At 67.6% G+C, this 88,168-nt stretch carries 83 protein-coding genes and 10 pseudogenes; 54 read left to right on the top strand and 39 right to left on the bottom strand.

Annotation, left to right across the window (positions count from 1 at the left end):
* Positions 1–271 precede the first annotated feature (271 nt).
* Positions 272–1,489, top strand: coding sequence for an FAD-dependent monooxygenase (locus tag ACTMTF_RS44160; protein ID WP_441116064.1), 1,218 nt, complete (start codon positions 272–274; stop codon positions 1,487–1,489).
* A 173-nt stretch (positions 1,490–1,662) separates the two neighbouring features.
* On the opposite strand, the gene ACTMTF_RS44165 is transcribed toward ACTMTF_RS44160, so the two are convergent.
* The gene (locus tag ACTMTF_RS44165) at positions 1,663–2,715 is read right to left on the bottom strand and encodes a helix-turn-helix transcriptional regulator (protein WP_441116065.1); all 1,053 of its coding nucleotides are present in this window, start codon (positions 2,713–2,715) and stop codon (positions 1,663–1,665) included.
* Between the two features lie 134 nt (positions 2,716–2,849).
* On the opposite strand from ACTMTF_RS44165, the gene ACTMTF_RS44170 reads away from it, so the two are divergent.
* Positions 2,850–3,365 (top strand): cupin domain-containing protein, encoded by a 516-nt coding sequence (locus ACTMTF_RS44170; RefSeq protein WP_441116066.1) that lies wholly within the window; start codon positions 2,850–2,852, stop codon positions 3,363–3,365.
* 350 nt (positions 3,366–3,715) lie between these two features.
* On the opposite strand, the gene ACTMTF_RS44175 is transcribed toward ACTMTF_RS44170, so the two are convergent.
* Positions 3,716–4,117, bottom strand: a complete 402-nt coding sequence (locus ACTMTF_RS44175) for a winged helix-turn-helix transcriptional regulator (RefSeq protein ID WP_441116067.1) — start codon at positions 4,115–4,117, stop codon at positions 3,716–3,718.
* 105 nt (positions 4,118–4,222) lie between these two features.
* On the opposite strand from ACTMTF_RS44175, the gene ACTMTF_RS44180 reads away from it, so the two are divergent.
* The 5 genes and pseudogenes from ACTMTF_RS44180 to ACTMTF_RS44200 form a co-directional block, all read left to right on the top strand.
* The gene (locus ACTMTF_RS44180) at positions 4,223–4,759 is read left to right on the top strand and encodes a DsbA family oxidoreductase (protein ID WP_441116068.1); all 537 of its coding nucleotides are present in this window, start codon (positions 4,223–4,225) and stop codon (positions 4,757–4,759) included.
* A gap of 106 nt (positions 4,760–4,865) precedes the next feature.
* Positions 4,866–5,546 (top strand): SDR family NAD(P)-dependent oxidoreductase, encoded by a 681-nt coding sequence (locus tag ACTMTF_RS44185; RefSeq protein ID WP_441116069.1) that lies wholly within the window; start codon positions 4,866–4,868, stop codon positions 5,544–5,546.
* Between the two features lie 442 nt (positions 5,547–5,988).
* On the top strand, positions 5,989–6,558 hold the full coding sequence (locus ACTMTF_RS44190; protein ID WP_441116070.1) for a TetR/AcrR family transcriptional regulator: 570 nt from the start codon (positions 5,989–5,991) through the stop codon (positions 6,556–6,558).
* A complete protein-coding gene (locus ACTMTF_RS44195) occupies positions 6,555–7,448 on the top strand; it encodes an aldo/keto reductase (RefSeq protein WP_441116071.1) in 894 nt (297 codons plus the stop codon). The genes ACTMTF_RS44190 and ACTMTF_RS44195 overlap by 4 nt, the downstream gene beginning before the upstream one ends.
* A gap of 15 nt (positions 7,449–7,463) precedes the next feature.
* Positions 7,464–7,952 (top strand): annotated as a pseudogene (locus ACTMTF_RS44200) (serine hydrolase domain-containing protein); the annotation flags it as partial.
* On the opposite strand, the pseudogene ACTMTF_RS44205 reads toward ACTMTF_RS44200, so the two are convergent.
* The 3 genes and pseudogenes from ACTMTF_RS44205 to ACTMTF_RS44215 all read right to left on the bottom strand — a co-directional run.
* A pseudogene (locus tag ACTMTF_RS44205) lies at positions 7,885–8,229 on the bottom strand (IS1096 element passenger TnpR family protein); the annotation flags it as partial. The pseudogenes ACTMTF_RS44200 and ACTMTF_RS44205 sit on opposite strands and share 68 nt — an antisense overlap.
* Before the next feature lie 7 nt (positions 8,230–8,236).
* The gene (locus tag ACTMTF_RS44210) at positions 8,237–8,860 is read right to left on the bottom strand and encodes an NADPH-dependent F420 reductase (protein ID WP_441116072.1); all 624 of its coding nucleotides are present in this window, start codon (positions 8,858–8,860) and stop codon (positions 8,237–8,239) included.
* Between the two features lie 34 nt (positions 8,861–8,894).
* Positions 8,895–9,629, bottom strand: a complete 735-nt coding sequence (locus tag ACTMTF_RS44215) for an SDR family NAD(P)-dependent oxidoreductase (RefSeq protein WP_441116073.1) — start codon at positions 9,627–9,629, stop codon at positions 8,895–8,897.
* 142 nt (positions 9,630–9,771) lie between these two features.
* On the opposite strand from ACTMTF_RS44215, the gene ACTMTF_RS44220 reads away from it, so the two are divergent.
* On the top strand, positions 9,772–10,383 hold the full coding sequence (locus ACTMTF_RS44220; RefSeq protein ID WP_441116074.1) for a TetR/AcrR family transcriptional regulator: 612 nt from the start codon (positions 9,772–9,774) through the stop codon (positions 10,381–10,383).
* A 565-nt stretch (positions 10,384–10,948) separates the two neighbouring features.
* Here ACTMTF_RS44220 and ACTMTF_RS44225 read toward each other — a convergent pair.
* Positions 10,949–11,308, bottom strand: a pseudogene (locus ACTMTF_RS44225) (transposase); the annotation flags it as partial.
* A gap of 365 nt (positions 11,309–11,673) precedes the next feature.
* Between ACTMTF_RS44225 and ACTMTF_RS44230 the strand changes: the two are divergent.
* Positions 11,674–12,750 (top strand): RNA polymerase subunit sigma-70, encoded by a 1,077-nt coding sequence (locus ACTMTF_RS44230; RefSeq protein ID WP_441116075.1) that lies wholly within the window; start codon positions 11,674–11,676, stop codon positions 12,748–12,750.
* A 256-nt stretch (positions 12,751–13,006) separates the two neighbouring features.
* Here ACTMTF_RS44230 and ACTMTF_RS44235 read toward each other — a convergent pair whose 3' ends face one another.
* Both ACTMTF_RS44235 and ACTMTF_RS44240 read right to left on the bottom strand, forming a co-directional pair.
* Positions 13,007–13,573, bottom strand: coding sequence for a dihydrofolate reductase family protein (locus tag ACTMTF_RS44235; protein ID WP_441116076.1), 567 nt, complete (start codon positions 13,571–13,573; stop codon positions 13,007–13,009).
* Positions 13,574–14,331: 758 nt separating this feature from the next.
* Positions 14,332–15,042: a hypothetical protein gene (locus ACTMTF_RS44240; RefSeq protein WP_441116077.1), complete on the bottom strand. Its 711-nt coding sequence runs from the start codon at positions 15,040–15,042 to the stop codon at positions 14,332–14,334.
* A 1,029-nt stretch (positions 15,043–16,071) separates the two neighbouring features.
* Between ACTMTF_RS44240 and ACTMTF_RS44245 the strand changes: the two genes are divergently transcribed.
* Complete coding sequence (locus tag ACTMTF_RS44245) at positions 16,072–17,031, top strand: alpha/beta hydrolase (RefSeq protein WP_441116078.1); 960 nt, start codon at positions 16,072–16,074, stop codon at positions 17,029–17,031.
* A gap of 841 nt (positions 17,032–17,872) precedes the next feature.
* Here ACTMTF_RS44245 and ACTMTF_RS44250 read toward each other — a convergent pair.
* The gene (locus ACTMTF_RS44250; protein WP_441116079.1) at positions 17,873–18,670 is read right to left on the bottom strand and encodes an alpha/beta fold hydrolase; all 798 of its coding nucleotides are present in this window, start codon (positions 18,668–18,670) and stop codon (positions 17,873–17,875) included.
* Between the two features lie 226 nt (positions 18,671–18,896).
* Between ACTMTF_RS44250 and ACTMTF_RS44255 the strand changes: the two genes are divergently transcribed.
* From ACTMTF_RS44255 to ACTMTF_RS44280, 6 genes are all read left to right on the top strand, one after another.
* Positions 18,897–19,502, top strand: a complete 606-nt coding sequence (locus ACTMTF_RS44255; RefSeq protein WP_441116080.1) for a TetR/AcrR family transcriptional regulator — start codon at positions 18,897–18,899, stop codon at positions 19,500–19,502.
* A 72-nt stretch (positions 19,503–19,574) separates the two neighbouring features.
* On the top strand, positions 19,575–19,772 hold the full coding sequence (locus ACTMTF_RS44260) for a hypothetical protein (protein WP_441116081.1): 198 nt from the start codon (positions 19,575–19,577) through the stop codon (positions 19,770–19,772).
* Positions 19,773–20,017: 245 nt separating this feature from the next.
* On the top strand, positions 20,018–20,548 hold the full coding sequence (locus tag ACTMTF_RS44265; protein WP_441116082.1) for a hypothetical protein: 531 nt from the start codon (positions 20,018–20,020) through the stop codon (positions 20,546–20,548).
* Positions 20,549–21,751, top strand: a complete 1,203-nt coding sequence (locus tag ACTMTF_RS44270; protein WP_441116083.1) for a radical SAM protein — start codon at positions 20,549–20,551, stop codon at positions 21,749–21,751. It abuts the gene before it with no gap.
* Positions 21,748–22,611, top strand: a complete 864-nt coding sequence (locus tag ACTMTF_RS44275; protein ID WP_441116084.1) for an NAD(P)H-binding protein — start codon at positions 21,748–21,750, stop codon at positions 22,609–22,611. The genes ACTMTF_RS44270 and ACTMTF_RS44275 overlap by 4 nt, the downstream gene beginning before the upstream one ends.
* 690 nt (positions 22,612–23,301) lie before the next feature.
* The gene (locus ACTMTF_RS44280) at positions 23,302–27,285 is read left to right on the top strand and encodes an RICIN domain-containing protein (protein ID WP_441116085.1); all 3,984 of its coding nucleotides are present in this window, start codon (positions 23,302–23,304) and stop codon (positions 27,283–27,285) included.
* A 365-nt stretch (positions 27,286–27,650) separates the two neighbouring features.
* On the opposite strand, the gene ACTMTF_RS44285 is transcribed toward ACTMTF_RS44280, so the two are convergent.
* Positions 27,651–28,115 carry a DUF6537 domain-containing protein gene (locus ACTMTF_RS44285; RefSeq protein ID WP_441116086.1) on the bottom strand — a complete coding sequence of 155 codons (465 nt, stop codon included), beginning with the start codon at positions 28,113–28,115 and terminating at the stop codon, positions 27,651–27,653.
* A 228-nt stretch (positions 28,116–28,343) separates the two neighbouring features.
* Here ACTMTF_RS44285 and ACTMTF_RS44290 point away from each other — a divergent pair, with 228 nt between their 5' ends.
* Both ACTMTF_RS44290 and ACTMTF_RS44295 read left to right on the top strand, forming a co-directional pair.
* Positions 28,344–28,901: a helix-turn-helix domain-containing protein gene (locus ACTMTF_RS44290; RefSeq protein WP_441116087.1), complete on the top strand. Its 558-nt coding sequence runs from the start codon at positions 28,344–28,346 to the stop codon at positions 28,899–28,901.
* Between the two features lie 143 nt (positions 28,902–29,044).
* The gene (locus ACTMTF_RS44295; RefSeq protein WP_441116088.1) at positions 29,045–30,142 is read left to right on the top strand and encodes a retropepsin-like aspartic protease; all 1,098 of its coding nucleotides are present in this window, start codon (positions 29,045–29,047) and stop codon (positions 30,140–30,142) included.
* A 123-nt stretch (positions 30,143–30,265) separates the two neighbouring features.
* Here the strand turns inward: ACTMTF_RS44295 and ACTMTF_RS44300 are convergent, their stop codons facing one another.
* The 3 genes and pseudogenes from ACTMTF_RS44300 to ACTMTF_RS44310 all read right to left on the bottom strand — a co-directional run bounded on the left by ACTMTF_RS44300 (position 30,266) and on the right by ACTMTF_RS44310 (position 32,583).
* Complete coding sequence (locus ACTMTF_RS44300; protein ID WP_441116089.1) at positions 30,266–30,583, bottom strand: hypothetical protein; 318 nt, start codon at positions 30,581–30,583, stop codon at positions 30,266–30,268.
* Positions 30,584–30,783: 200 nt separating this feature from the next.
* Positions 30,784–31,030, bottom strand: a pseudogene (locus tag ACTMTF_RS44305) (ISKra4 family transposase); the annotation flags it as partial.
* Between the two features lie 656 nt (positions 31,031–31,686).
* Positions 31,687–32,583, bottom strand: a complete 897-nt coding sequence (locus ACTMTF_RS44310; protein WP_441116090.1) for a YihY/virulence factor BrkB family protein — start codon at positions 32,581–32,583, stop codon at positions 31,687–31,689.
* A gap of 255 nt (positions 32,584–32,838) precedes the next feature.
* Here ACTMTF_RS44310 and ACTMTF_RS44315 point away from each other — a divergent pair, with 255 nt between their 5' ends.
* Positions 32,839–33,924, top strand: coding sequence for an AI-2E family transporter (locus ACTMTF_RS44315; protein WP_441116091.1), 1,086 nt, complete (start codon positions 32,839–32,841; stop codon positions 33,922–33,924).
* Between the two features lie 396 nt (positions 33,925–34,320).
* Positions 34,321–34,563 (top strand): hypothetical protein, encoded by a 243-nt coding sequence (locus ACTMTF_RS44320; RefSeq protein WP_441116092.1) that lies wholly within the window; start codon positions 34,321–34,323, stop codon positions 34,561–34,563.
* A 40-nt stretch (positions 34,564–34,603) separates the two neighbouring features.
* Here the strand turns inward: ACTMTF_RS44320 and ACTMTF_RS44325 are convergent, their stop codons facing one another.
* Positions 34,604–35,470 (bottom strand): LysR family transcriptional regulator, encoded by an 867-nt coding sequence (locus ACTMTF_RS44325; protein ID WP_355041484.1) that lies wholly within the window; start codon positions 35,468–35,470, stop codon positions 34,604–34,606.
* Positions 35,471–35,578: 108 nt separating this feature from the next.
* On the opposite strand from ACTMTF_RS44325, the gene ACTMTF_RS44330 reads away from it, so the two are divergent.
* Positions 35,579–36,226 (top strand): dihydrofolate reductase family protein, encoded by a 648-nt coding sequence (locus tag ACTMTF_RS44330; RefSeq protein WP_441116093.1) that lies wholly within the window; start codon positions 35,579–35,581, stop codon positions 36,224–36,226.
* Complete coding sequence (locus tag ACTMTF_RS44335) at positions 36,223–36,813, top strand: hypothetical protein (RefSeq protein WP_441116094.1); 591 nt, start codon at positions 36,223–36,225, stop codon at positions 36,811–36,813. The genes ACTMTF_RS44330 and ACTMTF_RS44335 overlap by 4 nt, the downstream gene beginning before the upstream one ends.
* Positions 36,814–37,325: 512 nt before the next feature.
* Here ACTMTF_RS44335 and ACTMTF_RS44340 read toward each other — a convergent pair.
* Positions 37,326–37,682: a hypothetical protein gene (locus ACTMTF_RS44340; protein ID WP_441116095.1), complete on the bottom strand. Its 357-nt coding sequence runs from the start codon at positions 37,680–37,682 to the stop codon at positions 37,326–37,328.
* Between the two features lie 596 nt (positions 37,683–38,278).
* Positions 38,279–38,782 (bottom strand): hypothetical protein, encoded by a 504-nt coding sequence (locus ACTMTF_RS44345; RefSeq protein ID WP_441116096.1) that lies wholly within the window; start codon positions 38,780–38,782, stop codon positions 38,279–38,281.
* Between the two features lie 43 nt (positions 38,783–38,825).
* Between ACTMTF_RS44345 and ACTMTF_RS44350 the strand changes: the two genes are divergently transcribed.
* Positions 38,826–39,728: a MerR family transcriptional regulator gene (locus tag ACTMTF_RS44350; RefSeq protein WP_441116097.1), complete on the top strand. Its 903-nt coding sequence runs from the start codon at positions 38,826–38,828 to the stop codon at positions 39,726–39,728.
* A 66-nt stretch (positions 39,729–39,794) separates the two neighbouring features.
* A complete protein-coding gene (locus ACTMTF_RS44355; RefSeq protein WP_441116098.1) occupies positions 39,795–40,025 on the top strand; it encodes a hypothetical protein in 231 nt (76 codons plus the stop codon).
* 139 nt (positions 40,026–40,164) lie between these two features.
* Here ACTMTF_RS44355 and ACTMTF_RS44360 read toward each other — a convergent pair whose 3' ends face one another.
* The gene (locus ACTMTF_RS44360) at positions 40,165–41,175 is read right to left on the bottom strand and encodes a sigma-70 family RNA polymerase sigma factor (RefSeq protein ID WP_441116099.1); all 1,011 of its coding nucleotides are present in this window, start codon (positions 41,173–41,175) and stop codon (positions 40,165–40,167) included.
* Between the two features lie 175 nt (positions 41,176–41,350).
* On the opposite strand from ACTMTF_RS44360, the gene ACTMTF_RS44365 reads away from it, so the two are divergent.
* Complete coding sequence (locus ACTMTF_RS44365) at positions 41,351–42,076, top strand: SDR family NAD(P)-dependent oxidoreductase (RefSeq protein WP_441116100.1); 726 nt, start codon at positions 41,351–41,353, stop codon at positions 42,074–42,076.
* Between the two features lie 433 nt (positions 42,077–42,509).
* Here ACTMTF_RS44365 and ACTMTF_RS44370 read toward each other — a convergent pair.
* A pseudogene (locus tag ACTMTF_RS44370) lies at positions 42,510–43,249 on the bottom strand (IS256 family transposase); the annotation flags it as partial.
* Between the two features lie 48 nt (positions 43,250–43,297).
* Here ACTMTF_RS44370 and ACTMTF_RS44375 point away from each other — a divergent pair.
* From ACTMTF_RS44375 to ACTMTF_RS44400, 6 genes and pseudogenes are all read left to right on the top strand, one after another.
* On the top strand, positions 43,298–43,564 hold the full coding sequence (locus tag ACTMTF_RS44375; protein WP_441116101.1) for a hypothetical protein: 267 nt from the start codon (positions 43,298–43,300) through the stop codon (positions 43,562–43,564).
* A 196-nt stretch (positions 43,565–43,760) separates the two neighbouring features.
* Positions 43,761–44,258 (top strand): MarR family winged helix-turn-helix transcriptional regulator, encoded by a 498-nt coding sequence (locus ACTMTF_RS44380; RefSeq protein ID WP_441116102.1) that lies wholly within the window; start codon positions 43,761–43,763, stop codon positions 44,256–44,258.
* 154 nt (positions 44,259–44,412) lie between these two features.
* A complete protein-coding gene (locus tag ACTMTF_RS44385; RefSeq protein WP_441116103.1) occupies positions 44,413–44,562 on the top strand; it encodes a hypothetical protein in 150 nt (49 codons plus the stop codon).
* Positions 44,563–44,578: 16 nt separating this feature from the next.
* Positions 44,579–45,089: pseudogene (locus ACTMTF_RS44390) on the top strand (SDR family NAD(P)-dependent oxidoreductase); the annotation flags it as partial.
* A gap of 89 nt (positions 45,090–45,178) precedes the next feature.
* Positions 45,179–45,889: an SDR family oxidoreductase gene (locus ACTMTF_RS44395; RefSeq protein ID WP_441116104.1), complete on the top strand. Its 711-nt coding sequence runs from the start codon at positions 45,179–45,181 to the stop codon at positions 45,887–45,889.
* 67 nt (positions 45,890–45,956) lie between these two features.
* Positions 45,957–46,937 (top strand): NmrA/HSCARG family protein, encoded by a 981-nt coding sequence (locus tag ACTMTF_RS44400; RefSeq protein WP_441116152.1) that lies wholly within the window; start codon positions 45,957–45,959, stop codon positions 46,935–46,937.
* A gap of 1,068 nt (positions 46,938–48,005) precedes the next feature.
* Here the strand turns inward: ACTMTF_RS44400 and ACTMTF_RS44405 are convergent.
* The 7 genes from ACTMTF_RS44405 to ACTMTF_RS44435 all read right to left on the bottom strand — a co-directional run bounded on the left by ACTMTF_RS44405 (position 48,006) and on the right by ACTMTF_RS44435 (position 56,091).
* Positions 48,006–50,117 carry an FtsX-like permease family protein gene (locus ACTMTF_RS44405; RefSeq protein ID WP_441116105.1) on the bottom strand — a complete coding sequence of 704 codons (2,112 nt, stop codon included), beginning with the start codon at positions 50,115–50,117 and terminating at the stop codon, positions 48,006–48,008.
* A complete protein-coding gene (locus tag ACTMTF_RS44410; protein WP_441116106.1) occupies positions 50,114–53,284 on the bottom strand; it encodes an FtsX-like permease family protein in 3,171 nt (1,056 codons plus the stop codon). Before ACTMTF_RS44410 ends, ACTMTF_RS44405 begins: the two co-directional genes overlap by 4 nt.
* Positions 53,285–53,306: 22 nt before the next feature.
* Positions 53,307–54,047: an ABC transporter ATP-binding protein gene (locus tag ACTMTF_RS44415; protein ID WP_397017223.1), complete on the bottom strand. Its 741-nt coding sequence runs from the start codon at positions 54,045–54,047 to the stop codon at positions 53,307–53,309.
* A complete protein-coding gene (locus tag ACTMTF_RS44420) occupies positions 54,044–54,976 on the bottom strand; it encodes an ABC transporter ATP-binding protein (RefSeq protein WP_441116107.1) in 933 nt (310 codons plus the stop codon). Before ACTMTF_RS44420 ends, ACTMTF_RS44415 begins: the two co-directional genes overlap by 4 nt.
* A 75-nt stretch (positions 54,977–55,051) precedes the next feature.
* Positions 55,052–55,330: a hypothetical protein gene (locus ACTMTF_RS44425; protein ID WP_441116108.1), complete on the bottom strand. Its 279-nt coding sequence runs from the start codon at positions 55,328–55,330 to the stop codon at positions 55,052–55,054.
* Entirely contained in the window at positions 55,327–55,578 is a 252-nt protein-coding gene (locus tag ACTMTF_RS44430; protein ID WP_441116109.1) for a hypothetical protein, read from the bottom strand. The genes ACTMTF_RS44425 and ACTMTF_RS44430 overlap by 4 nt, the downstream gene beginning before the upstream one ends.
* A gap of 327 nt (positions 55,579–55,905) precedes the next feature.
* Positions 55,906–56,091 (bottom strand): GntR family transcriptional regulator, encoded by a 186-nt coding sequence (locus tag ACTMTF_RS44435; RefSeq protein ID WP_441116110.1) that lies wholly within the window; start codon positions 56,089–56,091, stop codon positions 55,906–55,908.
* Between the two features lie 129 nt (positions 56,092–56,220).
* On the opposite strand from ACTMTF_RS44435, the gene ACTMTF_RS44440 reads away from it, so the two are divergent.
* The gene (locus ACTMTF_RS44440) at positions 56,221–57,507 is read left to right on the top strand and encodes a serine hydrolase domain-containing protein (protein ID WP_441116111.1); all 1,287 of its coding nucleotides are present in this window, start codon (positions 56,221–56,223) and stop codon (positions 57,505–57,507) included.
* Positions 57,508–57,580: 73 nt separating this feature from the next.
* Here ACTMTF_RS44440 and ACTMTF_RS44445 read toward each other — a convergent pair.
* Both ACTMTF_RS44445 and ACTMTF_RS44450 read right to left on the bottom strand, forming a co-directional pair.
* Positions 57,581–57,853, bottom strand: a pseudogene (locus tag ACTMTF_RS44445) (transposase); the annotation flags it as partial.
* A 441-nt stretch (positions 57,854–58,294) separates the two neighbouring features.
* Positions 58,295–58,762: a MarR family winged helix-turn-helix transcriptional regulator gene (locus ACTMTF_RS44450; protein WP_441116113.1), complete on the bottom strand. Its 468-nt coding sequence runs from the start codon at positions 58,760–58,762 to the stop codon at positions 58,295–58,297.
* Positions 58,763–59,149: 387 nt separating this feature from the next.
* On the opposite strand from ACTMTF_RS44450, the gene ACTMTF_RS44455 reads away from it, so the two are divergent.
* The 8 genes and pseudogenes from ACTMTF_RS44455 (at position 59,150) to ACTMTF_RS44490 (ending at position 65,535) form a co-directional block, all read left to right on the top strand.
* Positions 59,150–60,121, top strand: coding sequence for an aldo/keto reductase (locus tag ACTMTF_RS44455; protein ID WP_441116114.1), 972 nt, complete (start codon positions 59,150–59,152; stop codon positions 60,119–60,121).
* Between the two features lie 141 nt (positions 60,122–60,262).
* Positions 60,263–61,294: a Gfo/Idh/MocA family protein gene (locus ACTMTF_RS44460; RefSeq protein WP_441116115.1), complete on the top strand. Its 1,032-nt coding sequence runs from the start codon at positions 60,263–60,265 to the stop codon at positions 61,292–61,294.
* Positions 61,295–61,619: 325 nt separating this feature from the next.
* Positions 61,620–61,787, top strand: coding sequence for a hypothetical protein (locus tag ACTMTF_RS44465; RefSeq protein WP_441116117.1), 168 nt, complete (start codon positions 61,620–61,622; stop codon positions 61,785–61,787).
* Between the two features lie 27 nt (positions 61,788–61,814).
* The gene (locus ACTMTF_RS44470; protein ID WP_441116118.1) at positions 61,815–61,940 is read left to right on the top strand and encodes a hypothetical protein; all 126 of its coding nucleotides are present in this window, start codon (positions 61,815–61,817) and stop codon (positions 61,938–61,940) included.
* 250 nt (positions 61,941–62,190) lie between these two features.
* A pseudogene (locus tag ACTMTF_RS44475) lies at positions 62,191–62,301 on the top strand (transposase); the annotation flags it as partial.
* Between the two features lie 104 nt (positions 62,302–62,405).
* Positions 62,406–64,322 carry a WD40 repeat domain-containing serine/threonine protein kinase gene (locus tag ACTMTF_RS44480; RefSeq protein WP_441116120.1) on the top strand — a complete coding sequence of 639 codons (1,917 nt, stop codon included), beginning with the start codon at positions 62,406–62,408 and terminating at the stop codon, positions 64,320–64,322.
* Positions 64,323–64,465: 143 nt separating this feature from the next.
* Positions 64,466–64,858: a hypothetical protein gene (locus ACTMTF_RS44485; RefSeq protein WP_441116121.1), complete on the top strand. Its 393-nt coding sequence runs from the start codon at positions 64,466–64,468 to the stop codon at positions 64,856–64,858.
* A 32-nt stretch (positions 64,859–64,890) separates the two neighbouring features.
* A complete protein-coding gene (locus tag ACTMTF_RS44490; protein WP_441116123.1) occupies positions 64,891–65,535 on the top strand; it encodes an integrase core domain-containing protein in 645 nt (214 codons plus the stop codon).
* 92 nt (positions 65,536–65,627) lie between these two features.
* On the opposite strand, the gene ACTMTF_RS44495 is transcribed toward ACTMTF_RS44490, so the two are convergent.
* Positions 65,628–67,235 (bottom strand): serine/threonine-protein kinase, encoded by a 1,608-nt coding sequence (locus tag ACTMTF_RS44495; RefSeq protein WP_441116124.1) that lies wholly within the window; start codon positions 67,233–67,235, stop codon positions 65,628–65,630.
* Between the two features lie 472 nt (positions 67,236–67,707).
* Between ACTMTF_RS44495 and ACTMTF_RS44500 the strand changes: the two genes are divergently transcribed.
* A complete protein-coding gene (locus tag ACTMTF_RS44500; protein WP_441116126.1) occupies positions 67,708–67,905 on the top strand; it encodes a hypothetical protein in 198 nt (65 codons plus the stop codon).
* Between the two features lie 150 nt (positions 67,906–68,055).
* Positions 68,056–68,226 (top strand): annotated as a pseudogene (locus tag ACTMTF_RS44505) (IS5/IS1182 family transposase); the annotation flags it as partial.
* Positions 68,227–68,380: 154 nt separating this feature from the next.
* Here the strand turns inward: ACTMTF_RS44505 and ACTMTF_RS44510 are convergent.
* From ACTMTF_RS44510 to ACTMTF_RS44530, 5 genes are all read right to left on the bottom strand, one after another.
* Positions 68,381–69,676 (bottom strand): threonine/serine ThrE exporter family protein, encoded by a 1,296-nt coding sequence (locus tag ACTMTF_RS44510; protein WP_441116128.1) that lies wholly within the window; start codon positions 69,674–69,676, stop codon positions 68,381–68,383.
* Positions 69,677–69,709: 33 nt separating this feature from the next.
* Positions 69,710–70,969, bottom strand: a complete 1,260-nt coding sequence (locus ACTMTF_RS44515) for an arginine deiminase (protein WP_441116129.1) — start codon at positions 70,967–70,969, stop codon at positions 69,710–69,712.
* Positions 70,970–71,004: 35 nt separating this feature from the next.
* The gene (locus ACTMTF_RS44520; protein WP_441116130.1) at positions 71,005–72,450 is read right to left on the bottom strand and encodes a basic amino acid/polyamine antiporter; all 1,446 of its coding nucleotides are present in this window, start codon (positions 72,448–72,450) and stop codon (positions 71,005–71,007) included.
* Positions 72,443–74,050, bottom strand: coding sequence for a Na+/H+ antiporter NhaC (gene nhaC, locus ACTMTF_RS44525; protein WP_441116131.1), 1,608 nt, complete (start codon positions 74,048–74,050; stop codon positions 72,443–72,445). The genes ACTMTF_RS44520 and nhaC overlap by 8 nt, the downstream gene beginning before the upstream one ends.
* Before the next feature lie 662 nt (positions 74,051–74,712).
* Positions 74,713–74,838, bottom strand: coding sequence for a hypothetical protein (locus tag ACTMTF_RS44530; protein WP_441116133.1), 126 nt, complete (start codon positions 74,836–74,838; stop codon positions 74,713–74,715).
* Between the two features lie 148 nt (positions 74,839–74,986).
* On the opposite strand from ACTMTF_RS44530, the gene ACTMTF_RS44535 reads away from it, so the two are divergent.
* A complete protein-coding gene (locus ACTMTF_RS44535) occupies positions 74,987–75,457 on the top strand; it encodes a pyridoxamine 5'-phosphate oxidase family protein (RefSeq protein WP_441116134.1) in 471 nt (156 codons plus the stop codon).
* Positions 75,458–75,466: 9 nt separating this feature from the next.
* On the opposite strand, the gene ACTMTF_RS44540 is transcribed toward ACTMTF_RS44535, so the two are convergent.
* On the bottom strand, positions 75,467–75,727 hold the full coding sequence (locus ACTMTF_RS44540) for a hypothetical protein (RefSeq protein ID WP_441116136.1): 261 nt from the start codon (positions 75,725–75,727) through the stop codon (positions 75,467–75,469).
* A gap of 9 nt (positions 75,728–75,736) precedes the next feature.
* Complete coding sequence (locus tag ACTMTF_RS44545) at positions 75,737–76,006, bottom strand: hypothetical protein (RefSeq protein ID WP_441116137.1); 270 nt, start codon at positions 76,004–76,006, stop codon at positions 75,737–75,739.
* Positions 76,007–76,012: 6 nt separating this feature from the next.
* Between ACTMTF_RS44545 and ACTMTF_RS44550 the strand changes: the two genes are divergently transcribed.
* A complete protein-coding gene (locus ACTMTF_RS44550; protein WP_441116139.1) occupies positions 76,013–76,273 on the top strand; it encodes a hypothetical protein in 261 nt (86 codons plus the stop codon).
* 43 nt (positions 76,274–76,316) lie between these two features.
* On the opposite strand, the gene ACTMTF_RS44555 is transcribed toward ACTMTF_RS44550, so the two are convergent.
* Positions 76,317–77,102 (bottom strand): plasmid pRiA4b ORF-3 family protein, encoded by a 786-nt coding sequence (locus tag ACTMTF_RS44555; RefSeq protein WP_441116140.1) that lies wholly within the window; start codon positions 77,100–77,102, stop codon positions 76,317–76,319.
* Positions 77,103–77,424: 322 nt separating this feature from the next.
* On the opposite strand from ACTMTF_RS44555, the gene ACTMTF_RS44560 reads away from it, so the two are divergent.
* The gene (locus ACTMTF_RS44560; protein WP_441116153.1) at positions 77,425–77,916 is read left to right on the top strand and encodes an RICIN domain-containing protein; all 492 of its coding nucleotides are present in this window, start codon (positions 77,425–77,427) and stop codon (positions 77,914–77,916) included.
* Here ACTMTF_RS44560 and ACTMTF_RS44565 read toward each other — a convergent pair.
* Entirely contained in the window at positions 77,889–78,533 is a 645-nt protein-coding gene (locus ACTMTF_RS44565) for a DUF4158 domain-containing protein (RefSeq protein WP_441116141.1), read from the bottom strand. The two genes, ACTMTF_RS44560 and ACTMTF_RS44565, sit on opposite strands and share 28 nt — an antisense overlap.
* A gap of 136 nt (positions 78,534–78,669) precedes the next feature.
* Here ACTMTF_RS44565 and ACTMTF_RS44570 point away from each other — a divergent pair, with 136 nt between their 5' ends.
* From ACTMTF_RS44570 to ACTMTF_RS44580, 3 genes are read left to right on the top strand one after another with little or no spacing between them, the layout of a single operon-like run.
* Complete coding sequence (locus ACTMTF_RS44570) at positions 78,670–79,158, top strand: hypothetical protein (protein WP_441116142.1); 489 nt, start codon at positions 78,670–78,672, stop codon at positions 79,156–79,158.
* Positions 79,155–79,376, top strand: a complete 222-nt coding sequence (locus ACTMTF_RS44575; protein ID WP_441116143.1) for a putative dsRNA-binding protein — start codon at positions 79,155–79,157, stop codon at positions 79,374–79,376. Before ACTMTF_RS44570 ends, ACTMTF_RS44575 begins: the two co-directional genes overlap by 4 nt.
* Positions 79,377–79,402: 26 nt before the next feature.
* Positions 79,403–79,615 (top strand): hypothetical protein, encoded by a 213-nt coding sequence (locus ACTMTF_RS44580; RefSeq protein ID WP_441116144.1) that lies wholly within the window; start codon positions 79,403–79,405, stop codon positions 79,613–79,615.
* Between the two features lie 241 nt (positions 79,616–79,856).
* Here the strand turns inward: ACTMTF_RS44580 and ACTMTF_RS44585 are convergent, their stop codons facing one another.
* Positions 79,857–81,308 carry an alkaline phosphatase PhoX gene (locus tag ACTMTF_RS44585; protein WP_441116145.1) on the bottom strand — a complete coding sequence of 484 codons (1,452 nt, stop codon included), beginning with the start codon at positions 81,306–81,308 and terminating at the stop codon, positions 79,857–79,859.
* A gap of 938 nt (positions 81,309–82,246) precedes the next feature.
* On the opposite strand from ACTMTF_RS44585, the gene ACTMTF_RS44590 reads away from it, so the two are divergent.
* On the top strand, positions 82,247–82,666 hold the full coding sequence (locus ACTMTF_RS44590; protein ID WP_441116146.1) for a RidA family protein: 420 nt from the start codon (positions 82,247–82,249) through the stop codon (positions 82,664–82,666).
* 36 nt (positions 82,667–82,702) lie between these two features.
* Here ACTMTF_RS44590 and ACTMTF_RS44595 read toward each other — a convergent pair.
* Positions 82,703–82,900: pseudogene (locus tag ACTMTF_RS44595) on the bottom strand (IS630 family transposase); the annotation flags it as partial.
* Positions 82,901–83,044: 144 nt separating this feature from the next.
* Between ACTMTF_RS44595 and ACTMTF_RS44600 the strand changes: the two are divergent.
* The 5 genes from ACTMTF_RS44600 (at position 83,045) to ACTMTF_RS44620 (ending at position 87,968) form a co-directional block, all read left to right on the top strand.
* Positions 83,045–83,941, top strand: a complete 897-nt coding sequence (locus ACTMTF_RS44600) for an integrase core domain-containing protein (RefSeq protein WP_441116147.1) — start codon at positions 83,045–83,047, stop codon at positions 83,939–83,941.
* Positions 83,942–83,989: 48 nt separating this feature from the next.
* Complete coding sequence (locus ACTMTF_RS44605) at positions 83,990–84,760, top strand: ISAs1 family transposase (RefSeq protein WP_441116148.1); 771 nt, start codon at positions 83,990–83,992, stop codon at positions 84,758–84,760.
* A 567-nt stretch (positions 84,761–85,327) separates the two neighbouring features.
* Positions 85,328–86,467 (top strand): amidase domain-containing protein, encoded by a 1,140-nt coding sequence (locus ACTMTF_RS44610; protein WP_441116149.1) that lies wholly within the window; start codon positions 85,328–85,330, stop codon positions 86,465–86,467.
* Positions 86,468–86,513: 46 nt separating this feature from the next.
* Positions 86,514–86,933: a hypothetical protein gene (locus ACTMTF_RS44615; RefSeq protein WP_441116150.1), complete on the top strand. Its 420-nt coding sequence runs from the start codon at positions 86,514–86,516 to the stop codon at positions 86,931–86,933.
* Between the two features lie 504 nt (positions 86,934–87,437).
* Positions 87,438–87,968 carry a transposase gene (locus ACTMTF_RS44620; RefSeq protein WP_441116151.1) on the top strand — a complete coding sequence of 177 codons (531 nt, stop codon included), beginning with the start codon at positions 87,438–87,440 and terminating at the stop codon, positions 87,966–87,968.
* Positions 87,969–88,168: the final 200 nt, after the last annotated feature.

Consider the following 88,168-nt stretch of genomic DNA (forward strand, 5'->3'; position numbering starts at 1 on the left):
CGACATCGCCCGCGCAGCACTCGTCCTCACCCATTTCGAGCATGACTACCTACCGGCAATTGGCTGAGATCACCTCACTGTCCCCCTGGTGGCGAACCAATTGCGCTGCCTAAGCAGCAACCCCTTTTACTTCACGTGAACGCCGAGACGCGGCGGCCTGCATGAATTTCCCTGACGATTCAGCGGCGCCAAATGTGAGGTCGCCCGGCTATGAGATATGCCCTAGCGGCCGAATAGGAAAAAATGGTCAATCGGTTTCTATGCTGGAGAAATGACTACCGAACAGAACCGACGCGCACTCATCGTCGGAATGGGAATCAGCGGTATGGCCACGGCGATTCGGTTGCGTCAAATTGGCTGGGAACCGATCGTCGTCGAACGGGCACCGCAGCGCCGAACGGGAGGCTACTTCGTGCTGCTGTGGGGAGCGGGACGCGCGAGCGCCGAGCGGCTGGGCATGGGGCCAGGCGTGCCGGACCACGGCGCCCCCGACACCGTCCACTACGAGATCGACCGCCGCGACAATCGGACCAGCATGGCCATCCTCGGCAGCCTTCCTGACGGTCCGCGCATGATGCTGCGGGGCGACGTCGAGAACGCCGCGTTCGAAGCGCTGCCCGACGACGTCGAGATCCGCTTCTCCACTGTCCCGACCGAGATCGAGCAGGACGCCGACGGCGTCGACGTAACCCTGCGCGACACCGCGAACGGCGACACCGTGACCGAGCGGTTCGGCCTGGTCGTCGGCGCGGATGGGCTACGGTCGACCGTGCGCAGCCTGGTGTTCGGCCCGCACGAGCGCTACATGCACCGGCTGGGCGGGATCACCTGCGCCTTCCAGCTCTCCAAGCCCCTGCCCGGCCTCGCGCAGGAAGACACCGCCGTACTGCTGGAACCGGACCACGACCGCGCGATGTGGGTGTTCGGATTCCAGGACCGGATCCCCACAGTCATGCTCACGTACCGCACGGACGATATCGACTCCGAGTTCCGCCTGCCTCCGGCTCAGCGGCTGCGTCAGGTCTTCGGCGACCGGCCGACGGGCAAGCTGCTCGGCGCTGTCCTTGACGAGGCCGACAAGGTGAAGGACATCCTCTTCGACTCGGCCGAACAAGTGCGGATGGACTCCTGGCACCGAGGGCGGGTGGTTCTGATGGGTGATTCGGCGTGGTGCGTCACGCTCTACGCCGGGATGGGTGTCTCGGCAGGGTTGGTCGGAGCGGATCTGCTCGGCTCCATGCTGCAGCGGCATCCGGACGACCTCAGAACGGCGTTGACCGAGTGGGAAGGCAAGCTGCGACCGGTCATCACCGAGTGGCAGGGCACTGCCGAAGGGCTGCGTCAGTGGTTCAACCCATCGGGCCGCCGTGAGAATCTGCTGCGCTTTTTCTGGACCCGGGGCGAGGACTGGCCCGTCATCGGCCGCTGGGTCCGGCAGTTTTTCATGCGCGGCAGGGTTTCGAAGAATGCGGACGTCGCGGCGGTCTGAGCCTGGAGGAGATGCGGTGACCGAGCTTGTGCGGCACGCCCCGCCCAAGGTCGCAGCATCAGCAAGGGAATGCTTAACCCTCACTGGCGGACGAAGGAAGACCTGATCGCCGAACTGTGCTCCTGCCGATCCTGCGCCGGCTGAGCGGCCCTCACGGGACGTCGAGACGCACCTCAGAGGGCGGCGTGGGGCAGGTAGTGCTCGCCGAGAATGTGTGACACGAGCCGGCCGCGACTGCGGACGCCGACCTTGGCGAAGATGGACTTGAGGTGGTCCTGCACAGTGCTGATGGAGATGTGCAGTTCGGCGGCGATCCCGGCGGACGGTATGCCGGCGATCACCCGCTGAAGCACGTCCCGCTCGCGGGGGCTGAGGGCGTAGGCGAGCATCAGTAGTTGCGAGATTTCCGAGGTCGGGGCCGTCTGGATGACAACCGAGACGTCTCCCTCGTGGCCACCGTCGAACGGGGAGCCCCACAACGACAACCACCGGCCGGTACGTGACCGGACCCTGGCATGGGCGCGGGAGTTGTGGCCGGCGCGGGCGGCCGCCGCCACCTCGTGCACGGCCATCCGGTGCGGTGACAGTTCGTCCAGCCTTCGGCGACCGGCCTCGTTGGTCGCCAGCACCCCTCCACCCTGGTCCAGGATCAGGACTCCAGGACCGCCCGGATCGGTGCTCACCCCCACAGCCGCACCACGGCGACACGCGGCGCGCCGGAGCGCTACCGCGACGGGGACGGAGATGGCCTGCACCAGATCGGCGTCACCGTGGGTGAAGTCGGGCCGTCCGCCGTTGCGGAACACGGCCACCCCGCCCCAGCAACTGCCGTCGGCCACGAAGACGGCCCGCATCTCGTGCCGCGCGTCGATGATGGGCAACACCGACCGGAACCGGTGGCTGACACCAGGGTTCCCGCCGGTGCTCTGGCTGAGGATCGCCACGGTGCGGCGGGACCGGGCCAGGACCGCGAACTTGTCGACGTCCGCGATTAGGTATTCGTTGCGCGCCGCGAGAGCGGCACCGGCCGAGGGGATGCCGTCCGACACCTCGTCAGTGACCAGCAGCGTCCACGGATCGATCGTGCCGAAACAGAACGCATCCTGGGAGATGACGCGACGCAGCCGACCGGCGATCTTGGTGCGCAACGTCCGCGAATCCAAGTCGAGGGAACAGATCGCCATGATGTCGCGGACGGCTTCGCGCTGTGTGACAGAAAGCCTCATGCGCTGCCAGCCTAACGGCCGTGATGTGCGCAAGATCCCGGAATTCTGGGATGCCGGAATCGAGGTTGCCACCCTTACGGTGGCGATCGCGTGGTCGCGCACCACCTGCGGCCCGTCATGACGAAAGGAACCTTGTGACCATCCCGTACCTGGCCCAGGCGGCTGACCACGAGCAGCTGGAATGGCTCGGCGGCGGCATCATGCGGATCTTGCTGGACGCCCGGCACACCGCGGGCCAACTGACGATGTTCCGCTCGGCGGCCTCCGAGGGTTCTGCCTCACCGGTCCACGTCCACGCCCACGAGGACGAGATCGTCGTGCTCCTGTCCGGCAGCGGCATCTTCTGGGCCGGCGAACACCGTTATGAGCTGTCCGAAGGCGGCGTCGCCTTCCTGCCGCGCCAGGTTCCGCACGCGTACCGGTTCACCTCACCGACGGTGGACATGCTGGCCATCAGCACCCCCGCAGGCATGGAAGGGTTCTTCCGCGCCGCCGGCTGGGACCTCTCCCGCCCCAAGCCCGAAGGCTGGGCGATCACCCCGGCCGACATGGCCGCGGCGGCCAGGGAACATGGCCAGACCATCCTCGGCCCGCCGCTCGCCGCCGACGGCATGATCCCTGCCGCCTATCTCGGCCCAGGACGCGGCTGATGGTCTCGTACGATGTCGCGGAGCCAGATCACGATTGCGGTGATGGTCAGGTGCCGTTGAAGACGTAGTCGTGTTTGGCGGGTCATCCGGCTGTGTGACCGGCATGGCCGGCACCGTAACTGGCTCGGGGGCCGGGGCCTGCGCGGCGATCGGCGTCCGCGCGGCCCGGCATCGCAGGGCCTCGGCATCGTCGGGGAAGAGAGCGGGGCGGCGTAGCCGCAGTGAGGGCACCGCGAACGCGATCACGGGGGGCGATCGGGGTCCCTCCCGTTCCCCGTCAAGTCTGCGCGTTGAACTTCTTGCGGTTGTCTCGCTCAAGCCGCCGTCGCGTCCCCGAAACGGGTCGGGCATCAGGGCCCGGTGGCGGTGTGGGCGCGGTGTTCGCGGATCTGGCCGTGGTGGTCGGTGACCCAGGTGATCAGGGACGTGACGATGTGGTGGAGGCTGTGGCCCAGGGGGGTGAGGGCGTACTCCACACGCGGCGGCACCTCCGCGTAGGCGGTCCGGGTCACCAAGCCGTCCTGCTGGAGTTGGCGCACGGTAAGGGTGAGCATCCGCTGTGAGATGCCGGGGACGTCGCGCCGCAGGTCGGTGTAGCGCAGCGGGCCGGCATCAAGTGCGGCGATCACCAGCAGGCTCCACTTGTCCCCGACGCGGTCCAGTACCTGGCGAATGAAGTCCATCTGCTCGGCGGGGATGCCGGCGCACGGTCCTCGGTCTGCTGCGGCACCTGACGGGGTTGCGACGTCCATGGGGCACATTCCCTTCCGGCACGCACATCAATGTGCCTTTTGTACGGCCTTTCATACTGGTCCATCATGGCGCTACGCACAAATAGTAGGAATTGGGGGTGCGCCATGAGAGTCGAGATCTGGTCCGAGATCACCTGCCCCTGGCGCGGCCTGGGCAGCCACCGCCTGGACCGCGCCGTGGAGCGGTTCGAGCACGGTGAGGAGGTGGAAGTGATCCACCGCTCGTTCCCGCTGAGCGACGGTTTCACCGTCGGCAGCACGATCAGCGTCCGCGAGGCCATGCTGCGCAAGTACGGCCTGGCCGGCGCCCGCCTGGAGGCGTCGACCCGCCAGATCGAGGCGATGGCCGCGCAGGAGGGCCTGAGCCCCTACAGGGTGCTGGGCAATCAGGTCAGCAACACCCGGCTCGCTCACGAGTTCCTCGCCCACGCCTCGGCGGAGGGCAAGAACCGCGTCGCGTGGGACGCGATCTTCCGGGCCTACTTCGGTCAGGCGCGGCCCGTCTTCGGCCTCGACGATCTCCTCGGCCTGGCCGACCAGATCGGCCTGGAGCGCGAGAAGACCCGGCGCGTGCTCACCGGGCGATCTGCGGCCCGGACGGCTGCGCGGTTCCCGCCGCCCACGCCTGATCTACACGCCTGATCTACACGCCTGATCTACACGCCTGATCTACACGCCTGATCCACACGCCAGCCGGGCATCCGATCTCCGCATGTCCCGGCGGTCACAACACGGAAGAGATCTCACTGTGCCCACTCTCGCCATCGTCGGCGCCGGCCCCGGCATGGGCCTGGCCATCGCCCGCACCTTCGGCAGCCGCGGCTTCGACGTCGCCCTGATCGCCCGTACCAAGGAGAAGCTGGAAACGCTGGTCGCCCAGCTCGGCCAGGAAGGCATCACGGCCGCCGCGTTCCCCGCCGACATCCTCGACCGCGCCTCACTGACCGATGCCCTGGACGCGGCCAAGGCCCGCTTCGGCGGCATCGACGTACTGGAGTATTCGCCGGCCCCGCACTCCCCGGTGCCCGGCCTCACCCTGGCCGCTCCCTCGGAGGTCACGGTGGACAATCTGCAGCCGATGATCGAGTACGCCTTCTACGGCGCCATCACGGCGGCCCAGGCGGTGCTGCCCGCGATGCGCGAGGCGGGCGCCGGGACCCTGCTGTTCACCGCGGGCGGCGGTTCCGTGGACCCGGTGCCGACGTTCGGCAACGCCAACCCGGCCCAAGCAGCTCTGCGCAACTGGGTGATCAACCTGGACAAGGAACTGACCGGCAGCGGCGTGCACGCCGCGCACGTGGTGATCAACGTCTGGATCGGCGGGGGCGGCCCGGAAGGCAGCCCGACGGCCACGCCCGAGCAGATCGCGCCCCTGTACTGGGACCTGCACGAGAACCGCGACCGCTCCGAGGGCGTCTTCAACGCCTGACCGGCCGGCCCGCCCCGCTCCCGAGAGGGGCATTCGCCCCGCAGGCGGCAATGTCAGAGCGAAGCTGACTCAGCACCGTTGATCGTGCACCGCCCTGACCTGCTCGAACAGCCCCGTGCCGCTGATGGCTGTTCCGTCGTTCCTCGACCTCGAGGATCGCGCCGTAGCGTTCTCGCCTTTATCCCTTGGATGACCGTTTCCGGGACAGCTCTTCCTGCGAGCGGGCGCGGGCGGAAAATCGGCCGGGGCTCACGTGCAGGCCCGCGACGTGAGTAGTCAGACATGTCAGGTGCGCCGCCTGGCCGCCATGGTAAAGGGCGAGACGGATGCGTCTTCACGGCAGGTCCGTACGTACGCGGTGACACCGGGGCAGACTCCTCCTTGTCAAAAAGAACGTCGATTCTGTTAGTGTTGCCCCGCAAACCGAATGACTATTCTCTTTGTGGGGGGTGTGGTGCCGCGGCTCACCAACGCGCGCAAAGAGCTCCGTCGTGCCCAGATCGCCGAGGCCGCCGTCCGCTGCTTCGGCCGCACCGGCCTGAAGGGGACCTCGATCGCCGACGTCATCGCCGAGTCCGGACTCTCGGCCGGCTCGATCTACGCGCACTACCACAACAAGGCCGAGCTGATCCGGGCCGCCGTCCGCGAGGTGCTCGCCAAGCGCGCCGACGTCATCGGCGAGTACGCCGCGGACGACGTCCCACCCGATCCCGACGAACTGCTCGCCCGCCTGATCGCCGCGATCGACCCCGTCCAGGCCCGGGTGGGCGTGCAGACCTGGAGTGAGGCGACCACCGCCCCGGACGTCCGCGACATCGTCGTCGACATGACCGAGCGGATGCGCACGCTGCTGCACGACTGCGTAACGGCCTGGCTCGTCAAGGTCGAGCACCACGAGCCGTCCGGGGCCCGAGAGCGCGCCGCCCCGATCGCCCGCCGAGTCATGGCGCTCTACCAGGCCGAACTGCTGTACATCGCCCTGAGATCAACGACTGAGGAGACAGCCTCATGACCACCGCGACCGCTCCCTTCGCCGGCCGTACCGTTTTCCGGATCGGCTACGGCGCGATGCAATTGGAGCGCCTGCACGGCGACCGCGGCACCGCTCTGGCGATCGTGCGCCGCGCGGTCGAGCTTGACATCGACCACATCGACACCGCCCAGTTCTACGGCGACGGGTTCGTCAACGGACTCCTGCGCGAGGCGCTGCGTCCCGACGACGGGGTGCTCGTCGCCACCAAGGTCGGCGCCGACCCCAACCCGGGCGGCCCCATCCCGATGCGACCCGCCCAGCGTCCGAAAGAGCTCCGGGCCAGCGTCGAGGCCAACCTGGTCAGCCTCGGTCTCGAGCAGATCCCGCTGGTGAACCTCCGCCGCATGGATGCCGCGCCCCGCATCCCCCTCGACGCCGACCAGGTCGTCGACCTCGACGACCAGCTCGCCGAGATGACCGCGCTGCGCGACGAGGGCAAGATCGGCGCCATCGGACTGAGCAGCGTGAGGCTGGACGGGCTGCGCCGAGCGATCGGTGCCGGCATCGCCTGCGTGCAAAACGCCTACAGCCTGGTGGCACGCGACGACGAGGACCTGCTCCAGTTCTGCCTCGCCGAGAACATCGCCTGGGTGCCGTACTTTCCGCTCGGCAGCGCCTTCCCCGGCTTGCCGAAGGTGACCGACGAGCCGGCCGTCATCGCCGCGGCTCAGCGCCTGGGCAGCACGCCCGCGCAGGTCGGTCTCGCCTGGTTGCTGCACCACGCGCCGAATGTGCACCTCATCCCCGGCACGGCCAACGCCGAGCACCTGCAGGCCAACGTCGACGCGGGCGCACTCAGCCTCGACGAGGCCACCCTGGCCGCGCTCGACGCTGTCCCCTCCCGCCCGGCCGGTACACCGACCAGCTGACCTGCCCCACCCGAGATGACTGGCGTGCTTTTCGAACAACGTTTACGGCATGGCCGACAAGGCGCCCAGCTCGTCCAGAAGGGCAAGGTTTCCTTCCAGGACACGATCGGCAGGTACGTCAAGGGGTTCCCGAGCGAGATCGCCGACAAGGTGACCGTTCATCACCTGCTCACCCACATCTCGGGCATGGGCGAGGTGCCGGGGAACGACCATGCGCAGGTCGACGTCGACGTCCTGATGAAGGAGATCGTCAAGCAGCCGCTGACGTCCGAGCCGGGCACCAAGATGCAGTACGGCAACGCCGGCTACATCGTCCTGGGTGCGATCATCGAGCACGTGAGCAAGCAGGACTACGCCGACTACGTCCGCAAGCGCACATGTCGCCGAAGTCGTAGCGATGGCCCAGCCAGTCCCCGACCCGAGGGATCAGCATGGCCAGCGTCACAGCCGTCTCGTCGCGGGCGTTGTCGCCGTACCCGGCATCGCCTTCGCCGAACAGGTGCAGGTGGTGTTGCTCCCAGCCCATCGCTACCTGGATCACCTCGTGCCGCTGGTCCAGAGTCGCCGTCGACGGCAGATGGACGCGCCGCCACGCCAGAGGGTGACCTTGATCTGGTGAACGGTGCCCATGGTGCCCACGCGGCCACCGTACCGGCGTGATCGTCGCCGGAATCGGCTTATGAACGCATTTCAGCGGCGGAGTTGTCCCACTCCTGCAGGACGGACTGCAAGTGCTGGGCCACGTCGGGGTCCAGGCCCAAGGTCCTCGATCCCGCGGCAGAACGCGCTCAGCCGGGAAGTTCGGTGATGCTGAGGGCGAAGTCCAAGTTGCCCACCCCGTGGTTGGCGAGGCCCACCGTGACCACGCCCGCTCCTTCCAGCCAGTGCGCCATTTTCAGGCCGCCGACGTCCAGCGGGCGCAGTCCGAGGCTTTCGATGAACGCCTCCACACTTGCCTTGGCCTGCGCATTGTCGCCGGCGATGAAGACGTCGGGCCGACCCTTCTCCAGGACATGACGGAAGACGGTGTTGAACGCCTTCACCACGCTGGCGCTGGCCGGGGCCGCCTTGGCGACTTCCTGCGCGATCGAGGTCTCCTCGCGGTGGGCCAGCCCGTCGAACGTGGAATTGAAGGGATTGCTGATGTCGACGATGACCTTGCCCGCGAGAGCGTCTCCGTACTGGGCGACGACCGGCACGACACCGTCGTACAACAGGGCCACGATGACGATGTCCCCGGCCGGGGCGGTGCCCCATTCTCCCGTCGTGGCGCCGCCGCCGAGAGCCTTGGCCAGGTCAGCGGCCTTGGACTGATCGCGGCCCATGACCTCGACGGTGTTGCCGCCCGCTACCGCCCGCGCGCCGATGGTGCGGGCCATGTTCCCGGTGCCGATGATGCTGATGTTACTCATTGAGATGTCCTGCCCTGGTGGTGAGTTGTTCGGGTCAGATGGCGGTGGTGCCGCCGTCGGCGACGAGTTCCATGCCGTTGACGTAGCTGGAGTCGTCGGAGGCGAGGAAGAGGGCGGCGGTGGCGATTTCGTCGGGGCGGCCCATCTGGCCGCGGGGGATGAGGGACTCGAACTGGCGCCTGGTGGCCTCGTCGAAGAGTTCTTCCTGCTTGGCGGTGGCGACCTGGCCGGGGGTCAGGACGTTGACGCGGATGCGGCGGTCCTTGAGCTCGTTGAGCCAGACGCGGGCCCAGGCCTGCTGGACGGCCTTGCTGCCGGCGTAGACGCTCCAGCCGGGGAAGGCGCCGAGGGAGGCGTTGGAGCCGGTCATGAGGATGGAGCCGCCGTCGTTGAAGAGCGGGAGCGCCTTCTGGACGGTGAACAGGGTGCCGCGGGCGTTGAGCCCGAACCAGGTGTCGAACTGCGCCTCGGTGATCTCGCCGAGCGGGGCGGGCTCGCCCCCGCCGGCGCTGGCCCACAGCACGTCGAGGCTGCCCTTCTCCCGCTTGACGGTGTCGTACAGGCGGTCCAGGTCGTCCAGGTCGGCGGCGTCGCCCTGGACGCCGGTGACGTTGCGGCCGATCTGCTTCACGGCGTCATCCAGGACGTCCTGGCGGCGGCCGGTGATGAAGACGTGCGCTCCCTCGTCGACGAACAGCTTCGCGCCGGCCAGCGCCATGCCGGTGGTGCCGCCGGTGATGACCGCTACCTTGCCGTCAAGCTTTCCCATGGTCTCTCCTTGGGTCGGTGGTGCCGTACGCACCTGGGGTGACCGCGTTATGTACACCGATCTGTTTGCTTACGCTACTGGGCGGGCGGCCTGGACGCAACTATGTACACCGGTCGTTACCCAGCTGGGGTATCATGGACCCATGACGGAGTTGGAGAAGGGCCCCAAGGGCCGCCGCCGCGGCCGGGGCGCCCGCGAGCGCATCCTCGGCGCGTCCCAGCAGCTGTTCCGCGAGCAGGGCATCAACCGCACCGGCATGGACCAGCTCTGCGCGGCGGCCCAGGTGTCCAAGCGCACGGCCTACCAGCACTTCACCGGCAAGGACGAACTCGTCGCCGAGTACCTGCGCCGGTTCGACCCCTCCGTTCTGTCCGGCTTGTTCGACCGCACCGACCTCACGCCCCGCGAACGGCTCCTGGCCGCCTTCGACATCCCCCCCACCACCCCCCTGTGCCCCTACATCGCCGCCGCCGTCGAGCTTCACGACCCCCAGCACCCCGCATCCCAGTACGCACGCGACTACAAGAAAGCCGTCGCCGCGCGGCTCGCCGACACCGCCCGCGAAGCCGGCGCCGCCGACCCTGAACAGCTCGGCGAGCAGCTCGCGCTGCTCATCGACGGCGCCGCGGCCCGCACCCGGGTCCTCAACGCCGACGCCTTCCCCGCCGCCGCCGCCATCGCCGCCGTCCTCATCGACAACGCCATCCCCGCCACAGCCGGCGAAGACCGGCGACGGGAGGAAGTGTCAAGTTGACTCGGCACTCCGCGGCCGGGCTGGACGCGCTGCCGGTCGCGCGGCCGCACCCGCATGTACGCGACACCAGCCGCCCAGCACCTGGCCCGGACCTGCTGGCTTTTACGGAACTGGGCGCCCGCCCGCTGAAGGCCGCGGCAGAAGCCGCCGGGGAGATCGAGGACCCGCCGACGTGGTCGGCCTGGCGGTTGCCGGCCCCGCACGCTGTATTCGCTGACAGCCCGTCTAGCTGCGAAGACAGCTATAAGTGACTGACTTGGCACGTTCAGTAACTGGATGGTCTGGCGATAACCATGGGGACCCGCCCGCTCCTGAGAACGGAGATCACGTCATGTGCCGCCGCATCCTGCTCACAGTGTCGGCCACCGTGCTGGCCGCCAGCGCTCTTGTCGCTGGCACCGCAGCTTCCGCGAGTGCCGCGCCCGCCCCTATCGTCTGCCTCCCGCCGCCGGTCGCCATCTGCATCTAGCGACAAAGGCCTACGCCGGGAAGCCGGCGTGGGCCGAGGCGCCCAGGTGACCGTGTGAGCTGCGGGGGTGTCAACTTAAGAGCTGATCTTGGTTGTTGAGGAGCAGATCACTTTGCGGATCTCGACGTCGAAGGCCAGGAAGGGCACGAACTCCGTCCAGCTGCTCTCCCACAGGCGCACGATGGCCGGGTATTTCTGCCCCCAGACCTCGGAGAACTCGTAGAACCGCTCCAGCGCTGCCTCCTCCGTCGGGGCGGTGTAGACGGGCTTGAGCGCATGTACGATCTTGTCCCAGTCCTGACGGGCGGCGTATCGGAACGAGCCGCGCAGCAGGTGGATCACACACGTCTGGACGATGGTCCGCGGCCAGACCGCCTCCACCGCCTGCGGCAAGCCCTTGAGCCCGTCGCAGACCAGCATGAGCACATCGTCCACACTGCGGTTCTTCAGCTCGGTTCCACCAAGTCCGACGTGCGCCTGGGTGATGTTCCGGAAGGTAAGCCGCCTCCCCGCCCCGTGCGTCCCCCTGCCGATGTGGTCGCGGCGTTGGACATTGCTCCCACCCTGACCGCCTTGAACAAAGGCGGCGAGGTTACTGGTCGCGCAGATTTCTCCCTCAGCCGCTTTCCCAGAGCGGACCTGTCCAACGCAGTTCTGCATTACGTGGACCTGACCGGCCGGCGCGTTCCTGGGCGACACTGTCGCGGTTGCTGGTCATGCGGGCGGTGAGTTCGTCGGTGTTGGGTGTCCACCGATCAGGAATCCTCCGCCACATCGTCAGTTCTGTTAGCCCTCACGCACCTGTGGAAGGATTGATGACCATGAGCGACGCCAGACTGCTGGGCGCCGACGAGGCCACGTTCATCGCGGCGGTCCGCTCAGGCGACACGGCGCGGTTCGCACTCATCACGGAGCGCCACCGGCGTGAGCTGCAGGTGCACTGCTACCGCATGCTCGCGAACTACGATGACGCCCAGGACATGACGCAGGAGACGTTCCTGCGAGCGTGGAACAAGCGGGAGTCGTTCAAGGGCCACGCGACCCTGCGGACCTGGCTGTACCGGATCGCGACGAACGCCTGCCTCGACTTCCTGGAGAAGCGCAACGACCGCACACCCGTACCGTCCGAGCTCCCGGACCCCGGCTCCGAGGTGCTGTACCTGCAGCCCTACCCCGACCGGATGCTCCCCGAGGACCCACAGGAATCGGTGGTGGCGCGGGAAACGATCGAGCTGGCGTTCATCGTCGCCGTCCAGCACCTGCCGCCGCGGCAGCGGGCGGCGTTCATCCTGCGCGACGTCCTCGGCTGGCCGGCGTCGAAAGCCGCCGACGCCCTCGAGTTGACCGTCGTATCGGTGACCAGCGCACTGCAGCGGGCCCGTGTGACGATGCGCGAGCAGCTGCCCGACCGCCGCCTCGACTGGCGGAGCCCCGCCACCCACGAGCTGTCGAATGACGAGCGCGGCGTGGTGAAGTCGTATATCGACGCCCATGAGCGCAACGACCTCGACGGGCTGATATCCCTGCTGCGCGACGACCTGCGCTTCGCGATGCTGCCCGAGTCGGGCACCTTGATCATGACGGCCAAGGACGCGGTGGACGGCTGGGTCTCCGGCGGGCTCTTCCAGCGCGGCTACGACGACTGGCGCTGTATCACCACGACCGTCAACCGCATGCCTGCCGCCGTGCTGTACCTCCGCACCCCCGACGACCCGGAGTACCGGCTATTCAACATCGCGGTCCTGCACATCGTCGACGGGAAGATCGCCGAGCTCACCGGATTCGACGCCACCGACAAACCATGGCTGGGCCTGCCCCCGACACTGTCATCAGACAGAGGCCCCATCGTCGACGAGTCCAGCACACGGGCCGCCGTCACCGAAGTCACCGCGGAATGAGCACCCCGACCAGCTGAACACCAACGCGACAACGCGAACCCCACCGCCCCGCCGGCGTTGCCGGCGGGGCATCTTCATGCCCGAAGAACATCGTCAATCAACGACGCCGTCGTCCCTCATCTCCAGCAAGTCGGTCAACAGCTCACTCGGAACGCAAGGAAGGGCCCTGGGAAGATCCCCTCATGGCCGAGGGACACGGTGAGCACGCCAGGAAGGATTTCGACCTGGCCTCACGAGCCGAGCATCTGGCCCGTGCTCATCGCCTCGTCTCGTATCGGGTCAGCACCACGCCGCCGGGAAACGTCCGCGTCTCCACCAGGTTCAGGTTCACCCAGCTGTCCAGCGCCGTGAAGAACGGCGTGCCGCCGCCCGCCAGGACCGGGTAAGTGGCCAGGGCGTAGTCGTCGATCAGCCCGGCCTGCATGGCAGCCCCGGCGAGCGTTGCGCCGCCGATGCTCATCGGGCCGCCGTCTTCGGCCTTGAGCCGGGTGATCTCGGCGACCGCGTCGCCGGTGATCAGGCGGGTGTTCCAGTCGACCTTGTCGATCGTCGAGGAGAACACCACCTTCGGCGTGTCCCGCCAGTTCCGCGCGAACTCGATCTGCGCCGGGGTGGCGTTGGGCTGCTGGTCGCCGGTCGGCCAGTAGGAGCTCATCGTCTCCCACAGCTTGCGCCCGTACAGCGACATCTCGCTCGCCCGCTCCTGGTCGAGCCACCACTGGAACAGCTCGTCGCTCGGCGGCCCGCCCCAGCCGATGTCGTCGCCGGTCGCGGCGATGTAGCCGTCCAGGGTCACGTTCATGCCGAAGATCAGTTTCCGCATCGTGCCAGCCTTCCGTGAGTCGATCTCACACGTACAGACGGGCACGGCGCGGAAACCTAATCGGTGCGCGATCTGCGTCCGCAGGTAGTTCTCGCGTTTCGGACTCGGCACGGCGTACTCGGCTGGGCTCGAGCACTACCCCCGGATCTCAACTTCACCCTTGTACGGGCAGCGGCGTACCCATGGCCAGCTCTTCCCGACCGCTGCGTCGTTCCGCTGATCGGGCCCGCGGACCCGTCTGTGCGGCAAGTTCATCCCACTGGCTTCGGACGCCTACGACCTGGACAAGGAGTGGCAGCACCGCTTCCCCCGGATGAACGGCACTCTCGCGTGCGGCCGCGCCCTGAAGATCTCCTGGCAGTGTCGGCAGCCGGGCGGCGGCTGGGAGCTGGGCGACCGGCACGGTGAAGGCCAGACGCTGAACAACCTCGGGAACGCCCTGCAGGAGGTGCGGCGCTTCATCGACGCGGGCTGTGGCGGCGGCTTCGGCGCTAGACCAGACAGTCATCGGCACATTCTGACCCATGCGGATCTGCCGCAGACAAGGCGCGTCCCGCCTCCGACGCCCGTCACCGTGCGTGAGCGGTGTGCTGGCCGACGACAGACGGATCCCGCCCCCACCGAAGGGTGGCGCCCAAACTCACGAACATCGAGATCGGCGAGATGCCGCTGGCGCCGAAACTCAGCGAGATCTGGTGCCGGAACTCGGATCTGGCCCAATCTCGTGAAGGCGTCGGCTGATCGGGGCCCGGCTGTGATCAGGTTCCGGTGAGTGCTTGGGTGACGGCAAGGGCTTGGTCGGGGGTGAAGGCACGGGGGTGCCATGGGCATCGGCGACTGTAGTGTTCGTCGCAGACCAGAGCGCCGTTGGCCAGTTTCGCCCAGTGGGCGGGTTGCCAGTAGGCCTGGTTCTTCCGAAGCAGGGTTTCGGCGACGCGCTGGGGTGCTGGGCTGGTGGTGGTGTGGGTCAGCGCCGCGGTGAGGGCGGGTACTGCGCTGTCGGGTAGGTCCGCATCCCCCAGAGCGGGCAGCAGCAGGAGGAGCCGCCTGGCAGGGTCCCCGGTGCTGGTCGGGGCGGAGGTGGGTGGCTGGTGGGCGATGGTGATCAGTTCGTGCCAGGAGAGTCCTGGACCGACGAAGGAGCCCTCAACGGCGGCCAACTGAAGATCGTGTGGCCAGTCCGGATGTGAGAGCAGGTAGTCCAGGCCCATGTCGTCGGCCAGGTTGCGGTAGATGACGTGGAGGGCGGCTCCGCTGTGAAGCGGGACCGTGAAGACGGGCCAGTGGTCGGGGTCGAACAACTGCTCGCAGAGTTCTTCGGCGTCCTCGGTGGCCACGCCGAAGTCACGCTGAGGGTCATCGAGCCCGGTGGCCCCGACCATCATGGCGTGGAGCGCCCACAAGACCGGGTCGATGAGGAGCGCGGAGCCGTCGACCAGCGGATCGTTCTCATAGCCCGTGATCAGCACGCTGGGATGGTCCCAGTCCGACGCCGTTGCGGGCAATGAGTGCATGGCCTGCCGCTGTGAGCAGGACCCGTTTGCGTAGCAGCGGAAGCCCGGCGCGGCCGACCATCTGCCGTTTGATCATCTAAGAAGACACGTGGAATCCGGCCGTGGGGGTGATCATGTCTCCGCGGTCCTGACCACGGAACTGGGAGGTGGGCCTGAGAAACTCCAAGGACCTTCACCGACAGGAGGCGCCCAGGGCCGCCCTGCACCCGCCGGCCGCTCAAGGCACGACTTGGATTCTCCTGTGGCCCCAGGTCGGGTTCTCCCGCTCCATCCGCCGAAACCAGCCGTCGCAGGCACGATCAGCGAGTACCACCACGCCGCGTAACCGCAGCTCAGACCACGAAACTCATATTCGAGCGGCACACCATCTCCGACACATGCTGCGTGAATTCGAGCTACAACGAACACCGACCGCACCGCGTCCTCCGGCAGGCGGCTCGACTCCGATCACTTCCCGATCCCAGCACCAGCCCTACTGGAATGACACCGCTCGACATACCGCCGACAGCACCCAGCAGGGTCGTCGACCTTCAGCCCAGACCTCGCTGACCAGGGCCAACACCATGCCCCGGGCCGAGCGACCTGCGGGTCGCCATATGGCGATCGTGCGGGACACTCCGCTGCCCGTGTGCGACTCGCACCGGACTGGCCCGCGGGATTGTGCGGGTCCGGCACTACGTCACAGTCCACCGTCGAGCGCGGCGAAAGTGGCGAAAGTACGGTCTCGTTCTCCGACTATCGGCCAGTACCGCTGTGGGCCCATGGTCGGATGTGCGGGGGGATCTCGTTCGCGATCATTGAGCTGTGAGGCGATCGTCCAGACCTGCTCCCCGCTCACGCGAAACCCGCGATCACTGGAGACGCCCTCGAGATCAGGGAGAGGCGTGAAACCGTTCCACGGCGAGCTTGACGTGGCGATCGGCTCTAGCAGGAGACAGAACAAGCCGGCTTCCGCCTTGATCTTCAATTGAAGGAGACACCCCCATGAACCTCCCCTCTCATCCTCCGCTGCCGATCCCCGCACACCTCAGCGAGGCAGCCCGCCAATTCCTGACGCAGCCGCCTCCGACGCAGGCGCCCTCTCTTCCCGAACGGGAAGACACCGACGGCTGGCTGCGCCTGGTCGAGCAGACCGACGGCTACATCCGCGCCTGGCTCGCAGACCGAGCCCTTCCGTCGCCGGTCGCCGCCCAGGACACACAGGTCGCCGGCGTCCACACCTACGTCCTGCGTGCCGAGGGCGACACGGCCACCGACGAAGGGCCGATCTACCTCGACATCCACGGCGGCGCCCTCCTCTACGGCGGCGGCGACCTGTGCGCTCACAGCTGCACCGAAACCGCGCTGAACACCGGGATGACCACCTGGAGCATCGACTACCGGATGCCGCCACTGCATTTCTATCCCGCCGCGCTCGATGACTGCCTCGCCGTCTACCAGGCCTTGCTGAAGGTCCGCGATCCCGCCGACGTCTTCGTCGGCGGCGCCTCAGCCGGTGGCAACCTCGCCGCCGCACTGCTGGTGCGGGCCAAGGACGAAGGGCTTCCGATGCCGGCGGCGCTGGTGCTACGGACACCGGAGGTCGACCTCACCGAGTCCGGCGACAGCTTCCACACCAACGCCGGCATCGACAACGTCCTGTCAAGCCTGCGGGAGGTGAACGAGCTCTACGCGAACGGGTACGACCTCTCCCACCCCTACCTGTCCCCATTGTTCGCCGACCTGTCCGGCTTCCCGCCCACCTTCCTGCAATCCGGCACCCGGGACCTGTTCCTGTCCAACACCGTCCGCATGCACCGCAAGCTGCTGTCGGCCGGCGTCGAAGCCGAGCTGCACGTCTTCGAGGCCATGCCACACGGCGGCTTCGGCGGCACCAGCCCCGAGGACGCCGAGCTCGCCGCCGCGGTCCGTGACTTCCTGGACCGGCACCGCCGACGACTCTGAGCCTGGCGGCGGGCGCCGGTCCCCTCTGCCGCCAAAACGCCGGCGGGTGCCGTGGGGCGATCCGGGCACAACTGCCCCTTGCGCCAGTACTGAGCTTCTGGTGCGCGCCGACCGGCGGGGGAGAGCAGGAAATCGCGCTCGCCCGGCGGCCGTGCCCGGACCTGCAACCGACCTGGCGCCGATTCCGCAGCCCTGCATGCGTTGGCACGGCTCCGTGGGCCCTATCAACTGACCTGTGGTTTTGCCGCCGCCTGCGCGGGTCGGCGCTTCCAGCGTGGCGCGCAGCCCGCACTTCCGGAAGCCGCTCGACTATTCGTTGCGGCGCAAGTCCGTGCTGTCGGATCCGTCCCACCGGTTGTTCGCGGCTGCTCGGCGGGCTCGCTCTGCCAGTTCGCCGGTCAGGCCGATGCGTTCGATGCACCATTCGACCCACTGGGTAGCAGATCGAGGATGGCCTCGGCGTACTTCTTGATGTACCCGTCTGCGATGAGGATCACGGTGTGCTCGATCCGATGCCTTTCCCGGGTCGTGCACCGCTCGTGGCACCCGCCACCGCTCCAGCGCACGTGACAGGCCGCGGTCCAGCCCGGTGACCCGCAGCGTCTCCATCAGCATCAGGCCCCCGGCCTGACCGACGATTCACTTACCGTCCGAAGACACCATGATATTCGGGCGGCGGTCGATGGGCTGCACGTGAAAGTGCCTCTCGCACCGGCTGACACGTTCTCTAGGAAAGCCCTATCCTCCCAGCTCAGAGGCCTTTTTCTCAGGTAAACGATCAGATCACCCACAACACGCGTGAAAGCGCGAGGCTAGTTCGCGGGCCGTGGGTACGCAGGCGTTACCCCCGGGAGTCGGTCGCAGGAGCCCTTTCGGGATCCGGCAGCTCTGCCCAGAAGTTCGTCAGAGCCTCAGCAACCGGCGCCGGTGTCTCCTCCGGCCACCAGTGGCCCACGCCCTCCAGATGCGCCATCCTCGCGCCCGATCGGCGCGCTGCCCACTCGTGCTGCACCAACGTCCCGCTGGCTCTCTCGAAGTCGTCAACGGCGATGAGAGCGAGCCCCGGACGTTGTGCGGCGCTCGGTAGCAGCCGTCCCGCTTCGGCCATCGCCGGCTGTCGTGCCGACCGCAACAGCTTGAGGACGGCGCGACCCATCTCGGGATCCATGCCTGCCGCGACCCGCTCCGCCATGCGCCCGGTCATACCGAGGGCCGACGTCACCGCGAGTCGCTGCTCCAGCTCGCCTCCCCACAACTCCTGCACCGAGGCTTCCCCCGGGCCCTCCTGCTGCCACACCTGTGCCCGCGGATGCCAGAGGTAGTCGGGCGCGAACACGCCGAGGGCATCGGAGGCCCAACTGCGAATCAGATCCGGACGGCTCATGGCCAGCGCCGCGACGTGGATTCCGCCCCAGTCGTGACCGACCAGGTCGACCGGAGCGCGGAACAGCTCCAGCTGAGACGCCAGCCAGTCTCGATAGGTCGTCGTCGACGAGTCGAAGCCGCGGGGCGTGGGGACGCCGAACCCGGGCGGGGACAGGACGACCGCGTCGGCCCGGTCGAGCTCCCCGATGAGCGGTCCCCAGATGACCGCGGTCTCGGGGTTGCCGTGGACGAGCACGAGTGGAGTGCGCGACACAAAACCACCTCTCAGATACTTGTTGGTTAACACGCAAGTATCGTAGCAGTTAGTGCCGCCCTGACCGCTTGCGTGCTCTCGTCCCGCGTGCCGTCGACGGGACGAACGCGCAGAACCGGCGGACCCTATGCTTGGCCGACATGAGGATCCGAAGTGCCAGCGGCGGCGGCCTGCGTCAGATCCGGCGGACCACATGCTTGGTCGACTCGATGTCTGAGCAGTCCTGATGCCCGATCAGCCTCCCGCTCGCCGCACGCAGCGAGAGCGTCGCGAAGAGACCGAACGCAAGGTGCTAGCCGCCGCGACGGCGCTGATCGCCCAGCGCGGGTCACGCGCGCTCACCCTGGCTGAGGTCGGCGAGGCCGCCGGCTACAGCCGGGGGATCGTCTCTCATCACTTCGGCAGCCGCGAGAATCTGCTCCGCGCGGTGATGCGCGATGCTCAGACCTTCACCCTCCTGGAGCTTGGGGACAGCGCCGCGGACTGGTTGGCGGAGACGGTTCGCGCGTACCTCGAGAACGTCACCAGCCGACGTCCGTCTGCTGGCGCGTTCCTGCAGATGTGGGGCGAGGCGATTGCCGCCGATCCCGTCCTGATGCCGCTCTACGCGGAACATGACGCCAGCTTCCGTCGGCTCATCGCCGACAAGGTCCGCGACGGGATCCGCGACGGCTCGGTGCGAGCAGATGCCGACCCAGAGGCGATGGCCGTGTCCCTCGTTGGCCTCCTCCGCGGGATTGCACTGCAGCTGATCTCGACACCACCCCCGGCGCGAGTCAAAGCGATCATCGACGAAGCCGAGCGATCCACCCGGCTTGCCCTCAAACCGTGACCCGAACGGCCTTCGGCACGGGCGCGCGGTGAAGAGTAACTCGGGGTCCTCGCCGAGGCTGGCATCGCGATCATGGAGCGGTGGGTGCAGTCATGCCGCCGTGAACTCCTCGACCGCTGCCTCGTAGAGAACGAATGCCATCTTCGGCACGCCCCGCGCAAGTACGAACACTTCTACAACCAGCACCGAGCTCACCAAGCCCTGAACCAAGCAGCCCCACTGCGTCCCGCTCCGCTCCGATCATCGATCCCGGGCGAATCACCGACCTGAACATACGACGAAGTGACGCACTCCCAGTGCGCCGGCGTAGTGGAGGCGGCCACGATTGGCCGTCAGATACTTGGCGCACGTCTCAGGCCTTTGCGCTGGTCGGCGGTCGGCCCGGCCGCCCGTGCCTGCCGATGTAGCTCGGCGAGGGTTTCGTCGAGCCGTCCTTGCAGGATCGCCAGCGCTTGACCCGAACCGATACGGCGATAACTATGGCTTGGGGGCCTGCTCCTAGAACGGAGGCCGAAATGGCTGACGCGACCACGCCCAATGACGGCGAAGCACCGAGCCATCGGGCACGCATCGAGAACGCCCCGAAACACTGGCAGCCAAACGCACTTTCGGACATCTCGGACAATGCCTACAGTCGGCTCTACGCCATGACCCTTGAGGAGACGTACGCGGCCGAGGTGATGGCGCAGCCGGACTCCTATGCGGATTTCTTCATGGAGTCTCCGCAGGCGCAGTTCCATGAATTCGTCGGGCCGCCCGAATTGAAGGGAACCGAGGTTCGTGCTTCCCGGATGGCCGCGATCGACCGACTCCGGCTGGCAGGCGCGACGAAGTATCCTGATTTCTTCGTCGACTCGCCACACAACGGGCCGCCGTTCCATGAGAAGTTCCTCGACAAGGGCCCGCCAAAGCCGAAATTCGACGAGGTGGAGGGTGAGATCGACGAGGGCGAGCTGATCAGTCCGGTGTCCGAACGGGTCCGGATGCTGAGCCAGTCCCGGGTGCTGGCTGCTTTCATGCGGATGCAGCAATCGGCTGAGCAGTAGATGCCGCCCGCACCCGGCGGCCCGCCGTACGCGGAGTTCGTGGTCAAGGTCTCCAAGTTCTGCAACCTGCGCTGTCGCTACTGCTACGAGTTCCCGTCGCTCGGCGACACAGCCGCCATGTCGCTGGATGACGTCCGGATGATGTTCACCACGGTAGGCGACTATTTCCGCGAGCATCCGCGTCGGCTGGATTTCGTCTGGCATGGCGGTGAGCCGCTGCTGATGGGGGCCGACTTCTACCGACGCGTGCTGCAATGCCAGCATGAGGTCTTCGACCCGCTGGAATTGCCGTTCACCAACGCGGTGCAGACCAATCTCACAGTCGTCCGGCCGGAGATTATTTCGGTGCTGCGGGACGTGTTCGACGAGGTCGGCGTTTCGGTCGATCTGTTTGGCGGAAATCGGGTCAATCGGTTCGGCGTCGATGCCCAACCCAAGGTTCTTCGTGGAATGCAGGCGCTGGTGGATGCCGGTATCCATTTCGGCTGTATCTCCGTGCTCTCCAAGGCGACCGCGCCATACGTCGAACACATCTACACATTCTTCGAGGACTTGCGGCTGAGTTTCCGTTTCCTGCCCATCTATCGCACGGGGTACGCCGGCCAGCTCGCGCCGCACGAGCTGTCGGACAGCGAGATAGTCGCGGCACTGAAGGTCGCCACCGACCGGTGGTTCGCCTCCGCCATACCCATCCGGGTGGAGCCGGTGGAGACGTACGTGTCGAACGTACTGTCACACGTGTGCGGTCGGGGGCACCGCTACTACGACAAAGAGCACGGCGAGGCCGTCTTCATCATCGACACCGACGGTGGTATGTACTCCAACGGCGACGCCTACGACGATTCGCTCCGTCATGGGAACATCTTCCGCGACTCCTTCGCGGACATGCGCCGATCCGCCGGCTTCGCGCGCGCTCTTGCCCAATCACGGGCGCGGGTGCAGGACGCCTGCGCCGATTGCCGATACTTCGGCTCGTGCTCCGGCTTCTTCATGGGCGAGGCGACCCCGGAGCAACGCCGGCGCGACCGTGACGGTCGGCTCTTGTGCGGCGTTGCCCTACCCGTACAGCACTACATCGAGGAACGTCTCCGGACAGACGGGCTGCTCACCGGTGAAGGCCGAGTCGATCTGGCGGAGCTGCGTCGGCGCGCCGAGGAGCCCGAGGCGGGCGGTCAGTTGTCGCTGAGGAAGGTGCCCCAATGATCGTGGTTACCGACGGAACCGGCCCCTTCGGGCGCCTGGTCGTGCGGCATCTGCTGGACCGCGTCCCCGCCGGCCGGGTGGCCGTGACCACCACCGATCCAGCGCAGGCCGCGGACCTCGCCGCCCTGGGCGTCGAGGTCCGGCGGGAGGACTACGCCGAGCCGGGTGGAGAGGCGGTGCTCTTCGCCGAGGCCGAGCGCGTGCTGAGCAATCCGCCACCTGGCTGGATCCGCCGGCAGACGCCACGTGGCAGCATCGACCTGGCCGCGGCCCGCATCAAGGCCATGGCCGAGGCGGGCGTACCACACCTCGTCCACCTGGGCATCATCAACAGCGAGCGCACGAACCTGAAGTGGCACCACGCGCTGGAGGGCGCCGTACGCAGGAGCGGGGTGCCGTTCACCATCCTCCGCAACAACCTGCACAGCGAGGCGCTGCTGCCGGCCGCACGGCTGGCCATGACCGGCGGCGAGTTCGTCTGCGCGTTCGGCGGGCGCTCGATGGCGCCCGCCGCGCTGACGGATTACGCCGAAGCGGCAGCCATCGTGCTGGCTGACGGCGGTCACGAGGGGGAAGTCCTCAAGCTGTCCGGCTTCGGCCTGACCGCGCTCGGCATCGCATCGGTCTTCACGCTGCTCGCCGGTCGGGAGATCGCGCTCCGCGAGGTGGACGCCGCGAGCGTCGCCACTGAGCTGAAGAGCGTCGGCGCCACCGAAGAGGTCGCTGAAGAGCTATCGGACCTGTACGAGGCGACCGGCCGCGGCGAGTTCTCCCCGGAGGGTGATGACCTGGATCGGATCCTCGGCCACCCTCACCAACTCAACGAGGAGGCGCTCCGTACCGCCCTGGCCGTCGGCTGAGCGTTCACCAGGGTGGCCGCTCTCCTTGCTGGCGGAGAGCAATATTCCGTCGGACCGAATGCCTCGAAATTTTGTGACCCACAGTGACATCAGGCGGATCTGGCTCAGACGGCAGCGCCCTGCCCTTGGCAGCCTGCTGGAACGCGCGCTCTTCGCCGCTCGTCAGCCCCTTGTACCGCTGCAAAGGTCGTCGTAGGGGCTATCGGCGGGTCCACGGAGAGCTCACCACGATTGGTATCGAGATCGCATCGTCCACGGTTTGGGAGATCCTCAAGCAGACAGGTCTGCCGGCGCAGGCCGAAGAGGAGGCATGACGAACCTGATCGACATGGATGCCATCATGGGGTCGGGGGATGAACCCCATTCACCTTGAACGATGCCCCTCACCGGGAGGGCACAGATGCGGTGTCCGTAACACCGGAAGTCCCACTTCGGTATGAGGACCTCCCCTTCGGCATCGAGATTCCGGCAGGCCACACCCTCTTTACCGAGACATCACCATCGGCTGGCGGGGCCTGCGGCGGCCGGGAAGCATCCAAGCAATGCCGTGATCACCCGTGACGCTCGCTTTTGATTTCGGCAAACCAGTGGAGCCGGTTGTCTCAAGTGGCGCGTCGTGGCGCGACCAGGTTCGCCGAGCCGCCGCATTCTTGAAGCCCGTATCGGGCGAGCTCAAGAAAGCGGTGGACCATGGCGACCACGCCTTCCCCGACCCTGATCTTCTACATCGCGAGCCCGGAACAGCAGTACGTGCTCGAGGTCCAGGGCACTCCTTCTCCCGGTGCCTCCGTCGTCGCCGGCCCGCAGAGCGCCGACGCGCAGAACGAGCTGTGGTGCGTGCCCGGCGATGGCCACATCATCAGCCGGCTGGACGCTTCACTGGTGCTCGCCCCTGCCGACGCGTCACAGGGTGCCGGGGTCGTCGTCCAGACCCTTGACGCCACCAATCAGCTCCAGCTCTGGAACGTGACCAGCGACGGCTACATCGTCAGCCGGCAGACCGGCTACGTGCTGACCGCCCCGGACACCTCCGGCGGGCAGGTCGTCGTCGAACAGCAGAGCGGCGACCCCGAGGCCGAGCAACTGTGGTCCCTCGACGTGGCGGGACCGATTTTCGGGCCTCCGCAGGTCTCCTACAGCACCGTCCTGAGCGAGGACTACGTCGGGAGTAACGAGGTTCTCGTGGACGCGGCCTCGGAGAACCAGGTCGCCATGTTCCGCAACCCGCAGACCGGCGCCGTCGAAGCGCTGGTCATCTCCAACGCCGACCAGCAGGACAACCAGCTATTTTATCTGCGGCAGGACGCCACCAGCACCACCGGCTGGAACCTGGATCCGGTCACGGACGGCTCGGGCAACGCCATCCTCGCGGTGGAGGTGATCACCGCCGTTGCCCCGTGGGGTGGCACCGTGGACGCCTACTACATCGGCACGGGCGGGCACTGCATGCACACGTGGCTCGAGGGGACCAGCTGGGTCGCCCCGCAGCACTACAACGTCGCCGACCGCTTGCTGAAGCGCCTGCAGGTCTCCTATCCATCCGGCATCTCCAACCCGCCCCCATCGATCTTCGCGGCGATGGACGACGACAATCTTTGCATCGTTCAGGCGCAGACGGGCGAGGGCTGGCCGTATTTCACCTACGACCTGAACGTCAACGACGCGATCAACCTGGTCCCCGGCAACAGCTACAACGGGATCATGTACTCGACCGAGTACTTCGGCATGCTGGTCGCCGCACCCTCGGGACAAGTGTCGTTCTTCGCCGGCAACCTGCCCACCCAGCAGGACTCCAGCCACATCTACGCGACTTCCACGGACAGCTGGATCACCCAGACTCTCGCCAGCTACACCAACGACGGATACAACACGTTCATCGGCACCGCCGACCAGCAACTCCTCTCCGTGACCGCGCAACATATGAACTGGAACCAGTGGGGCTTCATAGACACCGGCGGCCGCACGATCGAGAGCGGATCGGTCGCGACCAGAGAGTCCGATTCCAATGTGAATCTGTACATGGTCGACACCGATGCCAATCTCGGCGTGTTGCACCAGACCGGTGTGGACGGCAACGGGGTCATGCAGTGGGCTCCCTACCTCCCGCTGGACGTGAACATCGCCCGCGTCTACGCGGATCCGTACCCGTCGGACGTCCCGGCTCTGTTCGCCGTGGACGGGGCCCTGGGCGCGCTGCACATGCACTATCAGGACCCGGTCACCGGTAACTGGCTGGCGGCGCCGGTGAAACTGCCCCAGACGGACTCGTACGAGATCGACCGGTGGCGCACCGAGGTCAGCGTGTTCGACGCGAACGGCACTCCGCTCCCCGGTTACCCGGTGACGGTGAGCGCGAATTCGACCTGCGACCTCGCGGTCGGCACCCAGTTCTTCCTGGTGGGCAGCGACCAGCCGGCCATCTTCGCCACCGATGTGTGGGGCAAGCTGACGCTCGCCACGCTGGCCATCGACCTGGTGCCGCCGACGCTGAGCATCACCGTGCCGGGCATGGCCGACACGAGCGCCCCGGGCGCGGAGTCGCCCAACCCGATCTCCGTCAACTACGCCGGGCCCGTCCAGAGCTTCCTCGCGGGCAACGGTCCGCTGGCGAGCAATGGTTCTGCGGCCAGCGGATACGACTCGTTCACCGGCGACACGCTCCTCGCCGCCACCGTCAACGGTGGCCCACTGGCGCCTGGAGTACAGGGCGACAACCCCGTCGTGGCCCCTGACGCAGCCGTAAAGTACCTGCAGACGATCACCAAGATGCCCTCAGGCACCCAGCAGGACGGGTCGGGAGTGGCCGCCTTCATGTACAACTGCCTCGACCCGGATCCGGCCCGGCGGGGTTACCAGGAGTTCGCCGGCGTGGACGACCTGCACGCCGAGATGGCGCGGCTGAGGTCGGAGGGCGCCGTCGCCGAGGGCATCCTCGACGACATCTGGGACTGGGCCGGCGACGTGTGGCGCGGCATCACCACCGCGGCCACGAAGATAGCCCAGGTCGCCGTGGATCTCGAGCAAGGCGTGGTCCACCTCTGGTTCGAGATCAAAGGTGTGGCGGTGCAGGTGGCCGATTGGGTGGTGCACACCGCCGAGGACGCCTGGCATGCCGTGGTGAGTGTCTTCAACTGGATCGAGACCAAGATCGAAGACCTCATCGACTGGCTGAAGGCGCTGTTCAAGTTCAGCGATATCCTGGACACCGCCACCTACTTCGAGAGCCTGCTGGGGCAGGTGCCCGCTTACTTCGAGGGGTTCCTGACCCAACTCGGTCCCAAGCTGGACAACAATTTCTTCAGCTCGCAGAGCGAGGCGATCATCGGCGCGTTCGAGGCCCTGGAGGGCAAGTTCGCCTCCAAACAGATCGGCGGCCTGCAGGATTTCCAGACCATCGGCCAGAGCCCCGGCTCGGGCCCCATCACCGGCACCACGGTGAGCCCGGCGGACTGCGCCACCAACGTCCATCACAACTGGCTGACAAATCAGGTGAGCAGCAGTCTGCAGGCGGGCTCCAGCTCTGCCGCGGTCTCGCTCCAGTTCGGTTCAGCCGCGGACATCGGCCTGCCCACCTGGCAGGACCTCAATCTGCAGGAGCCGTGGGACGCGTTCAAGAAGGCTCTCGAGCCTGTCGAAGACGACATCAAGCAAGCATTCCAAGATCTTGCGAACACCGTCTCGGCCCTGTTCCAGGGCGATCCGAAGAACTTCGCGAACATCGCGATCACCGATATCCTCGACGCCGTCAAGGAGGCCCTGCTGGCCCTGCTGGGCACGTTCGACGCACTGATCGAGTTCGTGATCGCCCTGGCCTTGGCCTTCGTCCGCGGGCTGACCCAGGTATTCAACGCGAATCTGAGTCTCGGGCTCATCAACACCGTCTACCAGTGGCTGGCAGGGAAGGACGCGCCCCCACTCACCATGGCTTCTTTCTGCAGCTTGGTGGCCGCTTTCCCCGCGACGCTCATCTACAAGCTCATGAATTCCAACCAGCCGCCCTTCCCCGGCGGCCAGCTGCCTGACGCGAGTACGACAGGGCGGGAACACGCCGGGGCCTCGGAGATCAGCACGGGAGGGACCTGCCTGCTTGTCGGTGGCCTGGTCACCGTGATCGTCGGCATCTTCCAGGCCGCGCAGGACTGTATCCGAGCCAACCCCGACGACGAGGCGGGCGAGAAGAGGGTGCCGTTGCTGGACGCCCTCTACGGTGGCGGCTACCTGATCGGTACCCTGCTGAGCTGGCCCAACGAGAGCGGTGTCCCCTTCTCCAAGCTGTCCCCCGATTCGCAGACCGACGATCTGGCCACCTCCGCATGGGCTCTCTGGCTGGCCGTCGGCGCCACCGCCGTCGGGTACGCCATGAGGCCGAAGCTCGAAACGGTGGAGAACGAGGCCCTGGAGATCGGTTTCACTGCGGCGTACACCGCGTGGGGCATCAGCATCTTGACCTTGGAGTGCTGGCAGCTCATCGTGTCCGACCCCGAGCCGGAGTGGTACGTGGGCGCGGCCGATGTGCTGCTGCCGCTCCCGCTCGTCTTCTCACCCTTCGTGCCGCTGTGCTCCATGGGCGACCAGGAGTGGGCGGGCGGCGCGAAGATGCTCATCGACTTCTTCGGCAACCTCATCGGCGGCGCTTGCGTCATGGTCGAAGGTGAACACGCCTCCGGGTCGTAGTGACGTCTCAGCTCCAGATCGACACGTGCACGGGCGGGCGGAAGCGGCTGCGCGGGACGCCGTCGTCCGGGGAGCGCATGACCTGGGTGGCGGCGGGCGTGGTGAGGAAGCCGGCCGGTCCCGGACGAATTGCGGGATCTGGTGGTCCGGCTGACCCGGGAGAATCCGCGACCTGTTTCGTCGCCAACACCAAGCAAGGCCAGCTCGCCGATCGGGAGCTGCGGCAGCGCCGCCGCGCCCGCGCCGAGGACCGCATCGGCTTTGCTCGATGCCGCCCACTGGTAACTGGGCGGCCGGATCGTGCTCTGTGGGACAACTGGAACACCCACATCAGCGCGCGGATGCGGGAGCTGGACGAGCGCCTTTCACGCACCGGTCCGGATTTCATCAAGCTGGGCGAGCGCCCGAGCGGCTTCGTCTCGAAGTTCTGCGACACAGGCAAGTTTGATCTCCTCGTAGCCGCGGATTCGCTCTGGCAACTCGGCGATGCCGAGCACCTGCTTGGCCGTATCGGAGGTGAGATGCGCGAAGGCGTTCGTCATCAAGAGCTGGTACTCCGCAATGAGCTCCCTCTCCACTCGGCGGACTCGCGCGAAGCCGAAGACATCGAGCGGGGTCCCGCGAAGTCTCCTGGCCGCCCGCAGCACCGTGAAGAGCGGTCTTGCCGTACGGCGAAGCCTGATCTTGCGCTTCATACCGAGTGCGCGCAGCACAGGGGGATGCAGCAGGACGGCGACCTTGGCGCCTGGCCCGTGCTCAGCCACCACGCGAGCCTGCTCCACGGGGTCCAGGTGGAGGCGGGCGACTTCATACTCGTCCTTGTACGCCATGAGCTGGTGCAAGCTCCTGGCATACGCCGTCACGATCTCCTTGCCGGTCTCCTGGTCGACCTTGCCATCGACGGCGGCCTCTGCCTGCGCCGCGTTCGTTAAGTCACCACGAAACAGTTCTTAGAGAGGCCAATGACGTCAGAAGAACCCAGGGGTCGTTGCATAGCAGCCCCTGGGCGATATAGTTTTGCTATTCCGGAAATGCGGAACTACGGAGCCAGGATGCCCATGGGACTGCTCGAAGACCGGATCACGGAGCTTGAGCGCCGGGTCGCCCTCCTGGAGGAGGCGCCCGCCGACCGGTCACCGCCCGCGGACGCCCCGCCGCGCCCCATCGCCGACGTGCCGCTCGACCTGCTCGATCTGATCCGGTCCAGGGCCGGAGGGGAGGCCCGCCCAGGCACGGTCATGTATGGCGGCGCGGTGACCTTCGAGGACCGCGACTACATGTGGGCGATGGAGCACGCGGCCGGCGAGGTGGCGGACGCGCACTGGGCCAGGGCCGCGGCCCTGCTCGAACGCCTCGGCAGCGGGCCGCGTCTAGCCCTGCTCGCCGCCCTCCTCAAGGAGCCGCGGACGCGCAGGGAGCTTCAGGAGGCGCTCGGTGAGACGTCGACCGGGCACCTGTACCACCACCTCAAGGACCTGCAGAGCGCGGGCCTGCTCATCCAGCCGCGGCGCGGCGAGTACGCGATCGCGCCCCATGCCGTCGTGCCGCTGATGACGATCGTCGCCGTCGCCATGGATCTCGGCACCGCCGAGTCACCCCAGGAGGAACCCGAATGAGAAGCGCTCTGGGTGGATTACTGGACGCCCCTTCACGGCCGGCGTGGCGGGCCTGGTCGAAGGGCGATGTAGAGGGCTGCGAGCGCCACGCCGAGACCCTTTCCGGCCCTTCCCGGGATCACCTGCTCTTCCTGTGCCACTCCGTGAAGCAGTCCTACGAGAGGGCGTTGTCCCACTACGCCGCGCTCGCCACGGCCGGCCGCGCGCCCAGGGCGCTGGACGAGCCGGTCGTCGAGGCCTGGATGCACTTGGGCCGCCCCGATCGGGCCGTCGAGCACCTACGGCGACGCCGTGACGCCCGGCCGCGGGCCGTCGAGCAGGCGCTGCGCGTGCTCGACCCGAGGCTGACCCGCCCGCTGGGGGTGCGGCTCGACGGTGCCGCCGTGCTTCCGTTCGCCGACCACGAGCTCGCGCCGTACCTTCCGGCCGTGGCGGCGACCATCGACGGCGTTGACATACTGGCGCATCTCGACACCGGCGGCACGTTTGTCGTCATGGGACCACGACGCGCCGCGGAGGCAGGCGTGGTGACCACCCCGGGCGGCACCGGCTCTCACGGGCTGCAGCGCGCCCAGCTACGTCACGGCACCATCGCCGAGCTGCGCTTGGGCGCCGCATCGCTGACTAACGTGCCGGTCAAGGTGCTTTCCACCCTCGTCGGCCCCCAGGACCTGGTGATCATCGGCACCAACGTCCTGGAACAGTTCCTGTCCACCGTCGACCACCCCCGCAACCGCCTCATCCTCTCGCCGAGACGCCACCCCGACGCCGCCACCGAGCACTCCAGCCTCCTCGCGGACAGCCCCGTGGTGGCGGAGTTCGGCTTCTACCTCTGGGCGGATCACTTCATGTTCGCGCGCGGCGGCTTCGGCCCACGCGACGACCTCACCTTCTTCATCGACTCGGGCCTGGTCTACGTGGACGACGCCGTGGAGCCGCCACGTCAGGCCTGCCTGCTGACCACGCCCCGCCACTACCGCGCCTGGGGCGTCCCCCGCCACCTGACCGGCCGCCCGCACTTCGACAGCCCCGAGCCGGTGTCACTCGGCCCGCTCACCCGGCGGGACCCGCTCGTGGCCGTCGCGAGGTCCCGGACGACGCCGTGGCAGTCCTTCGGCGGCGTACGCGTCGACGGCCTGCTGTCGCACGGCTTCCTCAAAGCGTACGCATGGACGCTGGACTTCGACAGGGGACGGTACGTGTTCCGATCGGCGCCCGGCTCGGGCGAACAGTGCGATTGACACTCGCCAACGGGTCGTTTGCGCTCATGGGATGCCAACTTCGGGTGGTTCAAGGTTCACCCGGAACATCCGGATCACGATCGAGCCGGAATTGACGCCGCGATCGGATGAGCTTGTGATGGCTCACATTGTTTGATATCCGACCGATATCGGCCATGAGGTGCTGCTGCATCGGGCATTTGATTTAACGGAATTAACAACCCAAGGGCCATATACCGTGGTGTAACTGCCGCTGCTGTCCTGGCAGAAGAGCACGACCCGTGTCTGAGTCACTCCGGCACCGCTGCACAGCGCCCAGCCAGTGCCGCCGATAGTGCCGATCTGCGCGTTAGTGCTGCAGGTCGCTGCCTGGGCGAGAGCGGTCGGTGACATTAGGGTTGTCGCGGCGGCGATCGCGGCCACCGCGGCCGCCGAAACGCCGAACTTCTTGATACGGCCCATTAGTTACCTCCTTCGGTGTCGATGTTTACTGCTTGATGGTAGTCACAGCCTTGGTGGAGATCCATAGGGGAAGGTATGCGATTTTAGTGAGCGGTTTATGGGCCGGCCGCAGGGCCGCAGATTGTAGTCCGGAATAGAGAAACAGTCTGTCTGTTTGAGAAGCTCAATCGGGCGTAGCCCTTCCTCAGTGGCTGGAGCGATCAAGCCGAGAGGGAGTATCCGTTCTGGTAGTCCCGTTCGTGTTGCCGGGCGCGGTGGAAACGCCAGTATTCGTCGAGATCACCGTTGGCGATCAGGGCGCGGAGTTTCAGGACGGCTTCGGCTTCGGCTCCGGCCAGGCCCCCAGCGTGCCCCTGCCAGGTCGAATCTGTCGGCGATCAGACGGCGGCAGGCGCCTTCGATCACGCCGGTCACGATCGGCCATCCCGCCTCCAGCGCCTGGTCGTAGCCCATCGAGCTGGTGGCGGGCTCCGTCGACGAGCACGACCCAGGGACGGACATGGCCGGGATCACGGGCTTCGGCGTGGTCGAAGACCTTGGCGATCATCGCTGCTGGGCCGGTGATGACCGAGCCGTACAGCCACTTGCGTATCGCGGACGGTCTGGCGCGCGGCAGGCGCTGCCCGGCCCGGCCCCCGGGGACGGCGATCACATCGTGCGGCCGGCGGGGCGCCGGCTCGGCGTCGTAGACCACCCCGAGGGTCGCCATCCGCATGCGGGCCGGTTTCCCACCCGCCGCCAGCCGGGTCCGGAAGGTGGCGCTCTTGCTGGAGCGCCTCAAGAGTGACCCTGAAAGCGAAGGGTTGATCACGGCCCGGCGGGACTGACCGCGACGAGGCTCGGCACGATGCTGCGCGAGTACGGCATCCGCGCGCTTGGCGACTGGTCGGCGAGCACAACCCATGGGCGCGCTAATTCCTCGTGCAGGCCGATCGAGACGGTGAAGCGTTAGGCGGAACGGCCCCCTCTTCCATGGACATCATTCTTGACCCTCGGACAGATGCCGAGTAACTTCGGCTGGCGGTGCGGGGGGCGATGTGGCGTCGCGACGGATGAACAGGCAGAGCCGGAATCGGCCGTCCGGGTGGTGGCGCGCCTCGAGGTCACGGCGGACCTGACGGAGTGGCCAGGTCGGTGACATCGCCGATGGCGCTGGTGGCCGCCAGCGCGGTGGCGAACAGGATGAGCTGGTTGAGCACCTTGAGGAAGAGCAGCATCGCCACCGCTCCGGTGACGACCTGGTAGGCGGGGTTGGCGGCGGTGAGGTTGAGCAGGGCTTGGCCGAGGGTCTTGAGGATCTCCAGGCCGATCGTGATGACGAGCGCCGGGCCGATCACCCGGCGTAGCGGTACATGCAGCCGGGGTGGCGCGGTAAGCAGCGCCATGGCCAGCAAGGTGTTGACCCCGATTCCCAACACGAACGCCGCCACCGGCAGCACCCACCGGGCGGGGGTGGCGTCCACACCCACGGTGTTCACCGCAAGCCAGGTCAGCACCCACTCAGCGGCGAAGGCGACGGTGAGCGACAGGGACAGCAGCACCCCGAGCCCGACCACCACACCGAGGTCAATGATCTGGCGCAGGAAGAAGTTGCCCGGATACTCCTCGAGCCGCCAGATCGCCCTGGTCGCCGAGCGCAGCGTGTCCATCCAGAACAGGCCCGTCAGCGGCAGCACCACGCAGGCCACCAGCCCGGCCGTTCCGCCGGCATTGCGAAGCGCTTGGACGTCCAGACGCGGGAAGGTGTCGCTCAGGTAGCGCTGCACCTCGGCCAACGCCGCCGGATGGTCCAGAACGCGGCCGAGGATGGCGAACCCCAGCAGTACCAGGGCGAAGGTGGCGAAGAAGGCATAGTAGGTGAGAGCGGCCGACAGCCGGCCGGCGTCGGCCTTGTCATAGCGGATCAGGGCGCGCACCGTGTGATCCAACCAGCCGTGCCGGCTCCTCGCCCGCTTCCAGCCTGTCGCCATCCGGCCGGCCCAGCGCCGGGCGGCACTCATGGCTGGAGCTGGTGCGTCGGCGGGATGCGGCCGTGCTCGCGCGCTGCGGTCGCTTCACAGAAGATGGCTCACCGTGCCGTCGTGAGAAAGCTGGTAGGGCTGATTGCCCCTACTCTGACGCAAATATTACATCTCCGAAATTTCCCCTGGCTCGAAGCCTGAAAGCGTGCCTATTCCCGACCGGTGGGGAAGTACCCGTGCATGGATCGGCCTCAGGAGCCCCTGTCGCGGTTGGTGCCTCCGACCTTGGCGAGGATGGCCGCGTGGTGCGCGTGTCTGATCGTCATCGGCATCGTGGCCAACTATGTGTTCGGCTTCGTGGCGACGATGCGCTTCGTCGCCCTCCCGGTGGCGGTCGCCCTGCTGCTGACCGCGCTGTTGTTCCCGCTCACCCGGCACCTGCGCGCGTCGGGCCTGAGGGCGATCTACGCCACCTGGGTCACCATGCTCGTCGCCTTCGCCGTGTTGAGCGGGACGGGCTGGATCATCGGCGTGCGGGCCAATGAGGAGTTCCCCGGCCTCGTGACACAGGTCAGGCAGACGGCCAAGACGGTGGAGGGCTGGCTCTACACCGGCCCTCTGCACCTGGAGCCCATCCAGCTCAGCGGCTGGGTGGACGAGATCGCCAAGCTGATCACCGAACGGCAACAGCAGATCACCTCGACGGTTCTCGCGGGCACCGTGGTGGTGATTGAGGCGCTGGCCTCGATCGTGCTCCTGCTGTTCGTGACGTTCTTCCTGCTCAAGGATGGTGACCGGATCTGGTCCTGGTTCCTCAAGGGGTTCGGCCGGATGGCGCCGCGGGTCGACCGGGCCGGACGGACCGCCTGGGCCACGCTGTCGCACTACGCGCTGGGCACGGTGGCCGTGGCGGCGGTGCACGGCGTGCTCATGGGTCTGGTGCTGGCCATCATGGGCGTCCCGCTCTGGGCGGCGCTCGCCGTACTGATCTTCCTGGCCAGCTTCATCCCGATCGTCGGGATCCTCTTCGCCGGTGCGGTCGCGACGCTGGTCACGCTCGGCGCGAAGGGCCCGATCTACGCGCTGATCTTCATCGGCATCCTGGTGGTGGAGCAGCAGTTGGAGAACCATGTGCTCCAGCCGCTGATCGTCGGCCGGGTGCTGCACTTCCATCCGCTGGCGATCATCATTGTGCTGGCCGTCGGCGGCATTCTGGCCGGGATCGCGGGCGCGGTCGTGGCGGTGCCGATCACGGCCATCCTCTACCGGGGCGTGCCCGAGCTTTTCAAGGACGATCCGATCCCCCTCCCGGCAGGACCGCCCCCAGAACCACCGGCGCAGGCCGTATCTCCTGGGAAGAAACCCGAGCAGAAGGACTGACGGGCTCGGAGACGGGCGCAGGCGCGCTCGCGGCGGGCGCCGGTGGTGCCCAGGCCGTGGGAGCGGGCTGCGACCGATGCCGCGCTGGCCGGGGAGATCAAGCGGATCCTGTCCGCTCGGAAACTCGGTTTCGTTCTGTGAGCTGGGATTTCGCTGCATGATCAGGGCGGCGGCTGCGACCATCATGAGGTGGTGTTGTCGCTTGTCCACCGGTTGGTGAGGGGCTTGTTCAGCCGAATGGCGCGGGAGAATTCGACATGGGGACATCGGAGAATCCAAGGCGAATCGGCCCGGCTGGGCTACAACATTGCAGCCTCCACGGTACGGGCGATCCTGCACTGCGCCTGCCGACAATCGCATTCGCCCAGGTCATGGCCATGGGCGGCTTAACGTGGTGTGCGCGAGCTTCAGATGGCAGGGGAAAACACCTGGGGGCATGATGACGGGCCGTACTTCTTCGCCTGGCCTATCTCGCTGTTACGAACGCCTTCGCCGTGCTGCGGTTGCATCCCGCTGCCGCTGGTGCCCGAGACCGCCTGGGTCGTCGACGAGGCCGTGCGCCGCTACATCCTGTTCTTCCTCACCAAGGGCCAGGAGACGAAGATCGAGATCCCGACGACCAACCGTCCGGGCACATGACCCGATCCAACGGTCGGAGGCGGGGCTGCCCTGACGGTGTTCACCTGGTGGCCTCGATCAGCGTCGCCAGTACGGCGGCGACGGCGGGCGGGTCGGGTGGTTCGCCGTAGGTGACGGCGTGGATCCGGCGGCGGAAGCCGGTCAGCTCGGTGGCGTGGATGTCGGGCCGGCGGTGGGCCTGGAGCGCGAGGCCGGGCAGGGTGGTGACGCCCCTGCCGGCGGCGACGAGGGCCTGGACGACGACCATGTCGTCGCTGAGTGAGGCGATGCGGGGGGTGAAGCCTGCTTGCCGGCACACGGCGATCAGTTCGTCCTGGCAGCGGCGGCAGCCGCCGATCCAGGCGGACTGGCGGTGGCCGGCGAGGTCGTCGCCGGGTTGCCGGCTGATGAGGTAGATGGGGTCGTCGCCGAGGTGGACGAGGCGGAAGTTCTCCTCGTTCTCGAGTGGCGCGTCGGCGTGCTGGAAGACGAGTGCGATGTCGATCTCGCCTTGGCGGAGCATTTCGAGCGCCTCCACGGGGTGGCGGTCGATGAGGATCAGTTCGAGTCCGGGATGTGCCCGGTCCAGGAAGGCGGCCGCCTTGGGCACGATCGTGCTGAGCGCCGACGCGTTGGCGGCCAGGCGGACCCGTCCGGCCTGCAGGCCTACCTGTGCGGCGAGTTCGTTGGTGGCGGCGTCGACCCGTCCGATGATCTCGCCGGCGCGGAGGGCCAGCAGCCGTCCTTCGGGGGTGAGCCGGATGCCGCGGCCGACGTGCTGGATGAGCTTGGCGCCCGTGGCTGCTTCGAGGCGGGCCAGGTGGTGGCTGACCGACGATTGCGAGTAGTGCAGCTCTTTGGCCGCTTCGGTCACGGAGCCGTGTCGCGCCACCGCGGCCAGGACCTTGAGGTGGGTCAGGCTGAGCATTCATCGAGGATATCGATGATTTTATCGAAACATCAGCATTAGACGTCATGGATCGTGGGGTTCATGCTGGTGTCGACCAGAAAGACCCGCCCGAGAAGGAGCGCTCTGATGTCGGCATTACGCGTGCACAATCTCTCGATCTCGCTCGACGGCTTCGCCACCGGTGAGGGCCAGGCCGCCGACGCTCCGTTCGGGCACGCCGGTGAGCGCCTGCACGAGTGGATGTTCGCCACCCGGTACTGGCACGAGATGGGCGGCCGCAGGGAGGGCGGCAGCGGCGCCGACCACGCGTTCGCCGCGATGCACGGCCGGGGCATCGGCGCCGAGATCATGGGCGCGGGCAAGTTCGGCCCGCCCGGCTGGCAGGACGACCCCGGCTACAAGGGCGCGTGGGGCCCCAATCCGCCGTTCCATTCGCCGGTCTTCGTGCTCACCCACCGGCCGCGGCCCTCGGTCGAGATGGACGGCGGCACCACGTTTCACTTCCTGAGCGCCTCGCCCACCGAGGCGCTCAGGGAGGCCCGGGAGGCGGCCGGCGGTCTGGACGTGCGCCTGGGCGGCGGTCCTTCGGTGGTCCGTGACTTCCTGGCCGCAGGGCTGGTGGACCATATGCATGTGGTGCAGGTTCCGCTCCTGCTCGGCCGCGGTGTCCGGCTCTGGGACGGGCTTGAGGCGCTGGAGGAGTCGTACAGCATCGAGGCGGTCTCGACGCCGTCCGGCGTCACGCATCTGACGTTCACGGCCAGGAACCGATGACCCCCTCGGCGATCGAGCCGGAGGCGGCGGACATGGAGAGCTTCATCTGGGACGTGACGTCGCTGGTCGGCACCATCGACGACCAGTATGAGCTCACCAGGCGGGTGGCGGCCCGGTTGTCCGCCCTGCTGGCGAGCGGCTGCCGGCTCCCTCCGGAGGTCACGCGGCCGTCGGACGAGCGTCACGTCACGTACCCGCTCCACATCGCCCCCGACGGGAGCTGGTCACTGGCGTCCGTCGTCTGGAACGTGGGCCAGCGCACCCCCGTGCACGGGCATGAGACGTGGGGGGTCGTCGGCATCTACGCGGGGGCCGAACGCGAGATCCGTTACCTCAAGCCCGCGGCGTCCGGGCCGTGCCGGGCGCTGACGCCCGCGGGTGAGCAGGTGTGGGAACGCGGGCAGGTCACGGTCTGCTGCACGACCGACGACGACGTCCACGCCGTCGCGGCCGTCGGCGACGAGCCCACCGTCGGGATCCACGTCTACGGGGGCGACATCGGCGTCATCCGCCGGCGGCTGTACGACCCGGCCACGGGGGCGGTCCGCTGGTTCGTCTCCGGCTGGGACAGCCCGTCCGGCGCATGACCGGAGTCCCGCGGGCCTGCTGTCGTCGAGGCCTCCTGACGTGCGTACGTCGAAACGCGTACGCCGGTACGGTCTTCAGGCGGACGACGGGGGACAGGTCGCGCCCGGCGCGGCCTGGCTGAACCTTCTGCACACGGCGCTCGCTGGTCACCACGTGTTCAGGTGTAGAGAACGTCCATGCCTGCCGCCAATGTTCAGCGAGTCCTGATTGCATCAGGACTCGCTGAAGGCCTCTCTCGCCCACAGCCCCATGGGTGCGGGTTCGCAGGGCAGCGGTGAGATCTCGGTGTGTCGGTCGGGCTTGCAGCTGGCGAACGGTCCGGAGTCCTTGGACAACAGGACGGCCAGGTGCGGGTCATCGGGCGCGCATCGACGAAGCCCAGAAACGGGGCGAGTGTGACCAGCGGCCGAGAGTCGCCGGAACCGGTGCGGCCCACCCGCACCCGAGAGTGATCGTGGGAGCCCGAGAGAGGGGCACTGGCGAGGGCGAGATCAAGAAAGGCGGCCCAGGGTCACGGGCGCCCGGGCCACTTGAGGGAGCAGACATTGACGGTGCGGGTCGAGAACTTCGGGATCTGGATGAGCCTGGATCTCGGTGCGATCCGTCCGTTCGCGAGGCGCTTCACCCGGTAGGCGCCGGGCCGGCCCCGGAAGTAGTGCGTGCCGTTTTCGTCGCGCGCGCTGCCCGCGACGCCCGGACCCACGACCGTGACCGACACGCCCCCCACGTGGGCACACCTGAAGACCAGCTTGAGGAGTCCGTACGGCGGTGTCGCCGCGGCCGAGGGGGGTGCGAAGCCGACGGTGGCCACGGCGAGGCTCATCGCGAGCGCGCCTGCAAGGGCAGAACGCCGGACAATGCTGAGCATGATGATCCTTTCCTGGAGAACTCGGCCACTCTAGCCTCGTCTCCCATACGCGCAGCGTGGTTCGGACAAATGGTGAAGCGTTTGCGGGGGTTTCTCGCAGTGTGCGGCGGACGAAGCGCTATAGATATGGCCGAAATGCCCCGGCACTCGGGCCTGGCTTCCTTCCGTGGCCACGCCGGTTCCCGTGGTGGACGTGGCTCGGCCTCAGGGTTCGCGGGCGCAGAGGTACGCGTCGAGGTCGGCGGCGCCCTTGAGCATGCCGCGGGCCCCGGACGGACTGGCGGGCCCGCCAGTCGCGCAGGGTCGCCTCCAGCGGAGCGGATCTGAACGATCAGCGGGGCGATCTGCTGCCGCGCGGCAGCAGGGCCGGGGCTTCGTCGGGGATCGCGGGTGCTTTCCTGTTTTCTCGCGGTTCTTAAGCTGGTCTTTCGGTGCTGGAAATGGGTGGGAACGAGGGGGTCCCGGTAGTAATGGCCGCGAGTCCAACGGTGTTGCTGTTGACCTGTGGAGACTCCTTGGGAAAACGATCAGGTGAACGGCAGGCCAGGCTCGATCCGTGCAGGTCAGGCCCATATCCGTTGGATTTTCCGCGATTGCTACCGGGGCCCCAGCTGGTCGAGGAACTGGGGGCGCAGACCAAGTACCGGCGAAGGGGCAGTCTCCCTGGTCGCGGCAGAGGTGTCGGAGATGAACACCTTCCCACCGTCGATGACAACAGTGTCCGGCACGGTCACCGGTTTCGCGGCGGCCTGTTCCATCCGCGCATCGATGTCGAGCAGCTGCCGGTGCGGCATCCGCGAGGCCGCCATCCGCACTACGACGCGCCGGAGCTGGGGCCGTGGCGGCGGCAGCACTCCGGCCATGGGGCCAAGCGCGGGCTCTGGGAGGTGCACTACGACCCCTACGACCTCTCCCGCGTCTTCGGTCCGTACCACCGGAGGCTGGATCACCGCGCCCTGGGTGCACCTGCCGCTGGTGAACGCCCCCTTCGCGGACTTCACATGGGACACGCCCGGCGCCTTGCCGCCGCGGCCGGTCTCCGCCGGGACCGCCGACCGCGAACTCGACGCCGGCGGGGTTTGCATATGCCGTAGCGGCATGTGGTCCAGTGAACGGTGAGCACGACGTTGAGAGGTTTCCTTCATGCACCTGCCTGCGATTCCCCGCTGGGTCAAGATCGGCGACGCTGCCGCATTCACCGGGACCACCCCCCGAGCCATCCGCCACTACCACGCCATCGGGCTGCTTGCCGAACCGGAGCGGGGCGCCGACAACCGCCGCCGCTACGGCTACGACGACATGATCCGCCTGCTGTGGATCCGCAAAATGGCGGACGCCGGTATCCCCTTGGACGACATCCGCACCGCCTTCGCGGGTGCCATCGACATCGAGCAGTCGCTCGCCCGGCTGGAGGAATCCCTCACCGCCAAGGCAGCCGCTATCGAACACCGGCGGACCGCCGTCCGCCGCCTGCGCGAGTCCGGCAACCCCCTTGGCCTGCTCTCCCCGTTGGTCACCGGCCGACTCCGCCACGTGCCGCCCGGGGCCCTGCGCCCTTCTGACCTCGATACCCTCCTGGTCACCGAGCGCGTCTTCGGCCCGCTCGGCGCTGCCGTCCAGGCAGACCGGTTCATCGTCCTGGCCACCCAGCCCGATCTGCGGGCCGAGGACGACCGCCTGGCGGAGGCCGAGGCAGCCCTGGACGACAGTGTCTCCCCCGACGACCCTCGCGTGGACACCCTCGCCATCCAGCGGTGCGCACACGAGACCGCGTTGGACTCCGCCATCGAGGACGCCGGACTGGAAGAAGCGTACGACGACCTCTTTGAGCAGTACGACGAGACTGCGGACGAGGACGAGAGCGAGACGACGATGAGCGCGTCGGAGGCCATCGGTAAGATGCCGTACGACTTCTCCCCGGCCCGCATCCGGTACGAAGAACGCGCCCTCGAACTGCTACACGCCCAGCAGCACGGCGACACGCCCCACAGACCAACTGATCAGCCCTCTACAGCCTCCACCGACAACGCCGACGACATCGGCTAATCATCCGACAACGGACCCGGGCTCTTCCGAACCGCGCCGGCCAGGGACCCGCGGGCCGACCTGGCGATGCTCCTGCGCACGCTGCCCGACCCCGTCCCGCCCGCACGACACGAAATTCCCCCGTCCTACATCAGCCGCCTGGCCACTCTGCACGGCCTGGACATCAACGGCCTGTGGTTGCAGGTCACCCAGCCCGCCTATCCCGGGGCCGGCCGCCGCATCGTCGTCCCCGAACGGCTCGCTTGGGGGCATCCTGAAGGAGTATCGGCATGCGGCTTGACCTGGCCGGATGATTAATCGGCACCCGCAGCGTCGATCTTGTTTGGCTGGTTGGGTGCTGGCTGGTCTGCTGCCGTCAATGGTTGGGCATGAGCGCCGGCCCCCGACCCTCGAATGCGCGTGGTATCCCCGTTGTGGAGCGTGGTCGGAGGGCTGCCTATCGGCTGGGGAGTGATCGCGGCAATACGAACGATGGGAGGACGCTGGTGTCAAAGCGGGTGATGGCGCAGATCTGGTCGCCGGTGACGGTGAGGACGAGGAGGCCGGTTCCATGGCGGATGCCGCCGGTGGGGGTGCGAAGGTAGGCCCCGAATGCCAGTTGACCGTTGGCTCGCGTCGGTACGAGGTCGTATGTCCGGTCGTGGCGGATGATGCCGGCGAGGAGGCGGGCCACGACGTCGCGGCCTTGGTATTCGAGGGGGATCGGTGGCATGGAGACGTGGATGTCGTCGGTGAGCAAGGCGACCAGCGCGTCGACATCGCCGGTCTGGTAGGCGTGGACGAATTTTGCTACGAGCGCCTGTTCGGCGGGTGAGTCGGGTGCGGGAGGCAGTTGGCGTTCACCGGTTGGTGGTAGGCGGTGCAGGCTGGCGCGGGCTCGTTTGAGGGCGCTGTTGACCGATTCGACGGTCGAGTCGAGCATATCGGCGACTTCGTGGGCGTGGTATCCGAGTACGTCGCGCAGGATGAGGACGGCGCGTTGGCGGGCGGGCAGGATCTGCAGCGCGGTCACGAAGGCCAGGGAGATGGATTCGGTCTGTTCGTAGCGTGCCTCAGGGCCGAGCGGCACGTCGATCGCGCCTTCGAGGAGGGCGTCGGGGTATGGCTCGAGCCACACCACTTCGCCCAGCCGGGTCGGCTCGGGCGGTTCAACCTCGGGGATGTCCCACTCCTTGGCCGGGCGTCGGTTGGCCGAGCGAAGCGCGTTGAGGCACCGGGTGGTGGCGATCCGGTAGAGCCACGTGCGGAGCGAGGCGCGCCCCCGGAATCCTTGGAGGCCTTGCCAGGCAGCCAGCAGCGTGTCCTGGAGGGCGTCCTCGGCGTCCTGGAAGGATCCGAGCATCCGGTAGCAATGCGCCTGTAGCTCTCTTCGGTGCGGCTCGGTCAGCTCTCGGAACGCCTCGCCGTCCCCGGCCCGCGCCCTGGTGATCAGGTCGGTTGTCACCACTCCACCCTCGCCTCACTTCTCGCTCACCTTGTCGCGCTTCCAAGGTATAGACACCGGCGAAGGAGCGAACTGGGCGGTCGGTGGGCGCCCACTTTCCCGACGTCGCGGTGTCTACATCATTGACAGCTCGGATGATCCGGGCGTCGGGACGCAGAAACAAAGAGGAGCCGTACCCATGACAATCGTAGATAGAGCAGTTCTGGTGACTGGGGCCAATCGCGGTCTTGGGCAGGCGCTGGTGGCGGAAGCCTTGAGGAGAGGCGCGAAGCGGGTATATGCCGGTACGCGCCAGCCCTTGGCCCACTCGGATGAGCGCGTTACACCGCTGATCCTTGACGTGACCGACGCTGCGCAGACTCAGGCGGCTGTCGAGAGAGTCGAGTCTCTCGATATCCTCATCAATAACGCTGCCCTGGCGCTCTACGGTGACCTCAGCGATCGTGCCGCGCTCGAACAGCACCTCGCCGTCAATCTCTTCGGCACATATGGCGTGACCCAGGCTTTTCTGCCGTTGCTGACTCGTTCTCAAGGAGCCATCGTCAACCTTGCGTCGTTGGCGGCCTGGGCCGCCGTGCCGGTCCTTCCGGCCTACTCGATCTCAAAGGCGGCCGTGTTCTCCCTGTCGCAATCGCTGCGTGCTCTTTTGGCCGGACAGGGCGTGCGGGTTCATACCGTCATGCCCGGCCCTGTGGACACCGATATGATCCGAGGCCTCGACATACCGAAGTTCTCTCCGGAGTCCGTCGCGCGAGCCATCTTCGACGGAGTGGAGAAAGAGGACGAGGACATCTTCCCCGATGCCATATCAGAGTCCATGGCCGAGAGCTGGCGCAGCGGTGCGGTCAAGGCACTCGAGCGCCAGAATGCGGCGCTCGTAGCAGCAGAGCCCGTCACGTCATAAGCAAAAGGCGGGACACGGTGCAACTTCGGCACGGGCGGAAGGCTGCGCCACCGATCTCACCGCAGCGTGCACCGGCCTGCTCGGATCGGTCGTCGCGCGGTGATCCCGCACGCCGGCATCACCAATACCATAACCGCTCCCGCAAGCCATGCTGCACCACCAGCGCCCGCAATGGCTGCGCTGAAACAGCACATGGCAACCGAATACCAGCGGGTCAAATGCTAGAGCACCAGCGCGGCTAACTGGCGTCTCATCCGCCATGCCGGCCTATGTCGCGCACGGCATGGGCCGGCATGCTGTCAACGCTGGGGAGGCGTCGTTCCACTTCACCACCACCGTCTCGTCGGTTTCGTTGGCGACCCGGAACAGTTCGCCGGGGCCGATCTGGCAGGCGGACAGGGTGAGCAGCACCAGGAGTCCCGCAAGGACGCGCCGGCAGCGTCGCGCCGATCGCGGTCACCAGCCCGCGGTGGCAGTCGGAGATCACCAGCTGCACCCCGGACAGGCCGCGGGCGACCAGGCCGCGCAGGAACGCCAGCCAGCCCGCGCCGTCTTCGGCGGAGGTGACCTCCAGCCCGAGGATCTCGCGCCGGCCGTCGGCGTTCACGGCGGTGGCCACCAGGCAGTGCACGTTGATGACCCGCCCGCCCTCACGCACCTTCTGCGTCAAAGCGTCCAGCCACACGAACGGGTACGGGCCGGTGTCCAGCGCCAGGTCCGGAACGCCTCGACCTGCTCATCCAGCGTCGTGGCCATATGCGAGACCTGGCTCTTGGAGATGTTCTTGATGCCCAGCTGCTCGACCAGCTTGTCCACCCGCCGCGTCGACACCCCCAGCAGATAGCTGGTCGCGACCACACTGATGAGCGCCTGCTCGGCCCGGCGACGACGTTCCAGCAGCCAGTCGGGGAAGTACGAGCCCTGACGCAGCTTCGGAATCGCCAGCTCCACCGTGCCCGCCCGGGTATCCCACTCCCGGGCCCGGTAGCCGTTGCGCGAGTTGGTCCGCTCACTGCTGCGTTCGCCGTAGCCGGCCCCGCACAAGGTGTCGGCCTCGGCCGACATCAACGTCTCGGCCATGGTCTTCACCATGGATCGCAACAGATCCGGGTCGCCGGTCTCGATCTGCTTCGCCAGCCACTGTACGGGCGTCACACTGTTGTCCACGGCCATCGCCTGTTCTCCTTCGAACTTGATCTTTGCTACTCGAAGGATCACGCGATGGCCGTCTTCATTTCACGACGCCACGCCTGTCACCAGGCCAAACTCGTACACCACCCCCGTGGACGCAACCTGGACAGAATGGCGTCGTCGGTGACGGCGGTGCCGCCAATGATCTTCCCGTGGCTGCGGGCGGAGGTCTCGGCGGCGGTATTCCTGCTGCAAAGGGCCTCGGTGACGTTCCTCGGCTTTCCGTTTCGTCCTACCTGCAAGCGGCGCTCCACCCCTGGCGGAATCGTCGGCTGCGGTGGCGATCTTCGCGAGTAGCCTGATCCTCGCTGCTCGCTGCTCGCTGCTTGATCGCTCCGGTCGCTGAGGACGAGCCGCACCCGTCAAAGTTCTCTACATCGCATCAATCTTGAAGCAAATATCATTGACTCTTGAAGTAAATGGCTCTAGATTCAATCGAGTGTGCTGCACATTCCGGAGGCAGTGAGATGTACAGGGAAAGCGATGGGAACGGATGGATGGCACCGATGAGCCCCGCTGGCTGGACGAGGACGAGCAGGCGGCTTGGACTGCTCTCGTCTCAGTCCTTTTGACCCTGCCGGGCGCCCTCGACGCTCAACTGCAGGCCGACGCCGGACTGACCTTCTACGAATACCTGGTGCTCTCCGGACTGACGTATGCCCCCGAAGAAACCATGCGCCTGAGCGATCTGGCCCTCATCACGAACGGTTCGCAGTCACGCCTGTCTCAGGTCGCGACGAAACTCGAGAGTCGCGGATGGCTTGTGCGACATCGCGATCCCGACGATGGCCGCTCCACCCTCGCCGTGCTGACACCGGCTGGCCGCGAAAAGGTCGACCAGGCATCCTCCGGGCACGTCGAGACGGTGCGACGGCTGATTTTCGACCCCTTGACGGCGGCACAGGTTCGGCAGATGCGGGAGATCAACCGTCGCATGCGCGCCGCTATCGATCCGAACGGTAGCGCCCTGTTCCGGGCACACGGAGTGTGACAGGCCGCTCTAAATAGGTGACCACGCGCGGTCATCAGAAGCTCGGCATTCGAATCCTCAACAACCTCAGTAAACCTGACAGGGCCGGCGCCTTGAGGCTCCGGTCGCGATGACTCCTGCACCGAACACGTCACATACGGAAGGTTTTGACATCATGAGCACGCGCATCGCCATCGTCGCTGGCGCCGGCGGCGGACTGGGAAAGACCACCGTGCTCTCCCTGTATTCGGCCGGCCTGGCCGTGGTCGCTGTCGACCGCACCGAAGCAAACCTGACGGGCCTGCCCCCTCCGGCATTCACGTGAGGTCGCCGACGCCACCGATCCGGCTACCGCCACACCCCTGTTGGACCACGTCGTCGCCAAGGTCGGGTCGCCGGACGTTCTGATCAACACCATCGGCGCCCACATGTTCGGCGATTTCGGCACGGTGACACCTCAGGCCCTCAGCACGTTGATGCACGTGAACCTCGACGCCGCGCTGTGGCTGACGCAGGCGGTGGAGCCGTACTGCGGCAGAAGGGCGCGGGCGCGATCTGTCCACACCGGGGCCCGGCCGGGAGTGGAGCCCGGGCGCCGCCGCGTATGGCGTCACCAAGGCCGCCCTCGCCCACCTGGGCCGCATCCTCGATCTCGAACTGCGTCCCCACGGCATCCGCGTCAACGTCATCCTGCCTCAGCTCATCGCCACCGCCGGCAACAAGGCGGTGCTCCCCTCACAGTTGCTGGCTCGCGCAGCCACACCAGAGGCGGTAGCCAGCGTGATCACCTCCCTGGTCGGCAGTGAAACCACCCTGGACGACAGGGTGCTGGTTCCCCTGTACGACGACTGACCCAGCAGCTCACCGAACACGATCGCCGTCTGCCTGACGCCGCTGATCGGGCGAAAGCCTGCCCTGAGACACACCCATGAGGAGAAGCCATGGCCGTCGCTCTGATAACTGGAAGCTCACGCGGCATCGGCCGCGCCATCGCCCGCAAACTCGCCGCCGACGGCTTCGACATCGTCGTCAACTACCGCGACGAAGCCAGGGCTGCGGACGAGGTCGTCGAACATGTCGAAGCAGCGGGTCGCAAGGCCGTCGCTGTCCGCGCGGACGTCGCCGACCCCGACGAGCTACGAGAGCTCTTCCGGGTAACCGAGGAACGCTTCGGTGGCCTCAACGCCTTCGTCGGTAACGCGGCAACCATCCGACCCGCCGCTGTAGCCGACACATCCGACGAGGACTTCGACCTCATGTGGCGCACGAACACCCGCGCGACCCTCATCGGCATACGTGAGTCCGCGCGCAGAATGTCCGACGGCGGCCGCATCGTCATCGTCTCCAGCGTCGCCGTAGTGGCGCAACCCCCCGGTACGGGCCCCTACGCGGCGAGTAAAGCCGCTGGGGACGTGCTCGTTCAGAAGGCGGCCAACGAACTGGGCTCGCGCGGGATCACGGTCAACAGCGTGCTCCCCGGCCCCACCAGAACCGAGCAGCTGAACGTGGACCCCGACCTGATCGCCGCACAGACACCGCTGGGCCGTATCGGCGAACCCGAGGACATCGCCAACGTTGTCAGCTTCCTCGTATCGCCATCCGGCGGATGGATCACCGGGCAGGCGATACGCGCGGCAGGCGGACTGGTCTGACACAAACTCACCGCGGCGCGTCACCACGGCGCGTCGACGACTCCAACCCTTAGAAGGGCAAGCGAACGTGACGGAGAAAAAGATCATCGCGGTAGTGGGAGCGACCGGCTCGCAGGGCGGAGGCCTGGTGCGCGCCATCCTGGACGACTGGAACGGACCCTTCACCGCGCGGGCCCTGACCCGGAACCCGGACTCGGCGACAGCGAAGGACCTCGCCGCACGCGGCGCTGAGGTGGTACGGGTCGACCTCGATGATGAGGCCAGCCTGCGCGCCGCTTTCGAGGGCGCTTACGGCGCGTTCGTGGTCACCAACTACCGGGAACAGCTGACCGATGAGCAGGCCGCGGCCCGCAGCCGTGCCCAGATGGAACTGGACCAGGCTGCCAATGCGGCACGTGCGGCCAAGGCAGCCGGGCTCAAGCACGTCGTGTGGTCGACATTGGAGGACACACGCCCGCACTTCGCGTTCCTCGGCAGTGAGCCACCCACCATCGGTGACGGCTACAAAGTGCCGCACCTCGACGCCAAGAACGAAGCGAACAGCTACTTCACGGCCGTGGGCGTGCCCACGACCTTCCTGGAGACCTCGTTCTTCTACGAGATGTTCATCTACGCCGGGCTGAGCCCGCACCGCGATCCGGACGGCATGGCGACGCTGACGCTGCCGATGGGCGACAGCGTGATGGCGCTCGTGGCCGCCGAGGACATCGGCCGCACGGCATACGGCATCTTCCGGGCCGGGGCTCGGTTCGTCGGCCGTACCGTCGGCCTGGCCGGCACCCACGCCACCGGCGACCAACTGGCCGAACTTTTCGCCAAGGTGCTCGGTAAGCCGGTCGCCTACCGACCGATGACCCACGATCAGTTGCGTGCCGCAGGATTCCCCGATGCCGAGGAGCTCGGCAACATGTTCCAATTCTTCACCGAGGCAGCCGACACCTTCGTCGGCAACCGCGACCTCAACCTGATCCGCACCATCAACCCCCAGCTCCAGCCCCTCGAAGACTGGCTGATCAAGCACCGCGGCCAACTGCAATCCGCTCTCTGAGACCGAACCCGGCCCGCAGGTAGTGCGCATCACATCCTGACCACCCCCGACGCCGCAAAGGACCTTCACGTGCCCCTGCGGCGTCGGGATCGATCGTGTCCATCAACTCGACGAACAACCACAGCAGCTGGCGAGCTGCCCGGTCCTGCGCGGCAATTCCCTGTCACACAGAATTCAACCGGCGGTCATTCAGTTCTGCGATCACCGTCAGCCGAACGGAGTCACCTTTCCTGGTCGGCCATCGTCCCTGTAGAGCGCAGCCCCTTCCTGTAGTACGTGCTTTTAGGTGAAAGATGTTAAAGGCGCGCAGTTTCTCGGCAGCGCCCCAGGTTAACCAGCATCGGAGTCCTACCCGCAGGGCTTGAGCCCGGCAGCAGCACACGCTGGAGGGGGCGCGGCTACCGGACGTCTGTGGGTGGGCGGCCCCTCGCATCCGGGCGCGGCTTCCGCGGTCCTCGTCAGAAGGCGAGGGTCCGCCTCCTGACGACATCCGGGTGAACAGGACCGCCGTGATCACCACCTAACAGGTGGCTGACCGGGCCTTCTCGAGAACCGGTCAGCCGTCACGTCTCGGAGAGCGTTGAGCGTGACCGCGTTACCGCTCAATTTTTGCCCGGGAAGTCCTGAGCTCTGCCACTCATATGAGCCTGACTCCTTATGCGCTAACGGTGGGTGACAGAGGCTATAGCAGCCGGGCGGGGACACAACCCACGGGCCCGGACCCGGATGACGATGGTCACCTGGGGCCGGTGCCGCAGTTCCCCCACGGCCTGGAAAACGTTGACACCATCCGGAAGGTCTCGCGTGAGCAGGTGACACGGGCCATGCCGGCTTCGTGGCTCACTCGCAGGGTCGTGCAGGGGTCGTTCATGGTGATCCCCGAGCCGTATCTGGTAGGCACCTAGGCTCCCGATGCATACTTACGATGCGGCGGTGGGCGATCAGCCGTCAGTAACGCACTTTTGGCATCTCAAGGATCGCGAAGGATACCGATATGGCCATTCCCGAAGCCGGCGGCATCCGCGAACGGTGAGCGGCACACGTCATGGTCGCCGGCAGTCGACCGGCTCAGCCGCCGCCCGCGCGGAGTACCTCGCTCAGCCGTCGTCGGCGGCGTAGCGCTGATTCGACGGGCACCACGACGGCGACCGCCGCAAGAAACGCGACCGCCACCAGGCCGATCCCCCACCACGGCGGCACCGGGGCCGGATCGGCCCCGGTGAGCAGGCGCAGGTCGAGCGAGCCGAACGTCAGACGGACGAGCACCGCCCCGAGCAGCGGACCGCCCACTGCGGCGACCACCACCGGCGGCAGCAGTTCCCCGGCCGCGACCCAGCGAGCCTCCCTGGGCCGCAGCCCGAGGGTGCGTAGCCGGGTCAGAGTCTGCCACCGCTCCGGCGCGCCGGCCGCCGCGCCGAGTGCGAGTCCCAGAAGGCCCAGAACCGGCAGGGTCACCGCCGAGATCCACGCCAACCGCAGCAGTCCCGCGGCCAGCGGCCCGGCCGCGGTCCTGTGGCCGACAGCGGCGCCAAGGGTGAGCGCGTACGAGGCCAGGGCGACAGAGGTCACGAGCACCAGCAGCGGTAGCACCCGGGCCGAGGTCGCCGCCGCCCTCGCGGCCCCGAACACCGCCAGCGGCCGGCGCGACCGCAGAAGCCGCTTGAGCGCGAAGCGCGTCCCGAGGGGCAGCGCCCGCGCCAGCAGGAGCCCGCCCGCGAGCGCGCAGAGGGCGGGCGCGCTCGCGGGCAGCACCCCGCCACCGATGCCACGCTGGTACAGAGCGACGACGGAGCCGGACGCGGCCACCAGCACTCCGATCTCCAGAGCGGCCCGCCGCAGTCGTACGGTGTTCCGCGCCCACCGCCGCGCACTCCGGTTGGCCGGGACGCGGCGATCCCGGGTGGCGCGGGCGGCGGTGAGCGTGCCGAACGCCGGTCCCGCGGCGACGGCGGTGACCACCACGGGCGCGATCCACTCCCAGGAGACCCCCGGCGCGACGGCCCGGGCCAGGCCGAGCCCGGCCGCCGTGGCCAGCAGCGCCGATACGGCGGATTCGAGTAGCAGCTCGCCACCGATCACCGGCAGCGACATCCCCCTCTGCCGGGCGGCCGCCAGGGCGGGGGCGCGGCGGTGTACCAGCAGGTCGGCGGCGAGCAGCAGGACCAGGACGGCGACGGCGAGCAGGGTGATGAGCAGGACGGACGCCTGCGCGGAGGCCGCCTCGACCTGGGCGCTCACGTTCCGCAACACCCCGTCGAGCCGGGTCTCCCACTTCAGCGAGCCGTCCCGGGCGCCGGAGGAGCCGGAGGCCGCCTTGAGCGCGACCACCTTCGCGGCGACCGACGGGACCACGGCCCAGGTGAGCCGGGCCGGGTCGGGCGTGAACCAGACGGTACGCCGCAACTCGTCCTGTCCGAAGGCGAGCCGGGCGTCGGGCAGCGAATCGCGGGACAGCAGCCCGGCGAACCGGGTGGTTCCCCAGCCGTCCGCGCCGGCGACGGGACTCAGCAGCGAGGGGAGGAGCCGCCAGGCGGGATCGGCGCTGTCCCGAGGCCGGAAGATGCCGCTGACCTGGACCTTCTTGACGTTCCCCTGGTCGTCGGCCAGCGGGAGGCGGGCGCCGGGACGGAGCTGGAGAGCGGCGGCGTCCGCCTCCGACAGGCCCACCTGCACCGGCCACGGCGGCGCACCGTAGGGAACCGCCGCCGTCTCGGAGCCGGTGGGCCGGGGCGGGCCGCCCGCGATCCAGGTCACGTCGGGCCCGCCGTCGCGGGCCACATAGGCGAGCTGGAACGTCCGCAGCACGCTGCCGTCGGTGATCTTGAGGGTGGGGCTGATGACGGTGGCGACGGGTGGATGCAGGGCGGCGCGCAGGCCGGGGCCGAGCTCGTCCGTCGCCCTCGCCCGGAAGTCGTCGACGTCCTCGGCGAGGCGGGGGTGCCGGACGCGGCTGCCGTTCGGCCCGTCATCGCCTTCCATGCGGCTGTGGACCTGAAGGTCGCCGCCGTTCCTGCGTACGGCGTCCCGTACGGCGGCGTCGGCGGTCGCGGACAGGAGCGGCGGCATCGCGCCGGCGAGCAACGTGATGGCCACCACCACGACAGCGGCCAGGAGCAACGGTCCGGCGTCCGCGCGGGCGCGGCCGGCGACGCTGGGCCAGTGCGGTGCCGGGATCCTCACGACGCCACCCGCAGATGCGCGGCGTCGGCGAGCCGGGCCTGGACGACGACCACCGCGCTCACCGCCAGCGCGCACCCGGCCAGCAGCCCGGTGAGCAGGGCGGCCTCGGCGGCCCACGGCCAGACGAACAGCACCTCAGGAACGGGAGCGGCGCCGGTGTCGGAGCGGACGAGCAGCGGCGCGACGAGGCGGGTGGCCAGCGCGCCGACGACCGCGCCCGCCGCGAGCAGCGGCACCAGGATGCCGACGTGCTGGCCGAGCAGCACCGCACGGATCTCGCGCCGGGTCATCCCCAGACCCCGCAGGCGCGCCACCTCGACCGCGCGGGCCCGCAGATCGAACGTCACGTGCAGGACGATTCCGGCGATCATCAGCAGCACCGCGGCCGGGACGAGCAGCCGGAGCACGGCCGGCAGCCCGGCCCGCAGCGGGCCGCCGGAGAGCCGGGCGGTCTCGGACGCGCGCGTGGTGACGCTGCCGAGACGGAGATCGGCCACCCCACCTCCGGTGGGACGGCCGACCCACCACGCGTCCACGGGCACGTCGAAGTCGCCGCTGACGGCGAGGGCACGGGAGAGGGCGTCGAAGTCGGCCAGGATGGCCGCCGCGCCCGGAGCGGACGGCACGGCCGGCAGCACCTCGGCCACGCTCACCTGTACGGGGGTGAGCCCGACGGTGAGGTCGAGCCGGGCGCCGCGCCGGGCGCCCACCTCGTCGGCGAAGCGGGCGGAGACGGCGACGGGCACCGGTCCCGGGGCCGGGAAGGCGGTGGCGACCAGGGTTCTGGCGGCGTCCGGCGGGCCCTTCAGCGCGACGGTCGTGGTCATCTTCAGCTCGGTGCCCGCCGAGGTGCCGGTCAGGGCGACGGCCGGGTCGCCGAGCTGCCCGGGGGCCGGCCCGGCCGAGGTGGCGGTCCAGGACGCTGCCTCAGAGTCCGCTCCCGCCACGGTGAGCGTCACGGCGACCCGGCTGTCGCCCGCCGGGGGTTCCGTGAGGGCATCGGAGTAGCCGGTGCCCACGTTCCCCGTCGCGATCGCGAACGGCAGGGACACCGCGACCAGCCGGAGCCCTTCGGCCGTCGCGCAGTCCGGCAGCGGATGCGCTTGTCCGTCGAGCGGAACGGGCGCGCCGGTGCAGGGAGTACGCAGCCCGGTCGCATCCTGCAGCAGCAGCCGGGGCGTCACGGTGAGCGGCGTCGTACCGGTCGCCTTCCCGGCCAGGGAGAGCGCGGCTCCGGCCGGGACGGGCACACCGGCGGCGCGCGTCGGCGGCGCGAGAACGGCGCCCACGGCGTTCCAGGTGCGACCGTCGTTCAGCCGCCCGCGCAGCAGCGCCTCGGCACGCGTGGTGTCCACGGCGATCAGCCGCGGCGGGTCACCGGCACCGCCGAGCCACTGCCCGACCGCGATGCCCCGATCGGTGGCGGGGCTCACCTCTCCGCCGCTGGCCGCGCCGACCACCCGGCCCTGCCCGGCGGCGGGCGGGGCGGTGAGGGTGAGCGCGAGATCGGTGCCGACGGACAGATCAGCCTGGTCCTGCTGGGAGCGCTGCCACGTGGCGTCGAACCCGATCCCGTACGTGGCCGCCGCGCAGCCCAGCCCGATCAGCAGCCCCGCCGCGACCGCCTGTGGCCTGCGGGCGGCTTCGAACGCGGCCAGCGGCACCATCAACCCGCGAGCCCGGACGGCCAGCCGTTCCACCACGCGCAACGCGGGCCACACAAGGCGCAAGGTCACCGCCGATCCGGCGATGAGCAGCAGCGCGGGGGCGAGCACCCGTACGGCGTCGATGGGAGACCCCGAACCGGTCGGCTGATCGCGCAACTGCCACCAGCCGACGGCGGCGAGTGCCACGAGCAGCAGGTCGGCGCCGGAGCGGGCGAGCAGTTCCCGCCGCCCGCGCACACCTGCGGAGGAGGTCCGCAGCGAGGGCACGACGAGCACCGCCGCCAGCGCCAGCGCACCGCCGGCGACGGACACCACCTGTGCGGCGTTCACGCCGAACGGCGTGGCGAGCCCGGCCCCGGCCATGGGCGGCAGCCGGGTCAGCCCGGCGTGCAGGGCGGACGAGGCCGGGATCGCGACCGCGGTGGCGAGCACGGCGAGCGCGCCGGCCTCGGCGAGCGCGGCGCCGGCGAGTTGACCGCGGCCGACGCCCAGCGCGGACATCAGGGCGGTCTCGTCGCTGCGCACACCGGCGCTGAGCCGACCGGCGAGGGCGAGGGCGGTCGCGGTCAGGACGAGTCCGATGGCGGCGACGGCGAGCACGGCGGCCGTGGTGACCCGCTGCTGATCGTGCGCGGCCAGCAGGGTCGAGGGCAGCCGGGAGGCGACGCGCTGGATGCGTACCCGGTCGCCGAGCGTCTGCCCCAGCCGGCGGTCGGCGCCGAGCACGGCCTGGGTGACGGTGTCGAGGTCGCGGCGGGAGGGGGCGGACAGGTCGGGGAGGGCGTTGATCTCCAGCCGGTCGAGGGTGGAGCCGCCGCCGAGCAGGTCGGCGAGGTCGATGATGAACGGCCCGTACGCGTGCACCGGCTGTGCGGAGCGGCCGTCGCGATAGGCCGGATCGTAGCCGGTGGCGGCGAGGGGGTCACGCTCCCAGCCGCTGCCCGGCAGCGGGCGTACGATCCCGACCACGCGCACCTCGATCCCCTGGTCGGGATCGTCGGCCAGCTCTCTGCCGAGGCCGACCCGGCTGCCGACGGTCAGGCCGAGTTGCCGCGCGGTGCTCTCCAGGACCACGGACTCCGCCGGCGCGGCACCCGCCCGAGGCAGGCGTCCGCCGGCCAGTTGGGTGCGGGCCGGCAGGTCCTCCACCCCCGACAGGTACGCCACAGCCGGAGTACCGGCGCGGGGGAGCGACCGCATCACGGACGCCCCGCGCGCGGCCGTCGTCGTCGCGAACGGAGCGAGGGCCGAGGTCAGCACTGCGCGGGTGTCATCGGCGACGGATCTCGCGTGCTCGCCGCGCATGGTGACGCTGTAGGCGGTGACGTCGATCTGGTCGGGGGCGGCGCGGGAGGCGGCGGTCTCCAGCGCCTGCTCGGCGGTACGGGTGAGCAGGAGGGCGCAGGTGCCGAGCAGCGTGGGGCCGACCACGGCGACGGCCAGGAGGGCTGCCAGCAAGGGCCATTGCGCACGGGCGCGCCGGGCGACCAGCCTCAGCACGGGCAGCTCCTACTGATACTGATCAAGAATCGCCCCGGCCGTTGGAACGTCCGTCGAGCGGCCCATCAGAGCGCATGCCGGGATGCTCGTCGAGCCGCCCGTCGTTGATGCGGATCACCCGATCCGCCAGCGCGAGCATCGTCGGGTCATGCGTGGAGACCAGCGCCGTCACCCCCTCCGACTCCACCACCCCGCGCAGCAGTGCCATCACCGACAGACCGGTCTCGGCGTCCAACTGCCCGGTCGGCTCGTCCGCGATCAGCAGCCGGGGCGAGGCGGCCAGCGCTCGCGCGATCGCCACCCGCTGCTGCTGCCCGCCGGACAGCTCACCGGGACGCTGTTCGGCATGGGCGGCCAGTCCGACCAGGTCCAGCAGCAGCGCGACCCGCCGCTCACGCTCCACCGGCGGTACGCGGGCCAGCCGCAGCGGGGCGCCCACGTTCTCCGCGGCCGACAACACCGGGATCAGGCCGAAGGTCTGGAAGACGTACGAGACCTTCTCCCGCCGTAACAGGGACAGGCCGTCCTCGTCGAGGGCGGTGACGTCCGTCCCGTCGACGTGGACCGTACCGGAGTCCGGGCGGTCCAGGCCGCCGATGATGTTGAGCAGCGTGGTCTTGCCGGAGCCGGACCGCCCGACCAGGGCGGTCATGGTGCCGGTCGCGAGCTCGAACGTCACGTCCCGCAACGCGTGCACGGCGGTCGCCCCGCTGCCGTACCGGCGATGAACGCCACGCACACCGACCAGGGGCCCGCCGTTCATCCGGCCCCGCCGCCGTCGGGACGGATCGCGACGTGGTCGGCCTCCAGCACCAGCCGGACCCGTCGCGTCAACGCCAGCGCCTCCCGGTAGTCGCGCGGCACCTGAATCCGCCCGGCCCGGTCCATCACCGCGTATTCCTCGGCGATCACCTGCTGGGCGCCGTCGTCTCCGGTGGCGGTACGCCGCAACACCTCGCTGCTCGTGCGCCCGTCGCGAATCGCCACCGTCCGCTCCACCTGCCCACTGACCGCGGGATCGTGGGTCACGATGACGACGGTGACGCCCAGCCGCTGGTTGGTCTCCCGTAACAGCCCGAACACCGCGGCCGAGGTGGCGCTGTCCAGTTCCCCGGTCGGCTCGTCGGCCAGCAGCACCCTCGGCTCGTTGGCGAGGGCCACCGCGATGGCCACCCGCATCTGCTGCCCGCCGGACAGCTCCGCGGGCCGCCGCTCGGCGCACTCGGCGACGCCCAGCAGGTCCAGCAACTCGGCAGCACGCTTGCGGCGTATCCGGCCGGGAGTGCGGGCCGCCGTCATCGGCAGGTCGACCATCTGCCGCGCGGTCAGGTAAGGGATGAGGTTGGCGGCCGTCTGCTGGCGTACGAGTCCCACGGTGTGCCGCCGGTAGCGGACCCGATCGGCCCGCGACATGTCCAGCAGATTCCACTGATCGACCCGTACCCGCCCGGCGGTGGGTGCGTCGACCCCGGCCAGGATGGACAGCAACGTCGACTTCCCCGACCCGGACGCGCCGACGACGGCCACCATCTCACCGCTGTCCACGACCAGGTCCAGCCCCTGCAGTGCCTGCACCTCAATCGACCCGGACTGGTAGATCCGCACCAGGCTCTCGCACGCGATCAGCGCGTCTCGCCCGAATTCCGGCGCCTTCGCGGGAGGCTGCGGCAGGGACAAGGGCGTGCTGGACATACCCCTCCTCAACCCCGGTATGGCGCTGCTTCAGGGCGAGACTCTATCGTCCTGGCAAATCGGACCCAAGACCTTTCACCCCGCGGATCTCACCGTGCGCTCGCGTGCAGGGCATCCTGGCTCACCCGTCGGCGGGCAGTGGCCCGCGGGCGGCGAGCCGGACGATCTGCGGCGTGATGGCCGCCGCGCGTGCTCGTAGGCGGCCTCGTGGTCGCCTACGGCCATGGCGGCGGCGGTCAGGGCGCGGTGCGCGTACACGGCGACCGATCGGCTCTCCAGTGGGTCCACCAGGCGCAACGCCTCGTCGGCGAGCGCGCGGGCGGTTGCCGCGTCGCCCTGGGACGCCACGATCATGGCCTCGATGGCGTGCGCGCACGCGACGGCGTGGCCGAGTCCGGCCGCCACCGGCAGCGCGACGAGATCGGCGCAGACCGCACGGGCTGATCCCAGCGGCCGTACTCGAAGTAGGCCAGCGCGATGACGCCGCCGAGCCCCTCGGGGAGCGGTCCTGTGGCGTACCACGACTGGACGGCCTCGTCGAACGTCCGGACCGCCAGCGGGGTCTCGTCCAGCACCCACGCCGCGATGGCCAGCGCGGTCAACTGTCCAGGTCGGCCACCTGCACCGGCACCGCGCCATGGCGCTTGATCGGCGGTGTTGAAGCGTCAGGTCGTCCGGACGAAGCCGGACTGGGCCGATCGGGCGCTCCTGGCGGCTTTGGCCCGCTTCCTACCGAAAGTGCGGCGAGCTCATCGACTGGTCATCCCAGGCACCCTGTTGGCCTGGCATCGCCGGCTGATCAAACGCTCCTGGACCTACCCCCACCGCCCTGGCCGTCCTGGAACAACCAAGGAGGTCCGAGAGCTGGTCCTCCGGCTGGCACGGGAGAACCCGGCGTGGGGGTATCGGCGGGTACACGGTGAGCCTTCTCAGCGCAGCAGGTCGTACGCCTTGTTGACGGTGTGGAAGTTGATCGCGAGGTCGACCGCCAGTTGTCTGGTCGAAGGCGGCGCGGCGCCTGCCGCCAGGTGCCCGTCCGCGATGGCTTCCACCATGCGGTCGCGGATCTGCTGGTGGATCGGCGTCTCGCTGTCGAGGTCAAGTAGCAGCTGCACGCTAGGCATTCTATCTGTTATATATATTATAGAACAGAAGCTCGACCACGACACTTCGCGGGAGAGGCTTGCCCCCACCAGCGGCGAGGCAGCTCCGGGCCTCGCGGCGTCAATCAAGGAGACAAGACCATGAGCCCCACCTACCCGACCGCCTCAACGACGAGGCACCACAGCAAGCGGCGCACCGTGGGTGTCGCCATAACCGCGGCGGCGATTCTGGCCAGTTCGGGAGTTGCCGTCGCCGCTTCCGCTGCCGCCACCCCCCACCTGGCCCCACCGACCACCGTCGCGTCCGCGCCGGCCGACGGCTCCATGCGTGACGTCGCACAGCAGATGCTGGCCATCGGCAACCCTGGTTACCTGGCACGGATCAACGATGGTCGGCGCGTTTCCACCACCGTCGTCGGAGTCGCCGACATCGCCACGGGCCGCGCGCTGCGCGCGGACGACCAGTTCGAGATCGGCAGCAACACCAAGACATTCACCGCGACGCTGATCCTGCAACTGGTCGACAAGAAGGCGGTCGCACTTGACTCACCGGTCTCGACGTACCTGCCCGGCGTCGTCCCCGACGGCGACAACATCACCGTGCGCATGCTGCTCAACCACACGAGCGGCCTGTTCAGCTACACCGGCGACCCCGAGGTGTTGTCCATCATGCAGAACGACCCGCAGCACAACTGGACCGAGCGAGAGCTGCTCACCGCTGCCTTCGCCCACCCACCGACATTCGCCCCCGGCAAGGGTTGGTCGTACTCGAACACGAATTACACCCTGCTCGGAATGATCGCGCAGAAGCTGACCCGCTCGAGTCTCGCTGACCTCATTCGCCAGCGCATCGCCCGCCCGCTAGGCCTCAAGCACACCTACTACGCCAACCCGCGGGCCACCAACACCGGCCCAGGATACGCTCACGGATACGCCATCACCTTTGCCGACGGCACCCCGAAATACACCGATCACACCGGTGCGAACATCGGCGGCTGGGCCGGCGCTGCCGGGGCGGTCATCTCCACCACCAGCGACTTGTCACGCTTCTACTCCGCCCTTCTCAAAGCCGAACTGTTCTCCCGTGCGCAGCTCCAGCAGATGAAGACCACCGTCGCCTTACCGCGCGAATTTCCCATCAAGGGCCGCTATGGTCTCGGACTGATCAAGTTTGATACGCCCTGCGGGACGGCATGGGGCCACGGCGGCGACACCCAGGGCCACCACAGCACGACCGCGGTTTCCGACGACGGTCGCCGCACCGCCATCAGCGACAGCACTGGCAAGGCCAGCGACCTCGCACCCAACGACGGGATCACACGTTGGACCAACGTAGAGTTCGCCGCCCAGAAGGTGGCCGTCTGCCACATGCTCGGCACGCCAGTGCCGGGCTCCCTCATCCGAGAGCTACACGGCACCGCACCGTAAAGGCCCACAGATGGCGATCGATGCCGCGGACGGGTGTGTCCAGTAAACGGTGTAACTCGATCTTGAATCAGTTCTATCGGGTGGTCGGGGTCAGGCGGCCTTCGAAGGTGATGGCGAAGGCGTTCAGAGCGGCTTTCCAGCGGGTGATCCAGCGTTTGCGGCCCTTGCCGGTCGGGTCCAGGCTCATGATCGCCATGTAGACGCATTTGAGCGCGGCCTGCTCGTTGGGGAAGTGCACGCGGGCTTTGACCGCCCGGCGGATGCGGGCGTTGACCGACTCGATGGCTTTGGTCGAGCAGATCACCCGGCGGATCTCGGTGTCGAAGTTGAGGAAGGGTTGGACTTCCCCTTCTAGGGTGGAGACCTGACCTGGCGCGCGTTTCCGCAGTTCAACGCCATGATTAAAGCGCGCCCTGCAGGATTCGAACCTGCGACCGTCGGATCAGAAGCAAGATCTTTAAGTGCCTCACGACGCCATTTGATGGTAGTTCATGACACCTTCGCGCACACTGCGTGTCAGGCAGCGCCGCGTTCTGACGGTACGTGACGGGGCGTGCGAGCACGCACCGAGCACGGCAGATACCCTGATTTGATCACCGCGGGTCGCCCACAGGATGAATTCTGTGCCCAAAGCCCGCTGGCACTACGTATAGGGTCCCGGCCGCCGTGCTCGGCACGTGCTCCAACGCCCTGTGCCGGGCCTCCGGCGACCGGGCCGGCCGTGCCGGCAGAAAGAACTGGAAGTAGCTGACGCCACCGTCGCGTGGCGCTGCTCCTCCATCAGTGCTTAGTACGCCTCTGCCCCGCTGCGGGTCGTCAATGTTTCGGGCGGAGCCGACGCCGCAGAGCCCGCGTCAAGCTGCTCGCGCTTGATGGCGGCGTCGACTGCGGCGCCGATGCGGCGCAGTGTCGCCAGCTCTTGGGGCTCGAGCTCATCGATCAGGTATTCGCGGACTGCGGCGACATGTCCCGGCGCCGCCGCCACAACCACCTCGTAGCCGGCCTCGGTCAGCGTCGCATTGGTGCGTCTGCCGGAACCGGGGATCCGGGTCCGTGCGAGCAGTTCGCGCTTCTCCAGCCGTCCGACGACATGCGACAGCCGCGACAGTGACGCCGCCGTTCGCGCGGCCAGGGCGCTCATCTGCAGCGTGCGAGCCGGCTGTTCGGAGAGGACCGAGAGCACCATGTACTCGAAGAAGGTCAGCTGAGCCTCGCGCTGCATCCGCGCGTCCAGCGCGGCCGGCAGGCTGATCATGATCGCGGAGTTGGCCAGCCATGCCGCCCGTTCCTCGTGGTTCAGCCATCGCGCTTCGGCAACTGGACCAGTGGGCTCTCCCGAGTCAGATCCTCCTTCGGCAGGCGCCGTTGTCCCGGCCGTCGACCCGTTCCGCGAACGTCGGCGGTGTCGTCCGTTGGTGCCATCTGCGGTGCTCGCCATGAGGCCATACTAGACCCACTTCTTGACGCGTCAAGTTGAAGGGTGTAGATATTGACGCATCAAGTTCTCCTCGCCGCCACCTGAGCGCGTAACCGCTAGCGGCGCAGTGCGCCATCGACGCCGTTACGTGACCTCCCGCGGCGCTGAAACCGGTCCCCGCGTCGAGGCGCGGGGCCGCCGGATGGATACAGGAAGGGCAAACGAATGCAGTTCACGTCGCTCGGAGGGCTCGAGGTCTCGCGCCTCGGCCTGGGTGCCATGGGCATGTCCGCGTTCTACACCGGCGCCGGTCGAGACGACGCCCAGTCGATCCGCACCCTTCAGCGCGCTGTGGATCTCGGCGTCACACATCTGGATACCGCCGAGGTGTACGGGCCGTACGTCAACGAGGAGCTGGTAGGTCGCGCCGTCAGGAACCGCCGGGATGAGGTCGTTCTCGCCACTAAATTCGGCCTCATCTCCCACACCGGCCGACCAGGCCCGGACAGCACCCCCGCCAACATTCGCGCGGCTGTTGACGGGTCGCTGCGGCGGCTCGGAACCGACCACATCGACCTCTACTACCAACACCGGGTCGACCCCGGCACTCCCATCGAGGAGACGGTGGGAGCGTTGAGTGAGTTGGTGGACGCGGGCAAGGTCCTCCACATCGGACTGTCGGAGGCGGCTGCGGCGACGATCCGCCGGGCCCACGCGGTTCACCCAGTGGCCGCTGTCCAGACTGAGTACTCGCTGTGGACACGAGACCCTGAGGTCAAAGTGCTGCCCACGTTGCGTGAGCTCGGCATCGGACTGGTTCCCTATTCACCGCTGGGACACGGCTTTCTCGCCGGTGACATCCGCACCCTGGACGGCCTGGACGCCGCCGACTGGCGTCGTACCAATCCTCGGTTCACCGGCGACAACCTCACACGCAACCTACGCATCGTCGACCAGGTACGCGAGGTCGCCGATGAAATCGAGGCCACGCCCGCACAGGTCGCTCTGGCCTGGCTGCTCGCACAAGGAGACCATATCGCGCCTATTCCGGGGACGAAGCATATCGACCGGCTCGAGGAGAACAGCGTCGCCGACGGAATCCGACTCACTGCAGGCCAGATCACCCGTCTGAAAAACCTCACACCCGCGTCCGGCGAACGCCATGCCGAGCCCGACATGGCTGCCATCGACCAGTGAAACAAGCAGGTGGGTGAGTGATCCGCCCCACGCGGTCCGCCGGTTGAGTACTCAGGCCCAGGACGTAAGCGGCGAACCGGCCTGATCCAACTGATCCATTTCGCAATGAAAGAAGCGGAGCAATACGTTATGTCAAGCAGCGTGATTCGTGTCGGCATTATCGGTGCAGACACAAAGGCGAGCTGGGCCGGGGCATCGCACATCCCCGCGCTGGCGGCACAGCCGGACTTCCACCTGGCGGGCGTGGCGACGCGGCACGAGCAGAGTGCCCGCAGCGCAGCCGAAGCGTTCGGCGCCCAGCGCTGGTTCGCCGATCCGTTCGAGCTCATCCGCGATCCGTCGGTTGATCTCATCACCGTGGCTGTCAAGGTCCCGGCGCACCGCGAGCTCGTCCTCGCGGCCCTCGCGGCGAACAAGGCCGTATATTCGGAGTCTCCGCTGGGCGCGACCGTTGCGCAGACGGAAGAGATGGCTGACGCGGCCGGCTCGCTCCACACGGCGATCGGCCTGCAGGGCCGGCTCGGGCGCCTGCTCTCGGCACGAGTAGCTGCGACGACATTCGGCAACGGCCCGGAGTCGGTGAGCGCGTACGAGTACTTCGACAAGGCAGCGGCGGGAGCGAGCTTCCTGACCATCGCGGTGGGCCACGTTCTGGATGTCATCGAAGCGGTTCTCGGTGACATCACCGAAATTGATGCGCGCGCGGAACTCCTCTGGCCGCAGGTGAAGCTGGTGGACACTGGCACGATTTCCGTCCGGGAAGTCCCGGATCACCTCGACGCCATCGCCAAGACCTCGTCGGGGGCGCCGGTCGGGGTGCAGATCCTGGCGGGCGTACCCGCGTCCGACGCCCACTTCAGCCTGGAAGTACGCGGGTCGGACGGCTGGCTGAAGCTGACCGGCGATCACCCCGCGGGCGTTCAGGTCGGCGACCTCGCGCTCTCGTCGAGCGTGGACTTCACCGCGCCCGACAGCCCCGTCGCCACCGGTACCGGCCCAACCGCCGCCGAGATCTGGAAGGGCGCGTCCATCAACGTGGGCGAGGTGTATGCCAGCCTGGCGCGCGACATCACGAACGGGACCCACCACACCCCCGGATTCGACCACGCCGTCCACAACAGCCGCCTGATCGCCCGAGTCGAAGAGGCCTCGCGCACCGGTCTCCGGCAGTGAAGGTGTTTCACCACGCCCTGCTCGTCACCATGCACCAGTGCCGGTGATGTACGGGCAGCCAACGGCGGAGCCCCGCCGGTCAGACCCGGTCACGGCACGCCCCGGGAGAACCAGGCCGTGACCGATATGGCGACCGATTCGCGAGCACGGACAGCCGACGTAGGTTCGGACACGCGGGGCCCCTGAGCCCACAACCCCGACCTGGGAGTCGTTGATGATTTCCGACCCCTGCCACCACGGTGCCGCCGGCGCCTCGCAGGAGGCACACGACGTATGACCACATCCGCGCGCGCCGCCGTTCTCGAGACGCAGGACGGGCCGTTCATTGAACGGGCAGCGCCAGTACATCCTGGCGGTCATCGAGCACGCCAGCAGGCGCGTCCGCGTGCTGGGCACCACCGAGAACCCGAACGCCAGCTGGGTCATCCAGGCGATCAAGAATATGGTGATGGAACTGGAGGAGGCTGGCTGCCGGGCGCGCTACCCGATCTGAGACCGGGATGCCGAGTTCCCAGCCCTCATGGACGAGATCCTGTCCGACGCAGGCCTCCAGACCGTGCTCACCGGTATTCGGATGCCGCGCATGAACGCGGTCATGGAGCGATGGGTGCAGTCGTGCCGCCGCGAGTTCTCGACCGCTGCATGATCTGGAACGAACGCCACCTGCGTCACGCCCTGCGGGAGTATGAACGGTTCTACAACCAGCACCGCGCCCATCAAGCCCTGGTCCAAGCTGCTCCACTACGGGCTGTCCCGGATCCGATCACAGATCCGAACCGTATGGCCAACCTGAGCATACGCCGGCGAGATCAGCTCGGAGGGGTTCTCCACGAGTACTCACATGCCGCTTGACCTGGATGGACGTAGTTTTCGGCAGGCGCACTGTCGGTTCCTGGAACTCCGGACAGGCCGAGGGGCAGAACACGCGAGTGAAGCTGGTCAAGCGGCAGGGCTATGGGAGAGCCAACTTCGATCTCCTGCGAAAGCGAATCCTGCTCCGAGCATGATCCTCAACCCATCCCAAGATCAGCGGCAGAGCCCGTTTAGCCGTACTTACCTCTGCACGCCGAGGGGTACGCCGACAGCACTCCGTGATCTACGATGGCGGACCATGGTCGACTCGCGCCCCCTTCGCCCCGGCGAACCTGAGCAGGTCGGACCGTATCGGCTCCTCGCTTGTCTGGGGGAGGGCGGCCAGGGCGCGGTATACCGAGCCTGCAACGCGGCGGGCGATGAAGTCGCGATCAAGTTGCTTCACGCCCGCCTGGACGGCGACGAGCGTGCCTCGACCCGCTTCCTGCGCGAGGCCAAGGCGGCGCGTCAGGTTGCCCAGTTCTGCACCGCGCGGGTGCTGGACGCCGGGATCCACGAGGGCATTTCCTACATCGTCACTGAGCTCGTCGACGGCGAGTCGCTGGACAAGGTGGTCAGGCGCGAGGGGCCGCGCGACTTCGGCGCGCTGGAACGGCTGGCCGTGAGCACCGCCACCGCGCTGGCCGCCATTCACCGCGCAGGCATCGTCCACCGGGACTTCAAACCGCAGAACGTGCTGCTCGGGCCCGACGGCGTCCGCGTGATCGACTTCGGCATCGCCAAGATGGTGGGCTCATCTGCCTCGACCACTCAGGGCCTGATCGGCACCCCCGCCTACATGTCGCCGGAACAGATCTCCGGTGGGGAGGTCGGTCCAGCCTCTGACATGTTCTCCTGGGCTGCCACCCTGCTGTTCGCCGCGACGGGTCGGAACGTGTTCAACGGTGAGAACGTGGCCGTGGCGATGCATCGCGTTCTGCACCACGAACCGGAGCTACCGCCGTTGCCCGAGCCGCTGCGCGAGCTCGTGGCCAGGGCTCTGGCCAAGGACCCGCGCCGGCGCCCCGCCGCTCATGAGGTCATCCTGCGGCTCGTCGGGCACGACCCCGTAGCCGGATCCGGGCGGCTCTCCGGGGAAGGCTCGCACGCTGGTAACGATCCGCTCGCCGAGGCCGGCCGACAGACAACGAATCCGCTCTTGGAACGGACGCGACCCAGGGCCAGGCTCCCGATTGTGGCCGGAACGCTGGCGATCACGCTCGCGGCGACCGCCGCGCTGCTGTGGCTGCTTCCCGGCAGCGGCGACCGACTCACCACCATCGACCTCGGGAACGGCCACGACGTCGTCGCGGTGGCATTGGCGGGGGAGCGCGCGCTGGTGGCCGAGGAGTCCGCGGTGACCTTCTGGGACCTCGCGGCGGACAAGCACCTGTCGCTTGCCCACCTTCCTTCCCAGACCGCAGACATCACCTCGATGGCGGCGTCCCGAGAGCTCACCCTCACTGGGCACGCCGACGGCACGGTGAGCCTGTGGAACGTGGCTGGCGACGATTACGTCGACAACCTCGATGGGCACGTCAAACGCGTCAACGCCGTGGCGCTCGCGCAACTGGAGGGCAAGACCGTGGGTCTCTCCGGCGGCGCCGATCGGACCATCCGCGTCTGGGACCTGAACTCCAGGAGCCACATCCGGACCATCGACGCCGGACTGGGCGAGATCGCCGCGCTGGCCGCCATCGAGGTTGACGGCACGCCGGTGGCCGTCTCACTCGATGGGCCTGATGACACGCTGCGGCTGTGGGACCTGCGCAGCGGAAAGCAGCTCGGCGCGCCGCTGGCCGAGGAGACAGGAAACGGCATCGCGGTCGGGAACCTGGACGGAACGCCCATCGTGGTCTCCAGCGATCTGCGCGTATGGGATCTGCGGAACCGGCGGTTGATCAGGGAGATTGAGGCTCCGGGCGACACATTGGCCAATGCGGTGGGTGTCGGCACAGTGGATGGGGCTCCGGTAATCGTCTCCACCGTGCAGGGGGCGGACCTGGACTACGAGGCGATTCAGATGTGGAACCTTCGCACTGGGGCGCCTGTGGGGTCCTTGATCGAGATTGATTATGTGCCGGATTCGCTTGCGGTGGGGGCTGTGAAGGGCGCGCCTGTGGTCATGGTGGGCCAGTCAACGGACGCGGGCGTCTGGCGCCTTCGCCTGGACTGACTGGTTGCTTCACAAGGGGATCCGGTGTGCCTGTGGGGCTCAAGAACTCGAATCACCACCAGCAGAGCCCCTCGTTCGGTGGGCGGAGGGGCCAAGGGCACCGAGCGGCCAGCCCGGGTCGGCTGGGATCATGCTTCGTGTTCTTGTCCACGGTGTACGCCGTCACCCGGCGCCTGCCGTCTCTACCTGCGCTGCTGCTACGGCGCGAGGTCTCCAAGGAGGCGGAACTGCTGGTGCTTCGGCATCAGAACGCGGTCCTACGCCGTCAAGTCCCTCAGGTGCGCTACGAACCAGCCGACCGCCTGTGGCCGGCAGCGCTGTCACACCTGATACCACGCCATCGAGGGGGGAGGATCTTCCCGGTAACCCCGGCCACCCTGCTGGCCTGGCACCGCAAACTGGTGGCCGAGAAGTGGGACTACAGCAGTAGTCGCCGCCCGGGGCGGCCACCCACCGCTGCCGCGGTCAAGGCCCTCATCCTGCGCATGGCCGCGGAGAACCCGAGGTGGGCCACCGGCGCATCCACGGTGAACTGACCCGCCTCGGCCACCAGATCTCCGTCTCTACCGTGTGGAACATCTTGAACCTGGCCGGGATCGACCCCGCACCGCGCCGCAGCGGACCGACATGGAAGCAGTTCCTGAGCGCCCAGGCCGAGCACATCGTCGCCGTCGACTTCCTGCACGTGGACACGGTCAATCTCACACGTTTGTGTGCCCTGATCATGCTCGAACACGGCAGCCGCCGTGCCCACCTGCGCAGCGTCACCGCCAACCCCACCGGCTCATGGACCACCCAGGCCGCCCGCAGCCTCCTCATCGACACCGACGCGACGAAGCTGAAGTTCCTGATCCGCGACCGCGGCGGCCAGTTCACCGATGCCTTCGACGCGGTCTTCGCCGACGCCGGCCTGCGCGTCATCAACAGCTCACCGCAGGCTCCGAAGGCGAACGCGCACTGCGAAAGGATCATCGGCACCGTACGCCGCGAACTCCTGGACAGCATGCTCATCCTCAACGAGCATCATCTACGCCGAACCCTCACCCGCTACCTGGAGCACTACAACACGGCCCGACCTCACCGCGGCATCGGACAGCTGTCCCCATCGCAAGCCGAAACCAGCCCGCCAACCCCCATCGACCTGGCCGACCACCGAGTCCACCGCACAGCCATCCTCGGCGACCTCATCAACGAGTACCAGATCGCCAGCTGACCAGCGACACCACCCGAGAACCGGCAGGTCAGACCCCGCATCCTATTTATGAGCCCCACACCATGCCGATCACCACGGTGAAGGTCTGACGATCAGTCGGCGGCGCTGTACCCCTCGGCGGCGTCCAGGGTGATCGTGCCGGTCGTGGCGCGCAGGCCGAACCCGTGGCGCCACCGCGTCCACTCCTGCGGCGTGGCCGGCAGGTCGAGGTCGACGGTGGTCAAGCGGCGCCAGGCGCCGCCCGTCTCGGCGTACGAGGTGATCGTGGTGCCGTCCGACAGCACCAGGGCGAGGCGGTCTCCGGGCGCGAGCGACAGGCTGGCGCTGTTGAGGGGGTGGCGCCACTTGCCGTCGACCAGTACGTCGATGCCGACCGCCTTGCGGGTGTGGTTGTACCAGGCACCGATGTAGTTGAAATCGTCCTTGACCCGGCCGACGAACACGCTGTCTTCCTGCTTGCCGGTGCCCGCGAAGGTGCCCAGGGTGATCACGCTGACCGTGTCGCCGGACGACGGCGCCCCGGGCAGGGCGAACCAGCCGAAGAACGGGGTCCGAGCTCCGCCGGTGAGCCTGCCGCCCCCTGCCTTGATCCCCGGCATCACCTCGTCGCTGTAGATCTGGTAGCCGACGTAGCTCGCGGCGCCGTCGAAGCCGTCGGCCGCGTCGACCGTCGGGTAGGCCGCGAGGTCGAGCACCGGCCGGGCCACGGCGGACGGGGTGGCCGCGGCCTTCGCACCGCCGCCTTCGTCCCGGTCCAGCCAGGAGGGCACGAGCAGTAAGCCCGCGGCGACGGCCAGCGCCACCAGCACAGCCCCGGCCGCGAGCAGCGGCCCGCGTAAGCGCCTGGGTCCCGCCATCGTCCCGTTCAGGGCCGAGGGCGCGATGGACACCGCCGACAGGTCGGGCCGCGCCATGTCGGCGAGCATGCGCTCGGCCCCGCCGGGGCGTACGGCGCCGTCGCCGGAGGTGAGGTCGCGCAGCAGGTGCTCGGTGGTCGGCCGGTCGGCGGGGTTCTTGGTCAGGCAGGCCGCCACCATCGCGCGCAGCGGCTCGGGCACCCCGTACAGGTCGGGCGGTTTGTGCAGGATGGCATGCAGGACCGCCGGGACGCTGCCGCCGGCGAAGGCCATGCGCCCGGTCGCCGCGAACACCATCGTGCTCGCCCAGGAGAACATGTCCGAGGCGGGCGTGAGCGGCTCGTCGCTGAGCTGCTCCGGCGACATGTACGCCGGGGTGCCGGTCACCTGGTTGGTGGTGGTCATGGTGTCGAGTGTGCGGGCGATGCCGAAGTCGATCACGACCGGCCCCTCGGGGCCGAGGATCACGTTGCCCGGCTTGAAGTCGCGGTGCACGATCCCGGCGCGGTGGATCGAGGCGAGGGCGGTCAGCGTACTGATCGCCAGCCGGTCCAGCCCGCCTCCGGTGCGGGGCCCATCCCCACGTACCAGGGCGTCCAGCGACGGGCCGGGGACGTACTCGCTGACGATGTACGGCTGCACACCCAGCGTCCCGGTGCCGATCACCCGCGCCGTGCAGAACGGCGCGACGCTGGCGGCGACCTCCGCCTCGCGCAGAAACCGGCGCCGGACCTCCGGATCGGCGGCGAGCCGCCCGTGCAGCACCTTGATCGCCACTCGCCCCCCGGCGGGCGACTCCGCCAGGTAGACCGCGCCCTGCCCGCCTTCACCGAGCAGCCGCACGACCTGATGCTCACCGATACGTCCCGGGGCGCCTGAGCCCGCCAGCCGAGAGCCCGTCACCGACTCACCCCCCGCCACCTCACGACGATCTCACGTCGCCCCAGGCCATCTCGCACGGCCTGCCCACCGGCCGCGGATGCGGACCTCCAGGCGATCTTACCGGCCCGCGGCCCGGCCGGTCGCGGACATGCGGGTCGTGACCGGCCGTCGCCGGCCCGTCAGCATTGATCCCGGTCTGGGGCAGAGGCCGCAGTAGCGGCGGTCGAACCTGACCACGCAGTACGGGGCCTGCGCGGGCGGCTCCGGCCAATTGCCGCTGACCTTGCCGTTTGGGCAGGTCACCTGGCGGCGATCGAAGTCGATGGTGAAGTCCGTCAAGGAGTAGCCGGCCTGATCTCGGTGCTGCCTGGAGTTGTTCTTGGGGGCGGTTCCAGTGGGCCCCGCTGTGTTGAGGTGACGTCCCTTGCCGTTGGTGCCGCCATACAGGCAGACATATCCCGACCAACAGGGGCACGACCGCCCGCACCTGGAACTCGTCGACATCCACCGCCCACTCGGCGCCACACCAATTGACGTCACCTTCCGCTTCACCACCGGCACCCTCACCCGGCGCATCCCGGTACTGCCGCTGTCCCGAGGAGCCGAATCGCCCACACCAGGCCGCAGCTGACCGCCACCGGAAAGCACCACCACCGACCGGCGTGATTCAGGCCATCATCGCCCCGGGTCCTGGTAGAAGCTCAAGCCGGCGTGTTCCGGGTCGGTGTAGACCTTCACCGACCCGTCGGGGTAGGCCGCGAACGGCAGGACGACGCCGTCCGGACGCCCCACCGGCTTCGACGCCGAACGCTACAAGGGCAGAAACGTCGTGGAGCGGGCGATCAACCGACTGAAGAACTTCCGGGCCGTGGCCACCCGCTATGACAAACGCGCCTACATCTTCCTCGGCACCGCCACCCTGGCCGCCCTGATCATCTGGCTCCGCACCTGATCTAAGAAACAGTCCTTAGGCGAAGTCCGCAGAAGGCCTGGGCCTTCAGTCTGGGGCTGAATGCGGTCTACGGGGGTGTCCCGTCAACCGTACGTTTCCATCATGCGGCATCGGCCGGCCGTATGCCACGGACGCGTGTGGAGGCCGGCGGATGTCAGTAGCCCCTGGTGCGGAGGGCGGCTGGGCGGATCCGACGCGCGAGGTCGCGACCGCCTAGAGCGCGTAGCACATCGATGCCCAGGATCGCCCCGGCGCCGATGGCCAGAGCAGTTGACAGGGCCTCGATGAGGTAGTGAGTGCCGCCGAGCACGTCGCCGAGGCTCAGCTTCAACATTCCGCGAAACAGTGCCGAGCCCGGCAGCAGTGGGCCGATCGCCGGGATCACGAACACCATGGGCGGTACTCGTACCCGGTTCGCGTACATCGAGCCCATCAGCCCGATCACTGCGGCGGCCACTGCGGTGGCGAGCACTGCTGGCCAGGCCAGCCAGCGTAGACAGACATAGGCACTCCAAATGACCGCGCCACCGAGGGCTGCCGGTGGTATGTGCTTGGGTGGCACTCGTAGCGCCACGGCGAACGTCAGCCCCAGCATGAGCGCCCCGATCAGTTGCGGCACTGCCAGCGACAGCGGTGCTGTGGGCGCTTCGTCCACGGTGATCGGCACGCCCGCCTTGACGGCGAAGGTGAGCATGATGCCGATCCCTGAGAGGACGGCTGCCACGATGAACATCACCTCCGTCAGTCGCGCGGTGGCGGTGACGTATTCGCCGGCGATGCCGTCCTGCACGCAGGCGACGAGTGGTCGGCCGGGCAACAACGCGATCACGGCTCCGACGACGACCGCTGAGGCCTGGACGGGTACCTGCTGCCAGATCATGAGCACCGCGGCCGCGGTGCCGACGGCCGCCGCCACGGCCGTTTGGAAGAACTCCGCAACTCCCCGCCTGGCCAGCCACATCCCGGCTCGGTCCCCGAGCAGGGTTGCGATGAACGCGGCCAGCGCCACCACCGGACCACCGCCGGTCAATACCGCCGCCGAGGCCGCTACCAGAGCGGGCGCCGTGACCTCCGCCCAGCGCGGATAGATCCTCGCCCGGCTACTGATCTCGTGCAGGCGCCGGCGTGCCACTGTCAGCGGCAGCTTCCGGGCGGTGATCTCGCCGACCAAGTCGTGTAGCGCGATCAGGCGGGCGAAGTCAGGTTCGCGCCTGCGTACTCGCCGTTCGGCCGTGACCGGCAGACGGCCATCGTCCGGGACATTCGACAGCGTCAACGCCGACAGGTTCACATCTGCCTCGATCCGGTGCACACCGTAAGTTCGCGCGATCGCCCGCATCGCGTTCGTGACGTTTTCGGTGCCTTCTCCGTTGGCGAGCAGCAACTCGCCGACGCGCAGCGCCAGGCTCACGGCGCGGTTGGCGTCGGCGTCGGAGACGGTCTCGCTCATGCAGCGATCTCATCTGCCGGTCGGCCGCCGCATTCAGACGGCGTCACGTTGGATGGGGCACGTCATGCAATGGGTGCCGCCGCGGCCCTTGCCGAGTTCGAAGCCCTCGATCTCGATGACCTCCACGCCGTGTTCGCGCAGCTTGCGGTTGGTGAACTGGTTCTTGTGGTAGCCGATGACGACGCCGGGCGCCAGGGCGAAGAAGTTGTTGCCGGAGTCCCATTGCTCGCGGGCCTGCTGATAATCGTCACCTCCGGTGGGGACGATGTCCAGACGGGAGATGCGCAGCGCGTCCTGCAGGGCGGTGAGCAGGTTGGCGTCACGGTGAACGTTCAGGGAGCCGCTCTTGTCACCGGGGCGCAGGCTGTAGGCGGTGGCCGATTCCAGGAATGGCGGGTATGCGCTGGCCTTGTCGGCGTCCAGGAAGGTGAAGACGGTGTCCAGGTGCATGTAGGAGCGGGCCTTGGGCACCTCAATGGCGATCACTCGCTCTGCGGCCTCGGCCGCGAACAATGACAGGGCGAGATGCTCGATGGTGCGCGGGTTGGTGCGTTCGCTGATGCCGATGGCCACGGTCTTGTTGCCGATGGGCATCATGTCGCCGCCTTCCATGGCGGCGTTACCGTACGACTCCTCGTTGAAGCGCTCGTCCTCGCCGGCGTAGGGGTACCAGTAGGAGAAGTCCTCTCCGGCGAACATGGGGTGGTGGTGGTAGATGGTCGACTGGTTCATCGTCTCCAGCAGTCGGGCGTGGAAGTACATCGGATTGAGTGAGAGGCCGCCATACAGCCAGGCCGCCGGGTCGCGCTGGTAGAGGGAGTTGGGCAGCGCGGGCAGGATGAACTCCCGCGGGTGGCACGAAGCGGCGACCAGGGAGTGGTCATTCAGATCGGCCAGGTCGAACTCCTCCTTAGTGAGGCCGCCGATCAGGTGGGTGGCCAGTTTGTCTCCGCTCCATCTGGCCAAATTCTCGCGTACGCCGTCGACCAGAGGTGGGCCGACGGTCAGGTGGGTGACGACCTGTTCGATGGTCTGCTGCTTGGCCTCGAAACTCGCATCCAGTGCCTGGGCCAGCAGGTCGTGGTGGTAGTACACCTCGACGCCGCGTTCGCGCATCACCTGGACGAAGGCGTCGTGCTCCTGTTGAGCCCGCTCCACCCACAAGATGTCGTCGAACAGAAGCTGGTCGTTGTTGGAAGGGGTGAGCCTGCGCAGGCTGAGGTCGGGGCGGTGGACGATGACCTTGCGCAGCCTCCCCACCTCGGAGTGCACGCCGTAGGGTCGATCGGTCATGTGCGGGCTTCCTTCCTGTACGGGTTCGGGCGGGCCTAGATGGCGAGCCAGCCCGCGATCAGGCCGACGATGGCGAGCACGGCTCCCACGACGACGACGGCGAACAGGACCAGCTCGGCCGGGGAGAAGACGCGCATGCCGCGCTCGCGCCGGGTGAGGACGAACAGGATCGTGCCGGGGGCGTAGATGATGCACGACAACAGCAGGAACTTCGGCCCCGCCACGACGATCAGGAAAGCCGTGTAGACAGTGGCCAGAGCCGCGACCGCCAGATCCTTGCCCCGGCCGCGCGACTCGATGTCGTAGGTCTCGCCGGTCAGGGCCAGGCGCAGCGCGTACCCGGCCGCCAGCAGATACGGAATCAGCGACAGCGCGCTGGTCAGTTCAAGGGTGAAGGTGAAGGCGTCGTCGGAGAACAGCGTGACGAACAGCACGGCGGTGATGAGCGCGCTGGTCATCACCAGGGCCGCGACCGGTGCGTTCCGCCGGTTCTCGCGGGCGAGGAAGGCGGGCATGTCGGCGTCCTTGGCGGCCACGAACAGCACCTCGGCCGCCATCAGCGTCCAGGCCAGGTAGGCGCCCAGGACCGACACGATCAGCCCGACCCCGATGAGCCCCGCGCCCCAGACGCCTATAACCGACTCCAGCACACCGCCCATGGACGGCTGGCGCAGCCCGGCCAGGTTGTCTTTGGGGAGCACGCCGTAGGACAGGATGGTCACCGAGGCGAACAGCGCCAGTACGGCCAGGAAGCCCAGCACGGTGGCTCGGCCGACGTCTGTGCGCACGCGGGCGTAGCGCGAGTAGACGCTGGCCCCTTCCACGCCCAGGAATACGAACACCGTCACCAGCATCGTCGCCCGGATCTGGTCGAATAGCGCCCCGGCGGAGTGTCCGGCGCCGCCCCACAGGTTCGCGCCGAAGACCTCGCCGCGCAGTGCAACGGCCACGATCACGACGAACAGCAGGATCGGCAGAAGTTTGGCGATTGTGACGATCTGGTTGATCCGGGCCGCCTCCCGCACACCTCGAAGGATCATGAAGTGGAAGCCCCACACGCCGACCGTGGAGACCACCACCGCCACGATCGTCGCGCCTTCACCGAAGGCGGGGACGACCAGGCCGAGTGTGGACTTGATCAGCACCCAGTAGGTGACGTTGCCGACGCAGGCGCTGGCCCAGTAGCCGAAGGCGGAGAAGAAGCCGGGGTACTGGCCGAAACCCTCCTTGGCGTAGGCGTACACGCCGGCATTCAGGTCAGGTTTGCGCACCGCCAGCGTCTGGAACACGAAGGCCAGCATCAGCATGCCCACCCCGGCGATCGTCCAGGCGACGAGCGCACCCAGCACGCCGGTCGCCTGGGCGAAGTTCCGCGGCAGCGAGAACACCCCGGCGCCGACCATGGACCCGACCACCATCGCGGTCAGGATCGGCAGCGATACCCCGCGCGCCGCTCCAGCCTTCGAGCCGGTCTCACTCACCGTGTGGCTTCCCGTCCTCGCGCCGGCCCTTCGGGGAGACGTGTTCGATCTTGAATCCGGTGAACCCGTAGACGACGCTGAGCAGCGGGCTGGCGATGTTGAACAAGCAGAAAGGCAGGTAAGCCAGGGTCGGCACGCCCAGCACCGCACCCATGAAGGCGCCGCAGGAGTTCCACGGCACCAGAGGTGAGGTGACCGTGCCGCTGTCGGCGGCCAGCCGCGACAGGTTCGTCGGCGCCAGGCCGCGCCGGGCGAACTCGGCCCGGAACACCCGTGCCGGCAACACCAGCGCGATGTACTGGTCACCGGCGATGACGTTGAGCCCGAAGGCGCTGGCGAACACCGCCACGAACAGCCGGCCGGTGCCCTTGGCCGCCCGCACCATCGGCTCGATCAGCCGGTTGAGCAGGCCGAACTCCTCCAACAACGTACCGAACGTGACCGCGCCGATGATCAGCCACAGCGTCGGCAGCATGCTGTCCATCCCGCCGCGTGACAGCAGCCGGTCCACATCCGCCAAACCGGAAGTCTTCTCGAACCCGTTCGCCATCGCCCGCCAGATCGCCTTGATCCCGGCCACAACGGGGTTCAGCCCGGGCTCACCGACGAACGCGCGGATCACCGCGGGCTGGGTGAAGATCCCCACGATCCCGGCGAAGAGCGCCGCCGCCATCAGCGCCAGCGCCGCCGGCACCTTGCGCGCCGACAACACCACCAGCAACAGCAGCGGCAACAGGTTCAGCGGAGTGATCCAGTAGATGTCGCCCAGCGAGGTCAGCTCACTGCCGGTGTCACCCATGTCGGTCGCGGCCGGCCCCCACACCCAGCCGATCAACAGGAACAGCACGAAGGCGATCACGAACGCCGGGACCGATGTCCATGCCTGCCGCTTGATGTGCTCATAGACGTTGACCCGGACCATCTGCGCGGTCAGCACCGTGGTCTCCGACAGCGGGGACAGCTTGTCCCCCAGATACGCGCCCGAGATCACCGCCCCGGCGGTGATCGGCGCCGACACCCCCAGCATGGTCGCGATGCCCACCAGCCCGACGCCGATCGTCGCGGCGGTCGTCCACGAACTGCCGATGGACATCGCCACGATGCCGCAGATCAGCGCGGCGGCGGCGTAGTACCAACCTGGCGACAGCACCTGGATCCCGTAGTACACCAGGGTCGGGATCGTCCCGGACATGTTCCAGGTGCCGATCAGCGCGCCCACCGCCAGCAGGATGAAAACCGCACTGGTGATCGACGACAGCGCGCGCTGCCCGCTGGCCTCGACCTCCTCCCACCGGTTCCCGTTTTTCAACACCACCAGCATCGCGACCATCGCACACAGCACCAGCGCCACCTGGATCGGCCCGTCGAGGGCATCCAGACCGAACAACGCCAGCGACCCGCCGATCAGCACCACCAGCGTGACCAGAACAATCACCAGATCAGCCAGCGACGGCGGGCGAACCGACCGGCCCACATCCTCCTGGGAGTTGTCTTTCGTGCTGTCGCTCATCGCCTCGCCGGCCGCGCACCCGCCGCCCCGGCCTCCCGCCGCCCGCTGGTCACCCCGGGCGATGCGCTTCGCCATGGCGTCGGCTTCCACGGCGCTCGCTCCCAGACGGCCGAGGCCACGCCTGCCGCCAGTGCCGAAGAACCGAGACCGAGCCACCACCGACACCGCATGGGCGCCTCCTTGAGATCCCTGATCTAGCCCCTCCCCACCACCTGAGGGGAAACCGCATCACGTGCCGGCCGACATACCCGCCCACCTGCGGCAACAGCACCCACGACAAGTCAAGTTCGTCCTACATCACGCCCATCGACCAGTGGCGGGGGGTGTCGTTGCTCTCACACCCCTGACATAGACATCCTCATCTCGGATGTCCGCGAACAGGTCACCCAGGCCGCGGCGGACACGAAGACGCGGCCGCTGCCGAGCGCCCCCCGTCGCGGCTCGGACCGATTCCGGAACAGGCGCTGACCGCGCCCGGCAGCAAGCTGGCCGCCCGCCGGCCGGGCAGCCTCCGCCCCGCTGGGCACGACCAACGTGCTGATGCAGCGCACGCTCTTTGGCCCACCCGATGGATCAGCCCCCGCCGTCTGCCGTGAGGATCACTGTAGGGCGCCCGATCCGGCCCAACCCAGGTCGGCCGTTCGCTCCGCCCACCGTTGCACGATCCCAGCGAGGTGATCGACATGGCCTCCCGGATCCACCGTCGAAGAGCCGTCACCGGGCTGATCAGCGAGTACCGCAGAGCTGCCTGATCACCCTGCGAACGCCCAGCTCAGCAACAGTATTCGCCGTTTGGGCACCGCACAGGCGGTGATCTGCTCGCGCAGGGTCGGCTCTGACAGGTAACGCAGCAGGGTGCGGATCCCGTGGCGTCTCACCCGCCAAGGATCGAGAGGATCTCATCCTTTCACGAAGTGCTCTAGGGCGTGTCCCGTGAATCTTGGTTCGCCCTTATCCAGCAGGTCGGTCACGTGAAGTATGGTCTGAAGTGTGGTGATCTTCAGGGTGGGTGGGGAGTGGTGACCGGTGTCTGGTGAGTTGTTCGATGTGGCGTTGGAGCTGTTGCGCGCCAACCCGTATGGGTTCTTGACCACGGTGAACGATGGGCAGCCGCATACTCGGCTCGTCCAGCATGTCGGTGTTGATGCCGACGGGACCGTGTGGATAGGGACGAGCCCGGCGTCTCGTAAGGCCACCGAGATCTCACGTCATCGGATGGTGTCTTACGCGGTCGAAGACAGGACCGCCTTCGCCTACCTGTGCTTGCAAGCGGACGCCGAACTGGTCGGCGACAAGACGGAACGGGTAGCTCGGTGGCAGGACGGATTGGAGGCCTTCTTTCCGGACGGCCCGGCCGGGAACGACTTCGTGCTGATCCGGTTGCGTCCGCACAGAGTCGAACTGATGGACTTCTCCCGCAAGATCCATCCCGACCCCTACGGGCTGGTCCCCGCCGCCGCCGAGCGGCGGGAAGGCTCATGGTCGCACAGCCGGTGAGCTGGTGGATCACGTAACGGGATCACGGAGCCAGATCCTGATCGAGACGACGTCGACGGTGCCCTGGTAGATACGCTCACGCTTGTCGGTGCGAAGGGCGATTGCACGGTAGCCCTTCATCTTGTTAATGCACCGCTCGGCGGTGTTGCGCTCCTTGTACCGCTCGGTGTCGAACCCGGGCGGTCGCCCACCCTTACTGCCTTGCTTGAGGCGCGCCAGCCGTTCCCACTCGGCATCAGTCAAATCATGACGATTCAGGCGATCTTCCACTGGTCTGATCTACACCAAACCGCCACTAAAGATCCACGGGACACGCCATGGTTCAGAGAAGATGACGAAGGTGGCGGCCCAGCCGAGGGCGACCATGTCCAGGTTGAAGGTGCGCCGGTCAGGATCGTCGCGCGGAGGCAGCGGATCGGACGGCGGGCCGGCGAACCACGGCGCGGTGTAGGCGAGCAGCCTCCCGTTCTTCTCCACCAGCTCGCCGGTGGCGATCACCGCCATCTTGCGCTGCGAGCCATCCGGCCGCTTCAGCCGGGTGTTCACCATGCTCCTGTGCGCCTCGGCGGCCAGCTTGCCGGCGCTCAGATGACGCTGCGCGGCGTCCGGAGTGATGCGCGCGATCAGGTACTCACGCAGATCCTCCGGCAGCGCATCATAGGTGCCGTCCCGCAGCCGCGCCTTGGCCCGTTCAAGCGCGGCCTGCGCGGTGGAGGGTTGCCCCCGAACTCGCTTTCCGGCGTGTCGATCGACACCATCCGGATCGACATCTCGATCTTCGGAGTGTCGCCGTCGGTCACCTCGACGAAGCGATAGTCCTTGGCCGGACGGCTGGGGCCAACGAACTCGAGATCCACCATCACTGCACTCCCGCCCATGGACGGCGAAGAACCTGTACACCAACATCGCAGCCGATCAGCTTTCCGTTCCTGCCGACACGCGCTGATACGCCCGGGGCCACGCGACTCCAGGCGGCACGATCACGACGTGGCCGCAAAGGCCGTCCCGCAAACGACCCGTTTCCGGGACGGCTCTTTTCGTGAGCGGGCACCGCGCCAGCGGACCGGGGCGCGGTTGCGGCCGGCGACTTCGCCGCCTTCTTCGTCGTCTTCGTGGAGGCCTTCGTGGCCGTCTCGGTGGCGGCCTGGTCGGCGGCCGCCGCCTTCACCACCAGGACGGCCTGCTTGGCCCACAGCTTGGCCAGCCTCGCCAGGCCGGCGTTGACCTCGCCGCGGTCCCACTTGGCCGGATCCCACTTCGTGCTGCCGAGAATCTCCTTGGCCACCCGGTACTTCCAGCCCTTGCGATGCCGCAGCGCCCGCATGTGCTCGAAGTACCCCTCCGGCCCGCCGCTGTCCTCCGGCGGGCAGGCGCGGCCGCCGGCGCTGCAGCGCGGGTAGACGGCCTTCGCCGCCTGCCGGTGGACCTTCTCCACCACCAGGTCGTGATCCCACATGTCGCCCATGTCGTAGCGATAGCCGAGCCAGTCCCCGACGCGCGGGATCAGTGCGGCCAGCATCACCTTCGTCTCGTCGCGGGCGTTGTCGCCGTACTCGGCATCGCCCTTGCCGAACAGGTGCAGGTGATGTTGCTGCCAGCCCATCGCGACCTGGATCACCTCGTGCAGCTGGTCCAGGGTCGCCACCGACGCAGATGGACGCGCCGCCACACCGGAGGATGAACCTCGCGCAGAGTGACCTTGATCTGATGAATGGTGCCCACGGCGGTCACCGTATCGGCGTTTACTTGGCGGAGTTCGGGCCCTGCCATTGACCTGCGCCAGGAGAGTTGTCGATAGTCTCTCACCACGGGTATTCATCTCCGGCGCGTGCTTATGTTCTCCTCTGCTCTGAGAACCCTGTAAGGGGGACTGGGGACCGGTGTTGAGAAGAAAATTCACACTCTTCCTTAAAGCACTAAGCGCATCGCTACTGGTTTTCGCTGACGTGTCTCCAGCTTTCGCGAACATGCACAATGGCCCTTCAACGTACATCACCAACAGGTGGACCGGCCTGGCTGCGTACTTCTCAATACGTGCAAGCTGCTACATCCCAGACGATAAAAGCTGCCCCAATGGCACAGCTGTCGTGCTGGGGAAGCCCGGTCAAGGCACCAGCTTCTACTTCAACCCTGTGGGCAGGGCAGGGTGGGATATCAGGTGGTTCGGAAATTACTGCTTGGATGTTTACGGTTACGGCACACACAACGGAGCTAAGGTGGTTCTTTGGCAGTGCACTGGACACCCAAATCAGCTCTGGTACCCGCAGATATTCGAGGAGGGAGACGCCGATGCCAAAATCCTGGTGAATTTTCACAGCGGCAAGTGCCTCGATGCTGATAACCCATCCTTCCTTAGTGATACACCTAAGCCCGGCGCCGCCCTGCAGATTTGGGACTGCATCGAAAATACCGGTGCCGCTAACCGTCTGAATCAGGACTGGGCCTTCGAGTCTGGGTAAGGCTGTGAGTGGATTCCGCCGCTACCGATGCGGGTGATCACAAGCCATCGCGAGCAGCAGTAGGCAAGGTCAATCACAGGCCGGTCTCCTTCACTGCCTTGATGAACTGCCGTCACCGAGCCTGCGGTTGTACAACGACGCCGGCCCGTTCGGAGCCGGCAGCGGCCGGGTCGGAGTCGGGGCGTGCACCACGGCGCCGCCCGCCGCGTCCGGCAGCAGCCCGTACACCAGGTAGACGCTCGCGTCGAAGCCGTACGCGGCGAGGCATACACCGGCGCGATGTCGTCCTTCAGCTCAAGGCACCGCCGTACGTGCTCCACCACCACGACCGGCACCTCACGTGCCTTGGCGAAGCGGCCCAGCCGCTGAAAGCACTTCAGCGCGAGTGTCAACGCCAGCAGGTGCTCATCAGTGTCGGTCTTCTCCCGCACCCACGCCATCTCCTCCTGGGGGGAGCAGAAGAGGTACAGCTCGCGCGTCATCATCAACCGCGGGAACACCCGATAGGCGGTCCGCTCCACCGACGTCACCGCACACGCCTCCCGGCCGGCACCGCTCAACAGACGAGGCACACCGTAGCGAGACGAACACGAGACACAACAGGCGAAGAAGATCACAGCTTCATCAAACCCGCCCGCTCACCCCTTCATGATCCACTCAATGTGGGTTTTGGGCTTATGTGGGCTGACACCCTAATGGTGTCTTACTGATCGTTTGATGTTGTTACTGTGATCTTGATCGTTGGTTGTTGTCATGGCTCTTGTCATGTCGAGCGGCGGACTGGCCGCCACCCGCGGTGGCCACCAAGAAAGCGAGCGGTCGTTCTTCTGCCGGATCTGCCAGCGCGCCGAGCGTGGGGTGTGGGTGCCGGCGGGCTGGTATCTGCTGGAGCGTGCGCCGGGCGGCAAGGGCCGCCACATCCGCCTCGGTTTGTATTGCAGCGTCGCCTGCCTGGTGCGCGCGGGGGAGATGCTGGAGGCCGGGGCGGCCGAGCACGCGGCCCGGATGGACCTGCCCACCGAGGAAGACCGGCGCCGTGAACGCGCCCGGGTCACCGACATCGCCCAGACGTTGCTCTCGGGCGGGCTGACGATCCGCCAGGCCGCCGAGAGCTTGAATGTGGAGACCTTCACGCTGAAGACGTGGCGAAGGAAGCGGGCATCCAGATCAGCCCGGCCGCGCTGGTGGCGAGCTCGTCGGGGTCGTCAGGCGGGGTGGGTTCGGGGGAGCGTCATCCGGTGAGCGTGCTGAACGAGCTGACCCAGCAGGGCCGCATCGAGATGGTCGCCTGGACGGTGGAATCGACCGGCCCCTCGCACGCCCCGGCCTTCACCGCGGCCGCCGCCAGCCGCCTGCTCGCCACGGACACGCCCGTGCGCGGCCAGGGGAGCGGGGCCAGCAAGGCGGCCGCGCGGGCGGCGGCCGCAGCCGCGCTGCTGACCGGCTTCGACACGGCGTGACGGTGTCGGCTGCGGGCGGGGCTCCAGTGTTCTCGCCGATCACCTTCCCGGCCAGTCAGCTGCCTGACTGGTTCAGGGCGGTGCACGACGTGCTCCCGTTCCGGCCCGCGCGCGACCTGCTGCGTGCCGGGCTGGTGTCGGGCGGCCAGGGGGTGAACTGGCCCGACCTGGTGGTGCTGCTGGCCTGGTGCCTGGTCGGGCTTGCGGTCAGCGTTCGCGCACTGGTCCGCCGTTCATGAGGTGCCCGGTGAGAGGCCGGCGAACCGTCTGCGCGCGGTCCGGTCGACGGGCCGGGCGGGCCGCGCGCCCGGCAACGCGGCGGCCGAGGCGTTCAACAGCACCCTCGAGGTCGAGCTCGATCCAGGACTCGAGGCGGTCAACCAGCGCGAAGCCGTCCTGGCAGGTCAGGACCCTGTTCTGGCGGGACCGAACGTGCCAGAACCGAGCTGCTCCGCACCCCCTGCCGGTCGATCGGGCTCGTCAGCCCAAATACTTCTCCCAGGGGCCCGTGATGGCCAGGGTGAGGCCGGGGTCCTGCATGTTGACGAAGAGCACCTTGCCGTCGGCGGTGAAGGTCGGGCCGCAGAACTCCGAGTCGTTGAGCTGGTTGCGAGCGATCGCGTACGTCGGGCCGCCCGGGATCGAGCTGAGCACGTGGGAGGCGCCCGAGCCGTCCTCAGCGAGCACGAGGCTTCCCCACGGGGTGACGGTGACGTTGTCCGGGCCGTCGAAGGTGAGGTCGCTGTACTTGGTCGGCGTGCCTTCCTCCGACGCGGTCTGGTGCGGGAAGTACGTCACCAGCTGGATGGTCTGGGCCCGGTAGTTGTAGAACCAGACCATGCCATCGTGCGGGGCCGCGTCCGCCGGGAGGTCACCCTCGTCCCACGCGTAGGAGTTGACCACGTACACGCCCTCGTCGGTGCCCCACACGCCCTCGAACTTGCGTCCGCGGGTGACCTGGCCGTCGGCGAACTGCTCGCGCACGGTCTTGGTCCGCGCGTCGCGCTCGGGCACCTCGATCCACCGTACAGGGAAGGGGCGGCCCAGCTGGGCGGAGGTCAGGTAGGCGACGTCCGGCAGCACCGAGCCGTCATCCATGATGATCTGCATCGCGGCGAGGACGCCGGCGTCCGGAGCGAGGCGGGTGAGCACCCCGGGGCCGAGCTTGACGCCGCGGGGCGCGGTCCAGCGGTAGAAGAGGCCGTTGGGCCCGTCGGCGTCCTCGGAGAGGTAGATCTTGGTGCGGTCCTTGTCGATCGCCAGGGCCTCGTGGGCGTAGCGGCCCAGGCACTTGATCGGCCTCGGGTCCGCCTTGCCGTCGGCCGAGACCTCGAAGACGTAACCGTGGTCCTTCTGGAAGACGCCGGACTTGCCGTTCTCCTTCCAGGAATCCCCGGCCCGCTCCTCGGCCTCCTCGCAGGTCAGCCACGTCCCCCACGGGGTGGGCCCGCCCGCGCAGTTGGCGATGGTGCCGGAGAGGGCGACGAACTCGCCGTGGTTGCGGCCCGCGCGGTCAGTCCTGATTACGGTGCAGCCACCGGCGTCGACGGCGCCGGGGTCGTAGACAGTGCCCTTGACGTGCGGTACGCCGAACTCGGCACCTGGGTCGATCTCGTGGTTCTGGATCAGGGTGTAACGGTCGCGGCCGGTGTCGTAGACGGCCATGCCGTCGTGGTCGGACGGGGTCGTTCCCTGTCCGCCGTCGAGCCGAGTGACGCCGGTCTTGGTGACCACGGAGTATTTGAAGCCTTTGGGCAGGGCCAGGATGCCGTCGGGGTCGTCCACGAGCGGCGGGAAGGGCAGGTGGCCGCTCCCGGCCGACGGGCGGGGCCGGTCCGGGTGGGACTGGGCCAGGGACGGGAGGCTACCGGCGACGGCAAGACCTACGCCGACGGCACCGCCGGTGAGGAGGGTACGACGAGAATGAGACACCTGGGCTAACTCCTGTTCAAAACGACCATGACGACTTGGTCAACCAACTCCTGCGGACCGACGTGAACACTTCATCCATGTGATGGAACGGCGACATCGAGGCAAAGAATTAGGGCTGATCATGCCGCTGTCCAGGTGTTCGGGGCGTTTAGGTGGATACCGCACGCGCGGCCGAGGGCTTCCCCGGCGGTTTCGGCCAGAGGCCGCCAGGCGGGAGCGGGTGACGCCGTGCCCCGGCCCCAGGAGTCGGTTCACGACGAAGCGGCCTGATGACACCGGTGGTGAAGCGGACACGGCCGATGCCGCGTACACCCGTCGTCCGCGGGCGGGGTGAGCGCTCGCGCGCGGCCATCCGGCCGTTGAGGTGCGCGGTCGGCGCGGTCGGCCATGGCTAAGCGGCGGCCGCCGGACGAGGGGTTCCGGTAGTAATCGCGGAAAATCCAACGGATATCGCTGACCAGCGTCGACGTGGGGCACCCGGCCAAGGTCAGTGGCATCCTCGGCCCGGCCCGCCGCATCTACCAACCGGCACACCAGTCCTGCGGCGCCTTCACATCAGAGCAGGTCAGAGGTAGGTTCGTTGGATTTTCCGCGATTACTACCGGGACCCCACCCTCTGCCACCCGCCGCCGGCGCGGCGACGCCTCCATGGTTTGTTCAGGGGGCCGACCGCGACCGGCCTTTGAACAGGGGCGTACGTGGCGTACGTGGACTACATGACGGAAGAACCCCTGGATATCTATATCTGTCCGCGACGTCGCTCAATCCCTACGTGGCGCACATGAAAGATGGCCATCCGGCACCCTAGTGCTGTGACCGAAAACGATCACCGGGTTGGGCGGGAATCAAGCTGCAAGCGCGGCGATCGCCGCTTGCCCCCGATACACCATGATTGAGGCGGGGCGGTCGGCATATGTCGCATCAGCATGAGGAGTCACATGGCAGACGGCTTCAATCCTGCGGGAGTTTGGGCGCCGAATGGGCGAGCGTTCTCGCAGGGCGTCATCCAGGGCACGGGAGAGGTTGTCCACATCACCGGACAGGTCGCCTGGGACGAGCACGGCGAGGTGGTCGGCGCGGGTGACATCGAGGAGCAGATGGAAAAGAGCATCGACAACGTCCGCCTGATCCTCGCTGCCGTTGGCGGCCGACTGGACGACATCGTCTCGATGACGATCTACTTCTTGCGCCGCGAGGATCTGCCTTTGATCCAGCGGGTACGGTCCCGGCACTTCTCACCTGGCTCCGCCCCGGCCAGTGTGTTGATCCAGGTGCCCGGCCTGGTTCTGCCGGAGTTCTTGGTGGAGCTCGTACCGATCGCCGTGATACCTCTGGAGCGGTTCGTCCGCCCCATCTGAGGTTGTGACCGCAACAGATCCCCTGGGCTGGTGGTGTCAAGCTGCGGATGTGAGGGGTCGGCTGCCCCAGCGGATGCCTTTCTCGCTGCGGATGCGGGCGCGTTCGCGGCGTTGGGCGGCCAGCACGTCAGGGTGGCGGGCGTGGGCGTTGCGCCAGCGTAGGTAGGCGTGCAGAGCCCGGGTCTGGACGGTGTGGTTGGGGTGGTCGGAGTTGGCCAGGGTGAACTGGCGCAGATTTTCTGCCGCATTCTGGGCTGGCTGACCCTGCTGGCTCGTAGCGACGCGACCAAGAATATGGAGATCCTCGTACTGTGACACGAGGTCGCGGTGCTCCGCCGTCAGGTTGGCCGTCCGAGGCTGTCGTGGGCGGATCGAGCGGTGCTGTCCGCGCTGGCCCGAGGACTGCCGGCGGTGCTACGCGCCCACCGACTGGTAACGCCAGGGACGCTGCTGCGCTGGCACCGGCGCCTGATCGCACGCCACTGGACCTACCCGCACCGGAGGATGGGACGACCTGCGACCGATCCGGCGGTCGTGGCGTTGATCCAGAAGCTGGCACGGGAGAATCCGCGCTGGGGTTACGAGCGCATCCGTGGCGAACTACGGCATCTGGGCCACCAAGTCAGCGGTGCGACGATCCGCCGAGTCCTGAAACGTGCACGCTTGGGTCCGGCGCCCCGACGTGCCGACGACCGCTGGCGCGATTTTCTCCGTGTCCATGCCGGGGGCCCACTGGCGTGGGATTTCTTCACGGTGGACACCGTCACGCTGCGCCGGTTGTACGTCTTCTTCTTGGTGGAGGTCGGCACCCGGTTCGTGCACGTGCTCGGCGTGACCACCCACCCTGACGGCGCATGGGTCGCCCAGCAAGCCCGGAACCTCCTCTCCGACCTAAAGGGCCGGGCCGTCGTGTTCCGGTTCCTGATACGGGATCGGGACGCAAAGTTCACCAGCAGCCTCGATGAGGTGTTCACAGGCGACGGCACCCAAGTGCTGAAGTTCCCGCCGCGGGCGCCTCGCGCGAACGCGTTCGCCGAGCGGTGGGTCAGGACCGCACGCACGGAGTGCACCGACAGGCTGCTGATCTTTGGCGAGCGGCACCTTCGCACCGTGCTGGACGAATATGCCGATCATTACAATCGGCACAGGCCGCACCGCTCCCTCGGCCTTCGAGCTCCCACGGACGACTCCGACGTGATCACGCTGCCGACGGGCCGGATCGAGCGTCGCGAAGTTCTCGACGGGCTGATCAACGAGTACCAGCGAGCCAGCTGACCAACGAGGTGCAGTCATAAAGAGGCAGGTCACGGCCTTGGCTTAGTTTTGACACCCTTCAGGCTACGCGGTTCTCGCCAGGGCGAACACGGCACCGTGCATCTCCTGGCGGCCTTCGATCACCGCTCCGGGCTGGTGCTGGCCCAGACCGACGTAGACGGCAAAACGAACGAGATCACCCGCTTCCGACCGCTTCTGGAAGGCCTTGACCTGGACGGATGCGTCCTCACCGCCGACGCGCTGCATACCCAGCGCGAGCACGCCACTTTCCTGGTGAGCGAGAAAAACGCGCACTATGTGCTGATCGTGAAGAAGAACCAGCCCACTCTGCATGCCCAGCTCAAGCGGCTCTTATGGAAGCAGGTCCCCATCGCCGACCGCCGGTGCGATCGCGGACACGGCCGCGAAGAGCGCCGCACGCTGAAGGTGCTCACCGTCAAGGCGGGCCTGCTCTTCCCGCACGCACTCCAGGCCATACAGATCAAACGCCAGGTCAAAGACCTGAACAAGGGCAAGTGGCGGACCGTTACCGTTTACGCCATCACCAGCCTGTCCACCTGGCAGGCCGGCCCCGCCGACCTCGCCACCTGGATCCGCGGCCACTGGAGCATCGAAAACCGGCTCCACTACGTCCGCGACGTCACCTACGGCGAAGACCACTCCCAAGCCCGCACCGGTAACGCACCCCGCAACATGGCCGCCCTGCGCAACCTCGCCATCGGCGCACTACGCCCGACCGGAGCGACCAACCTCGCCCAAGCCATCCGACACCTCTCCCGAGATGCCACCCGCCCCCTGGCCCTCCTCGGCCTCACATGATCAACAGCTCACCGACTTTGCCGGAGCCCTGGCGCGGCGAGCAGTTCGTCGATGTTCCGTTGCACGCGGCGGGCCTCCAGGATGAGCGGAGCAGCCGCTCTCGATCTTGTACTCGTCACACAGTCATGATCACGGGCGGCTTCTCTTGTTGTGCCCGCTTCCGATCACAAGATCGCATCTTGCCTATCCCGCATCCGCACTGGTCACACAGCGAATGGTGACTGCCATATTAGGCCCAGGTATCTGACCGGCGTATTGCCCTGCATTGTTTGGCGCCAGGTGAGCGTTCAGTAACGATTCGTGATCGAGTGCTGTTTGCGCAACGTGAGCAACCATCGGTTTCTTGACCATTGACATGATGTGTCATTTACGCCCCTGTAGCACGGCCTGCAGTAGATATGGGGCTAATGCAGGAGCTTGACATGCATGATTGCAGTTTTTCTCAGAATCGGCCTTGACGGATCTCCCGTCGCAAGGGACTCTGACGAGGCGATCAAGGAAGTGTTATGGTAACAGTCGTCACGCCTGACGGGAGACGCTTTGCGATCAGGGAAAAGGCACTTATGGGTGGCGGGGATCACCGCCTGTTTGATGGCAATCAGCACGCCGGCATATTCGGCCGCGGTACACGGTTCGACCGCGGACCTCGAAACCACTGCACGGATTTACCTTCAATCTCGAGTCGACCGGCTGGCCGGCGTCTCGCGGGGCGTCGCACTCGATGCGGTGCCGGCGACCGCGCAGTTCCAGGACGCGCTCCGAGCCGACTCCGCGGCGATCGACGTGCGCCGCGAGAAGCTGAGATCGGCCAACGGCGGACACAGCCGGGGCCAGGTCACCGTCTCCGACACGAAGATATCGACCAGCGGGAAGACCGCGACGGTCCAGCTGACCGAGCACACCACGTTGTTCTACGCCCGCACGACGACGGGCAGTCCGGACGCCGAGGAATACCAGCTGCGTCACACGTTGACGTACAACCTGGTCGGAAGCCAGTGGGTGCTCAGCCATGACACGCCGGACATTCACGTGGGAGACCTCGCTCCCGACACCTACCCGAGCAAGCCGGAAGCCGTATCGGAAGCCGCTCGATCCAGTAAGAAGATCAGCGGCACATCCCGGCCGCGGACGACCTCCCAGGGTGCGGTGCCCGACAAATCGTCGCCCACCTATCGTGCTCCCGGTAACTCCACGCTCGCCTACGACTACGGCGCAATGACGAGATACGCCCTGCAGTACTGGGACAATTACAACCCGAATTACCGAACCTACGGCGGTGAAGGCGGCGACTGCACCAACTTCATATCGCAGATAGTCAAGGCCGGAGGCTGGGCGGAGACCGGGTCCTGGCCGGGTGAGAACCGGACCCTCCCCGACCAGTGGTACTACGGGCACGAAGGGACCTGGACCACCACCTACACCTGGGCGGCGGCCGAAAACTGGTACTGGTTCGCCTCCCCCTTCAACTCCGGCAGGACAGAAGCCCTCGATAACATCTGGGAAATGGGCGTCAGCGACGTCCTGCAAATCGACTTCGACCGGAACGACAACATCAGCCACTCCATGTTCGTCACCGGCCGCGACGGTGGAGGACAGATAGCCGACGAGCTGTACATGACCTACCACAGCACCAATACTCGCAATAAGAGGCTGAGCAGCATCATCGCGGCGACCCCCGATGCATGGTTCTACGCACATCGGACGTGACACGGCAGACATGAGCATCATCTCGAACATCCGGTGGAGGCCGGCCTTGGCTTTGGCCTGGGTTCTGGCCTTCGCCGGATGCGCGCAGCTGCTCGGATGCGGCATCGCGGAGGCACCCGGAGGCGCCGCCAGTCCCCGGGCCGCGGTGGACGCCTACGTGCTCGGGCTGAACCAGAACGACGCGGATGGGCTCGCTCTGCTGGCTCCGATCGGGAACGACCCGGCAGCCGACATCCGGCGGCGGCTGGAGGCGTACGGCGGCCGGCGGATCCGGCTGGAGAATGTCGACATCAGCCGCGAGATCTCGCCGGAGGTGGCGACCGCCCGGCTCGTGGGGCGCGGCACCTCCGGCCGCTATCGCGAGACCCTGGTGCTCACTCGCCAGGAGCGGCGCTGGTATGTAGCCCTGGGGGAGCATCCCCATCCGGCGAAGACCCCGGCCTCGACGGCTCGCCCTGCGAGCTAGAGGTTCTGCTCGTAACCGGCGGGCAGCCAGGAGCCGGTCCGCGGGGGTTGTCATCGACGCATGCCTATATAGGCATAGGATTGCTTCCGTGGCACGAGCAGCGACGACCTAGGACGTCTTCAACGCGATCGCCGAGCCGCAGCGCGGGAGATCCTGGTCCTGCTGCGGGCGGGCGAGCGGCCGGTGACCGAATTGGCCCGGGACCTGGGGATGACCCTGTAGGGCTCAAGAACTCGACTCACTTCCAGCGCAGAGCCCATTGTCCGGTGGGGCGGACGGGTTGAGAGTTGCCGAGCGGCTGGTTCGGGTCGTCTGGGATCATTCTTTGTGATCTTGTCCACGGTGTACGCCGTTGCCCGCCCTGCTGTTACGGAGCGAGGCATCCTGTGGGGCTCATAAATAGGGTGCGGTGTCTGATCTGCCGGTTCTCGGGTGGCTGAGGCGCCCCGCAAATTCCGGACAGTCGGCTTCATAAGCTGACAGAAGTCTGGAAGAGGTAGGTACGTGACGAGGCGTCGCAGGCAGTTCTCACCCGAGTTCAAAGAAGAAGCCGTCCGCATGGTGCTGCAGGGCGAACGGACGGTCGCGTCGGTGGCCCGGGAGATCACGCTGATGGAGTCACCGGCGCGCCACCGCCGCCACAAATCTTCTTTCATCGCGTCCGACATTCCCGGCCGACCCATCCGAGCCACGATCCACCCATCCACTTTGCGCCTGCCGATAATTACATCCGCCCAGGTCATGACTCTGCGAGGGCTTCGCGTGGCGTATGCGAGCTCTGGTCACCCGGGAGACGGAAGCGCGTACGGCAGGATGATCCGCTGTGTTCCTTCGCTTGGCCTATCTGACTGTCACGAATACCTTCGCCGCGCTGCGGTTGCTGCCCATGAGCGATCGGGACAAGGACGTGGAGATCCTCGCCCTGCGTCACCAGATCGCAGTCCTCGAACGCCAACTCGGCGCCGACACCAGAGTGAGATTCGCGCCCGAGGACCGAGCCCTTCTCGCCGCGCTCCTGACCTCACTGCCGCGTGAGGTTCTGCACCGTGTCCCGCACGGAAATGCGGTTTCGTGCTGTGAGCTGGTGTTTTGCTGCATGATCAGGACGGTGGCTGCGACCATCTCGAGGTGTTGCCGCTGGCTTACCGGTTGGTGAGTGGCTTGTTCGGCCTGTTGGCCGTGCTGATCCGCTCTGATCTGTCCAAGGATGTTGAGCTGCTGGTGCTCCGTCAGGA

This window comes from Nonomuraea sp. ZG12 (assembly GCF_052068115.1).
Classification (GTDB): Bacteria; Actinomycetota; Actinomycetes; order Streptosporangiales; family Streptosporangiaceae; genus Nonomuraea.

Bases quoted from the DNA above. Each gene is read 5' to 3' on its own strand.
- ACTMTF_RS44345 (WP_441116096.1), bottom strand. From the start codon at position 38,782: ATGCCGCTACGGCATATGCAAACCCCGCCGGCGTCGAGTTCGCGGTCG.
- ACTMTF_RS44180 (WP_441116068.1), top strand. From the start codon at position 4,223: ATGAGAGTCGAGATCTGGTCCGAGATCACCTGCCCCTGGCGCGGCCTG.
- ACTMTF_RS44245 (WP_441116078.1), top strand. From the start codon at position 16,072: ATGAACCTCCCCTCTCATCCTCCGCTGCCGATCCCCGCACACCTCAGC.
- ACTMTF_RS44175 (WP_441116067.1), bottom strand. From the start codon at position 4,117: ATGGACGTCGCAACCCCGTCAGGTGCCGCAGCAGACCGAGGACCGTGC.
- ACTMTF_RS44450 (WP_441116113.1), bottom strand. From the start codon at position 58,762: ATGATCAGCCTGCCGGCCGCGCTGGACGCGCGGATGCAGCGCGAGGCT.
- ACTMTF_RS44235 (WP_441116076.1), bottom strand. From the start codon at position 13,573: ATGCGGAAACTGATCTTCGGCATGAACGTGACCCTGGACGGCTACATC.
- ACTMTF_RS44165 (WP_441116065.1), bottom strand. From the start codon at position 2,715: ATGAGGCTTTCTGTCACACAGCGCGAAGCCGTCCGCGACATCATGGCG.
- ACTMTF_RS44265 (WP_441116082.1), top strand. From the start codon at position 20,018: ATGGCTGACGCGACCACGCCCAATGACGGCGAAGCACCGAGCCATCGG.
- ACTMTF_RS44310 (WP_441116090.1), bottom strand. From the start codon at position 32,583: ATGAGTGCCGCCCGGCGCTGGGCCGGCCGGATGGCGACAGGCTGGAAG.
- ACTMTF_RS44195 (WP_441116071.1), top strand. From the start codon at position 6,555: ATGACCACCGCGACCGCTCCCTTCGCCGGCCGTACCGTTTTCCGGATC.
- ACTMTF_RS44420 (WP_441116107.1), bottom strand. From the start codon at position 54,976: ATGTCCAGCACGCCCTTGTCCCTGCCGCAGCCTCCCGCGAAGGCGCCG.
- ACTMTF_RS44480 (WP_441116120.1), top strand. From the start codon at position 62,406: ATGGTCGACTCGCGCCCCCTTCGCCCCGGCGAACCTGAGCAGGTCGGA.
- ACTMTF_RS44285 (WP_441116086.1), bottom strand. From the start codon at position 28,115: ATGGCGTACAAGGACGAGTATGAAGTCGCCCGCCTCCACCTGGACCCC.
- ACTMTF_RS44350 (WP_441116097.1), top strand. From the start codon at position 38,826: ATGCACCTGCCTGCGATTCCCCGCTGGGTCAAGATCGGCGACGCTGCC.
- ACTMTF_RS44260 (WP_441116081.1), top strand. From the start codon at position 19,575: ATGGAGCGGTGGGTGCAGTCATGCCGCCGTGAACTCCTCGACCGCTGC.
- ACTMTF_RS44275 (WP_441116084.1), top strand. From the start codon at position 21,748: ATGATCGTGGTTACCGACGGAACCGGCCCCTTCGGGCGCCTGGTCGTG.
- ACTMTF_RS44590 (WP_441116146.1), top strand. From the start codon at position 82,247: ATGGCAGACGGCTTCAATCCTGCGGGAGTTTGGGCGCCGAATGGGCGA.
- ACTMTF_RS44375 (WP_441116101.1), top strand. From the start codon at position 43,298: ATGGCCGTCTTCATTTCACGACGCCACGCCTGTCACCAGGCCAAACTC.
- ACTMTF_RS44160 (WP_441116064.1), top strand. From the start codon at position 272: ATGACTACCGAACAGAACCGACGCGCACTCATCGTCGGAATGGGAATC.
- ACTMTF_RS44290 (WP_441116087.1), top strand. From the start codon at position 28,344: ATGGGACTGCTCGAAGACCGGATCACGGAGCTTGAGCGCCGGGTCGCC.
- ACTMTF_RS44385 (WP_441116103.1), top strand. From the start codon at position 44,413: ATGAGCACGCGCATCGCCATCGTCGCTGGCGCCGGCGGCGGACTGGGA.
- ACTMTF_RS44325 (WP_355041484.1), bottom strand. From the start codon at position 35,470: ATGCTCAGCCTGACCCACCTCAAGGTCCTGGCCGCGGTGGCGCGACAC.
- ACTMTF_RS44415 (WP_397017223.1), bottom strand. From the start codon at position 54,047: ATGAACGGCGGGCCCCTGGTCGGTGTGCGTGGCGTTCATCGCCGGTAC.
- ACTMTF_RS44440 (WP_441116111.1), top strand. From the start codon at position 56,221: ATGAGCCCCACCTACCCGACCGCCTCAACGACGAGGCACCACAGCAAG.
- ACTMTF_RS44470 (WP_441116118.1), top strand. From the start codon at position 61,815: ATGGACGAGATCCTGTCCGACGCAGGCCTCCAGACCGTGCTCACCGGT.
- ACTMTF_RS44315 (WP_441116091.1), top strand. From the start codon at position 32,839: ATGGCCGCGTGGTGCGCGTGTCTGATCGTCATCGGCATCGTGGCCAAC.
- ACTMTF_RS44380 (WP_441116102.1), top strand. From the start codon at position 43,761: ATGGATGGCACCGATGAGCCCCGCTGGCTGGACGAGGACGAGCAGGCG.
- ACTMTF_RS44300 (WP_441116089.1), bottom strand. From the start codon at position 30,583: ATGGGCCGTATCAAGAAGTTCGGCGTTTCGGCGGCCGCGGTGGCCGCG.
- ACTMTF_RS44280 (WP_441116085.1), top strand. From the start codon at position 23,302: ATGGCGACCACGCCTTCCCCGACCCTGATCTTCTACATCGCGAGCCCG.
- ACTMTF_RS44510 (WP_441116128.1), bottom strand. From the start codon at position 69,676: ATGAGCGAGACCGTCTCCGACGCCGACGCCAACCGCGCCGTGAGCCTG.
- ACTMTF_RS44455 (WP_441116114.1), top strand. From the start codon at position 59,150: ATGCAGTTCACGTCGCTCGGAGGGCTCGAGGTCTCGCGCCTCGGCCTG.
- ACTMTF_RS44215 (WP_441116073.1), bottom strand. From the start codon at position 9,629: ATGGGAAAGCTTGACGGCAAGGTAGCGGTCATCACCGGCGGCACCACC.
- ACTMTF_RS44355 (WP_441116098.1), top strand. From the start codon at position 39,795: ATGCTCCTGCGCACGCTGCCCGACCCCGTCCCGCCCGCACGACACGAA.
- ACTMTF_RS44425 (WP_441116108.1), bottom strand. From the start codon at position 55,330: ATGATCGTGGCGTCCCAGGGCGACGCGGCAACCGCCCGCGCGCTCGCC.
- ACTMTF_RS44330 (WP_441116093.1), top strand. From the start codon at position 35,579: ATGTCGGCATTACGCGTGCACAATCTCTCGATCTCGCTCGACGGCTTC.
- ACTMTF_RS44335 (WP_441116094.1), top strand. From the start codon at position 36,223: ATGACCCCCTCGGCGATCGAGCCGGAGGCGGCGGACATGGAGAGCTTC.
- ACTMTF_RS44210 (WP_441116072.1), bottom strand. From the start codon at position 8,860: ATGAGTAACATCAGCATCATCGGCACCGGGAACATGGCCCGCACCATC.
- ACTMTF_RS44570 (WP_441116142.1), top strand. From the start codon at position 78,670: ATGGCTCTTGTCATGTCGAGCGGCGGACTGGCCGCCACCCGCGGTGGC.
- ACTMTF_RS44365 (WP_441116100.1), top strand. From the start codon at position 41,351: ATGACAATCGTAGATAGAGCAGTTCTGGTGACTGGGGCCAATCGCGGT.
- ACTMTF_RS44230 (WP_441116075.1), top strand. From the start codon at position 11,674: ATGAGCGACGCCAGACTGCTGGGCGCCGACGAGGCCACGTTCATCGCG.
- ACTMTF_RS44255 (WP_441116080.1), top strand. From the start codon at position 18,897: ATGCCCGATCAGCCTCCCGCTCGCCGCACGCAGCGAGAGCGTCGCGAA.
- ACTMTF_RS44545 (WP_441116137.1), bottom strand. From the start codon at position 76,006: ATGGTGAACACCCGGCTGAAGCGGCCGGATGGCTCGCAGCGCAAGATG.
- ACTMTF_RS44340 (WP_441116095.1), bottom strand. From the start codon at position 37,682: ATGCTCAGCATTGTCCGGCGTTCTGCCCTTGCAGGCGCGCTCGCGATG.
- ACTMTF_RS44560 (WP_441116153.1), top strand. From the start codon at position 77,425: ATGCACAATGGCCCTTCAACGTACATCACCAACAGGTGGACCGGCCTG.
- ACTMTF_RS44220 (WP_441116074.1), top strand. From the start codon at position 9,772: ATGACGGAGTTGGAGAAGGGCCCCAAGGGCCGCCGCCGCGGCCGGGGC.
- ACTMTF_RS44515 (WP_441116129.1), bottom strand. From the start codon at position 70,969: ATGACCGATCGACCCTACGGCGTGCACTCCGAGGTGGGGAGGCTGCGC.
- ACTMTF_RS44395 (WP_441116104.1), top strand. From the start codon at position 45,179: ATGGCCGTCGCTCTGATAACTGGAAGCTCACGCGGCATCGGCCGCGCC.
- ACTMTF_RS44270 (WP_441116083.1), top strand. From the start codon at position 20,549: ATGCCGCCCGCACCCGGCGGCCCGCCGTACGCGGAGTTCGTGGTCAAG.